We start from the raw sequence: 115,343 nt of genomic DNA on the forward strand, positions 1-115,343 counted from the left end.
CGCTCCCTTCCATTTCTTGAACCTAACCATGCATTACTTACACACGATGCTATCCTCAACAAGTGCCTGTACACGGCAGCAATGACATAACCAAGCTACCTAAATAATACCATAACTTGTCTATATATTCCTTATGTAGTAAGCTTCCAAAACATAACCTGCGTGGTTAAGGATGAACAAAGTGTAACTATTTCGCCGCTTCCACGAAAGCCGCTGCACGGCGCTGGATCTCGTCCGAATTCCCGGACGCAAGCGCATCCTTCGGAAGCAGCGCGCTCCCTAAACCCACCGCTGCCGCGCCTGCGTTAAAATAATCCGGAAGATTGCCCAGCGTAACTCCGCCCGTGGCAAGCAGCGGAATGTGATTCAGCGGGCCCTGAAGCTCCCGGATAAACGACAAGCCGATGCTTGCCATAGGAAACAGCTTCACGATCTCCGCCCCGGCGGCGTACGCCGCAACGATCTCCGTTGGCGTCATCGCCCCGGGCCATACGTCGATTCCCTGCTCCAGGGCAAATTCGATGACGGAAAGATCCGTGTTCGGCGAGATCAGGAATTGGGCTCCGGCAGAGACCGCTTCCTTGGCCATCTCCACATCTAGGACGGTACCCGCGCCGACATACACGTCACCGTCATAGCGGGCGCGCCAATCCTGAATCATATGTAAAGCGCCCTTCGTATTCATCGTCACTTCCATAAACCGGATTCCGCCCCGGCTCAATCCTTCCCCCACGAAGCCCGCTTGTTCTTTTGTAATGCCGCGCACGATAGCAACGATTTTCTCGCGTTTCAGTTCGGCTGTCAGTGTCATTGACGTCCCCCCCATCTCTTTTTTTACACTTTCCGCGCCATCCTTAATCGGATTGGCCGCAGATGTTACACAATGATCACAGGCCATCTAATAAAGGGACCTGAAAATCGATATCCAAACGGTTCTCATCGAATAGGGTCGACCCTCATTCTGCGGCGTAACCTGCTTATGACTTCAACCTGCTTCAAGTATATGCGGTCCGGAGCGTTCACGCAAAAAAAAGCAGGCCGGGAGAATGTCTTCCCGACCTGCTCTTCAACATCTGCAGGTTATCCGCGGAATTCGGACAGCTCCGCGCCAAGTTCACGCGTGGCTCCGTATACGCTTTGATAGAGTCCAAACAATTTGTCATAGGCCTGAACCGCTTGCGGGTTTGGAGAATACGAGCGTGCCGGACGCAAAAACGCCTTCGCGCAGTCCTGAAGGCTTGGGAACCAGCCGCAGCCGTAAGCTGCAAGCATTGCCGCGCCCATGGCCGGGCCCTGCTCGCTTTCCAGCTTCACGATTTCCGCGTTGAACACATCCGCCTGCATCTGCAGCCAGGTCTCGTTCTTGGCTCCGCCGCCAATGGAAATCACGCGGTCGATCTGCTTGCCCGATGCCCGTAGGATATCGATGGATTCGCGGAGAGAGAACGTGATCCCCTCGAGTACCGAACGCGCAAAGTGAGGCAGCTTATGCCCGGCGTCCATGCCAATGAAGCTGCCGCGGATGGTGGCGTCCGGATGGGGCGTGCGTTCGCCGACAATATACGGCGTGAACAGCAGCCCGCCGCTGCCTACCGGGATATTCCCGATATCGCTTAACAGCGCGTCAAAGGAAACATCCGGAGCAAAGGTATCCTTGAACCAGGTCAGGCTGTATCCCGCTGCGAGGGTTACCCCCATGATATAATAAGCGTCTTTCTCGCTATGGTTAAAGAAATGGACCTTTCCTTCAAAATCCACCTCACGGCGCTCCTCATAGGACAGCACCACGCCCGATGTACCAATGCTGCACATCGTCTGCCCTTCTTCGAGAATGCCGGCGCCGATAGCGCCGCAGGCGTTGTCCGCCCCGCCGGCAAATACCTTCGTCTCCGGCAGCAGAGCGGCTTGCTCGGCAATCTCGGGGAGCAGCGTGCCGCATTCGTCGAAGGATTCGACCAACGGCGGGCATAAGGTGTGCGGCAGCTGGAAAGCATCCAGAATGTCGGTGCTCCAGGATTTCCCGGCCACGTCCAGCAGCAGCGTGCCGGCTGCATCGGAGTAGTCCATCGCGTATTGTCCGGTCAAGCGGAAACGCACGTAATCCTTAGGCAGCAGGAACAGGGCAGCCCGTTCGAGCACTTCCGGCTCAAACTCCTGGACCCAGAGAATCTTCGGCAGAGTGAAGCCTTCCAGCGCGCGATTGCGTGCAATGCCGAGCAGCTTCTCCTGCAAGGTCTCCTCGATGCGGCGGCATTGCGCCGTTGTCCGGGTGTCGTTCCACAGGATCGCCGGCCGCAGCACGGCGCCCTCTCCGTCTACCAGGACCAAACCATGCATTTGGCCGGAGAAGCTCAATCCCTCAACCTCGGATGGATGTATGTTGTTTCCTTTCATTAATTGTCGTAGCGACAATACCGTTTTGTCCACCCAGTCCTCCGGCCACTGTTCGCTGTAACCGGGCTTCGGCTGGCTCAGCGGGTATGACTCCGAATGCTCGGCAACCACCGTGCCGCTGCGGTCCACCAGCACGGTCTTCACGGCACTGGTCCCCAAATCAACTCCGATAACGTAACTCATCTATATCCTCCTTCGTCTCCTCATGAACCGAACATGAAAACATCGTTGGCATTCTCCCCTAGACGCATCGTCTGGTCCGGGACATGCCTCCAATGACTGCCGACCATCGATCGCGCCATCGTTTCCGGTTTGAAATAAGTACACCGGCATCCCTGGAGGGAGCCGGTGAAGGTTTTGGATTTCATGGAACAAGCTTAAACAGCCGTACCGTTATGAATTAATTCGCAAGAATGTACTGATTCAGAATCGCCTTCAGCATTTCTTGGCGTCCGGACTCGTTTTTGCGAGGGGACTCGTTGTTCAGCGCGTATTCCGCAAGGGAAGCCAGCGTAGCCTTACCGGATACGACGTCAGCGCCGATGCCTTCATTAAAGCTGCTGTAGCGCTTCGCGATGAAGTCCTCGAATACGCGGTCTTCGATCAGCTTCGCTGCCACTTTCAAGCCTTTTGCGTAAGTATCCATACCGGCGATGTGCGCATGGAACAGATCTTCCGGCTCGAAGGATGGACGGCGAACCTTCGCGTCGAAGTTCACGCCGCCGCGGCCGAGGCCGCCGTTCATCAGCACTTCGTACAGCGTCAATGTAGCGTCATAGATGTTAACCGGGAATTCGTCCGTATCCCATCCGATAAGCATATCGCCTTGGTTCGCGTCGAGGGAACCGAGCATGCCGTTGATGCGTGCTACGCGAAGCTCATGTTCGAAGGTATGACCGGCCAGCGTGGCGTGGTTTGCTTCGAGATTCAATTTAAAATGCTTGTCGAGACCGTATTTCTGCAGGAATGCAATCGTAGTAGCCGCATCGAAGTCATATTGGTGCTTGGTCGGCTCCTTCGGTTTAGGCTCGATCAGGAACTGAGCGTCAAAGCCGATTTCCTTCGCGTAATCCACCGCCATATGGAACAGGCGCGCCAGATTATCCAGTTCAAGGCCCATATCCGTGTTCAGCAGGGTCTCGTAGCCTTCACGGCCTCCCCAGAACACGTAGTTCTCGGCGCCGAGGCGTTTGCCGACTTCGAGGCCCTTCTTGATTTGCGCTGCCGCATGAGCGTATACATCGGCGTTGCACGTAGTGCCCGCACCATGCATGAAACGAGGATTCGTGAACATGTTGGCCGTGTTCCACAGCAATTTTTTGCCGGTGGACTTCATGTGGTCTTCAATCGAGTCCACGATCGTATCGATGTTGCTGTAGAACTCGCGCAGGCTGCTGCCTTCCGGCGCAATGTCCACGTCGTGGAAGCAGAAATACGGAAGGTTCATCTTCTCCATGAATTCAAAGCCTGCCTCAACGCGTGCTTTGGCAAGGTCCATGCCGGAGTAGTTGCCCCAAGGACGAACCGCCGTGTCGGCACCGAACGGATCGGAGCCGCCTGCAGTCAATGTATGCCAGTAAGCCATCGCGAAACGGAGATGCTCTTCCATCGTTTTGCCGGCTACGACTTCTGTCGGATTATAAAATTTAAAAGCATAAGGGTTGGTCGATTTGCTGCCTTCGTACTCGACTTTGCTAATGTTGTTAAAATAGGCCATGAATAAATCCTCCTATACCTTGTTAAGGTGTGGTTAACGCTTACAAGGTTATCCTATCACAGCTCCTCCACTTTGTCTATTGGTTAAACAAAGTTATTCCTTTACAAGTTTTTCAAAAGCGATTCCGCCTGCCGTTGTGACGGTTTCGCTCTGCGGCAAAGGACATGTTCCCCATCTAATCCAGGGTACACTCTTCCTCCACATTCGAATGAAGACATCGCCCATCGGATCCGGCTCATTAATGATTCCGTGACTTAAGCGGCGTTACGGGCTGTTGCATTTTCTCGTCTTTGCCCCTAGACTATGAGCATATCAAGTCTCACAAGCCTAACTGGATTAGGAAAGCAAGACTAAAAGGATGAATACACATGACGAATATTACCGGTGACCAGGCTCTGGTCAAAAAAATAAACACTTCCATCATTCTCGATACGATACGTCAACACGCGCCGGTCTCCCGGGCGAAGGTGTCCAAGCTGACAGGCCTGAACAAGGCTACCGTCTCCAATCTTGTGCAGGAGCTGTGCAGCAACCACCTGGTCCAGGAAATCGGGCCCGGCGAATCCAGCGGCGGCAGGAAGCCGCAGCTGCTGCTGTTTAACGGACAAGCCGGGTATGCCATCGGCGTCGAGCTGCGCGTGAAGCAGATAACCGCCGTGCTTACCGATCTGGAAGGACGGATCCTTGCCGAAGAGGACACGGCGCTTGAAGGGCACGACGTTGAATCGGTGACGAGGCTGATGGTGGGCATGATCCACGGCCTGATGCGTCAGGCCCCTCCCTCCCCGTACGGCATCATCGGGATCGGCGTGGGCGTCCCGGGAATGGTCGACGGCGACGGCACCGTCCTCTTCGCCCCCAACCTGGGGTGGGACATGGTCCCGCTGCAGGAGCAGCTCGAGCTTGAGCTCGGACTCCCCGTCACCATCGACAATGAAGCGAATGCGGGTGCCCAGGGCGAGCTGCGCTTCGGAGCCGGCCGGGACGCCCGCCATCTCCTCTATATCAGTGCCGGCAGCGGTATCGGCTCCGGCATCATCATCAATGGCGAGCTCTATAAGGGAGCCCGCGGATATGCCGGCGAAAGCGGCCATATGTCCATTGAGGCCGAGGGACGGGAATGCAGCTGCGGCAACCGCGGCTGCTGGGAGCTGTACGCCTCGGAGAAATCCTATGACGGCAGAGATGCCGTTCTTCCGTCCAGGCGGACGTCCGAGCTTGTCCATCATGCCGAGCTCGGCCATGAGGAGACCATCCGGCATTTCGAGGAGCTTGGACGCTATCTCGGCATTGGCATAACCAATCTTGTCAATGGATTCAATCCGCAATCGGTCATCATCGGCGGTCCGCTGTCCGACGCCCGGGCTTGGATCGAAGAAACGCTCCAGCAGGTCGTTGCCCAGCGCACGCTTCCATACCATCGTGAGCGGATGGAGATCCGGTTTGCGGAGCTGGGCAGCCGCTCTACCATGATCGGTGCAGCCTACTCTGCCATTTCGCAATTTCTTGGCCCGGTACGGGTCTCCATGCCGATTCATTAAAATTGACGATATTTTGTCGTAATTAGCGCCCAGCATATTAAGGAAAATCCAGCGATTTTCCGCTATAATTAATCTCGTCCTGTAATTTAAATCACGTTCTCCTCGCGGAGAAAAGTGTGATCGTTATACAAAAGGGAGAGGAAACGCTCAAATGACCTATGTAAGCACTGCGGAAATATCGGCACAAATGTTTGTGACCGTATTGCTGTTTCTCCTAGTTATCGCACCTTTGTTCAGTCTCGCCATCATGCGTTTTTTTCAAGGCAAGAAAAAAGTCGGCTTCATTCTCCTCGGCTCCGGCGTGGCGGCATACGTCGTATTCCAGATCATCATGAGCCTGTTTTTCAGCAAGTGAACATGATCTGTACGAACGCATGGCAGCATGAGCATGGCTCGGCAACAAAAAAAGCTCCTTCCCGAGGCTCGGGAAGGAGCTTTTTATCATAAGCAAGCGATTGGCTTGCCATCTGCTGATGAGATTAAGCTTCCGGATTCAACGCTTTGTTGAACTGGAGCTTGTTCATGCCAAGAATTCGGTGCTCACCGATGATGGTGAGAGGTACAGCGCGAACGCCCATATCCCATACTTGCTGTGCGAATTCGTCGTTCTGCTCGATGTTGCGCTCTTCAAACTCGATGCCTTGATCGGACAAGAAGCCTTTTACTTGTTTGCAGTGCGGGCAGTTGTTCGAAGTGTATACAATCACGTTTTCCATGGTCGGTCAGTCTCCTCTACTCATGATTTGGGCTGCTTACAGCCGGTTCGATCTCTATCTATCAGTTTACAACACGACAGCGCTGTGTTCCAAGCTCTCGATGTATTTCTCCGCATCCATAGCCGCCATACAGCCGCTTCCCGCTGCCGTGATCGCTTGTCTGTAACGGGTATCCTGCACGTCGCCGCAAGCAAATACGCCTTGGATATTCGTTTCGGATGTTCCCGGAGTCGTTACGATATAACCGTTCGGGTCGGTCGTAATGCTTCCGCCAAGGAAACCGGTGTTCGGATGGTGGCCGATCGCCACGAACACGCCGCTGACCGCGATCGTCTCTTCTTCGCCGGTCTCATTGTTGAGCACTTTGATGCCTTTTACGCCTGTCTCGTCCGCAATGACTTCCTGCGGCGTGCGGTTCAATGCCCATTCGATCTTCTCGTTGGCACGGGCGCGATCCTGCATGATTTTCGATGCACGAAGCTCCTCCCGACGGTGAACCAGCGTTACTTTGGATGCAAAGCGGGTCAGGAAGTTGGCTTCCTCCAGCGCGGAATCGCCGCCGCCTACAACAACGATCTCTTTCCCTCGGAAGAAGAATCCGTCGCAGGTTGCGCATGTGCTGACGCCGCGTCCCACATTGTCCTGCTCTCCCGGAATGCCGAGATATTTGGCCGTTGCGCCCGTAGAGATAATCAGCGTCTCGGCAACCACCTCGCCCATTCCGTCAACGTCCAGCTTGAACGGACGCTCTCCGAATTCCACGCTGTTCACCCAGCCTGTACGAAATTCCGCGCCAAAACGTTCCGCCTGCTGGCGCATATTGTCCATCAGCTCAGGACCCATGATGCCTTCGGGAAACCCCGGGAAATTTTCAACTTCGGTCGTGGTTGTCAGCTGTCCGCCAGGTTGCGGACCTTCAATGACGAGCGGGCTCAAATTCGCGCGAGCCAGATAAATGGCAGCCGTAAGCCCGGCAGGGCCTGTGCCTATAATAACGGATTTGTACATATCGTTTCCCTCCTATATATGGAACAATTAATTATAATCATTATAAATTAATATTAATTATGGTTATATCGGAGCCGTCTGTCAATATGTCACATCACACCCCAACTGCAAATATTGTTAATCCATTCTTCATAAACCGCTGGGGAATTTACTATTTTGAAAAAATGAATCTCCTGCTCGAAAGAACACCTCGTTGTAAAACGTTTACTTCGAGGTCAGGAGTGCGCTGAGATCAGGTTAGAAGAATTTTGGGTTACGAAAAGACTTCAACCACACGATTAACGGTGCGAAGATGAATGTTTGATGAAGTTCCGAAGCGAAACGCGATACCTGCACAAATCCCCCTGTACTCGCCATGCGAGCTCAGAGGGATTCTTAGCTAGGTCATGATTTTCCAGATGCTCAGATTTCTCCGATTATTCAATGTAATCATCCCAATGCTGATTTTGAGTACTTGGGTTATACCGGTTATCCGACAGATTAACATACGAAAGTCCCGTCAGTTTCTCTATGAATTCCGGCTCGCTCTGGAGTTGGTTTCGGCTTAGGTCAAGGAATCTCAGATTCTGCAGCTGCCCCATCTCCATGGGAAGTTCCAAAATCCCCGTGTAATTCATACTAAGCTGCTCCAGCAACCTCAATCGTCCGATCTCCGGAGGGACCCTCGTCAACGATACTTCCTCTCTCCGGATCACATGATCTGTAGGTCCATGATAACTCCCGCACGCGATATTCAAGCGTTTTAACTGGGTCAACTCACCGATCTCCGCCGGAATCTCCACCAGATCCTCCGTATATACCGTCAAATCCTCTAATTTCGTAAGACCGAACAGGGCCGCAGGCAGTCTGGTGACGTAACTTTCATGGATCATAAGTTCCTTCAGCTCCTTCAGCTCTCCGATGCTTTCAGGAATCTCCCGGATGCCAAAACCGAAAATTTCAAGCTTGCGCGGTTTGTGAAACAATACATCCTGCCAAAATACTTCAAACTTCTTATGTTCCGGACGGCTTAGAAACAGGCCTGGAACCATGGCCGATATGTTCTCGGCTTCTTCTTGGCCGATCTGAAGCCCGCCCATTCGTTCATGAGCTACATGATGTAAGAGGTCTTGTCCATCATGATCCCAAAAGTTCAAATCCTCCGGCAGATGGGGATGCTGCCATGCAAACAGATCATCCGCCGCCTGCTTCAACACAACAGCGGCTTCCTCGCAGCATTTATAAATATAGTAAGTGCCCGCTCCGTATTCAATCCCGTTGCCACGCACGGTCTCCTCATCCAATCGCTTCATGATATCGCGCTCGCTAATCTTGCGTTCTTCGATCAGATAAGGCTCAAGCAGCGAAAACACACGCTCGGCTTCCTCCATGAGCTGGAACTCTCCACGTCTTGCTAACACGAATACCGCCGACCGCTCCATCGCATAATCAATCAGCCAGGAATAAGCAGCTCCCCTAGGAGAGTCGTAAAAGAATGCCATATTACTGATCACCTCTACCTCTCATCTTCCACGAATTCAAGCAGCCTGTTTATTTCGCTGCCCACAGTAAAATCCCCTTCTTCTCCAGCAAGGAAAAGAAGGGGACGCTTTGTCATTGCAGATGATACTCAGTCCATTAACGGCTGCTGCGCAGGAGGCGCAGCCCGTTCAGGATGACCAGAATCGTGCTTCCTTCGTGGCCGATGACCCCGAGCGGCAGCGCTACGCCTTCGATGAAATTGGCTGCAATCAGTGTCAAGATGACGGTAATGGCAAAGATCATGTTTTGCTTTACGATGCGTTGAACCTTGCGTGCCACTTTGACGGTACCGGCGATTTCATCGATGTTGTCGTTCATCAGCACCGCATCCGCCACCTCCAGCGCGGTTCCGCTTCCCGAAACGCCCATGCCGATGCCGACGGTTGCCGTGGCCAGCGCCGGCGCATCGTTCACGCCATCCCCTACCATGACCACATGGCCGTAACGGGCACGCAGGTCCTTAATATGGGTAACCTTATCTTCCGGCAGCAGGTCGGAGAACACCATGTCGACGCCGCTTTGCTTGGCGATGACTTCTGCCGTCGCCTTGCGGTCCCCCGTCAGCATCGCTACCTTGATGCCCAGCTGCTGGAGCCGCTTCACGGCCATGGCCGCCTGAGGACGGACCGCGTCCTGCAGCGCGATCATGCCCACGATGCTTTCCCCTTTCAGGATAACGGATACCGTTTTGCCTTCGGATTCCAGCGTGTTCCGAATGGACAGCCAGTGCTGGCGATTCTCTTGAACGGCGCCCAAGCTTTCATCTTGATCCGAAATCGCACCCGAACGCGGATCTCCGGTCCCTTCATCCAGAATATCGCTTTTGCCTATTTTCCAGGTGACTCCCGCAACTTCCGCCTGCATGCCCCAGCCAGTGATGGACTGACCGTTCTCTACCTGCTGCAGCGGAGCTCCCTCTTTCTCGGCCGATTGGACAATCGCCAGAGCCAACGGGTGCTCCGACATCCGTTCGATGGAAGCGCTGATGCCAAGCAGTTCGTGCCGATCCCATCCCTCACCTGCGATAAAATCCGTAACCACGGGTGAGCCGAGCGTCAAGGTACCGGTCTTATCAAATGCGACAACGGCCGTGCGCGCCATATTCTCGATGTGGGCACCGCCCTTGAACAAGACACCCTTTCGGGCGCGATTGGAAATCGCCGACAGCATCGCTGGCATAATGGAAGACACCAGCGCGCAAGGGGATGCCACAACGAGAAACACCATCGCTTTATAGAAGGTAGTATCCCAATCCCATCCCAGAACGGGAGTGGCCAGAACGATCAGCGCCACGGTCGCAATGACTACGACGCGGGCATAAATCGATTCGAACCGCTTGATGAACCGCTGCGATTCCGGCACCTCGTTCTCCGCTTCTTCCACCAGCCGGACGATCTTGGCGAACAGCGTAAATTCCGCCGATTGGGTAACCTCAATGTACAGGACCCCTTCCCCGTTTAAGGTGCCTGTGAACACTTCATCGCCTACGGACTTATCGACCGGCACGGATTCGCCGGTAATGGAGGCCTGGTTAACGGAGGAGCTGCCGCGATAGATTTTGCCGTCTGCCGGAATCAGCTCGCCCGGCTTCACCAGGATGAGATCGCCGATCTCCAGCTTGTTGATGGATACCGACACCATTTCCCCCTTCTCGATGCGAAGGGCCGTCTCCGGCTGCAGCTCCATCAAGGACGAGATGTCCTTGCGGCTTCTTTCCATCGTATAACTCTCAAGCGCTCCGCTGAGGGCAAAGATGAAGATCAGCATCGCGCCTTCGTTCCAATATCCGATCGCCGCAGCCCCCATAGCGGCAGCGATCATCAGCAGGTTCACATCCAGATCGCGTTCCTTGAGAAGGGTCTCGACGCCTTCTTTGGCTTTCACCCATCCGCCGACGGCGTAGGATATCACGTACAGCACAACGGAGAGCGGCTCAGACCATTGGCTGGTCAGCCAGGCCACCAGCATCAACAAACCGCTGCCCAGCGCAGCCACTACCTCCGCATTGCTCAGCAGGCTGCGGATATCCCATTTCCCCGGCTGCCTCGGCTCACGCGGATCAGCTCCATTTTCTATTGTCGATATGCGTCCAGTTGTCGTTTGATTTTGTATCCATTGCATAACCAATCACCTTCCTAGTTGAGAATGAAATCCATTATTACTACCCTTAAAATGACACATGCTGCCCCGGCTAGGCCGGAGCAGCATGCTAAATGAGAATGAGAATCATTTTTGAACTTATACAATTTATTTTCCTTCGTACAACTTTATATGTATCATACTCACTTTGCTTTCATTTGTAAACCATATTTTTCACGTCATTTTAATTTCTGAAGAGCACTATCGGAGTTGTTGTCCACACATATGAGGCGGACGAGCTTCCAAACGTAAAAAAGGTCCTAGCGATTGGGACTGCCCCCCGTTTGTGAGACAGGGATCAAAACACCTTGCAAGTTTAAGCAGCCAGTTGCCGGAAATGAAACGGCGACTGGTTGTTTAGTTTTGTTTGAATGCGAATTGAGTTATAGTAAGTAATGTAGTCTCGAATGGTCTGCTCGACGATGGCCGTCGTCGTACAGGTTAAACCTTCGAGATAGAACGTTTCAGACTTTAGCGTGGAATGAAACGATTCAATGGGGGCATTATCAGCGGGCGTACCCTTGCGGGACATGCTCATGGTAATGCCTTTTCCCTTTACAGCTTCTTGATAAGCCTGAGATGTGTAGACGCTGCCCTGATCGCTATGGAGCATGGTGCCCGGCAGAGCGGGCAGCTGACCCAGCGTGTCCAGGACAAACCCGGTGTCTTGCTTGTCAGAAATACTGTACGCCACAATCTCACCGTTAAACAAGTCCAAGATACTCGACAGGTATAACGTTTTTCCGCCAAACGGTAAATACGTAATATCTGTAACGAGTTTTTGCATGGGGGCATCGGCTGCAAATTGGCGCTTTAACAAGTGTTCTGCGATATAAGCTGGCTGGCCTGTAGGTTTGCGTTTCTTCACCTTGACACGACATTGGAGCCCCTCACGCTGCATAATCCGCTGCACGCGTTTATGGTTAATCTTACGCTCCATCCGAAGTAGAGCCGTGATCTTCCGGTATCCATAACGAAATTTATGCTGACTACAGAGTTCTCGAATCTTCTCTACCATGTGATCTTTACATGGGTTCTCGTAGGCGTCCTTCCAGCGATAGTAGGTGGAGCGAGAAAGCCCGATCCATGCACACGCTTGAGTTACACTGACTTCTCCTCGAACAGACTCAACCCACTCCACTACAGCCTTTGGCGACACCTCCTTTGCATTTCCACGAACTTTTTTAGCAGATCTAATTGTTGCTTCAAAAACCGATTTTCCGCCTGCACCTTCTCGAGTTCTGATGCATATTCAGGGCCTTTACCGTAGCTGTATTGTTTACCGACAGGTTGCTTCAACCGGTTCCATTGGCCGCTGCGATACCATCTCATCCAGGTCTCCACTTGTGTCTTATTTCGTATGTTCAGTTGGTCCATGACTTCTTTCACTGGAATGCCATCCAACCTCATTTCAATAGCTTTCTTTTTCACTTCTACTGGATAGCTGACTCTCGTTGCCAACGCAAAAACACCTCCATAGTTGTCCCCATATCTTACGACATGGTTGCATTCTCTTGAAGGTGTTTTTAATCTGTCTCACGTTATGGGGTCAGTCCCATTTCTTCGCAAGGACCTGGACCTCTCTTATGAACCAAACCATATAAAGCGCTCTCATTCCCTCAATCGACGATCGTGGAGCATCTGCGCCGCATTTCCAATCTTGCGCCGGTTATCCGTATGGCCGCAAGTTCCGAAGGATGACAGCATACCTCGTGTATGCCCTGCCGGTACACCATCCGCAAATCCGCAGTGCCTACGCCATTGATCCGGAGCGTCAACTGCGGCTTCGTTCGTCTGATTCGACTGATCATCTCCGAGAACGCCGAGACCTTATGACCTCCTTCATCCGATGATGCGGAATCCCCTTTGCCTTCGCAATCGAATACCAGCAAATCGGCCAAACGGGCAATCTCCGCCGCAGCCAACGGGCTCATTCCTTCGCCAAGCAGCGCCCCGTAACGGATTCGGACAAAACGCTTCTGATCCATCAAGGTCTGCTCCGCCACTTCTTCGATAAAATTATGGATCGATATAAACTCATCCGCATGTGCCGGACGCACAGCCAACAGCTCTAAATGGCAGTCTATGCCTTCCGCCCCGCACTGCTCCATCGCCCGGAACAAGGACTCGAGCTGAGCATCCTGCGCCTCGCGCAAATCCATCGTATTGGAAAGCCGGGCATCTTGCAGCAAACTGATCGCGCATCGGGCTCCGGCTGCCGCTTGAAACACCGACACCCAATACGTCACCCATAACATAATGAGTCTCCGTCTTAACAAAGCGCTCTTCTCCGCGCTCCGTGAATTCAGCCATGCCGAATATACCTCCTGCAGCAGGCCATGCTGCAAAGCATCCTCACCGCGTATCAGTCCGATTCCCTGAGCACCCTGCTCGAGATCACGTGTTATGGATTCAGGATCCGCGGATCGGCTCATGACTTTCAGTCTTCGGTTCCTGTCACTCCACCCCAGCAGTCGGGTCAAGGAAGGTCTGTCCGTGCCGTTATGACGAATCCCCGAAACCCTGAGGGCTTCTTCAATGTCGTCGGGCGATGCCAGTAACAGCAATACCTCCTCATGGGTGACTCCTCCTGCCATAGCAAAATGCTTCAGCAGATCCGTCTCGGGAGAAAAATCGTTTGCCGTGATGTCCTCTGCTCCGATAAACTTCTTATCTTCCCATAAACGCTCTCCCAATTCACTGCCTGCTCCCCAATGCCTTTCCGTCATGGTTATCCTTCTACTCCCTTTCACCTTGAATTGGATAAACGCTTCTTTACAGGTTATTATGAAACATTTGGAAATATACAGCGCACGGGATAAACACAGATCGAAAAAATATCCACCCCCGACCATTTCCCAACCATTTATAATTGAGGAACGGGCCGAAGCGAGAGAACAAAGAGGAGGAAGAGACATGCGAACCGATTATGACCATTGGGAACCCGTCAGCGTATCGGAGGCTGCCGGGATTTTTGCGGAAATCCCCGTTCATTGGTATATCGCAGGAGGATGGGCGTTAGATTTGCATTTGGGAGAGCAGACCAGAGAACACAGCGATACCGATATCCTGATCCATCGCGAAGAGCAGGCCGATGTTTATGCCGCTTTAACCAAAGAATGGACGCTGTACAAAGCCGATCAAGGAACCTTGTCGTTATGGGAAGAAGGCGAGTATCTGCATTCCGTCGGGGATGTGTGGGTCAGTAAGGATGCCAAAGCTCCATTTGCATTCCAGCTCATGTTGACGGAAACCGAACAGGATTGCTGGGTCTATCACCGGCAACCGTCGATCCGAAGACCGCTTCGCGATATCTTGTTGAAGACAGACCAAGGAATCCCCTACCTGAAGCCGGAAATACAACTCCTGTGTAAAGGAGGCAGCAGGAACATCCGCGACAAAGACGAGCGGGATTTCAGTACGGTCCTCCCCACCCTGGACCATGAGGCTATAGAGTGGCTGGCCCAATCGCTCCGCACGCAATTTCCGGAAGGTCATCCCTGGATCGACTACATCGAATCAACGGGGTAACTGCCGTGTGGCATCACAAAAAATAGGGCGCCTTCCCCCAAGAGGGAAAGCGCCCTTTGTCTTACCTATCGATATAGCAGGATTGTCTTACTTCTGGCTGGCCGCAATCGCTTGTTCCAGATCGTACAAAATATCGTCGATGGACTCGGTCCCGATCGACAGACGCAGCAGTTCCGGATTGACGCCTGCCGTAAGCTGCTCGTCTTCGGACAGCTGCTGATGCGTCGTGCTGGCCGGATGGATGATAAGCGACTTGGAATCGCCAACATTGGCAAGGTGGGAGAACAGCTTCACGTTCTCGATCACCTTCTGCCCTGCTGCTGCCCCGCCTTTAATGCCGAAGGTCAGAATGGCGCCTTGGCCCTTCGGCAGGTACTTTTGCGCCAGCTCATACGAAGGGTGGCTCGGCAGCCCTGCATAGCTGACCCATTCCACGGCTTCGTGATTCTCCAGATACTTGGCAACCTTCAGCGCATTCTCGCTATGGCGCTCCACCCGGAGATGCAGCGTCTCCAGCCCTTGGAGAAGCAGCCAGGAATTGAACGGGGACAGCGACGCGCCGATATCCCGCAGCAGCTGCACACGCGCTTTGATAATGTAAGCGATCGGGCCTACGGCTTCTGTATACACGACGCCATGATAGCTTGGATCCGGCTGCGTCAATCCCGGGAACTTGTCATTAGCCGTCCAATCGAATTTACCGCTATCGACAATGACCCCGCCGATGGAAGTGCCGTGGCCGCCGATGAATTTGGTCGCGGAATGAACGACGATATCCGCTCCATATTCAATCGGGCGCAGCAGATACGGGCTAGGGAACGTATTGTCGACGATCAGCGGAATGCCGTTCTCATGCGCGATGGCTGCAACGGCTTCCACGTCCAGCACATTCCCCTGCGGGTTGCCGATCGTTTCGGCGAACAGCGCCTTCGTCTTGCCGTTGATCGCTTGGCGGAAATTTTCCGGATCCGTGGAATCCACGAAATGGACCTTGATGCCCAGCTTCGCCAGCGTATTGGAAAATAAATTATAAGTGCCGCCATACAAACTCGAGGAGGAAACGATTTCATCACCTGCACCCGCGATGTTCAGAATGGAGAAGGTGATGGCTGCCTGCCCGGAAGATGTCGCCAGTGCTCCGGCCCCGCCTTCAAGCGCTGCAATCCGTTTCTCGAATACATCCGTGGTCGGGTTCATGATACGCGTATAGATGTTGCCGAATTCTTTAAGCGCAAACAGATTGGCTGCGTGCTCGCTGTCTTTAAACCCGTAGGAAGTGGTCTGGTAAAGAGGGACCGCGCGGGATAATGTGGTCGGGTCAAGCTCCTGACCGGCGTGAACCGCTAGCGTTTCAATGGAAAATTGGCGTTCTTCTGACATGGGTATTTCCTCCCTTTTCTTCATATGGAAAGTATGATCATTTCATAATTTCTCCCATTCTCTCATACTTTCCTTCGTTTGAAAAGAGTGATACCCAACTAATTTCATCGGAATATAATATTTTATTTTGCATGAGGTTTGAAAACCTCTTCATTCCTTCTCCTGTTGATAAACTTTCCCCCATCCATAACCGGCTTCGGGGGACGTATCCTCGGGCATGCCCGGCAAGATCAGGCCGCCGTCAATACGAAGGTTAATGCCGGTAATATAGGAAGCCGCATCCGAGCACAGCCAAGCGATGGCTTCCCCGATGTCCGACGGCGTCCCCAATCGCCCCAGTGGGATTTTGCTGCCAAGCGGCTCTTCCTCCGCCGATTGCTCCGGCTTGTGAACCGTCGCACCCGGAGCGACGCAGTTCACCCGGATGCCATGCGGCGCCCATTCCAGCGCCAGCGATTGCGCCGCGCGGATCAGCGCCGCCTTCATGCCGCCGTAGATGCTGTCCTTCGGATAGGCTCTCTCTCCCCGGGAGGACGTAATGAAAATGACGTTTCCCGGAATTCCTTGGGCGATCATCTCCCGAACCGCATATTTGCTGAGCAGCATCGGCGCCCGGAAATCAAGATTCATCGTCATGTCCAGCGCATCCTCTTCAAGCTCCGTCAACTCGTCGTATAGACCGATACCGGCATTGTTCACCAGCAAATCGATCCGGCCGAATTCCTCCAGCGTCTTTCGTATCGTATTCTCCGCTTCGCTGCGAACGGTCAAATCGCTCTGAATAATAAGCGGCTCCTTGCCATAGGTATGGCCGATGTCCTCCGCTACATCCACGATCCCTTCTTTGCTGGAATTGTAGGTCATCGCCAGCCGGTAGCCTTTTTCAGCCAGCACCTTGGCAATGCCTCGTCCGATTCCCGCGCCAGCGCCCGTTACCAGCGCCACCTTCTCCGTTCCCTGTTTACTTACGGTTCCCATGATTTCTCGCTCCCTTCCGAATTCATCCTTTCATGCCACAGTCGCTTGCCGCCGTTCAACGATGACGCGCACCGTGCCTACCCTTCCTTACCCTGTTCAGAAACGGATGATTGGCTTTCGATAGATAAAGTCGGCATGGCGGGCGTTCAAATGGTACATATTTGAATCCATTCCGATATTTATACGTAGTGTATATTAATATGGCTTTCCATATACGATAAACAAAAAGGAGCGTGACCTTATGAGCTCTATGATCTGGATCTTTGCAGGCGTTCTGCTAGCCGTATTCCTGATCATGATTCCCGTACAGTACCGGTATATTGCAGCGTTAAAGGAAGATCCCCGAAGGCAGGGGACCAATCAGGAAACGTATTACAACAATATGTCCTTTCAGGAAGAACAGCTCCACTACAATACGCAAGTCTTGTTTTTGCCTTCCACCATGGTTGCCTCGTGGATTTATAATTGGAGGCATAAGAGCGGAAAAACGACCAAGTAGGCGAATTTAAGCGAATGAAAACGCAAAAATCATCGCCCGAATGAAGGCGATGATTTTTCATGATCCAAGCTATACTCACCCGCGTCTGGCTAAGGCGTTCATATGTAGGAAAAAGGTGTCCTCCAGTGTAGGCGCCTTCTCCATGAACTCGGGACCCGGCTGCTTTTTCCCCATCAGCCTGACTCTCATCCGATGCTCCGTCATTTGAAAATGAATCAGCAGCTCCTGCGGTATCCGCTCGAAGTCTTCCAAATCGATCTCGCCTTCCCAGACGCTGGAGGCCACATTCAGCTTCCATTGGGTCGGCGAACCGATAAACCGGAGGCGGCCGCGGTGTATCCAGATCACGGTATCCGCAGCCTCTTCCCATTCGTTCAGCTCGTGGGCCGCAACGATCACCATACGGCCCCGGGCGTATTTGGTCAGATACGTGATGAGAAATTTGCGCTCCTCCGCGTCCATGCCGTTCAAAGGCTCATCCAAGAACAGAAAAGACGGCGAGGCCAACAGCGCTTGTACGACGGCAATGCGCCGCTGCACCCCTTGCGACAAATTCTTGACCTTGCTCTTGCGGAAAGGCTCCAGCCGAAAGTCCGCCATCAGCCTGTCAATAGCCTCCGGGTTAAACACGCCCTTCAATTCGGCCATATAGGTCAGCAGCTTGCCGACCTTCATATCTCCATACAGCTCGATATCCGCCGGAACATACCCGATTTGACTGCGGATCAGCGGCAAATGATCCCCTGCCCTGCGCCCGCTGTACAGGATCTCGCCTGCATCGGGTGCCTGCAGCGTGGTCAGCAGCTCGATCAGGGTTGTTTTTCCGGCGCCGTTCGCCCCCACGATGAGGTTCAGGCCGGATTGAATCTCCGCTTTCTCGATTTCAAGCCGGTACGTGCCTGCCTGCCGTTCCAGTCCTTCCAGCCTAATCATTCGCCAATCTCCAGGCTCCGTTCAGCTTCAAGCTGCGTCCGTAGGAAGAAATCAGCAGAATCAAGCCGATCACAAGCAGGGACATGTCCGTCAGCATCTTGCCGCTCATGGAAACGCCGTGGTCCACGATTTGGCCCTGTATCACGATCCACATGCCGTACACCAACACCGCCGAGATCAGCGAATAGACCATGCCTTTGCGAAACAGCATATACATCGCGGCCCCTCCCGTCACCAGCAGAATGCCCATCCACTCCAGAATAAACGGTCCGAATAAAAAGCGGGAGGATTCTGCTTGGATGGATCGAAGCCCGAGCGCAAGGGTACTGAGCAAGGCCATTCCGACGACGATGCCCGTCACGAGAAGCAGGCGGGTATACAAGACCAGTGCCGGCGGGTAAGGGGTCAGCGTCTCCACGGCCCGCATCCCTTTATCCCAGGTTCGGCTGCTGAACAGCATCGATACGATCAGCAGCAAAGGGGTGATCAATGGAAAAATGCCGCCGGGCAATCCGGCAAATTGATCAAGCGGATATTCCGGATCGATCAGCATGACCAGCATGCAGAATACCGCGCCTGCCGTGAGCAGAATGGATCTTTGATTCAATCGAATCTGGCTCCGAAGGATCTGTTTCAATGAGGGCGGGTCGACCTGCGGATTAAAATCCAGCTTGGGCGACTCGGGCTCAATCCGGAGCTGATTAAACTCCCCCTGAAGGGACGCGATGAGCTGGGCCGTCTCATCCGGCGTCGGCGACGGAAGAGCCGCGCGTCTGAGCGGGCCGCGAAGCTCGTCTTCAAGTCTTCTCAATTCATTATCGAATGGATGATCCATGGAGATACACCTCACTTTCTTTTACTTTGCTCTGCGAATCAGACTCTTCCGACTTGGAGCGGTTCCGTACCTGTTCCTGAGGACTCTTCTCCCGCGTCCTTCGGGACGAATGGACGGGAACCAAATCGGAATGCTCCATGGACAATGTTTTCTTCAGCTTTCTCAAGCCGTTATATAAATGCGTTTTGACCGTGCTCAAGGGGAGGTCGACCAGGTCGGCGATTTCCTGCAGCTTCAGGTCATGAAAGAACCGAAGCGATATGACTTCCTGTTGTATATCGGGCAAGGTCTCGAGCGACGCCGCAATTTCGAGGGAAGTTTCCTGTCTTTCCACAAGCTCCTCCGCGCCCGGTTCAGGGTCGTATGCATCCGGCATCTCCTCACCCGCAAGACCTTCGGACCTGTAGGATGCGCTTTTCCAATAATCCTTGCACATATTCAGAGCGACGCGGTACAGCCAGGAGCGAACATGCTCGAGCGTCCCGTGCTGCTTCAGATGCCGGATGAGCCGGATAAAGGTTTCCTGAACGATATCCTGGGCCTTTTGCCTGTCGGCCAGCCTCTGGGTCGTATAACTGAGCAGCGGACCATGGTACCTCGTCACCAGCATTTCAAACGCTTCCTGGTCGCCGGCAGCCATGCGTTCGGACAGCTGCTGATCGGAAATCATGCCTTCCCCCCTTTCTACATGCATTCTCATCTTCCGTTATAACTATTTCTCAATTATAACCGACCGCGTGCAGGTGCATAGTCGTCATTATTTGACATTCATCATGGCATCCCACTTCTGCTGCCACTCTTTGTACGTGATCGGGTTCTCCGGTCGTAAGGCCGGGTTGCGTTCGGTGTCGGGAAGCATCAGCCCCTGCCCATAAAACTGCACCAGCAGCTCTTTGACCTGATTCCCTCTGCCTTCCTCCAGCGCCTTTCTAACCTGTCTGGCCATACTTATGCCTATTTGGTTCTGGGGATCCTCCCCGCTTCCGTTTTTGAACAACAGCTGCTGTACCGACCGGAGATTTCCGTAAGCCGATCTTAATTGTTTATCGCTAAGCCCTTTCTCCTCTACGTAATATACATACCAGAAAAGACTGCTGATCTTTCCGCGCACGTCTCGTTCCGGATGCTCAAAATTATAATGGAACGCACCCTGGTTGCCGAACAGAATCGAGTTCATCCATTCGCCGGGCAAGTTCGCGAAGTTATAGGTGTAGTGGTTCGAGGACAGAATCAGGCGATGATTCACCTGAGGGTAATCAAAGCCTTGGCCCAAATACAAGATCTTCTCGACGCTGCTGTTGAACTCGGGTATCCACTCGGAAAAATAGTCATATTTCTTTTTCATATCCCTCAGCAGCGATACGGATGCCTTCTCCAGATAAGGCGTTGTCACGATGGTAATCGGTAGATCATTCCGGTGGATTTCCTTCCAAAATTGTCCCCCGTACAGAGAGATATTCTGCTCGATCTCCCTGTCCTCAAACCGCTGGTAGCCCGGCTTCCGCTCCAGCTCTTTCATTCCCGTATACAAGGGTTGCGGATAACCCTCCACCACCAGCTTCATCTCTCCGGCAGAGTAGCGCAGCTTGCCGAATTCCCAGCCCAGATAAACGTATTTCGACGTAAGATCTCCGTTGTCACTCTTTAAATATACCTCCTGATGACCGGGAAGCGGATACCAGGCCATATGCCCCTCCAGTTTAACTTCAGGCCCCACGCTATAGGCCGCAAATTCTTCATTGGAGTACCCGGCCATAAAATCCATCACCTTGCCCCTATATTCCAGCTCGGCTTGAAGGTCCCCTCCCTTGGCATCGCCAACCATCCTGATCGATATCCGCTCTCCCTGTCTGCGATAAGGAGCGTCGATGCCCTGGAGTTGGACACGTTCAAGCTTGAACATCCGGTTCAAGGTTAACGGCAGCTGCCTCATGCCCGATATTTCGGAGGCCGGTATCGTTAGCTTCGCCGTTACGCGTAGCTCGTCGTTTGGCAGCCGTTTCAGCTTGATGTCATAGGAAGACACATGATAGAAGGCTATATTTTCAGGATCATCGACATAAGAAATCGTCGGGTCCTCCAGCTTCGCATCAATTTTGGCATACCGTTCCGCCCAAAGCGTGCCGTAGGGCACGGCGGCGGCTGCCGTCAACACGACAGCCCCCAGCACGCCCAGCCACCCTGCCTTTTTCAGCATCGTGGGGCGCTTCGAGTTTAACAAGAACAAACACACCGTCAGCAGCAGGAAGGTGAAAGCCAGCACGAACCAACGGGACAGCTGGATATCCTTGGATAGCAGGCCGTACCCCCAATTCTCATATTCAAACCGATTGGATTGAAGGAAGAATTGGTTAAGGTGAAACACTTGGGCCGGCATCCATCTTAATTCGCTGATAAAATAAATTTCCATAAAAAACGTTCCAAACATCCATGCACAGAAACCGATCAAATACACGATCCGGTTCGGAATGCTTGCCCCGAGGAGCATCGCTAGCGCGAGCGTCACCATATAGGAAACCTCATACTGCACCGCGAATTGCATCGTATGCACCATCGCGATATCACCGGCTATCCCCTGGCTGACCGACAGGATATAGAATATAACCGACGTCGAGAGGGTAAACAGGGAAAAGTACAGCAAGCTGACCGCATATTTCGACGACAGCAGGGTGAAGAAGGACACAGGCAGGCTGTGGTTCCATTCAAACGACCGACGGCGGACATCCCGCCGGATGGACAAGATGCCGATTAACATCGTCGGACCCAGCGTCATCGTATGACCCAGCATGTGAAAGGAATACGCAGCCGAATACAGGTTATGATTCGGTCCGTTTCCGCTTGCCGCCTGCAGCATGATGACGATGAACAGGATCGCGTAGAGGACCGGAAGCGAGGCAAACAAGGGATTGCCGAACAAAAGCCGCAGCTCTAACAGACTGTGCCTCCACCACTTATGCATGGCGATCCCTCCGCAGCAGAGCCAGATAGCCGTCCTCCAGGGTCGGATCCGCCGGAAACGCGCCGGTCACGGGGGCTGCTGCACTGATAAACCGGCAAAGCACGCCTTCCGGTACCGTTCGAGTGGACACGACGGACATGGGATCCATCAAGGCAAATTCTTCATGGCCCATCACCGCTTCCCACACTTGTCCCTTCCCGCAGGCCTGCAGTTCGGGCAAGCTGCCGTTCATGGCCAATCTCCCCTTGTTCATTACGGCGATGCGACGGCAGTTGCTCTCGATATCCGCTACGATATGGGTGGACAACAGGACCGTCCGGTCGATGCTGAAACGGGTTAACACATTCCGGAACCGGACACGCTCCTGGGGATCCAGCCCCGACGTCGGCTCGTCTACGATCAAAATATCCGGGGAACCGAGCAGCGCTTGGGCTATGCCCAATCTTTGCTTCATGCCCCCCGAGTACGTACGCACTTTTTTGTCCGCCTTCTCCTGAAGATTGACCATCTCAAGCAGCCTGGAGATCTCCTTCAGCCTGGCGCTCCGGTCCGTGATCCCCTTCATGGCCGCCACATAATCCAGATAATCTCTGCCGGTCAGCTGCGGGTAAATGTGAAAATGCTGCGGCAAATAACCGATCATCTGCCGAATCTCCTCCGGCCGTCCAAGGGATATTCCGTTCACCCTCACCTGCCCGGAGGTCGGCGTCAATAAGGTTGCCAGGATGCGCATTAAGGTAGTTTTGCCGGCGCCATTGGGTCCTAGCAGACCCGTCATGCCTTTATCCAATTGTAATGAAACATCCAAGAGCGCCCAAGCGCCCTTGCGATAGGTTTTTGATAGATGCTCAATGGTAATCATTCTAGAATCCTTTCACCATGTACGATTATGGCATAAGCCGCGCGGTTTACGTTCCTTGGAACGAACCATCGCTTCAAAAAGTTTGACATTCCCCAAGGTTTGACGCCAATTTATTGATAAAGTACAAATAAGGTACAAAAAAGCCCGTGATCCTAAAAGCGGATTGCGGGCATGAACTATTTCGCCTGACGTCAGGCTCTTATCCAGTTATTATAACATGCGGGAATGCGGTTCATCCCTAAATCTTCAGGCCATAAATATTTCATGCCCCAAAAGATTAACGGGATAGACCATTCACACGCTTATCGCTCCCGGTGTTACCGATGCGCCTCATATTGGTTGGCGCGGCTGATCGCCTGGATCGATTGGATGTCCTGAGGCGATAAAGCTTCCATATCCCCTGCAGCCAGGTTATGCAGCAGCTGTTCAAGCGAGCTCGCCCCGGGAATGGTGCAGGCCACAGCGGCATGGGCCAAAGCATAACGAATCGCCAGCTGGGACAAATCCCGGCCTTTTCCAAACGCTTCAAGCCTCTTGAGCACGTCGAGCAGCTCTTGTTTGCTGTAATCCAGGTATCCCTTCTCCGCTTTGGCTTGTCCTCGGTCCGACAAGATGCCGCGGGCAACGGGACCCCGGGCAATCGCGGATATTCCGTTCTCCTCAAGCAGATCAAGGACCGTTTCCTCCGGTCTCCGGTCCAGGATGCTGTACTGGCTCATGACGCTGACGATATGGGATTTAGCGACATACTCGCGGATGACGTTCGGCCGGATGGACGATATGCCGTAATATCGAATCCACCCTTCCCGCTTCAATTCTTCAAAAGCTTCAATCGTCTCTTCGATCGGATCATCCAGCGTCCCCCCGTGAAGCTGGTACAGATCGATATAATCCGTACCCAGCCTGCGCAGACTGTCCTTAACGGCTGATTTGATGTAGTCCTTCGAAGGATCCCATACCCAGCCCTCCTGTCCCGGCACGCGGCGGTTGCCCACTTTGGTGGCGATGATGACGTCCTCGCGCCGGCCCTGAACCGCTTTGCCTACCAGTTCCTCGTTGCGGCCTGCATCATATAAATCCGCCGTATCCAGAAAATTCACGCCCCGATCCAACGCTTCATGAATAAGCTTCACCGCTTGTCCTTCGTCCGTACCCAGCGACATGCAGCCCAGCCCGATTTCGCTTACATACAATTCCGAAGAGCCCAGCCGATTGGTTTTCATCGTTCATCTCCTCCTCTTCCATCATGATGAATAAGGTTCTACCTCTTTACTTACCCTAAAATATCGATCCAGATCTTGACCGCCGTCACCGCAATGAGAAGAGCCAAGGCGTACCGCAGCAGGCGGACGTTCATCTTGCGGCTGATAATCGCGCCGATGGGGGCACCCATCAAGCTTCCGGCAACGGCAAACAGGGACGGCCAAATCGGAATGTCGCCCGAGGCGATTTTGCCGATAACGCCCCCTACAGCGGACAGGAAGACGATCGCAAGCGAGGATGCGATGGTGATCCGCGTCGGGATCTTAAGAACCGTCAGCATAATGGGGATCAGGATAAAGGCGCCGCCGGCCCCGACGATTCCGGCAATGCCGCCGACAATAAAGGCCGCTCCCATCGCAACCCATGCTTGGTAAGTCACCTCGCTCACCGATCTGTTCTCCATGGATGCCCGGGTCGGCACGATCATTAATAACACCGCGATCACCGCCAGAAATCCATAAATCACGTTAATCGTTCCGCTCGTCATAAGCATCGAGGAAAGGCTCCCGATCAGACTGCCAATCAGGGTACTGGCCCCCATCTGGATGACCAATCGCTTGTGAACGTACGACTCACCGCCGCGCGAACTCACCCGATTGGTTAGCATGCCTGACAAGGAAGCAAAAAATACCTGCAGCATACTGATGGATGCGACCTCCTTGGAGGTGAAGGCCTCCAGTCCAAACCAGGAAGGTACATATAGAAGCAGGGGAAAATTAATGATCGCCCCGCCTATTCCCAGCAACCCTGAGAAAAAAGAACCGATGATACCTATAAAGACCATGACTACAAGTTGCACTATCAAGGTGATCGATCTCCGTTCATTTGATATCGTTGCCGGGGCACTTGCTATTGAATGTGCCTCGCTGTTGATTTATAATAAACCCAAGTATTTGTATCGGAAATTAAGGAGGTGTGTGGTGATCATGTTGAATAAGCTGAAATCTCTATTCCAGGACCGATGCCCCGATTGCGAGCAGAAGCTGATCTCCAGGCAAGAAGACATGGCAACGATCAAGCACTGCCCGGATCACCACTACACCGAAGAAATATATAACCAGCTGGGCGTTACGATCGTGTATCATCCCAGCAAAGACAATGGTTCAACATGATTGATTTCATAATCGTTAACAAACCTGGGTATAGCGCTTTATTCCTAGATCTCGGTCGATTCCCGTACGGCAAGCCTGACCAGAAGCAGAACCGCGATCTCGGCCGCCATTACGATGAGCGAGCACAGAAAGAACACAAGGAACATATCGCCCGAATCCAGATTTAAAACGAATGGGTACACGATCAGCCACAGGAGCTGTCCCGCCATAAATAAGCCCAGCCGGAAGCTTGCCTTGTGATCCAGTCCGGACGCGTTACCCGCGAAATGCGCCTGGATGCCTCTGCAAATTCCGTAAATCAATACGGTATGCAAGCAGAGGGCAGGCAGCTGGATCCATACATCCTTCGCGGATTGCACGGGTAAGCCGTCTATCCCCGCTTCGGTAAACCAAAACAATTGTAACACCGACCAGGCCATCAGCAGCCAAGCCGACAGATGCCCTGCCTTAAAATATCCGTTCAACTTCTGGAGCCGCCATAGTCCCGAAGCGATCAGCAGGTACCCGAGCATATCGGGCAACATATCCACTGAGTCCAGCTTAAAGTCGACAATTACAAACAACAGACCCCAGCCCATACGCCCGTAAGCCCTACTCATGGTATCCTCCTGCTATCCCGGACAAATTCCGACAATTCTTGATCTGTCGGTCTCGGGTGATAGGGAATTACCGTTTCTCCATGCCACTGGCGACCGCTTTCCTCGATAAAGGTCGTTTTCAATAGGAGCTGGTAAACCTGCAAGCTCTTCTCAAGTGACGGCATATCAAATTGGTGGCTGATTCTAATGGAATCCCCTTTATGAATGTTAAGTGGAAGCTGAATCTCATCGATGGGCTCGCCTCTTAACTCGATGTGCGCTTCCGAAGGCTGCGACCGGTAGCTGGTACCTGGTATTTGACTTGAAATGTCGGCATAGATTCGGAGATGCCCCTCTAGAGCGATATCCAGCAGTTTCGAGGAGAACGCCGTTAACTGTACCGGACGCTTCACAACAGCGGAGTCGTATCCCGAATGATCGGAGGAAGATCCGCCGGATGTCCACGATATCGGATCTTGCTCTTCCTGACGATATACGCCGGGCCAAACGTATATTTCCCCGACATTCACTTGCTCTGAGCTTCCGTCGGAATAAAGCGCGGTAACTTCCCGAATAAGAATCGGCTCCTCCAGCTTCTCTCCCGTCCCTTTTTGCTCGGGGGCATTTAAGTTCACCATCATTTTTCCTAAGTACTGCCTCTGATACTCCGCATATCGGGGATAGGGCGTGACGATCTGTCCAGGGTAACCTTCGATCCGGATGGAGCTCAGCCTCTTATCCGCTTGTTTGTCCTCCACATAATACAAGTCGAATACGCGGCCTCCCCCTTCCCTTGTCTCCACATGATGCTCGAGAAATACGGTTCTTCCCAGTTGGTTGGCTTCGTAATACCAGACATTCCCGATCCAGCTGCAGGCTGCGAGCAGGATGGCGAGCACGTAATACCATTTCTTGCCCATGGACCCTCCATATGTAGCATGCGTTTGTTCCATATTCTTTAACTATCTTAACACGTAATATCGAAGAAGAGGGTTTGAACTGCGTTAATTTTTCCGTCGACTTCCTGCGGGAGAAACCCGGTCCGAATTGAAATAACGAACCCCCTTCGTGGACAGACTAGTTGAAGCCACCCTAAAATCAAGGAAGGTGTCCATGATGAATCCATCGATCGAAGAGGTTACGAACTGGCTTCAATCCAATAGCAACCGCACGCTGCACATATCCAAGCAAGAAGAGAAGGATCAAGACCAGGTTGAATTACGGCTGGAACGATTTGAACATCAGCAGCAGCAAGCGCAGTCCATCGACGGGTACGGAGATCGCCACGCTCTTCTGCTGCACGGTCCCGGCGTGGTCATCACGGCTGGCCACGAAGCCCCGCTGCCAAGCAATGCCTTCGTCATCGGGCTGGACGGGTTAACGGCTGCGGAGGTTCAAGACCGTCAAGTGGTGCTCACAACGGAACGCGGCATTTATTCCATCACGGCGATCTGAAAGCAGCCGGTTATAGAAACAGCAAGAACCGCCAAAGAGTGCTTCTCTGGCGGTTCTTTTGGCTTCTCCCGCAGCTTGACTTGATGCCGGATCAACCTTGATATTATGTCGCGCTCGGGACGCAGATGGGTTCCGCAGGCTTTTAGTAAACAGCTTATACCCGTTCGAATCTCCAGATAAAGCTTTGGAAATCGCCGTGCATCGGCGGAACGGCCAAGCCGGCGTTCATAAGCCGGTCTCCGCCGTAGATGTTCCCGTCCTCCAGGCACTTGTAATCCCCTTCCGGATCCAGCCCCATCGTACGCAGCCACCGAATCGGTTCATTCGCCTCGCTTAAGATGCGGAAATAATACAGCACCGCTTCCGATCGATCCTCGGAGACGATCGTCCAGGCCGCTTCATTCCCTTCGAACGGGTTCCGAAGGCGGTAGAAATCCCCGAACTGCACGAGATGCCGAATCTCTTTGTACAGCTTTACCTGCTCGCGGACCTCCTCCTTCTCCTGTTCGCTGAAGGCCGTCAGGTCCAGCTCATAACCGAAATTGCCCGACATTGCCGCGTGTCCTCTCGTCCGCAGTGAAGTATTCCGGTGCACCTGATGGTTTGGAACGGCGGACACATGCGCTCCCATGGAGCTGAGCGGATAAACCAGGCTCGTTCCGTATTGGATCTTCAATCGGCTGACGGCATCGGAGTTATCGCTTGTCCACGTCTGCGGCATGTAATACAGCATTCCCGGATCGTAGCGTCCGCCGCCCCCGGAGCAGCTCTCGAACAAAATATGCGGGAACTCCGTCGTCAGCTGTTCCATCACCCTGTACAGACCCAGCATATAGCGATGGGCCGTTTCCCGCTGGCGCTCAGGCGGCAGCGCAGCCGATCCGATCTCCGTCATGTTCCGGTTCATGTCCCATTTCACGTAGGTGATCGGCGCGCTTCTCAGGATGCCGCGAACCATATCGGCCACCGCGTCGCCTACTTCCTGGCGGGAGAAATCCAGGATCAGCTGCTGTCTCCCTTCCGTCCGCCGGCGCCCTTCCACGTGAAGGCACCAGTCGGGATGCTGACGGTACAGATCGCTGTCCGGCGATATCATTTCCGGCTCAAACCACAAGCCGAACTGCATATCCAGACCGCGTACCCTCTTCACGAGATCCTCGAGGCCGTCGGGCAGCTTGTTCTTGTCAACGACCCAATCCCCGAGGGAAGTCGTATCGTCGTTGCGCTTGCCGAACCATCCGTCGTCCAGCACGAACAGCTCGATGCCGAGATCCCGTCCCGCGCTTGCAATCTGCTCGATTTTATCGGCATTGAAGTTGAAGTAGGTTGCTTCCCAATTGTTCACCAGCACCGGGCGCGTGGCATCCCGGAATTGCCCCCGGCACAGCCTTGTGCGGTACATTTTATGATAGCGTCTGGACATGCCGCCGAGGCCCTCCGCCGAGAAGACCATCACCGCTTCCGGCGTCTGGAACGACTGTCCCGGCTCCAGCAGCCACGTGAAGTCGAACGGATTCAATCCCATCGTGACCCGGGTCGTATCGTATTGGTCCACCTCGACCTGTGCGGAGAAGCTGCCGCTGTATACCAGACTGAAGCCGTACACCTCGCCGAACTCTTCGCCTGCTCCCTCGGACAGCAGCGCTAGGAACGGATTGTGGTTATGGCTGCTTGACCCCCTGCGGCTCTCGATGCCCTGCATGCCCGGGGATAGTCTTCTGCGCTGCACATGGCGCTCTCTCGCCCATGCCCCATGGAGATGCAGCAGGTCATAACGGCTGTGATCCATATCCACGCTAGCGCTCATGGCACGCAGCAGCGTCATGTTCTCCTTGCTGTCGTTGCGGAAGGATACGGAGCGGGAAATAGCGTCAAACGCCTTCATGACCGTATAAGACAAATAAATCGTCAAACCGCTTACCCGATCAAACAGTTCCAGCTCCAGCGTATCCGCCTCGTCATCCTGTTCCGTGTATACGGCAGGTAAGCCCTCAAGCTTCGGCTTGCCGCTGTAGATCCGGTGACGGACATATTCCGCCTCGGTGACCGTGGTCCCGTTAGCCAGCTGTACCTGATATGCAGGCTGCCGAAAATCGCCGCTGCCATAGCCCGGGTATTCCTGAGGCAAACTGTCCAGGGAGAAGGAAGCATCCTCGCGAAACGGCGTCGGCGAAAAGGATGCTCTTCCCCTCCGTTCCAGCAATCCTAGGACGCGGTTATCGCGAATCCGGCGTCCCCAATAGGCATGCGCAGGATAAACGCCGCGCACCAGCTCAATTACATAACTTGACCGATCGCTCTGGAGATGGAATATCCCCAGATCTTCATGGAAATGTATACTCACTGCTTTTGCCCCCTAACCAAGGTCCGAGTAAGATCTCCTTGCTCTCTTTAAGACCGGGCGGCGGCAGCCCGTTCCAGAATCATGACGTCCCTTCCCGGAATCGTGACATGGCCCGTAACCTGCCGGCTGCCCAGGAGATCGAATGAATTGGCAGAACCTGTATCAAACGTCATCTCTTCGGCATTGTGGTTCAATATGAACAGATAGGAGTTTCCGTCCTTCACCCGTTCCACCACCTCTACTCCTTGTGGTGTATCCAGCAGCGGCTTCACGCCTTGTTCTTCGCACAGATTGGCAAGAAACCCTTGCAGGAACTGCGCATCCGGACTGCTGGCCACATAATAGGCCTGCCCTTCGCCAAACGCATTCTTCGTTAAAACAGGCGTGCCTTTGTAGAAGTCGGATCCGTACTCAGCCAAAACCTCCGCCGTCTCCGCATGGATGACATCGCACAAAATTCCACATGGATAACTTCCACGCAGCGATCCCCAATCCTGCTTCATGTCGATCTGATTTTGCATTCCGGGCAGCAATGCATCGATTTCCTCAGCCCAAATGCCGGTCACGCTGCGCAGCTCGCCCGGATGACCTCCGAGGGTCACCAGATCGTTCTCATTGACGATGCCGCTGAAGAAGGTGGTCACGAAGGTTCCGCCCTGCGCTACGAACCGCTCCACGCGCTGGGCAACGCCCGGCTTCACCATGTACATCACGGGGGCAATCACGATATCATACTTGCTTAGATCCTCTTCGACGCTGATGATATCGGTCTGGATATTCTGCTGATACAGCGCGTCATAATATTTATGAACCTCATCCACGTAGTTCAGTGCTTTGGAAGGCCCGCTTGACAGCTCCAGCGCCCAGCGGTTCTCCCAGTCATACATGATCGCCACCTTGGCGTCCGAACGGGAGTCGAGCAGCTTGTCTCCGAGCTGCTGCAGCTCATGCCCCAGCTCCGCGCACTCCCGGAAGACCCGGGTATGCTCATGTCCCACATGCTCGATCAATGCGCCGTGGAATTTCTCGCACGCCCCCACGGAACGGCGGAGCTGGAAGAACATGACCGTATCCGCGCCGTGCGCTACGGCTTGATAACTCCACAGCCGCATGACGCCGGGACGCTTCGCGGAGTTGTAGGGCGACCAGTTCTGAACGCTCGGAGTCTGCTCCATCAGCATGAACGGCTGTCCGCTTCTCAGCCCGCGCATCAGGTTATGCGACATCGCCGTAAAGCTCACCGGCGTATCGATCGCGGGATAGTTGTCCCAGGACACCACATCCATATGCTTCGCCCACTCGAAGTAATCCAGCTCCGGATAAAAGCCCATCAGATTGGTGGTGACCGGAATATCCGGCGTGACCTTCTTCAGCTCATCTCTTTCCAGTCGGTAACATTGCAGCAGGCTGTCGGACTGAAAACGGCGGTAATCCAGCGATATTCCCTGGAAGAACGACCGGTTTCCGCCGAATTCCTCGCTGAGCGCATTCGGTACCACGATCTCGTCCCACTCGTAGAAGGTATGGCCCCAAAACCCGGTATTCCATGCGGCGTTCAGCTTATCCAGCGACCCGTACCGCTCTTTCAGCCAGACGCGGAACTGACGCTCGCAGTTGTCGCAATAACAATACCCGCCATACTCATTGGAGACGTGCCAGATGACCAGCGCCGGGTGATCCTTGTACCGTTCAGCCAGCTTGCGCGCCATCAGCACGGAGTATTTGCGATAGGTCGGGCTGTTCGGACATGAATTATGGCGGCCGCCGAATTTGCGTTTGCGTCCATCGTAATCGACGCGCAGGATGTCCGGGTATTTCTTGGCCATCCAAGCAGGGTGCGCTCCCGTACTGGTTGCCAAACAGACGTGAACCTGCTCCTCCGCCAGGCGGTCCATAATTTCATCAAGCCACCCGAAATCATAGCTTTCCTCATCGCGCTGCGTTTTGGCCCAGGAGAATACATTGAGGGTCGCCACATCGACGCCCGCCAGCTCGAACATCCGCAGATCCTCTTCCATCGTTGCCTTATCCCATTGCTCGGGGTTATAGTCCCCGCCATACCATATCTTAGGAAAACGTTGATTAATCATAGAATTGCCTCCTTCGTAGACTCTGCTATAGAAAAGAGGTACCATCCCCTATCTTGTCGGACAAGGGATCATACCTCTTATGAACGGTCTGCTAACTTAAATTTTGCATGGCTCCTTACTTGCTCAAGCTATCCCAGGATGTCTGCATATCTTCAAGCATTTTGTTCGTATCGGATTTGCCGGCGAAGAATGCCTGCATCGCGCCGGAGAACTCCTGTGCCGCGCCGTCCGGGAACTTCGCGGATTGTCTTGGCAGCACTTTGCCTGCCTGCACGTACTCCCATACGGCCGAACCCAAGTCGCCCATATCCTCAGGCGTTGCTTCGATGGTCTTCAAGGCCGGGATGAATTTGAATTTTTTCACGATGTACTCTTTGCCGATATCGGATGTGACAAACCAGTTCAGGAAGATCTTCGCTTCTTCCTTCGACGCGGAATCTTTGTTAATGACCAGGTTCGCAGGTACGCCGACGTTCAGCTTGTCATTTTGCTCCGCATTGTCGCCAAGCGGCATCGGCAGGTAGCCGAGATTCAGATCCGGATTGATGGCATCGATCTCGGTTTGAGCCCAGTTCCCGTTCTGCATCATGGCGGCTTTACCTGTAGCCAGCAGGGAAATGGCCGTATTGTAGTCGGTGGTCAGCGGGTTCTTGTTGCCGTGGTCCAATGTCAGCTGCATCAGCTTGGTCCACTCTTCGAACTTCCCATTGCCCACGAATTTTTGCGTGCCGTCGTTCAAGCCCTGGATAAACGCATTCGGGTCATCCTGCTGGGCGAATGCCGGGTTAATGCCCTGGTTGCCGATCAACCACCATTCCTGGTAAGCGTTCGCAAAAGGAGTTATGCCTGCGGCTTCCAGCTTCTTCGCGGCATCCGCCAGCTGAGTATACGTTTTAGGAAGCTCGGTAATGCCGGCCTGCTCAAACAAATCCTTATTGTAGATGTAACCCCATCCTTCAAGGTTCATCGGCATGCCGTATACTTTACCGTCTTTGGTCATCGGCTCTTTCGCCATGTCGACCAGATCGTTCACCCAAGGCTGATCGGACAGATCCTCGAGACGGTCGATCCACATCTCCATCTCGGCGTCGCCGCCATTGGAGAAAATATCCGGCGCATCGTTGGATGCGAATTTGGTTTTCAATGCAGCACCATAGTCAGCGCCGCCGCCTACCGTTTGAATATCCAGCTTGATGTTCGGGTATTCCTTCTCGAATTCGACTTTAAGCTCATTCAAGCCGTCCACGATCTCGGTTTTGAATTGAAAAATCTTGACCGTTTTGACATCGCCGGAAGCTCCATTCGAGCTTCCGCCCTGGCCTTCTTCCGACTTGCCGCCGCAAGCTGCAAGCAGCAGCGAGAAAGCCAGCAGCATCACGAGTGATAATTTCATTTTGTTCATCTTTACTACCCCCTGATAATGATTATATATAAAGATGGAAAAACCGGTTATGGGCGAGGCGCCCGCTGCCCTTACCCCTTAACGGAGCCGGCAGCGACGCCCTCAACGATGTACTTCTGCAGTGACAGGAAGAAGATGATGATCGGCGTAATGCCCAGCACGAGCGCCGGCAGCGCCATATCCCACTGCTTCGAATACTGCCCGAAGAAAGCAAAGGTCGCAAGCGGAATCGTCCGCAGTTCAGGACTTTGCAGGATCAAGGATGGCAGCAGATAGTCGTTCCAGACCCACAGGCAGTTCAGGATGATGACCGTTACCATCATAGGTTTCAGCATCGGCATAACGATGCGGGCAAATACCCTGAACGGAGAAGCGCCGTCGACCGTGGCAGCCTCTTCGATCTCAAGCGGAATGCCTTTCACGAAACCGTGGAACAGGAAGACCGACAGCGGGATGCCGAGTCCGAGATAACTGAGAATCAGACCCACGATGCTGTTGTTGACGCCGAGAAAGTTAATGACCTGCAGCAATGGAATCATAATGGATTGGAAAGGAATGACCATGGCCGATACGAACAGCATGAACACGATTCGATTGAATCTCGTATTGGACCGGACCATCCGGTAAGCTGCCATCGCGCTCAGCAGGGCAATGATCAGATTGCTGATGACCGTAATGATGATGGAGTTCGTGAATGCTTCCGGAAAGCGGGTCATTTCCCAAGCCTTGCTGTAGTTGTCAAAGTGAAAGGCCGTTGGCCAGTTGGCCGCGTCGACCATAATATCGCCAAGCGATTTGACCGAGTTCACCAGCAGGAAGTAGAACGGTGCCAAGAAGATCAAGGCAACAATGACCATCACGATCTGCAGTACGATCGTGGAGGCCGACATGGGAGGTTTCTTCGATCTCATTAAGCTTCAACCTCCTTCTGCTTCGTTAAACGGACTTGAATGAGCGTAATGACGGCGACGACCAGGAAGAAGATCAAGGACTTGGCCGTGCCGAGACCGTACCGGTTGTTCAGGAACGCCTCGTTGTACACGTTCATCGCCAGCGATTCCGTGGAGCGGTAAGGTCCGCCCTTGGTCAGCGACAGGTTCAGGTCGAACATTTTGAAGGACCAGGAAATCGCCAGGAACAAACATACGGTAACCGCCGGCATAATAAGCGGAACGATGATGCTCTTAAGCACTTGGAACCGGTTGGCCCCATCAATCTCGGCAGCTTCCATGACTTCCTTGGACACGTTCGTAATGGAGGCGATGTAGATGACCATCAGATAGCCTGACGACTGCCATACGAATACCATGATGATGCCCCAGAAGCCGGTTACTTCGTCTCCCAGCCACGGAAGATTAAAAAACGGAATTCCCGTCGCTTCGCCAACGGTTGCAAAGCCTTTTATGAAGATAAACTGCCAGATGAAGCCGAGCAGCAATCCGCCGATCACGTTCGGCATGAAGAATATCGTCCGCAGCCAGTTGCGCGCCCGAATGTTTTTCGTTAAGAAGTAGGCCAGGAAGAATCCGACCAAATTCGTGAGAAGCACCCCGACGATCGTAAATTTGGTGGTGAACCAGAAGGATTGGGCGAATGCGCTGTCATTTGTGAAAATCTGTTTGAAATTGTCCAGCCCGACCCATTCGACGTTCCCGGAAACGCCGTTCCAGTCGGTAAACGAGTAATACATCCCCATCACAAATGGGATAATGATCGTAATACCGAAAAACAGCAGCGCGGGTCCGATATAAACCAACTGCTGCGTCAAAGCAGCCGTTCTCTTGCTGTTCATGTTAATCCCCCTCCGCTTGTCCTATCGTTTCTCTATCCATTTCTCTATGATTTAATTATGCTAAGATGAAGACCTTGGGACTACCATAGGATGTGAACTAATTGGTATAGAAAATTGATCGGCGGTGAATTTATTGAACTGGAACTGGAACAGCATCCGCACCAAACTGATTACCTTCATGATCATGGCGACCATCATTCCGACCACCATTTCCATGATCATCAGTTACGTCATGACAACCAACTCGCTCAAGGAACGGGCCGTTGTTGAGAATATGAACCTTCTCTATCAGGGACGGTTGAATTTGGAGAGCTATTTGGAAGAGATGAACCGTAGTTCCCTTACGGTCTACTCGGATCCGGATTTTTTCCGCAGCCTCTATTACAGTCATGAGAACATCAACGCCAGCGGCAGGCAATCCGCCACGCTGCAATCCATTCAAAAAGCCATCAGCGGCTCCAGGCAGGTCTATCTTTACGTCGACGGCAAACGGGAAGCCACGTTATTCGCGCAGGATATCGCCAGAAAAACAAGCGAGGTCAACCTCTATCCCGAGATTCCCGATCTTCGTAACGATACGGTGGTCCTTCAGCCGCCGCATCCCCTTCATACGTACGGGTTTCAGTTAGCTTATCCCTATGAAGCCGATCAACAAGTATTCACGATGTACCGGGTCATTGAACGGGTCCCTTCAACCGAACGATTAGGCATTCTCGCCATCGATTTGGACATGGATTTCCTGAGCCGGATCAGCGGCCAGCTGTTCCAGCCTGATCATGAGCAGCTGTACATTGCCAATGAAGACGGGTATATCATGTATTCCGGCGATGACGAAATGCTGGGACAACAAGTCCAGGCGGACTGGTACGCCAGCATCAAGCAATCCGGCAAGAAGGAAGGCCATTTCGAGTATAACAACAAAATCTATTTATATAACAATATCAAGACGTCGGTCAGCGACTGGACGATGATCAAGGAGATTCCTTCCTCGTATATTTTAAGCAGCGCGGACAAAGCTGCCTTCGTCAATATTTTGCTGATCGGCGTGTCCCTTATTCTCATCATCGCGGCCACGATCTGGATATCGGTCTATATCACGGCCCCGATCCGCGAATTGGTAGGCCTCATGAGCCAGGTCAAAAGCGGACGAATGACCGTGGATATCTCGTCCAATCGCAAAGACGAAATCGGAGCCCTCCATCGCAGGTTCGGCAGCATGATGGATACGATCAACAACCTAATCCTGCAGGAATACAAGCTGAAGCTGGCGAACCGGACCAACCAGCTCCGGGCGCTGCAGGCGCAGGTGAATCCGCATTTCATGAACAATGCGCTGCAGACCATCGGCACCCTTGCGCTGGAGCATGGCATGAAGAGGATCTACTCCCTGATCTCCGCTCTGGCCCGGATGATGAGATACAGCATGTACAATACGGACAAGCCGGTCACGCTGGCCACGGAGCTCGATCATATCAAGGATTACGTGGAACTGCAGAAGGAACGATTTGAGAATCAGTTCGACTTCCGTTACGATGTGGATGAGTCGACTCTGCAGGTGTTGATACCGAAGATGCTGATTCAGCCGCTGATCGAGAACTTTTTCAAGCATGGCATGAACCCCTTGGAGCAAGACAATTTCATTGCGCTCACAAGCCGGCGCCTATCGGCCTCGATCGTGCAGATCACGGTCGAAGATAACGGAAACGGGATGCAGGAGGAGCCGTTCCAAGCCCTTCAGGAGCATTTGCTTCGGATGGAAGAGTTGGATCTGGAACAGCTTCAGGTTGTGTCCGAGCTGGAGACGGAAGACAGCAGCGGAATCGGACTCATCAACATCATGACGAGGCTGAGGCTGTACTATCGTGGAAAATCCAAATTCAACATCGAAAACAACCAGCCGCACGGCTTTCGTGTAGTGCTGACTATAAATGTGGAAGGTGAAACGGATGAAGGCATTGATCGTGGATGACGAGTCTCGCGTGCGCAAAGCCATCCGCCTGCTGGTCCAGTGGGAAGCGCACGGGATTACCGATATAGAGGAAGCGGCCAACGGGCTGGAGGCGATGGAGCTGATCCCGGCGTTTCGGCCCCATCTTGTGCTGATGGACATGCTGATGCCCCTCAAAAACGGCGTGGATCTCATGGAATGGATTCATAAGCATTACCCGGACATCAAATTCATCGTCATCAGCGGGCATGACGATTTCGAATTCGTGCGCAACACCATCTGGTACAGCGGCACGGATTATATCCTGAAACCCATCGAGGAGGACGTCATCAACCAAGCGGTCGCCAAGGCGACCGCGGCCTGGAAGGCGGAGGAACAAGAACGCCTTGCGGCGCGTCAGCAGCATGTTCAGGTGAACGAGTACCGGCCGGTCTATTCGGAGAAGCTGTTATCCAGCCTTATTGATGACAGGAGCGCCCATTCCCAGGTGGTCAACCGCCTCAGGGATGAAGGCATCGTGCCGGCGCAGACCAACGCAATACGCCTGGCCGTCATGCAAATCGACAAGTCAGATCATGCGCTGTACGGCCGCTTCGGCCACCATCAGGATCTGCTGATGTTCGCCCTGTTGAATATTTGCAATGAATTTCTGCAAAAGGACCGGATCGGGATTGCTTTCCGTCCATTCGGATCGCCGCATCAACTGGTTCTCTTATTGTGGGAACAGCTCGCCACGGTCCCTACGCTGCTTCAAGAGATCAATAGCGGGATGTTTCGGACGCTGTCGCGCCAGATGCATTTTGGCATAAGTCCGGAAGGTCAATATCCGGTAGACGTTCCCGAGCTCTATGCCCAATGCTCGAATGCCCTGCGTTCGCGTGATTTAACGGTCCTGAACCATTTCATCCACGATGCCGAGCAGCTGCGACGATCCGGAATGGATCATCATCGGGGCGTCCAGTTCAGCGGGTTCGAGGATACCTGGAAGCTCGCTGTGCTTAGCGGTCAGCCTGCTCCCATTGGGGAGGCCGTCGATTCGTTCCTTGCCGCCATCCGAAAAAGCGGCGTTCTCACGCCCGAGCTTCTGGAGCGATGGGACCGCGAAATTGATCGGTTCGCCAATCACGTCATTCATGAAACCGCGAATCCGTCGTCTGAGGCCTTGTTGAAATTGTACAAAGAGGAAAGCGCCACCATCGAGCGGCCAAGCCCGGACAAATATGTATGCTCCCTGGCAGAATGGCAGCAGTATTGGGATCAATTAATGAGCCTGCTGGCCTCGGCGCTGCAGTCCCAGAAGCAGACGGGGCAGGACCTGATCCACGACATCACGGCATTTATCGAGCAAAACTATCAGAACGACGTATCACTGTACGATATTGCAAACCGGTTTCACGTAAGCCGGGAGTACATCTCCCGCAAATTCAAGCAGAAGCACGGGATTAATATCCCCGAGCATCTGAACCGGATCCGCATCTCGAAGGCCAAAATCCTGCTGCAAAATCCGGGGCTGAAAATGGCCGCGATTTCCGAAATGGTCGGCTTTAAGAACGAGAAATATTTCAGTCTTGTTTTTAAGAAACAAGAGGGCATTTCGCCCAAGGAATTCCGAAAGCTGCACGAGAAGGATGCCTAGAATGGGCAGCGGTCGATAAGCTTCAGAGATAAAATAAAGCAGAGGAGGCGGGAGTCCCCGCCTTCTCTGCTTTTTGTTAAGAGCGCTTCAAGCTGTCCACTCTTCTTGGAAAGCCCTTATGTTATCTCTATCCCAACCGCTTCTCTAATATCAACACGCCTCGTGCCGGCACTTCGCAGATATCCCGAAGCTCCTCCCCTGTCAGCAGGTCAACATAGGCTTCCCCATCCAAGGACACGGATTTGCGCTCGGGCATGTGATTGAGCACAAAGATAAACTCCGCGCCCTCCTTCACCCGCTTTGTCACCTCAATGCCTTCGGGAGCGTTCAGGACAGGCTTAATGCCATGGTCGCTGCATATCGTTTGCATCAAATCTCGCAGGAATTTAGGCTCCGGGCTTGTGGCCACATACCAGGCCTTCCCTTGTCCGAAAGCGTTCACGGTCAACGATGGCATGCCTTGATAGTAGTCCGAGCCGTATTCGGCAACGACCTCAGCTCCCTCGGCATGGATCACGTCGCACAGAATGCCGCAGTCGTAGGTGCCTTCCAGCTGGCCTTTCCGGCCCCGCATTACCACCTGATTCTGCTGGCCCGGAAGAAGCGCATCAATCTCCTCGGCCCAAATTCCCATGACCTTGCGCAGTTCGCCCGGGTAACCGCCCAGCGTCACCAGATCATTCTCGTTCACGATGCCGCTGAAGAAGGTCGTCACAAAGGTGCCGCCTTGCGATACAAAGGCCTCCACGCGTTCTGCAAATCCCAGTTTGGCCATATACATCACCGGCGCGATGACAACGTCATACTTCCGGAAGTCCTCTTCCACGCTGATCATATCGGTCTGAATATGCAGCTGGTGCAGGGCATCGTAATATTTATGGACCTCGTTCACGTAATTGAGGGCGACGGTCGGACCGCTCGACAGGTCAATGCCCCACCGGTTCTCCCAGTCGTAGATGATCGCGACTTTGGCATCGGAACGGGCATCCAGGATCCGGTCTCCCAGCTGCTGCAGCTCCTTGCCCAGCTCGGCGCACTCGCGGAATACGCGGGTATGTTCATGTCCGACATGCTCGATGACCGCGCCGTGATACTTCTCGCAGGCTCCGATCGAACGGCGCAGCTGGAAGAACATCACCGTATCCGCGCCGTGGGCGACCGCTTGATAGCTCCACAATCGCATTACCCCTGGGCGCTTGGCCGAGTTATACGGCTGCCAGTTCTGAACGCTCGGCGTCTGCTCCATCAGCATAAAGGGCTGACCGCCCTTAAGCCCCCGCATCAGGGCATGCGCCATGGCGGTATAGCTGTACGGGGTATCCAGCGACGGATAGTTGTCCCAGGATACGACATCCATCTCCTTGGCCCATTTGAAATAGTCCAGCTCCGGATAAAAACCCATAAGATTCGTGGTCACCGGTATATCCGGCGTGAGCCGCTTCAATTCATCCCGCTCCAGCTTGTAGCAGTCCAGCAGGCTGTCGGACTGGAAACGGCGGTAATCCAGGGATATGCCTTGGAAATTCGTCCGGTTGCCGGACCACTCCTCGCTTAAAGCGTTAGGAACGACGATGTCTTCCCAGTCATAGAAGGTGTGGCCCCAGAAGCGGGTATTCCATGCCTTGTTTACGGCATCCAGCGTGCCATATCGCTGCTCGAGCCAAGTCCGGAATGCCGCGGCGCAATTGTCGCAGTAGCAGTACCCGCCATATTCGTTCGATACGTGCCAGATCAGGACGGCCGGATGATCCTTATAGCGTTCCGCCAGCTTGCCTGCCATGATTGTGGCGTATTTTCGGTAGGTGGGGCTGTTCGGACAGGAGTTATGGCGTCCGCCGAATTTGCGTTTGCGGCCCTCGTAGTCGACGCGCAGCACATCCGGGTATTTGCGCGCCATCCAGGCCGGATGGGCTCCCGTGCTCGTTGCCAAACAGATATACACCCCGTTCCGGTACAGCCGGTCAATCGTCTCGTCCAGCCAAGCAAAATCGTACGTATCCTCATTCGGCTGACTCAAAGCCCAGGAGAATACATTTATGGTGGCTACGTCGATGCCCGCCAGCTTAAACATGCGGTCATCTTCCTTCCACGCTTCCGCATCCCACTGCTCGGGATTATAATCCCCGCCGTACCACATTTTCGGCAGCTTTTCGTTAATCATCAGCATTCAGCTCCTTTAGCCTTCATCAATTCGTATCCGGTTATCGTTCAACCAGCCATGCTCGAGATTAGCCATTATTCACAATGCCTCCATGGCAGCCAATGCAATCTGGTAAGTCATGCCGCTCACCGTCTCAAAAGAAAGCCGATCTCCCGTCGTCACAACGCTCCCGTCTTCCCTTCGAACGGCGAGAGGCTCGGAATATTGAATTCTGCAGATCCGGCCATGCGTAGAGGTTATGCTTGCGGACGCAAGAATGCCGTCCTTCCATTCCATATCCACGATAAATCCTCCGCGGGCCTTCAATCCTCGCACGGAGCCTTCCGCCCACGCTTTCGGCAGCGCCGGCAGCAGATGAATGGCATCCAAATGGCTCTGGAGCAGCATTTCTACAAGTCCGGCGCTGCCTCCAAAATTCGCATCGATCTGGAACGGGGGATGGTCCCCGAGCAGATTGGGGTGCATGGAGCGGGAAATCAGGGTCCGGACATAATCATAAGCCTTGTCCGGCTGCTGCAGTCGGGCAAACAGGTTAATCAGCCATACGCAGCTCCAGCCCGTATGCCCCCCTCCGTGATCGATGCGCGACATCAGCGTACGATAAGCAGCTTCTGCAAGCTGCGGCGTATCTTGGAGGGTAATATCGGAGCCGGGGTACAATCCGTACAAATGGGATACGTGCCGATGTCCGGGCTCCGCTTCCGGATACGGCTTGCTCCATTCCATGAGCCTGCCCTCGTCATCGATGGCGTAAGGGAGCAGGCGCGCGACCGCAGCTTTCCATTCCTCCCGCAGTTCATCATCTTGCTCCAACAGCTGCGAAGCTTCGATGCAGTTATGGAATAAATCGCGAATGATGGCCATATCCATGGTCGAACCTGCCGACACGCTGCAAGGCAGGCCTTCCGCGGTAAGAAACTGATTCTCCGGCGATGTCGACGGGCTGGTCACCAGATGCCCTTTCCCGTCCTCAATCAGCCAATCCAGGCAAAACAAAGCGGCTCCACGCATCAGTGGATACGCCGTTTCCCGCAAGTATTCAAGATCCGGGTGGAATTGATAACGCTCCCATAGATGCCGGCACAGCCAAGCACCGCCCATTGGCCAGAAGGCCCACATGGCTCTGCCATCGCTCGGACTGGCCATTCGCCATAAATCCACGTTATGATGGGCGACCCATCCACGGGCGCCATAGTGAATCTTCGCGGTCCGGGCACCGCTTACGCTAAGCTCCCGGATCATTTGGATGAGCGGCTCGTGGCACTCGCTCAGACGCGTCGTTTCCGCCGGCCAATAATTCATCTCGGTATTGATATTCGTTGTGTAATCGCTGTTCCATGGCGGCTGGACATGGGGATTCCATATGCCCTGCAGATGGGCGGGCTGTGTACCCGGCCGGGAGCTGGCAATGAGCAAATATCTTCCGAATTGAAACATCAGCGCTTCGAGCGCAGCATCCTCTCGTCCTTCCCGGTACGCTTCCATCCGCTCGTCGGTGGCTAAAGCTGCTATGGAACGCTCATTCTCTGGACGGCCAAGCTGAAGCTCCAGACGTCTGAATAAGGCTTGATGGTCCTGGACGTGCCGTGAACGCAATTGTTCAACACCATGCCGCATGGCGCCCTGAAGTCTCTCCCTGCATATGCCGGACGGATCGGTACCGCCAGAACCCGGAGAACGATCGAAGCCTTCAAAATTCGTAGCAGCCGCAACCAGCAGCGTAACCGAGCCTGCCGCGCAAATGCGCATGCCGCTGTCATCGATCGTCACCTGACCGCTGTCCGTCAAGGCCAGCAGCCTCATTTCGTACCGAATGCCCAGCCCATCCTCATAAAGCACCGACCCGGGATGATCGCCCCTGTAATTATCAGCAATATGAGTCGGAGCATGCCCATGCAACACCAGCGTCCCGTCTTCCTCTGTACGCGTACGATGCTGCAGCGGTGAACGTAAACCGATCTCCAATTGGATGGATCCGCTCCCCGAGCATTCATAACGGATAACCCCGACCTGGTCAACCGCACTGATGAACATATCCCTGCTGAAAATATGATCGGAGCCGCCACCTTGAAAACGAGTGGAAGCGATCCCCGTATCCAGGTTCAGTTCGCGCCTGTATTCCGAGCATGAATCCCCTATTCCCGACTGTCGGATCAACAGATCTCCTAACGGCAAAAAGGACTCCGTATTTCTGCCAACCATCCTGCCCTCGATCAACTGTTCGGCTTCGGCATTCTTGCCGGACGCAATCAGTTCCCTCGCCTTTGCCAGATACCGGAGAGCCTCGTAATTATTCGTGTCCCGGGGAAAGCCGGACCAGAGCGTATCTTCGTTCCATTGAATGCATTCTTCCTGTACGCCTCCGAACACCATGGCGCCAAGGCGGCCGTTTCCAAGCGGAAGCGCTTCTTCCCACTTGGCCGCAGGCTTCCGGTACCACAGGGTTGTGTTCTTATGCTCTGCTGAATACAGCGTAATCCCCCCTTATGTCCAATGATTTATAAAGGTCTTCTCGAAGAGCACCTGAAATCCTTCATCTATGGTTGTATTTCTTCTAATAAATTGAGGTCCGCGATTATAACAGCAGCCTGCCTTGAATAGCGGCAAAAGGGGCGGCATATTGCCGGCCCCTTCGATTCGCCTCTACCTTAATTATTCCAGAGTTCCACCCGTTCGCGTACCAATTGGGTGTATTCCTGCTCCATTTTCTCGGCGCCGGCATCATTCAGTTCTTTGATGAACTGGTCATACAGTGCATCGAATTTCGCCGGATCGGCAAGAATGACTTCCGGAATCCGCTTCCGGGTAATCTCTTCCACCTTTTTGTACGTGATATTGATATTGGAGTCGCTCGGTACCGGAATGTTGTAAGCAACGCCCCACGGCTTCACATCAAATTCCTCTTGTTTCGGCCACAGGTCTTTCCACATTTCCGCGCCGTACGCTTTCAGCGTTTCCTTCGCGGCCGGCGTATAATTCTCGATGATCGTCTCCGGGAAGTTCGTTGTGTAATAGTTATCCGTCGAATCCTTCACGCCGTCGCCGTAACGAGGGAACATCGCATTGTACAAGCCGATTCCTGTTTCCTTCGTGAAGTTGGCGTTGTCATAGGTTTTGCGCTCTTGGACGTCTTCAGGAATAACTCGCTTGCCGTCCACCACGTTGTAATGCTCGCCTTCAATACCCCAATTCATCAAAACTTGCCCTTCTTCGGAAGCCAGATAATCCAGGAACTTGATGATTCGAACCGGATCCTTGGCGGATGTCGTAATGCCTACGCCCCATCCGGCGACGTAACCCGTGTCTTGGAACGTTGCATCCTTCGTGGACTCATCCAGCTGGATCGGGAATCTCGCATAGGTGCGGTTTTCCTTGCCGGAAGTTCTCAGTGCGTTCGTTGCATTGCCGAAGCCCCACTCCTGATCAATGACGCCAAGGACGCGGCCGGAGGAAATTTTCGCTTCGTATTGGTCCGTCTTCTGCACGAACGTTTCTTTATCCAACAAGCCCTCGGCGTTCATATGATTCAGCCAGCGGAAGTATTCCTTCTCTTCCGGCCGCTTGTAATGAAGCTTCGCCTCGGTTGTTTCCGGGTCGATATAGTACTCGCCGTCATCCGATACGCCTGTCGCGATAAACGCCGGGTTCGTTACCGAGATCATGATTCTCCATCCGTCCGCATTCAACGTCAGCGGAATCGTCGGCTGGCCGTCAATGGTCGGGTGTTTCTCGGCATAGTCTTTCAGCGCTTTCTCATAATCCTTCACCGTTTTCAGTTCAGGGTATCCGAGTTCTTTCAGCACCTCATGTTGGATCTGGAACGTGCCGCCGGCATCGAGTGCCTGATGATCCACTGCCGCAAGCGTCGGAAGGACATAGATGGCCTCATCCTCGTTGCTCCATTTCAGGCGGCTCATATATTCTCCGTACACCTTCTTGATGTTTGGCGCATGCTCTTCGATCAGATCCGTCAGATCGATAAACGCCCCGGAATCCACGAACAGATTGGCGTCCCCCTTGGCAAATACCAAGTCAGGGTATTCCCCGCTCGCCACCATCAGCGGAAGCTTCTGATTGGAGCCGTCCACCGCATATTCGGCTTGGATCGTAATGCCGGTCTTCTCGGTCAGCTTCTTCCCGACCGCATCCTGCATGTTGGCCCAGTTCGCATTGGAATCCGCGCTGTAATACGTCATGGTCATCGGCTCGAGCTTCTCTTCCTGCTGCGTATCGCTTCCGCTGCTGCCCTCATCGCCGCCGTTTGCGCTATTGTTGCTGTCGCCGTTGCCGCACGCCGCCAGAACGAATGTAGCCATCATCATGATCGCGAGCAGGAGCGACAATCTCTTCTTATGTTTCATTGCTATACCCCCTAAATCGATTTTTGATCATTTATCGTATAACAGGACGTTGTGCCTGCTGATACCGTTACATGCGCCTAGCTTTTTACCGCTCCAAGCGTCATACCTTTCACAAAATACCGCTGCAGGAACGGATACACGAGCAGTATCGGAACGGTTACCACGATCGTGATTGCCATTTTGATCGATTCCGGCGACACCTGCTTCACGATCTCGGCCATATTCTGCCCGGTCATCATGCCGCTGGTTTGCCCCTGGGTGCTCTGCAGCACCTTCATCAGCTCGAATTGGAGCGTGGTGAGATGGGGTGCGTTACCGTTGTAAAGATACGTATCGAGCCAAGAGTTCCACTGCCCGACAGCCAGGAACAAGGCGATGGTAGCCAAGACGGGCTTACAGAGCGGAAGAATGATTTTGTAATAGATCGTAAAATCGTTGGCACCGTCAAGCTTTGCCGATTCCTGCAGCGAGTACGGCAGGCTGTCGATGAAAGACCGGATGACGAATACGTTAAACGCGCTCACCATGCCCGGAATGATGTAGACCAGAAACGAATTCATCATGTTCAGGTCGCGGATCAGGATAAACACCGGAATCATTCCGCCGGAGAAGTACATCGTCAGCGCAAGAAAGGTCGACATGAACTTTCTTCCCTGAAAGTCTACCCTGCTGAGGACGTAGCCCAGCATCGTGCCGCTGAGCAAGCCCAGAAAGGTCCCTGCAAGCGTACGGAGAATCGTGTTTTTGGCCCCGGTGACCAAGCCGTCGTATTTAAAAATCTGCACGTAGTTATCCAGCGTGAACTCTCTCGGCCAGATGTAGATTCCCCCTCGCACCGTATCAACGGAATCGTTCAGCGATATCGCCAGAACGTTCAGGAACGGGTAGAGTGTGACAATCATGACCAGTGCCATGATGGTAAAATTCGCGATATCAAACACCCGATCGGAGAGCGAGGGCTTGAATGCTGCTTTGGTTCGTGCCATGCTGTTTCCCTCCCCTTACATAATCGATTGCTTCGTGAATTTTTTGAACACGCCGTTGGCAAGCAGCAGCAGGATGATGCTTACGACCGAGTTGAACATTCCGATGGCCGTACCGAATGAAAAACGTCCCATGCCAAGTCCATAATTCAGCGCATACAGGTCAAGCACCTCGGAATAATCTACCACTAGCGGATTACCCAGCAGGAACTGCTTCTCGAAACCGATGCTGATCAAATGACCGATGGACATGATCAGCAGGATAGCAATCGTAGGGGCGATGCTCGGCAGCGTAATGTGCCATATTTGGCGAATCCGGCTTGCGCCGTCAACCTTGGCTGCTTCGAACTGCTCCTGATCAATCCCTGTAATCGCTGCCAAATAAATGATCGCGCTCCAGCCCATTTCCTTCCATATATCGGAGCCCGTTACGATGTACCAGAACAGGTTCCCCTGAGCCATGAACTGTATCGGCTGATCGATGAGCCCCAGCCACATCAGCAGCTGATTGACAGCGCCTCCATCCGTGGACAGCATTTTGGTCACGATACCGGCAACTACGACCCAGGACACAAAATGCGGCAGATAAGATATCGTCTGTACGGTCCTCTTGAATACGCTTCCACGAAGCTCATTCAACAAGACTGCGAATAGGATCGGAATCGTAAAGCCAACGATCAATCCCATGAAACTCATGGCGAGTGTATTTCGCAACACCAGATAAAACTTATCGTCCGCGAAAAGTGCTGCGAAATGGTCCAGGCCCACCCATTTTTGCTCGAATATCCCTTTGCCCGGCTTGTAATTCTGGAATGCCATCAGCCAGCCCCACACCGGCAAATAACTAAAGATGAATACAATGACGATGAATGGAAGCGACATTCCGTACAGTACTTTCTGCTCTTTGAAAGTGGTCCAAAAGCCTTTCTTTTTCTTTGCGGCAGGTTGGATGCTGCTTTTTGTCTTTGTTACCGCTTTCAAACCAACCCCTCCTCTCTTGTATATCCTGATGATAAACCAAGCTGGGGCGGGGAAGTACCCGAAGGATTGGCTTAAAAATCATATAAAAATTAGACATTAACGGTGGGAGGGAAAATGCGAAAGACCTTTATGCCGCTCCGTGTCCGGATCGTATCTCCGATCGCTGTTAAACCCGGGAAACTTCGATTGATACGGGGAGGTGGTTTCCCGGCTTTAAAGGCGACCGCTGGCGCTTCTCCGATACGATTCCGGCCCCTCCGCTCGGAGCTTCGCAGCAATTGGATTCCCCGCTAATGCCTTGGGGAGGAAAAGGGGAAAACAAAAAAGACGCGTACCTTAGTCGCGTCTAAAGGGCAGCGATATGAAAGTACTTATGCTAAGTCTGGTTGTATGGTAAGTGAACGCTATTGGAGAACAATCATAAACCATTTAGAATACGGCATCAGACGACGCGGAGCTGCTTGCAGCCTATTTGTCGTGCGCTAGCTCCTGCGTGTGATGCTCTGGTCATGATAGGCTTTATGACCTCGATGCCGCATCCATGGCTCGATCACGTTGTGCGAATCCGCGTTACGGCACGGCTAAATTACAGGTCCAGCTCCTTGCGGAAATTGGACGGAGACGTGCCGACGTATTTTTTGAATTTGCTATGAAAATAATCGACGTTCGTATAACCGACCTTCTCCGCCACCTGATACACCTTCATGCCCTGCTTCAAAAAATCTTTGGCTTTGTCGATCCGGACCTTATCGAGATACGTATTGAAATATTCCCCGGTCGTATTCTTGAACATTTTTCCGAGGTAAGCGCTGTTGTAATTAAATATCGACGCCAGCGTTTCCAGCTTAATGTTCTCGTTGTAATTGCGCTGAATCAGATCCATGATCCGCTTCATCTCCTGATCCCGTCCGCCATTGCCCGCCTGCCATATCAGCTCCTCCAGGAATTGGGACGAATGGCGGCACAGATCATAGGCCGTTCGCTGTCGGAATATTGCCGCAATCCGATCCGAGTATTCCTTCGTGCGGGACTGCAGCTCCGTATGATGCTGCATCAGTTTGTTGTGCACCCCGGTCAGGAGCTCCACGAAGGCGCGTTTCATCCTCTCCTCCGTGTATTCTTCATTCACCATGGCTGAGGCTGCCGTATACAGCAGCTTCTGCTGCACCTCCACGTTGCCCACATCCACCGCATAATAGAGCTGTTCCATCAGCTGCTCCGGATCATAGGGCTGCCGTTCTTCATCCGTGTTGCCGCCGGCAAACCGCTCGGATTCAGGAAACAGCATCTCCCCGGGAGCATAGAAGAACCGTTCGCGAATCCGTTCTTTGGCACAACGGTACGAATCCGCTACATCCTCCAGACGGTGGACCTGACGTCCCAAAGAGGCCGTTATCGCCGTGCCGGCCCGGCTTGCGGCTTCCTCCACCAACTGCAGCAATTCCTTACGTCCACCTGCCGTCAAGACCGGCGTGGGCATTAGGATACCGAGCTGTCCATGCATGGAAAACACCGCGCCGCGGCCGTTATCTTCAAAAGCTTCGATCAGCTGGTTTTTCAACCGGTCGTCGGTTTCCTCACCGGATTCATCGCTGCCGTTATGATGAACAAGCAGCACTTGGTAATGGTTCCATAACAGTCCCGACCGCTCGGCCATATGCCGCAAAGCGGCCGGATCGGGCTTGCTCTCCGGGTTGAACCATGTCTGAATGAACTGCTCGCGGCTCATATCGGAGGCTGCCCTGTTCAGTGCAATCCTCTCCTGTTCCTGCTCGATGGCTTCTTTAATCTGCAGCAAATACTTGCTCAGCTCGTCCTCATCCACCGGCTTTAGAAGGTACCCGTCCACACGGTGGGAAATCGCCCGCTTGGCATAATCAAAATCGGCATATCCGCTCAAGATGAGCAGATGAATTTCGGAATCCAGGTTTCGGATGGCTTCGATCAGCTGCAATCCGTCCATTCCCGGCATCCGGATATCAATCAGCATCAAATCCGGGTCGTACTTCCCGTGCTTCTCCAGCGCTTCGTTCCCGTTCGCTGCGGTATCAACAACCTGATACCCAAGCTCGGGCCATGGCACAATGCTCTTCAGCCCTTCGCGCAGTTTGGGTTCGTCATCCACGATCAACACTTTCATCATCGCTCTCTCCTCCTGTCGGAATACTGAATTCAATACGCGTTCCTATGCCCGGTTCGCTATAAATGATCAGACCCGCTTCAGGGCCGTACGTGAGCTGCAGACGGACATGTACGTTACGGAGCCCGATCCGTCCGCCATCCTTCTCGTCGGTATCGTTCAAATAACCGTAGATCATCTGCAATTTGTCCAGGGATATGCCTGCACCATTGTCCTCGGTCATGACGTGCAGTTTCCCTTCGCTGGCCGAGACCCTGACCCTTATGGAGGTTCCCTCTTCTTTGTGATCCATCCCGTGTATAACCGCATTCTCCACAAGCGGCTGGATGATCAAGGGCGGGATTCTTACCCGGTTCGCTTCAGGGTCCACCTGAAGTTCATATTTCAGGCGGTCCTCATATCGGAACTTCTGAATGTCGAGATAGCACTGTACCATCTCGATTTCGTCCTTGATTGTGGTTTTTCCGCTGCCCACCTCGAGATTGCTCCGCATCATTTTGCCGAGCAGCCGCACGATCCGGGCAATTTCGGTCTCGCCCTTGAGATGGGCCTCCATGCGAATGGACTCCAGGGCATTAAAGAGAAAATGCGGATTGATCTGGCTGGCCATCATTTTGAACTTGATTTCGTTTTGCTTCTGCTCCATTAACCGCTTCTGTTCGTTGGACTCCTGCACTTCGTTCATCAGGTCGTTAACGTTGCCCACCATGGAGTTGAATTGACGGGACAGCTGGCCGATCTCATCCTTGCCGTCGATCTCCATGGCAACGCCAAGATTACCGGTACCTACCTTCGTAATATGCTTGCTGAGACGCAGCAGCCGGTTCGAGATCAGTGAAGAGAAGCTGTAGATCAGAAGAACGGCCAGCAGCAGGCTGATGATGATGACGGTCATCGCCAGCTTGCTGATCCGGTTGGCATCCGCCACGATGCTATCGATCGAGAATATCGAAATAATGCGCAAGCCGTTCACTCCGGACTCCGTATTCAGCGGTTCGATCAGCACCTTGGAGGCTTCGTCATGGATGACCGACTCGTAGCTGCCGCTCGCGTGGTAAACGGCCCCGCTGGCATCTTCAATCTCGGCTAACGTTTTCCCGTACAGCTCCGGGCGATTAGCCGCGACAATATTGTTACTGCTGTCCACGATAATCGTGTCGAACGCTTCCTGGCTCAGGATCGTATTGAGCATGCCGGTGTTGACATTGATCACCAGCACGCCGCGGTTGTCCTTGCTTCCAAGATCAACCCCCTTGATCAAGCTGAGGTACACCTTCTGATCACGCTCATCCTCAATGTAGTCCCAATAGATGACCCCGATATCGTCCTCCGCCCGCCGATACCATTCCGTACTCCTGATTTCATCCTCGGGATAAAGAAACTCCCAATTGTTCAGCATGGTCGGATTGTCGCTGTAGAATCGGATATTCGATATTTCCTTGTACATCCGTATCGCCTGCTGCAAATCGGGATACTCCCTGTATGCCACGAACACGTCGTATACGCTTTCATATTGCCGGTTGGCCAGATTCCTCAGACGCTCGTCGTAGGACAAGCGGTAAGATAAATCATCCGCCACGTTGATGACTTCGGTCGACCGTTTCTTGACCCGGTCCACGTTCTGATAGGCTTGTTCCAAAGCATTGTCGAATGTAAATTTACGGAGCTCTCCCGTAAGGAATATCCCTACGATGGCTACCGGTACAAAGACCACGACCACAAATGACAATATCAATTTATTGCGGATTTTCATGTCATTCATAAGCTGAATGAAATTCGATAACATCGGACCGTCGACGCTCCTGTCCTTTAATCTTCGGCAAGCAAAAATAAACGGTTACATTCCATCGTGGATAAGCCTGCCTCAGACCAATTATATCAGCACAGCCTTCCTTTCAAGGCCAGCTAAAATATGGAAGAAGCCCGACTCCAGCACAAAGCTGGTCCGGGCTCATCTTCACTATGTTTTTACCCGCTTAACAGCAGGGGGAACCCGAGTTTATCCTAGCGCAACGCTGAAGGCCATCGCTTGTTGACCGGCTTCCACTTGAATTTTCCCTTCCTGCAGGCTCACTCCCGAGCCCTCCACGGAGGAAACGTTTCCTGTGTCATACAGCTTCACCGAAAATGGCTTGCCGCTGCCCTCCACCGTAAAATTGATCCGGCTGCCTGCACGTACAGCCCGTACAACCAGCTCGCTCTCTCCGTTCATGTTGCGAACGATGGCGGAAGCCTCGCTGCCGTCTTCCAATGCATACAAGCCAAGCTCTACTCCGTCTGCATAGTCATATTCCGGAAGGGCGTCGCTCGCACCCAAGGCGAGGAACGAGTTGCCGCGTACGAACAAAGGCAGTCCGAGGAAACCGTACGTTTCCTTGCGCCAGGTTCCGCCATCCACCGTTTCTCCGGTTAACAGATGCGTCCAGCGGCCCTTCGGCAGATAATACTTCACGTCGCCTTTCTCGCTGAATACCGGTGCAACGAGCAGGGAATCGCCCAGCATGTACTGACGATCCAGCATTTCGACGGCCGGATCCTCCGGGAACTCCAAGAACATGGCGCGCATGCTCGGCACGCCTTGCTCCGATGCCTGTACGGCGGTATGGAACAGATACGGCATCAGACGGCTCTTCAGCTTCGTGAAGAAGCGCGTAACGTCTACGGCCTCTTCGTCGTAAGACCATGGCACCCGGTAAGAGCTGCTGCCATGGAGACGGCTGTGGCTGGACAGCAAGCCGAATGCCAGCCAGCGCTTGAACACATGCGCCGGAGCCGTATTTTCGAAGCCGCCGATGTCATGGCTCCAGAAGCCGAAGCCCCCGAGACCGAGGGACAAGCCGCCGCGCAGGCTCTCCGCCATCGATTCATAATCCGCATAACAATCGCCGCCCCAGTGAACAGGGAACTGCTGTCCGCCAACGGTTGCGGAGCGTGCGAATACCGCCGCCTGATTCTTGCCGAATTTCTCGACCAGCACGTCAAAGACCACTTTGTTGTACAGCTGGGTGTAGTAGTTGTGCATTTTATGAGGATCGGAGCCGTCAAAATACACAACGTCCGTCGGAATGCGCTCGCCAAAGTCCGTTTTGAAGCTGTCCACGCCCATATCAGCCAGCTCGCGCAGGTACCCTGCATACCATTCGCAAGCATCCGGATTCGTGAAGTCCACCAGCGCCATGCCCGGCTGCCACAAATTCCACTGCCAAACATCGCCATTGGCTTTCTTCACGAGATAGCCCTTCTCACGGCCTTCCTCGAAGAGGCGCGAACGCTGCGCGATATACGGATTGATCCATACGCAGATTTTCAAGCCTTTTTCTTTCAGTCGCTTCAGCATGCCTTCAGGATCCGGAAATACCTCTTCATCCCATTGGAAGTCCGTCCAGTTGAGGCCCTTCATCCAGAAGCAGTCAAAATGGAACACTTGCAGCGGAATGTCGCGCTCCAGCATACCGTCCACGAAGGAGTTTACGGTCGCTTCGTCATATTGCGTCGTAAAGGAGGTCGATAGCCACAATCCGAAGGTCCAAGCCGGCGGCAGCGCCGGTTTGCCTGTCAGGCTTGTATATTTGTCCAGAACGCCTTTCGGGTCGGGCCCGTCAATCACGAAATACTCCAGCGACTCGCCCGGCACGCTGAACTGAACCTTCTTCACTTTCTCTGAAGCCACTTCAAAGGATACGAGGTCCGGCTGGTTGACAAACACGCCGTAGCCTTTGTTGGTCACGTAGAACGGAATATTTTTATAGGCTTGCTCGGAGCTTGTGCCGCCATCCTGGTTCCAAATATCCACAACCTGGCCGTTCTTCACAAACGAAGTGAATCGCTCGCCAAGGCCGTACACCCACTCGCCCACGCCAAGATCGAGCTCTTCGCGCATGTAGGTCTGCCCGCCGTCCTCCACGATATGCGCCATGGATTTGGCTCTGCTGCCGGTGATGCGCTCCTCTCCTCTATAGAAGTGGACCGACCATTCCGGGCCTTTCTTGATCACGACGCTCAGATTGCCGCTCCGAAGAACAGCCTGTTGATCGTTCTCTTCGATGACCGTATGGTCGCCCTTCTGTTTGTACAATTCGAATGCAGGTCCACGATCTCTTACGCCCGCATAGTGGACCAGCTTCACGCCGATGACGCCGGGTGCCGGGGAATGAAATTGCACGGTGATCAGCTGCGCATTGATGGTCGCTCCTCTGCCCGGAATCGGTGCCGTGGAAGCATAAGCCGTCAACGTATCTCCTTTTACCGCAAAATCATAGGCCTGAACCGCTCCCGAAACGGAATACCCTTCCCGGATTAGCCAGTTGCCGTCTGTAAATTTCATCGTTACTTCCGCCCTTCTATATTTTTAAAATTGAACTTTCAGATGTAAGCGTTATAATATCATTATACTGATCCGTTTTTACCTATTCTAACAATATCCGATTGTTTTATAGCACAATTTTGATATCAGATAACAGTGTTCAGGAACACTTCACATCCCAAGGAGGTGCAGCATGGATCAATCCATCCGCCAGTCGTTAAAAGAAAGCACCGTCCACGGGAATGAGCGTTTCCCCTTCGGTGCCTATTGGTATCAATTTGCCCCCGGCGCCCATGTGGTAGACTCCCATTGGCATAAGGAAGCGGAGATTTTTTACGTGCTGGAAGGCGAGGTGCTGTTTCAGATCGATTCGGAATATATCCCCGTCCGTGCGGGCGAAGCGATATTTATCGATGGGGGAGATCTGCACACCGGCCACGCCCAGGGCAATGAAGGGTGCAGCTTCTGCGCCATGGTGTTCGATGTCGGCATGCTCGCCAGCAGCAGCTATGATCTTGTGCAGGAAGGGATGATCGTTCCCTTCCAGGAGCGGAGAGCCGCTTTTCCAAGACGGATGACAGCCGGGACCGATGGGCGCCTGCTTGAACATATAAAAGAAATGATGCTGCTGTCCAAGCACAAACCGGCTGGATATGAGGCTGCCATTAAGGGGCATCTGTTTCTCATGCTGTTTCAGGCCGCAGCCTCCGGCAGGCTTGCCAACCGCAGCCGGAGCGAAGCGGCGGACATGACGAGAACGGAACGCTTGAAGAAGGTCATTCTCTACATCCAGAGTCATTACCATCGACCTATCCGTTTGAGTGAGCTGGCTGACCTGATCCCGATGAGCGAAGGCCAATTTTGCCGCTTCTTCAAATCCATGACCGGGCAAACGCCCGTCGACTATATGAATTCCTATCGCGTTCGCCAGGCGGCGGAGCTCCTTCGTTCGCCGGACAATAAAATATCCGACATCGCACTCGATGTCGGATTTGGACACATCAGTTATTTTGTTCGGGTATTCCGCAAAATCATGAACTGCACGCCTTCGGAATATCGGAAGAAATTATAATTTCGGCAGGCTTGGTATGACCTGATTGCAGTCCCCCTGAAGCGGCAGGTTCCGGCATACGTATTGGCCGGCGCTGTTTTCGTTCGCCGCGCCGGGCGGGGCCGGCTGATGAACCCGCTGTTTCCAGAGCTGCCACAGCATGAATCCATCATTCGCTCTTCCTTTATTCTTGATGTAGTTTACCATCGTTTCTACATTATAATAAGCCGTCGCGATGTTATTCTGACCGTTCATCATTTCGGCATCGTATACCGTACCCGGCGCGGCATTCAATTGCAGGACGGCCCCGCCGGATCCCTCCGGCGCAATCTGCATGCCCATATTGATGGGCCCGTTGTATATCGCCTTGTAGGATTCATAGCCTTCGCGCGGGTCGTAATAAATACCGCCGTCGTAGGACATCAGATTGATAAAGTCGATCTTGCTGCCATGATCCTTAACCACGCGGTACATGGTACCGCCAAAAGGAGAACCCCATTGGACCTTGCCTTCCTCAAACGGCGTCCCCTTCACATAATAGGCGCCCGTGGACCAGCCGGCGATGGAAATCTGCAAATTGGCGTTCCTGGCTTGGATTTCATTGTAGAGGCTCGTTATAATGCCTGCGATCTCGCCATCCTTGGTACAGCTGAACTGGGCAGCCGTTCCTTTGTTGCAGCTGCTGCCGCTGGATTCCCAGTCAATGTCGACGCCGGCTGCGCCAAGATCCAGGGCCAAATCGACGATGTTCTTAGCATTGAATCTGGACCACTGCGATCCTTGGCTGTACGACCAGCCTCCTACCGAGAGGAACGCTTTCGTTCCGCGGGCTCTCAGTGCGGCGATGTTGTTGCGCAGATCCTGCGACTGCTGGGCCGTAAATTTACGCTGCCCATTCGGCGTCGTGGCTCCTTCCACGAATTCCAAGCCCGCTACGGCTTGATCAAACGCATACGACCCTTGCGTATACGTGGTGTCCGGCCTTACGAATGCTAGATTGAGATGCGTGATGTAATTGGGTATGTTCGCAGTCGTCAAATCGTAGATACTGGTGTTCCATGAGCTGGCGTAAGCGACGTACATCCGATCACCAGTCCCCGGAGGATCTACCGGCGGGTCTACTGACGGATCCACTGGGGGATCTACCGGTGGTGTCCCTGGATTGCACGCTCCCAGGTCCTCCCATACTCCCCACTGTCCCGTCGTTCCGGGCATCTCACCCTGAGTCCACCATTTTGCTTTCCAGGCCTTACCCCCGTGGGATACGATATTGCCCCCGCCATATACGGCAGAACTGCTCCAAGCAGGCTCAGCGCAGGCCTCGGCGGCTTGAACCTGGGACGTAGGAAAGACACTGAACACCAGTACGGCGATAAGTCCGAGAATCCATCCTTTCATCGTTCTGGACTGCCTTGTCATTCATTAAACAACTCCTTCTCCATGGGTATTCGGCTTGTTAAAGCGTTTTCAAATCTGGTGAAAGCTCCGTACCTTATACACCTCCTGACGCATTGGGATGAAATCGAATGAAACACTTTAAGTGTAACTTGGTAATTTTTTGTACAACAAGGATAAGATTTACTAATTCAGGGGCAAAATCCTATACCTTGTCACAGCAGCGCATCTTCGCAAAAAAAGCCGACACCCTGCGGATGATCGCATAAGTGGCAGCTTTTGAAATGGAATGCCTGTTAACCCTTACTCCAATTTAGGGTATGATGATAGAAGCATGTTATTTTTCTATTTATGAGTCTCTTTGTGCAGCCTTGCAAATGGACATTTCGACAGAGACTCCTCGTTATCCCGCAGGAAATATTGCTTCCATTCATAATTGTCCTCCGCCCCGTAGAACTTCAAGTCCGGGTGCGGGGGGATTGGATCATATTCGGTCAACCGCTTGCGTATCAGCACTTTGGTATGTTCAGCTTGCCTGGCCCGGGCATTGAACTGCTTCAGAACCCAACGAGGCGTAAAAGCAAGCATCATGTAGGGGAAATATCTGCTCTGGCGAAGCTCATGTGCCGGCGTTCCGCAATATACGAAATAAGGCTCGCCTGCATAACAAAATTCCCACAGATGATCGTCTGGTTCCCCCGGCAGGTCCGCCGGCCAAGGCTCCGTATCGTATTCGGTGGTCCGGCTCAGCAGCTGCCAGAACAAACGCTCATAATACTCCACGCCCTCGAGGCTATCTCGGCCATGTTCCGTATTTATAAATACGACAAGGGAAGTATACGGGCCGAAGCCCCTGGAGCCGAGCCCGAACTCATGCAGCAGTGCGGCCAATTGCCCCGCCGCCTCCTGCGATTCGCCGCGGTTGATAAAACCGTATCTAAAATGATTCAGCGCATGTCCTTGCACTGCCGGAATGCAGGGGAATTTGGCGGAACGATCCGTCATTTTCTCAGTCAGCTTAACGATCGCTTCCCGCTGCCATTCCTCCGGCAATCCATAGGCTGCATCCATATCGTCCAACCTCATTAAACCGCTCATCACCAGTCCTCCTCTTCTACAGCATATAAGAGTGGGCAAAAATAGGTGACTGTCACGGACGAAATGCACATGAATTTTGAAAAGCGTTTCCCAAAAGCTTGAACTTTCTGATATCTTAAGTAGAGAAGAAATTAAAATACCAGGCTTATGCCTTAATTACCATAGAGAGGATTCTTTCACATTATGTCTAAACCCCTGCTAACCGATAAGATTCAAACTGCCAAACCGGCTAAAAAACCGAGGCCTTCCGCTCCGCCCGTGCGCATCTTTGCGCTGGGGGGGCTTGGCGAGATCGGAAAGAACATGTACGGCGTCGAATTCAAAAACGAGATCATTATCATCGATGCCGGACTGAAATTCCCGGATGCCGAAATGAGCGGCGTCGATTACATTATTCCGGATATCCGTTACTTGCTCGATAATAAGCACAAAGTAAAGGGGATGTTCCTGACCCATGGCCATGAAGACCATATCGGGGCCATTCCTTACGTGCTTCGTCAAATTCAGATGCCGATTTATGGCGGAGCCCTGACCATCGGCTTGGTTCGTGCCAAGCTGGAAGAGCATCGCCTGCTGGATCAGAGTGATCTGCGCATATTCCATGAAGACGAGACGATTGCATTCCGTCATCTTTCCGTTCATTTTTTCAGAACCACCCACAGCATTCCGGATGCCTTCGGGGTCGTTGTCGAAACCCCGTATGGACCGATCGTACATACCGGGGACTTTAAATTTGATTTTACGCCGGAGGACAAGCCTGCCAATCTGCATAAAATTCTGCATATCGGCGGACGGGGCGTCCTGGCCCTGATGGCCGACAGCACCAATAGCGAACGAGACGGGTTTACCCCTTCGGAGCGCACCGTCGGCGATTCCATTCTGCGCCTGTTCCAGGAATGTCCCGGGCGGATCCTGTTTGCGACCTTTGCATCCAACGTTCATCGTCTGCAGCAAGTCGTCGAAGCCGCCATTCGAACCGGCCGCAAAATCGCCATCGTCGGCCGCAGCATGGAAAAGGTGTTTGTGATCGGCCAGGAGCTTGGTTATATTCGCGTGCCGGACGGCATGATGATTGACGTCAAAGCCGTTAACCGCTATCGCGACGACCAGGTGCTGATTATTTGCACGGGCAGTCAGGGCGAACCCAATGCGGCGCTGACGCGCATCGCTTCGGGTGCCCATCGTTCGATCCAGATTCATCCGGAGGACACCGTCATTTTCTCGTCATCGCCGATTCCCGGGAACACCCAGAACGTTAACCGCAGCATCGATCTCTTAATGCGGGCCGGGGCCGAAGTTAAATACGGCTCCATTCTCGATATCCACACCTCGGGCCACGGCTGCCGCGAAGATTTGAAGCTCATGATCAGCAGCTTGCGTCCCAAATACTTTGTGCCGATTCACGGAGAATACCGGATGATGCTCAATCACCGTCATCTTGCCGTGCAGGTCGGGGTTCCCGACAGCAACGTCTACTTGATGAACATCGGCAACACGCTGTCCCTTTTCCGCAATTATGCGCGTAAAGGCCGGAACATCCCTTCGGGTGACGTCTATATTAACAATGGTGAACTGCGCACCCATGAGAAGGAGCTGCTCGAGGAACGCGTGCAGCTCGCTCACGATGGCGTGGTGATCGTCGCGATTACCATCAACCGGGAAACGCGCAAGCTGCTCTCCGGACCGGAGCTGATTACCCGCGGGTTCGTGTATATGCAGGACTCCAAGCCGCTTCTGCGCCGGGCCGAAGCGATGCTCCGCAAACAGCTGAACAAAGCCGGCGAACAGCGGGAATACAATCGTGCTGCCTGGGAGCAGATGACCAACAACACGCTCAACCGCTATTTCAAGCGGGAGCTTGGCAGAAGCCCGTACATTATGCCTTCCATCATGGAGGTATAATGCTTCGATCTCGCTGACGCTTGACGCTGTACACTAAAATAAGGGTGGATCCCAAGTCATTGAACCTTGGGATCCACCCTTTTTTGTCATATTAGAAAGCATGTATTTCGAAGCCTATCGCCCTTCCTGTAAATCAAGCCATAAAGCACGGGCCTGCTTTAGTCTGCAAGCTCCAGGCCTTTCGTTTCCTTGCCAAGCACCAGTACCCCCAGCGCCCCGATCAGGATGGTTACGAAAAACATCACGAAAATGATTTCGATACGGGTACCATTCTGCTTCAGCACCCCGACGAGCAGCGGCGCGATCACGCCGCCGATCCGACCGAACGATGTGGCAAGCCCGACCCCGGTTGAACGAACCTTCGTCGGATAAAGCTCCGGACTGTACGCATACAAGCCTCCCCAGGCTCCCAGATTGAAGAAGGACAAGGATATGCCTGCGGCGAGCAGCGAGCCTTCCGTATTGGCGTAGCCAAACCAAATTGCGCTCAGCGCCGTAAGCACCAAATAAGTAACCAGCACGAATTTACGTCCGAACTTCTCGATAAAATACGCCGCCGTGAAATACCCCGGCAATTGGGCAAGCGTCATAATCAGCACGTACTGGAAGCTTCGAACCAAGCTGAATCCTTTATCGACCATGACGGTGGGAAGCCACAGGAACATCCCGTAATATGAAAATACGACCGTAAACCACAATATCCACAGCATAATGCTCGTACGCCGATGTTCGACCGACCAGACCGAGGCCACACGCTGCCCGAAGGTCAGCTTCCGGACGGCCTTGGCCTTCTGCTCGAGATACCTTGGCGAATCCTCGATGGCTCGCCGCAGGTAGAGAGCATAGAACGCGGGCAAAGCCCCGATGACAAAGGCTGTCCGCCAGCCGTAATCCGGAATGACGAAGTAAGCAATAAGCGCGGATAGTATCCAGCCTGCCGCCCAAAAGCTTTCCAGCAGCACCACCGCTCTTCCCCGTTCATGAACGGGCATGCTTTCGGATACCAGCGTTGAAGCTACCGGAAGCTCTCCGCCAAGTCCGAAGCCGGCGATAAAGCGCATCAAGCACAGCATGACAAAACCGGTAGCCAGAGCGGAAAGCCCGCTCGCTATCGAGAATATGAGCAGTGTCCACAGCAGAATATTTTTCCGTCCATATTTATCCGCCAGAAATCCGGCCATGGCCGCGCCGAATACCATTCCGATCGATGTGGTGCTTGTCAGAATGCCGACCTGCTGCGAGCTTAGCGACCATTCCGCTGCCAATGCCGCAACAACAAACGAAATCATGCCGACATCCATCGCATCGAACATCCAGCTGGCACCCGCGCTGAACAGCAGCTTGCGCCGTTTGGGCTCTTTTAACAATTGCATGTTGCCCATTTTAACCGCCCCCTCTCCTATATCTTTCTATAATGTAGAGCGAACCATACGTCCGGTCAAGCTAGATTATGCTTAGCGGCAACATGACCGTTATGGTCGTTCCCTCCTGAAGCTTGCTGGTCACATACACCTGCCCCCTGTGATCCTCGATCATTTTTTTGCTGATCATGAACCCTAAGCCGTTGCCCTTCTCCTTCGTTGTGAAGAACGGTTCCCCGAGACGGGATAGGATCGATTCCGGGATTCCGCATCCGTTATCCGTGAAATGGATGACCACGGTCTCGTCGCTGCCTCTCTCCAGTCGTATGGTCAACTCGCCGCCGTCCGGCATCGATTCCACCGCATTTTTTATAAAGTTGATGAAGACCTGCTTCAGATGATTCACGTCACCGTCCACATTGGCCTCTTGCTCTCCAAAATCGGTTATGATCTCTACGTTATGTATAATCGCCTGCGTATTTAATAACGTAATCACTTGTTCCAGCAGCTGCCGGATATCGGCACGCTCGAATTTCACGCTTTGCGGCTTCGCCAAGAACAGAAGCTCACTGACGATCAGTTCGATCCTTTCAATCTCCGAAGAGATAATATCGAAATATTCATCCTTCCGTCCGGCGCCGGAGCGAATCAGCTGCACGAACCCTTTGATGGACGTCATCGGGTTTCGGATTTCATGGGCGATTCCTGCGGCAAGCTGCCCGGCCATGGACAGCTTGTCGGACTGGATCAGCCGCTTCTCTTCCTGATCGGCCGCTCTCTTCATGTCGGTGATATCCGTCAAATGCGCTACATAGCCCAGCGCCCTTCCCTCTCTGCTGCGGGCTGTGCTAAGCCTGCACGATACCCACCTGATATCTCCCTGTTTATGTATCAATCTCTTTTCCATTTGCAAGGAAGAGATCCGGCCCGTTTTAAAGTTTTCCATCATTTCCCTGTCCTTATTTACGTCCTCCGGATAAACCCAATCGTTATAGGGATGATGCAGACATTCGTCCTCCTCATATCCGAGCATCGTGCAAGCGGCCGGATTGATTCGGATAATGCTCCCCTCTGAATCGATGAATACCGTTCCTATCGGCGCAACTTCTATCGCCTGAACCATAAAATCATAGCTGAGACATTCACTATTCATCATCGTTTGGAGATCCTCCTGTCTTTCATTGTTCAAATCGGTTTTACCTAATTTCTAGATATGGGATTGCTTCTCCTTTAGCCTATATGGAATATAAATAAAACAATCCAAAGGATAATTCGGACATGAAGCGAATATATTGGATATGAGGTTTCTAATATTTGGTGTCTATCCCAGCGCTATTCTAGTGAAATTGAGAGAAAATGGTTTTTTTTGACTTGAACGCCATGGCTTTTTCGTTTATTGTGAAAGAAAGCAAGTCATTTACAATTGCTAGTCGTTAGGATCGTTAACAAAGGAGTTTGCGAGTATGTACACGGAACAAGATATTTGGATTGTGCTTACAGGCACGGGCACCTGGTTCAGCAGAATGATCCAATATTTCACGAAGGCCCCACTTAACCATGCATCCATAGCGTTTGATTCCGAGTTACGCGAAGTGTACAGCTTTGGGCGAAAGAAGGCGAACAATCCGTTTGACGGCGGTTTGGTTCGCGAGAACCTGCGTGACCCTTTCTTCTACACTTCGGAGTGCGCGGTATATCGCTTCCGCGTCAGTAATGAAGACTATCAACGCATGCACAATCTTGTCAAAGAGATGATGCGTGATCAGGACCGCTACAAATATAATCTGCTAGGGCTGCTGGGTATATTGTTTCGGATTCATATCGATCGTGATGATGCTTTTTTCTGCTCCCACTTTGTCGCGACGGTGCTGGAGCAAGCAGGCCTGCGGCCTGTGAACAAGCCTTGTCATCTTGTAACGCCGGAAGATTTCTCCCACTCCCCCCAGTTGAATGAAGTCTATCGCGGGCCTCTCCACGGTTATCTTGCTCAAGATATGCCAGCCCCGTTGTCCCCGTCGCCGACATTTGTTCCTGTGACCACGAAAGGCCGAGGCAAGTTCTTCAGAATCGGAAAAACGGGTTAATACCGAGAATATGTAGCTATGATATAAATATGTTTCTCTGATACCTTGGAAAAAAGCAGCCGGGCTCGCACCCGGCTGCTTTTTTTAAATAAGTTTTTTGGGGTCCCCGCAAAGTATTTGGAATAAGCATCGAAGCATAGGCTCCACTTTGTGGGGTTATTTTATATGTTCCTCGCGGGGGTTAACCCCCGGCGTCATTCTCTAGCGTTAGGCCGATGGAGTCTGATCCGACGCCTGCTCCAGAACCGCCTTCTCCACCACGACGGGACCGGATTCAGCCAGCTTTTGCTGCTCCATTTTCTTGCGCTTGCGTTTGCGGTTGAAGTACACGCCGATCAACAGAAGCGGAACGGCGATCAGCGCAATATATAACGATACATCCTTAACCATGCCCTCCGCGGCGTTACCGTACAGATAGAACAGGGTACCCACCACATAAAACTTGGTAGCCCGGCCAAGCGCGGCATATGCCAACAGTCTCCATAGCGGGAATTTCAAACATCCCGACAGAATCGTAAACACTTTAAAGGGAACCGGCGTAAAGGAGCCTATCAGTATGGCGGCTTCGCCGTTTTTTTGAAACATGTTCGTTGCAGCGTCAATCCACTCTTTTTTCAGTATCTTGTATAATACCGACTTCCCAAGCAGCTTTCCGATCAAATAGCCCAGCGGCGTCCCCAGCAAGCATCCGATAAAACCATACGTTGCAAGCCACAGTGCATTCTGCGGATGCATGATGCTAAGCGAAACCTGCAGAAAAAAGGCGGGAACCGGAAAAATGACAGCATCCGCAAACGAATGAATAAACAATCCCCATGGACCAAACTTCATCAAAAAATCCAAAATGTCCTGAAACATGTCTCAACCCCTAAACATTTTCTTCCTGTTTCTATCAGACCCTTTATAAAGTATAGCACATAATTATACTGGAAAGGACCTAAGCCGCTTGATCCCTGCCGAAAAAACGCGCAGAACGAAGCATGCCTTTGCACCTATATACTATATGCAGCAGGTTCGACTAACAACAAAAAAACCTTTCTTCTAGGAAGAAAGGTTTTCGGTCGCTCCTCGCAATCGGAATTTCAAACATGAATAAGCTTGCAAAGAAATGCATCTTGTTTAATTTGCAGATAAACTGCGGTGTGCGGAATGCCTCGTCGGACCTACGAATTCATTCAGCGGAAAGCCGTTCGAAATCGCCTGGGTAATGAAGGCTTTGGCTTGCTGTACCGACTCGCGAACGCTCAAGCCCTTGGCAAGATTGGCCGTGATGGAAGCGGATGACGTGCAGCCCGCACCGTGGGTGTACTTGGTAACGATGGCGTCGGCCTCGAACCATTCGAAGCTGTTTCCGTCATAGAGCAGATCCATGGCTTTGCCTTCGCGGATCTTCCCTCTGTCTTTAATCAGCACGTTCTTTGCGCCGCGCTCGTGAATGATGGCGGCAGCCTCCTGCATTTGATCCAGGGACGTGATCGGACCGGATTTGGCCAGCTGGGACGCCTCGAACAGATTTGGCGTTACCAAATCGGCGCGCGGGAGAAGGAATTCCAGCATCGCTTCCGTATTTTCGGGCTGCAGCACTTCATCCGTGCCTTTGCAGACCATCACCGGATCGATGACGATCCGTTTCAGATCATAGCGGTCGATATACTGGGAAACGAGCTCGATGATCTCTACGGATCCAAGCATGCCGGTTTTCATGGCATCGATGCCGATGCCCTCGAGCACGGTTTTCAACTGCGTTTCAACGATATCCAATGCTACCGGGAAAACCTGGTGATCCCATGTCTTTGGTTCCATGCAGACAATCGTGGTCAGTGCGGTCATTCCGTATACGTCAAATTCCTGAAAGGTTTTCAGATCGGCCTGGATGCCAGCGCCGCCGCTTGTATCCGAGCCGGCTACGGTTAATGCTTTTCGTATCGTCATGTTCCATGTTCCCTTCGCTTGTAAAATGATTACTCTATTATAAGAAAAACTGGGATTGACGTCTATTCGCAGATGTCGAATCCTTCTTTAGCGGTTGTTTTTCTTGCGAGATCAAGTCGGTTGAGCTTCGATGCCTTCTCTTCCTGATCTCTAAAGAAAAACTGGGATTGACGTCTATTCGCAGATGTTGAATTCTTCATGGTAACGCATCACTCCGCCTACGGATTGTTCTTCCGATCGCTGTTGCCCCCAGATTCCTTTGAACCACGATATCAATCGTTGAAATCCGGGGGCAAAGGCGACCACTCCGTTTCTACAGAATAATTCCGCCTGCTTCGTTGGAGTCCTTTGCCCAGGGCTCACACTATGGCGTCGCCACTTATTGTTCCGTCAGGATCACGGGGCCATCCTTCGTGATGGCGAGCGTGTGCTCATACTGCGCGGACCATTTCCCGTCCACGGTTCTGGCGGTCCATCCGTCCGAATCGATCTTGCATTGATATGTTCCCAGGTTCAGCATCGGTTCGATGGTGATGACCATGCCCTCTTTAAGCCGAGTCCCGCGGTTGGGTGGCCCGTAATGCGGAACCTGCGGTTCCTCATGCATATTTTCGCCGATGGCGTGCCCCACGAAGTGGCGGACAACCGATAAATTCTGTGCTTCCGCATAGGATTGAATCGCATGGGAAATATCGCCGATCCGGTTGCCGATCACCGCTTGCTCAATTCCGAGGTACAGAGCTTTCTTCGTCACGTCCAGCAGATGCTGCGCTTCCTCGGAGACGTTTCCGACCGGATAGGACCAAGCCGAGTCGGCGAGCCAGCCATCATACTTTACCACCATATCAATGGTAACGATATCCCCGTCCTTCAGCGGCTCATGGCTCGGAAAACCATGGCAGATCACGTCATTGACCGATGCACAGGTCGCAAAAGGATAACCATGATATCCCTTCTGCTCCGGCGTCGCGCCGCGCTCCGCCAGGAACCGTTCGACAAACTGATCAATCTCTAGCGTCGTTACGCCCGGCTTGATCATGTTGGCGATCTGACGGTGGCATTCGGCGAGAATATCGCCGGCTTTATTCATTTTGGCGATTTGTTCTTGTGTTTTGAGGATTATCAATCCTGCTCACTCCTTTTCATGGCTGCTCTCCTACTCAAATCAAAAAGCCTTAGCTGACCGAAGGAGCTTCAGGACAGGCATCTGCGTCCTCCTCACTCCCCGGCCAATAAGGCTGATTCACAATCACAAGGTGTATCTGTTTTCTTGTCTTGTATCCAAAAAAAGAAAAGCTGATAGCGCCCTACATAATCTTATTCTACTCTTAAGCCAGGGTAACCTCAATGATTTCCGTTAGGAATTTCTGCCTTTCGGTCAAATGCGGACAGGTACGGATGCCGCAGCATAACCGTTTTGCATTCTCGGAGGCATCTTTAACTCGGCGGTAACCCAGAAAGTCATATGACTCTCAATGACCATGAACAGAATCAGGGTGGGCAGCATTTTATCCAATTTTAAGCTTCATTTATCCAATGACAATCGTTTCTCCTCATATCTATATATTTTAAGATTGCGCAGAAACGATAATTTTACACGCGAGATCACGATTCCTTTCTTTTTCCTATGTTCATTATATCAAAAGGGGCCGTTGCTTTAGCTTTCCACTTGTTTCCGTTCCTTCTGGGTCATATCGCTCTTCTCCTTGGACAAGAACCAGCCGAGGACCGCGATCAGGATCAATACGCCCCAGAATATGAGCTTCCAGCCGGCGCTCTTGGGAAACGTCTTCTCTAATACAGCGATATCCGGGTGCGCGAGCGTATAGACGGCCAGCTTGATTCCTACCCATCCCACGATCAGGAATGCAGCCGTTTCCAAGCCGGGCCTTCTTACGAGCAGCCTGCCGAAATACGATGCCGCGAACCGCATGATCACCAAGCCGATAATTCCGCCTGTCAGGATAACCAGGAATTGTCCGCCGTCCATACCCCCGATATTCGGGAGGCCGGTTTCCGGCAGCGTCAAGGCGAGGGCTACGGCAGCCAAAATCGCATCGACCGCAAACGCAATATCCGCAAGCTCTACCTTTAACACGGTAACCCAGAATTTTTCTTGTTTCATTTCAGCTTCCTTCAGATGTTTCTTCTTCTTCACAAAGAACTGCTTCACCATATGATTGATACTGATATACAGCAGGTAGAAGGCCCCGATCGCCTGTACGTACCAGACATCCGCCAGAAAAGAGATAATGAAGAGGGATGCGAAACGGAACACAAACGCACCGGCCAATCCGTAAAATAACGCCTTCTTCCTCTTGTCCTCCGGCAAATGTTTAACCATGATGGACATCACCAGGGCATTATCGGCTGCGAGAATCCCCTCGAGTCCAATCAACACCAGCAGCACCCACCCATATTCGAGCAACAGTCCCATTTCCAAACGCAATCTCTCCTTCATGTATAGGATGATCCGATTTACGTTTCAAAGGCGTATAAAACAAAAAACCTTTATCCCGAAAATCGGCGATAAAGGTATCTACCCAGAAATAGGCTGTAGGAATAAGCACCTTTACCGAATCGGCAAAGGTCTCGCAAACAACTTTCGTTGCCAACAAAGCCGGAGACACGTTCGTGTCACGAATTGACGACTTTGCTGCGACTGCTACTCCCCTTTACTTGAATACATGAAATATAGCATGGCCGTTTACCACCGCCAATAGACTTTCAAAAATTTTACATTCACTTTACATTTCTTTTTTTTCTTCCTCCAAAAATAGAGCCATAGTCCAGCTGCCAGCAGCACGACGACCCCCCCCCCACAGGAAAGGCCTCTGCATAAATGTCTGATCTGCAGCCTCACCTTCACTTGGAAGCATTCCCTCAGCAAGCGTATCAGACCCCGTTTCGCCCGGTGGAGGCGCAGCTTTCGGAGGATATCCGGCCCCTAGCTCGGATAGCTCCTTGCCGGCGGCGGTGAGCGGCTTCGTTCCGTCACAAAGCCCCGTTGTCAGCCGGCCCGACTCCGCGGACGCGAACACCAGATATTCGCTGCCTACGGCAAACTGGTCATAACCGCAGCTGGCCGATGACATGGCCGTGGTAAGCTCCGTTACGGGTTCAGCTCGCCTTTCCATATTTCCGTTACCTCTAACGTAACACGAACCGGATCAGCCGAGGACATGACCTGCTTTCGCGGCGGGCCCGCGATCTGAGTCACCTTACCTGCAAATATCGCTGCGCTCCGTTCCAGGCTTTCCGAAACCTCAGGCGGTCCGGCACATGAGCAAGCAAATACGTTGGATGGTTGTATCGTATACAGGCTGACGAGCAAGAGCAAACAGCTAAGCATGATCATAACCTTGGATTCTCTCATCATGGGTCACCTCAATCCTTAGACGGCCCTCTCCCCTGAAATGTTCCAGCTCTATCCATAAATGCGCCGATCCACTCCAAAAATGAGGGAGGGATAACGGCGCATTTCGGCTGCCGATCTAAGGAAGCACCCCCGCAAGAAGCTGCCAACGTCATGAACTACTTGCTGGCGATGATCAGGTAGTGACGATCCGTGGGATACTGGATTCCGTCAACCTGCAGCCCTGCTTGCTCCAACATAGCCTTCAGCACCTGCGGGTCAACCCGGTTCGGCCTCGGAACCCGCTTCTCGGACGGGTCTTCCTGCCATTCCAGACACAAGCAGCGCCCGCCTGGCCGTAACACTCTTGCGATTTGGGAGATCGACTCCTCCAGCTGGTCGGTGATGTGAAGGATCAAGGACGCGATGACTCGATCCACGGTTTCATCCTGTAAAGGAAGCTGTTCCAACACGCCTTCCATCACCTTCACATTCGTGATTCCTTGTTCCTGTGCACGCCCGCGCATCATGTCGAGCATGGCTGGCTCGGTATCCAGCGCGTAAACGGTGCCTGTCGTTAATGAGGCTGCCGGTATGGAAAAATAGCCGGTGCCCGCCCCGATATCCAGCACATCCACCTCGCCATTCACCTGAAGCATCTTAAGCAGCGAAGAAGCCGGCAGCTCTTTTTTCCTTTCCGGACTTTCCAATCGCTCGATGAGTGACGGATCAAAACTCTCTTTCATGTTATCGCTCTCCTCCTTGATGAATCGCATTTCATGGCATGTTGCAATATGTATTTGCATCAAATGTGATAAGGAATCCTCCCTGTGGGTCTACCATACCGTTGATTGGGAACGATGTAAACCGGTTCGTTGGTCTATAACGATTACGGCCGATCCCCTTCCGCTAGCCACGTTCTCAGATAGTCTCTTGATGCTACGCGGACTGTACGTTTGAAAAAACCATGCAAGAGAAGAGATCGTTGGATCGAAATAGGATCTGCGGCCATAATAGGGAGTTGAACGAGAAAAGGGCATTCCCCTGATCATGATGACCATGGAAATGCCCCGATTGTTCTTTACTCGCCCTTATCCTCAATCCATACCTGCCCTGCCAGAAAATCGGCAAGATGAACGGCCTCGATGCGTTGTTTACCGGCACGCTCGATGCCCCACTTCATCTGCAGCAGGCAGCCCGGATTCGAGGTCACGATGACCTCGGCCCCTGTTGCCTCCACATGCTCCATCTTATGATCGAGCAGCGTCGTCGACATTTCCGTCTGGGTCAGATTGTAAATGCCCGCGGAACCGCAGCAAACCTCTGCTCCCTGAAGCTCGCACATGTCTACGCCCGGAAGCTGCTGCATCAGCTGGCGAGGCTCTCCTTGCACCCGCATGACATTGCGCAGATGGCAAGAATCCTGGTAGGTGACCTTAACGGTCTTATTCGCGCTTTCCGCTTGAATCGGCGTAAGCGGCCGTCCCGGACTGCTCAGCAGCTCCGAGATGTCCTTTACCTGTTCTGCGAAACGAACGGCCGCTTGCTGAAGCCGCTCATTCTGTTCGGCATGCATCAGATGATCGTATTCCTTCAGCAGGGCGCCGCAGCCCCCCGCATTGCTTGCAATGTAATCTACGTTTGCTTCCCCAAAAGCCCATATATTCTGGCCGGCCAGCTGTTTGGCATCGTCCATTTCACCGGCATGGGCATGCAGCGCACCGCAGCATACCTGCTCCTCCGGAATGACAATCTCGAACCCGGCCTGGCGCAGCAGCCGCACGGTGTTCACGTTCGTAGAAGCAAACATGACATCCATAATGCAGCCCCGGAACATGCCGACCCGGCCAACCCTGGCCCCGGACGCGGGGATCACCATAAGCTTGGAACCGCTCCCTGTCGTCTCGCGGCGGTAGGGCAAGCCGGCCTTGCTCCACAGCTCTTCCAGACCATCGCCCGTTACGTCAGGCAGCGCCTTTTCCAGCTGCTGAAGATGGTCGGGAAACAGCTTCATGGCCCCGGAGCTGCGCGCAAACTTCTGCAGCCCGGATTTCTGATAGAACGATAGCGTCTTGCCGATCAGCTTCAGTCTTCCGCGATGCGGGAAAATCCCTTGCAGGAACGTCTTGCGGACGACTCGTACCGGCAGCGAATAAGGCTTCTCCGCCGCAATGGCCGCCCGGGTCTGCTCGATCAATTGGCCGTATTTCACGTCGGACGGACATGCCGGCTCGCATGCCCTGCACCCCAGACAGAGATCCATTTGGCTCCGAAAGCTCTCATCCGGTTCCATCAAACCATCGACAACCGCTTTCATGAGGGCGATCCGCCCGCGTGGGGAGGCAGCCTCGAGCCCGGTTTCGATGAAGGTCGGACATGCGGTCTGACAGAACCCGCAGCGCATACAGTTCGTCAATTGATCCTCGTCCAGCACCAGCTTCAGCGATTGTGCAAGCTTCTCATGGGTTGAATTCATGCGCGATCGCCTCCTCTCACGATGTTTCGATCTTCCGATCCTGATCCTGATTCGAAGCTGAGTCCCGCCCTGCTTGCTCCGTCCGCTCCTGGAATACGATGCGCTTTCGGGTTTCCGCAAACAGCTTGCCCGGATTCATGATCTGGTGCGGGTCGATTGCATCCTTGATGGATTTCATCATCCGGATGCCGGCTTCTCCCACCTTCCATTCCAGGTAAGGCGCCTTCACGATACCGACGCCATGCTCGCCGGTAATCGTGCCGCCCATGGCAATCGCCGCCTCAAAGATTTCGGCGAATGCCTCTTCCACGCGATGAATTTCTTCCGGGTCGCGGGCATCCGTCATCGCAGTCGGATGCAGATTGCCGTCCCCGGCATGGCCAAACGTGCAGATCTGCACATCGTATTTCTGGGCGATGCGCTGAACTTCAAGCACCATGTCCGCAATCTTCGAACGCGGAACCGTTGCGTCCTCCAAGATCGTGGTCGGCCGCAGACGGGACAGCGCAGCGAGAGCGCTCCGTCTCGCCTCCATCACCTTCGCCCCTTCTTCCGGGGTCTTGGCGATATTCAGCTGCACCGCCCCGGAAGCAAGACATATCTCCTCCAGTTTCTTAAGATCCCGCTCCACATCCTCCACGCTGCCGTCCTGCTCGATCGCCAGCATCGCTTTGGCGTGAACCGGGAGCCCGACTTTGGCAAAATCCTCAACCACCTGAAGAGTCGGCTGATCCATGAACTCCAAGGTGCACGGGAATATATGATTGGCTATAATGTTGGATACCGTTCGAGCCGCCGCTTGAAGGTCATCATATACGGCGACCATGGCCTTTCTGTATGAAGGCTTCGGAATTAACTTCACCGTGGCTTCCGTCAGTATGGCTAACGTTCCGCCCGATCCCACCAATAACCGGGTCAAATCATACCCGGCGGCATCCTTCACCAGCTTGCCGCCCGTGCGCAGGATACTGCCGTCCGGCAATACGGCCTCCAGGCCGAGTACGTAATCCTTGGTCGTTCCATACTTCAATCCGCGCAGCCCGCCGGCTCCCAAGGCAATATTGCCGCCCATCGTGCAGATGATCATGCTGCTCGGATCCGGAGGATAGAACAGCCCCGTCCGCTCGACCGCCAGATGAAACTGCTTTGTATTCAGACCCGTCTGGAAGGTCGCGGTTAGATTATCCGCATCGATCTCCAGCAGCTTGTTCATACGGGTCATGACCACGATCAGGCCGCCCTGAAGCGGAATGGTGCCGCCGCACAGATTGCTGCCCGCTCCCCGCGTAATAACGGGTATCCGGTGCTTCGAGCAAATTTTGACGATGTCGGAGACCTCCTGCGTGCTTCCAGGAAAGATAACTCCGTCCGGCATCGCTTGATACAGAGGCGTAGCATCATAACTGTATGAGACGAGACTTTCCGGATCATCCTTGAACCACTTCCCGCCAACCACGGCGGCCAGCTGCTCGCGAATGACAGATTCCAGCATGTTGTTTCTCCCCCTCCCCTATGCGGGTTTTACTACTAAGATAGTCCCTTTACTTACCGCCAAATCGCTGCCTAACATTATCGATGTGCCATCGCCTGTTACTTCCGTTTGCTGGCTTTAGTGAATGGTCTATGGCAGCGCCAGTTTTCCCATAACGGTCGGCCTGTGCGCACCGGTTGCCGCTGGCAAATTGTTAGGAACGCCAAGCATGAAATCATTGCCCAGCAGCGCAAAAATCACGGCTTCCTTGGCATCGTCATCGAAGCCCAGCGCCTTGGAGGTCATGACCTTCTGCTCCGGCAACAGCTCCCCTAACATCGAGAGCAGCGTCTTGTTATGAGCCCCTCCACCGGTTACGATCACCTCATCCATTCTGTGGTGAGGAAACACATAGTTCACATAGCTATCGGCAATGGAATGTGCGGTAAACGCCGTCGCCGTGGCCATCGTATCCTCATCCGAGAGGCTCCTGAGCCTGGCTTGCTCCAGAAACGAAACCGCGTAATTGTGGCCAAACAATTCCCTGCCCGTTGATTTCGGCGGCTCTGCTTGAAAATAGGGATGCGCCATCATCTCCCTTAATAAGACTTGATCCGGGTTCCCCCGGGCAGCCCATGTGCCGCCTTCATCATAGGGTAATCGCCCTTCGGTCAGCATATGGGCCACCGCATCCATGATCATATTGCCGGGTCCGGTATCAAAGGCCAGCACATCCGAAGGATCCGCCCCTGCGGGCAGCGCCGTACAATTGCCGATCCCGCCGATGTTCTGCAGCAGCCTCCCCCGCTCCGGATGCCGAAACAGGATCAAGTCTCCGTAAGGCGCAAACGGTGCTCCTTGGCCCCCAACCGCCATATCCGCGGGCCGGAAGTCTCCTACCGTAAGTTTGCCGGTGCGCTTGGCGATAACGGAAATATCGCCGATCTGCAAAGTCGAAGCGACGGAATACGGATCCCCTTGCTCCGGTACGGGCTGATGCCAAATCGTTTGTCCATGGGAGCTTACCAAATCCACCTCATCTATGCGCATGCCGGCATCGGCAACCGCTTCCAGGACTGCGGTTCCAAACTGATACCCCAAGTATGCATTCATGCTGCAGACAGCAGCGCTGTTCGAATTCTCCTCACTGCACAAATCGCGCAGCCGCTGACGGAGCTCCGGTTCGTAAGGCTTGCTATAATAATGCAGCAGCTCAACCGATGCCTCGAAGCCGCTTCCCTGTATGCGGACGATGGACGCATCGATGCCGTCCAGCGAAGTACCGGACATCAGGCCGACCACAATGGCCGGCCTGCCCTCCTTCCATGGCGAGAACATCATATTTTACGCCTCCCCGTACAGCAGATACGGAGCCCGCATCGTTCTCCACTGCTCCGCGTCCTTGCCCCACTCCGCAACCAGACGCTGGAGTCCGGCTTCTTCGTGGATGTGCCGGCGGACATCCTCGCTTCCCGTCAGCAAATCAATGAAGTACCGGCTTCGTCCTTCCGGCGGGCTAAGCCACTGGAACTGATCCGGGTACATCCGGCTGACAAGATGCAGCAGCACAAGCCCTGTGCGCACAGCCTCTACTTCTGCCGGATGGGTCACAAACAGCATGACCCCGCCGCAGCCTTCGCCCTGATGCTTCGAGAAGGTAGGGGTCATGTACATGGAATGGGCATGGACGCCGGGCAGTCCGTATGCGTTGAACGCCTGGGCCAGCTCCTCCCCGTTGACCCATGGAGCGCCGATCCATTCAAACGGCCGGGTCGTCCCCCGACCTTCTGAAAGATTGGTCCCTTCGAAGAAACAGGTCCCGCTGTACAGCCGCACCGTATCCATCGTGGGAATGTTCGGCGAAGGCAGCACCCACGGCAAGCCCGTGTCGGTATATTCCATGCCGCGCGTCCAGCCTTCCAGCTTAATGACATCCAGATCGCAGCCGGTTCCCCGTATGTCATTGGCCATGCGCGCAAATTCGCCGATGGTCATCCCGGTATTAATCGGAATGTGCCATCCGCCCACCATGGATTCATATCCCGGCTTAAGGAAACCTCCTTCGCAGCGCTCGCCGCCCAGCGGATTCGGTCGATCCAGGACAAGCAGGCTCTTGCCATGTTCGGCGCATGCCTCCATAACATACAACAGCGTCGTCATATACGTATAAAAGCGCACGCCAAGATCTTGAATGTCGAAGATGACCGTGTCCACGTTCTTCAGCATGTCAGCATCCGGCTTGCGCCGCGAACCGTACAGACTGTACACCGGCACGCCGAATACCGGATCCACTTCGTCATCCACGTGCTTGCCTGCCTGCAGCTGGCCGCGCAGCCCGTGCTCACAGGCGAACAAAGCCGTCAGTTCCGACTCTGGCAAGCCTGCAACCACCTCGATAGATGAACGAAAATCCGACGTGAGCCCCGTCGGATTCGTAATGACGCCAAGGCGACGACCCGTGATTTTCTCGTGCTTGATGCCCGGCAGCACATCAATGCCGCTTCGCACATTGACTTTTATCATATGCTCACACCTCTCGCTTCGGAGGCTACCACACCGTCTTCCGCTGGCTTGGCCTCTTCCGGATTCAGTACATTATACGTAACCTTATGCTGGTATATGGCCCACATGCCGTTAAATAAGAATCCAAAGCCAACAACCGTGACGAGCAGCGGAATGGCGACGCAGAAGGCTTGGAAGCACGCGCCCAGCGTATAGGCCGGAAACTTCAAGAACAGCTTGACGCTGTGCGCCATGGCCTTGAAGATCCCCATCCCTTCCTGAATGACAAGCTGAAAGGTGTAGAATTGGGAGATGAGCGCCATGATGACAAAATAGGTTTGGAACACGCCGATCGCAAGATAGCCGATCCCTTCTTTTCCCCCGTAATACCACCAGGTGGACCATAGGATCAATGTCATCACGACGAAGAAGAAACCCATCACAACGGCGGGGCCAAGCCCTTTCAGCGCACCCTGAAACACGTCCTTCAGCCTGGACTTGCCCCGCTCCGTCTTTCGGTGATAGGCATAACAAACACCATAGAAGAGCGGCATATACAGAACCGGCAGCAGCACCAGCGCTGCCCACAGCGGAACGAACATGACCACCGTCACGAGCACCAGCGAGGTAATCATGCTGTACAAGGCCACCGCCGTAATCTCACGGTAAATCTCAACCCCGGTCTTCTTTAACACATCATTCAGCTTGCGCATAGCTTTCCTCTCCTCTTCGTCGTTGTTTACCAATCGATACGCTGCTCCGTCTCAGGATCGAAGAAATGCACTTTATCGAAATTGAAAATGAAGGTTTTGTCCATGCCCGGATAACCCGTCGTTTCCGGATGAACCTTCGCGGTCACGGTCCGGTTGCCTACGCGGAAGTACACCAGATTCTCCGAGCCGAGATGTTCAACGACCTGGACCTTCGTGGAATACTTGTAATTCAGATTGGTCGTGCCCGGCAGATCCTCGCCGGTGATATGCTCGGGACGAATCCCCAGAATAAGATGCCTGTTGTCGTATTTGCTTAGGGCACCGGCCATCGAATCCGGAATGGTGAATGTCCCGCCTTCCATCCGGAGAACATTTCCTTCCTTCTGCACGTCGATGAAGTTCATCGGCGGGGATCCGATAAAGCCGGCTACGAACATATTCTGCGGATTCGCATACAGCTCGGTCGGTGAGGCGATCTGCTGGATAATGCCGTTATTCATTACAACGATCCGCTCACCGAGCGTCATCGCTTCAACCTGATCATGCGTGACGTATACGATGGTAGCTTCCAGGCGCTTGTGCAGCTCGGACAGCTCTACCCGCATTTGCACGCGAAGCTTCGCATCCAGGTTCGACAGCGGCTCGTCAAACAGGAATACCTGCGGGTCGCGAACGATCGCCCGCCCTACCGCAACACGCTGACGCTGTCCGCCGGACAGCTCGCGCGGCTTCCGGTCGATCATCGACTCCAGGCCGAGAATGGAGGCTGCCTGCGATACCTTTTGCTCGATGTAAGCCTTGGGCTTCTTCAGGTTCTTCAAACCGAAGGAGAGGTTCTCGCGGATCGTCATATGCGGATACAGCGCATAATCCTGGAACACCATGGCAATGTCGCGGTCTTTCGGATGCAGATTGTTGACCACCCGGTCCCCGATGATGATGTCGCCGGACGTTTGACGTTCAAGCCCCGCAATCATGCGCAGCGAGGTGGTTTTGCCGCAGCCGGACGGACCGACGAATACCACGAACTCTTTATCATTGATCACAAAGTCCGACCCCGCTACAGCGGTAAACGTCCCTTTGTTGTCGTCTACAAATTCTTTTCGTATATTTCGGAATTCTACGCGTGCCATAACTTTGCCTCCTTCTAGCCTTTAACGGCTCCAATGGTGATGCCTTGCAGGAAATAGCGCTGAAGCGAGAAGAACAGGATCATCATCGGCAGTGCCGCGACGGTTGCTCCAGCCATAAGTGCGCCGAAATCGGTCGTGTCCGCATAGACGAAGGAAGCAAGACCGACCTGAATCGTCCTCATTTCCGTCGAGTTGGTCACGAGGAAGGGCCAGAAGAAATCATTCCATGATGCAACGAAGGTGAATATCGCAAGCACGGCAAGACCCGGCTTCGCCATCGGAAGAATGACCTTCCAGAAGATGCCGAATTCGCCGCAAGCGTCGATGCGCGCCGCATGGATCAAAGAGGTAGGCAGCGATGACATGTACTGCTTCATCAAGAAAATGTTGCCCACGCTTACGATTCCGGGAAGAAGGATCGCCGTGTATGTATTCCCGAGATCAAATACGTCGATCATCAAAATGTAAAGCGGAATCAGCGTCACCTGCGCCGGGATCATCATCGTGCTGAGCAAAATCCAGAATACCGCTTTGTTCCCCGGAAACTTTAGCTTCGCAAAAGCATACCCTGCGAGCGAAGCCAGGAATACGTTGGTCACCGTCAGGATGGATGAGATCAATAAGGAGTTAAAGAGCCACCTCATGACGTCGGTTTTGCCAAAAAAACGCTCGTACGGGGCTACGGAGAATACCTCCGGTATCATTTTCGGGATAAACGATGCCGCTGACTTGGTGTCCTGTACAGAGCCGATCAGCATCCAGTACATCGGAATGATCGTCAGAACGCTCCATACCACCAGAATGACCGAGGCCACAATCAGCATGATCACTTTTGATCTTGATTTCATAGGTGCACCCCCTTAGCTTCAAAAATAGGCCTCAGTACTCCACGTCGGACGAGAAGTATTTGAATTGAATGATGGAAATGACAATAATCAAGGCAGCCAGAACAAAAGATTGCGCCGCCGCAAGTCCGAATTCGTAGAAATTGAACGCCGTGCTGTAAATCAGATAGGCGATGGTTGTCGTCGCGAAGTTCGGTCCGCCCTGCGTCATCAGGTACACCGAGATGAACACCTGGAAAGACGTAATGACGCCCGTCACCAGCAGATACAGGGTGGTCGGTTTCATCAGCGGCCACGTAATGCGCCAGAATTTGGACCAACCGCTGGCATGGTCGATGTCCGCGGCTTCATAGAGCGATTTCGGAATCCCGCCCATGGCGGCCAAATAGAGAATAATGCCCGCGCCATGCGAACCGAGCCAGTTCATCAGAATGAGCGAAAAGAGCGCCGTGTTCGATTTGCCGAGCCATATGACCGGATCGAACCCGAACAATCCGATGAAACGGTTCAGCAACCCGGCTTGGGTCGGATCGTAGATCGCAAGCCATACCACCGATATGGTGACGCCGGAGGCAACGGCCGGCAAATACATCGTAGCCTTGAAGAAGGTCTGCCATTTATTTTTCATCTGAAAAATAAAAAAGGATAATGCATACGTGATGACAATGTTGACCGGAACGGTACCGATCGTGAAGATGACCGTATTCCTCATGGATTTCCAGAACACTTCATCCTGTACCATCCGTGTGTAGTTGTCTGCTCCAATCCATTCGGAGCCCATCACGCTGTATTCCTGAAAGCTCATCAGAAAAGCGGAAGCGACAGGGTAGAGCGTGAATATCAAAAACAACAGTACGGGAGCCAGAATGAATAAATACGCCCATCCATATTCTCGTATGTACCCCTTCATGGGGGGACGTGATGGCCGGGCTTGCGCCGGGGCAGTCTGCATGTGATTTCCTCCTTTGCGCACAGGTGAAGTATTTTCATGAAGCCTTATAGAGTCTGGAGCGATTGGTTTAAAAAGGGAGTGCCCCGATCGTTCCTGCTAAGGACAACGGGACACCCCCTTATAACTTCAATTACTGTCCTAAAATTTGTTTGCCTTTGTCCTTGAAGTCTTGTGCGATCTGCTCCGGCGTCTTCTCGCCAGAGAACAGCGCTTGAATGTTCGGCTTCACCACTTGCTCCTTGAATTTCTTCTGGTTGCCCGAAGCATCCGCATCGAGATTCAAAGTCACCGGAATTTCCTTGAAGTTCGCGAAAATTTCTGCTGCTTTAATGGTAGATTCCGTACCGAGCCCTTTGCCTTCATAAAACTCCGCTTGGGATTTACGCACGAATGGCAGCACCAGTTCATTCGCGGAATTACCGGCTTTCGCGCCGCTCAGTCCTTCCATGATCAGGAACGTGTTCTTTGCATGCTCTTCGCCTTTATCCTTCTTCTGTTTGAACGCCACGTAACCTTCGCCAAACATGGAGGTCTTGCGCTCAGCCCCGTCATTATGCGGAACCGGCAGCAGGACGAAGTCGATTTTCGCGCCTTGGACCGTACCGCTGTCAATATCCTTCGCGCGGTTCTGCAGCATCACGTCATAGTAAGGGATTGCCTTGGACACGATCGCGGCTTCCTCGGCATAGAACAGGTCCATCCGTTTCGCCGGCGTAATCGCGGCAGTCTCGGCAGGCAGATGTCCGGCTTTCATCAGATCGGACACGAACGTCATCGTATCCAGGATCCGCTCGTCATTCCATTGGAACTCTCCCTTGTCGTTCAGAACGTCAGGCATGCCGTTGCTGCGTGTCAGCATTTCCATGAAGTCCAGGGAAGTACCGTCCGTCACCAGCGCATACTGCGTATTGCCGTTCGGAAGTTTCTTGGTCAGCTTCTCGGCAGCAGCCTTGAACTCGGTCCAAGTCCAGCCGTTCTCTTGAATAGCCTTCCAGTCGATGCCTGCTTCTTCGAGAATCTTCTTGTTGCCGCCCCAAGCCCAGAGGGATTGGTACAGCGGGAGACCATACTGCTTGCCCTGGATTTGACCCAGCTCAAGCGTTCCCGGCAGGTAGTCGTTCTTGATTTCATCCGTAATATAAGGGGTCAGTTCCAGTGCCAGGCCCGTATCCACATAAGCTCCATCCACCGCGTGGAAGTATAGGTCAGGCGGGTTGCCGGCATTCAAGGCGACGTCGAACTTCTTCGGGCCTTCAGCCCAGGAGAGTACTTCGGTTTGTACGGTAATATGCGGATATTTCTCCTTCAGATCCGCCACATGCTCTTTCAATTCATCTTCGTATTTACCATGTACCGGATAAGTCCAGACAACGACCGTGTCCTGCTTCGGCGCAGCTTCGCCGTTTCCTTCCGAAGCCGTTCCGCTTCCGCCTTCCGGTGCCTTCGCTCCGCCGGAACCGCCGCAAGCCGCGGTAAACACGAGCATCAAAGAAGCCAACAATGTAAGCCAACCTTTTTTCTTCATGTACTACTCCCCTTATCATTTATATATTTGTGGTTTCGCTATGAACTACAAACGCTTGATCGCTCGCCGGCTTTCATCCAGGTATTTCACTGAATTCTCGTAATTCCGGCTGGCGACGCCAAGATATAAAATATCGATAAGATTAAGCTGCGTAATACGAGAGGACATCGCGCCACTGCGAATCTCGTTCTCCGTCGAGGAGGTGTACAAAGGGATGTCGACCGATCGGCTCAAGGTAGAATCTCCGTATTTGGTAATGCCTATCGTCTTGCACCCCTTCTCCTTGGCAATGGCTGCTGCGCGGATCACCTCGTCCGTTTCACCGGAATAGGAAATGCATACGGCCGCATCTTCCGGAGTCAGCAGCACCGCCGAGGTGAGCTGAACATGAGGGTCCGGAAAAGATATGCATACCTTATTGATCCGCAAAAATTTCTGCTGGGCATCCATCCCGATCAGATTGGAAGCCCCTACCCCAAACATGAAAATGCGCTTCGACTGATCGAGGGCCAGAACGGCCTCTTCCACCATCCCTTCCTCCATAATCTTCATCGTATCCCGAATCGATTGAATGTTATTGTTCGAGACGTTCTGTATAATTGCAGAAATGCTGTCATTGGGCCGGATATCCTGATATCCGGTGGCTAATGGCTCCTGCAAGTCTCCGGCTACCTTCAGCTTCAGATCCTGATAGCCTTTGAATCCCATCGTTTTGCATAGGCGCACAATGGCTGCCTGACTGGAGCCGCTTCGGACAGCAAGATCCGCCACCGACATTTGTATCATCTCTGCCGGCTCCTGCAAAATGAAGGCTGCAACCTTGCGCTCGGACGGATTTAATGAATCATACACCTCGCGCAATCGAACCAATCCGCCGTTCATTTCTTGCCCCCTTTTCAAATCATCCTCTGATGGTCACTACTATGTAATATTACTTTACACATCTTGAATGAAAGCATGACTGGTATCGCTTTCACTATCAGTGGATTGAGTTTATTATAAATTGTATGAAATTATATTTCAATACATAATTCATGATTTAAAATTTTATTTTACAACACCTGGTTTTTCTCCTATACTGGATATAGAAAGCGAAGTGGTTCAATATGGAAATTTTTATCGGTGTCGATGGCGGCGGTACAAAGACCGAAGCAACCGCTATCAATAGCGCTGGAGAAGTGTTGTCCCGTTTTACCGGAGGTTCCACCAATCCTTACATTGTAACATTCGATAAAGCGATGGAGGAACTCCGAACCGTGTTGGATGAGCTCATGGCCCCTCTTTTTAATAAGTCGTTTTTATTAACATCAATATGCCTTGGTATGTCAGGTATAAGTTCGGTAGAGGAACGGCAGCGTGTACAATCTCACCTGCGTTCCTACTTCCGGCAGCGGCAGCTCTCGCTGCGTATTTACATGCGTTCGGAAGCCGAAATTTCATTGATGGCGGTACTGGGGCGTCAGCATGGAATACTCGCAATCTCAGGAACAGGCTCCAATACCTACGGCATCACCCAATCGGGAGACATCTACCGCGTCGGTGGTTGGGGACATCTTCTCGGAGATGAAGGCAGCGGTTATCAGATCGGACTTCAGACTCTGAAATCCGTGATCAAGAGCCATGAAGGCATAACGCCCCCCACCCTCATGAGCAGCCTGATCGTTGCAGCCTACCCGATCCGGCATATTACCGACCTCAAATCTTACATTTACCAGCCCGCTATAACGAAACAGGATATCGCCTCTTTCGCCCGCTGCTGCATCGAGGCAGCCGACGCCGGCGATGAAACGGCACTACGCATTATCAGGCAGCAGGCCGAAGAGCTGGCCGATACCACTTGCGCGCTCATTCGACAGAACGCCGAATTCGCCGAGAGCGAGCTTGTGGGAATCGGCTCGATTTTCAAGCATTCACGATGGTTCCGGGAGACGTACACCAGCCTTATGCTTACACGTTACCCCCTGCTCCGTTTCCCTGAAGGAAACCGTGAGCGAACGCCCGCGCAGGGCGGGGCCCTGTTGGCCTGCAAGCTATTTACTGACGGCGTCTCTGACTTGCTGTAGCTTCCACATCATCAGTGCCCGTCCATATTCCAAGGCAAAAAAGGAGACCTGTCTCATGACGAATATTCTAAGTCAATTGACAACCGAACAGCCTCACGAAAATACCCAGAACATTGATCAGTTGAGCTCGGAACAAATCATGATCCTCATCAACAATGAAGATAGCCTGATCACCGATGCGATTCGCGAACTCATTCCTCTGATTGCCAGGGCGGCCGATCACGTTGTCGATGCTTTCCAGAAGGGCGGCAGATTGTTTTACATCGGTGCGGGGACCAGCGGTCGCATCGGGATTCTGGACGCATCCGAGTGCCCGCCTACCTATGGAACGGACCCGTCCATGGTGCAGGGGTTGATTGCCGGCGGCTTCCGGGCCGTCAAAGAGGCCATCGAAGGCGCTGAGGATAGCGAAGAGCTCGGCGAGCAGGACATCAATGAAAACGGTATCAACGAGAAGGACGTCGTTCTTGGCATCGCTGCAAGCGGACGCACGCCGTATGTCCTTGGCGCCATGAGACGCGCCAAGGAAAGAGGGGCCGTTGTTATCGGTTTGTGCAACAATTACGAATCGCCGATGCATCAGTATGCCGAATTCGTGATCGAGGCCGTCGTGGGTCCCGAGGTCATCATGGGCTCCACGCGCATGAAGGCCGGCACCTCTCAGAAGCTGATTCTGAACATGCTGACGACCACCGCCATGATTCGGATCGGCAAGGTGTACAAAAACCTGATGGTTGACCTCAACCCGTCGAACAATAAGCTGGTCCATCGCGCCAAGCGCATCATTACCCTGGCAACGGGAGCATCGGAGGAGGCCGTGGAGAAGGCATACCATGAAGCCGGCGCCCATGTCAAAACCGCGATCGTAATGCTGCTTGCCAACGTCAGTGCCGCGGAAGCCTCCAAGCTTCTTGACGGTACCAGCGGGTTTGTGCGCAGCGCGATCGATATGAAAACAACGAAATAACATAACGTGTGCTTATGTGCGAACTATGGCACCCGTCGTGAAATGTTAAACGGGATATCCCAGGTCCGGTCGATCTGGAGGATATCCCGTTTATTTGTTTGCCAGCCTTGGACCTTTATGTACGGATAGACGTCATCTTATTGATGGGCCGACGGGTTTCATCGTTCATGGATGCCCGTTCTGCCCCATCGGATCGTTAGGCTTCAGCCCCTCGCGAAACCTGGACTTCTTGTAAACAACCGTGGGTTCATCACTCCTTGTCCGATGCCCGGCCGACCTGTTGTTCGCTCCATTCCCACAGGCGCGCAGCCAGCTTCGGATCCCTTGCCTTCTCGGTCGTTTTGGCCGGTTTGCATTTGACGTAATATTCCCCTGTCACATGCTCCACTTCTGGGCTTGATGCCAGGTAAATCGCTGTCCGGGCTCCTTCGAGCGGGGTTAAGAAGAAGGGACGAAGCAGCTTATGAACGGCTTTGCCGAAGCCTGTATCCCGGTTCACGCCGATGCTGGTGCTGACGGCGCCCGGATGAAGCGCATTAACCGTTATCCTTGTCGGCTGCAGCCTGCGGGCCAGCTCTTTGGTGAATAAAATGTTAGCCAGTTTGGACTGCGCGTAACCCTTGGCCACATTGAAGCCCTTCCCAAGATTCGGATCATCGAAGTGGATGCTGCCCACCTTGTGCGCTCCGGAGGAAACGTTCACGACCCTCCCCTGCCTGGCATGCTGAAGGGGCTCCAGCAGCTCGTTCGTTAGCAAAAAATGCCCCAGATGGTTGACTCCGATCATCGCTTCGAATCCGTCCTTCGTCAGTTCCCGCTGAATGGTGACCACGCCGGCGTTATTCACCAGAACGTCAAGCTGCTCGTATTTGGCCTTATATTCGGAAGCAAATGCCCTAATGCTGTCAAAAGACCCTAAATCCAGCGACATCAGCTCGATGTTCGAGCTGCCGCTCTCCTGCTGCGCCTGCCGAAGAGCCTCTTCGCCCCTGGCCCGACTACGGCAGGCCATAATCACGTGCGCTCCGCCTTTTGCCAGCTCCGACGTCGTTGCCAGGCCCATGCCGGAGTTGGCTCCTGTTACGATGACGATCTTTCCTGTCATGTCATTCATCCCGCTGACCTCCTGTTCGTATCCTTCTACCATTGTAATAACAAAAACGGCTATCGACGTACTTTCTCAGAAGACAGACCGCATTTAGCGGAAGTTTTTCTTGCGAGACAAGGATGGTAAGCCTCCGAAGTTTATACTTTCTTATCTCTAAAAAAAAGTCCCGCCACCAACATCGATCTGGAGACGAGACTTCAATTACGTACTAAAGAAAGCTTATGCCAGGCTTATACGCCTCAAGCGCCGCCGTTCATGGCGAGTATGATCGCAGCCAGTCCGAAGCAGAGGTTCAGCAGGCACAGGAATACCAGCGTCTGCTTCTGGTTGAGCCCCGTTGCCAGCAAACGATAATGGGCTTGGGAGGCATCGGCCTGATAGATCGGCTTGGATTGAAGCATTCGGCGGATGACCACGATGATATTATCGAAGATCGGCACGCCCAGCGCAAAGATGGGAACGAACAAGGACGCCAGGGTTGCACCCTTAAACGCGCCGTCCAGAGCAATAATCCCAAGGATGAACCCGAGGAAGGTAGCGCCGGCATCCCCCATGAACACTCTGGCCGGCGGCTTGTTGTACCTTAAATATCCCAGCGCGGCTCCTACGAGTATGACGGCGAGCAAGGCGGATTCGCCTCGGCCCATCGTAATCGCGACAACAAACAGCGTACCTCCGGATATGGCGGATAGCCCTCCTGCCAGCCCGTCGATGCCGTCCGAGAAGTTAATAACCGTCGTAACGCCGAAGATCCACAGAATCGTTAAGATCAGTTGCAGCCATTCCGGCAAGTTAATATAGTGACCCGTAAACGGATTGTTGAATCCTTCGAACGCGATGCCGTAGCTGTATACAACGACGGCTGCGCTGACCTGTACAATGAGCTTCGGCAGCGAAGCCAGCTCCTTGCCCTGGGACTTATACCAATCGTCCACGAGGCCGATCCCAAGAATCAACGCGCTACCGATAAAGATACCTACCGCTTCCCTTGAGATGGTACCTGTAAGCGCAAAATAAGTGATGAAAAATCCGATGAATATGGCGACTCCCGCCGTCAGCGGTATCGGCTCGCGGTGTATTTTCCGCTCGCTGTCCGGCCTTGGCTTGTCCACAAAATCAATCTTGACCGCAAGTTTGCGAAATGGCGGAATCAATACCAACACCAGCACCATGGATATGACAAACGCTGCAAAATAGAGCATGGTTTCCTCCCAATGAATGATGAATAATGGAGAACATTGCAATCTAAGTATATGACTTATAGCGAATCCTATCAACCTATCAAAAAGAAAAAGACCGCCGCATCCGTAGAATTTCTACTTAGCAGCAGCCCTTTTCGGACTCATCGGTTAAGACTCCTTCTTCACCGCAAGCCCAATGATCATAACGATAAGTGCCAGCAAAGCAATCAACTGATCGATGGTCATGGCCAAAAGCCTCCTTGAATGGCAGGATGGCTCTTGCCGGACTACGCATCTCCCTCTCCCGTTAAATGCCTTACGTTTTCCCCATTACCATCCTATGAGGGTTCATCCCCCGTTTATGACGATGACCGCCAAAAAAACCTGCCCTCGTTCAGATAACTTTCGAGGGCAGGTTTGCATATCGCGCAGGCACGCGGGAAGAGGCAGCGCGCGGGGTACGAGGTACTCATTCCGGACAGCGTACGAGGCACTCATTCCAAACAGCGCCAGCGTTTAGGTTATGGCTCGCTTCGGATCGGGATTCACCTTATTCCGTCACGATGTCATAGATCAATATAGGCGCATCTGCATGATCAGCGATTCGAATGCTTTCATACAGCTTCTGCTTCACGTCGTCCACGTTCTCGCGGTTGGCATGGATCGTGACAAGGGAATCCCCCTTCTTCACGGCATCGCCGACCTTCTTGTTCAGCATCAGGCCTACCGCCAAATCAATTTCAGATTCCTTCGTCGCGCGGCCGGCCCCGAGCAGCATCGCCGCCGTACCGATCTCATCCGCTACCAGCTCGGCGACAACGCCGTCCTGCTGCGCGGGAAGCTCAATGAGATACTGTGCCTTCGGCAGACGGTCAGGATGATCCACCACGGACGAATCTCCGCCCTGGTTCTGGATGAATTCCTTGAACTTCTCCAGTGCCTTGCCGTTGCGAATCACCTCTTTTAGCTTCTCTTCGGCATCTTCGAGCGAGTCGGCCTTCCGGGCCAGATACACCATCTGTCTGCCCAGCGCCAGGCACAGCTCTTCCAGATCCTTCGGACCCTCGCCGCGAAGCGCATCGATCGCTTCCTGCACTTCCAGCGAATTGCCGATCGCGGCCCCAAGCGGTTGGCTCATATCGGAGATGACCGCCATCGTTTTACGGCCGACGTTGTTGCCGATGCTGACCATGGCGTGTGCCAGTTCCTTGGCATCCTCCACCGTTTTCATGAACGCGCCAGCGCCGGTTTTAACGTCCAGCACAATCGCATCCGAACCGGCGGCAATCTTCTTGCTCATGATCGAGCTTGCAATCAGCGGAATGGAATTGACGGTGGCCGTCACATCCCGGAGCGCGTACAGTTTTTTGTCCGCCGGCGTGAGGTTTCCGGTTTGGCCGATGACGGCGATTTTATGTTGATTCACAAGGTTCACAAATTCGTCTTTGCTGATCTCCACATGGAAGCCTTCGATGGATTCCAGCTTGTCGATCGTTCCTCCGGTATGGCCGAGGCCGCGTCCCGACATCTTCGCTACCGGAATATCCAGAGCCGCTACGAGCGGAGCCAGCACCAGCGTCGTCGTGTCGCCTACGCCCCCGGTGGAATGCTTATCGACCTTGATTCCCTCAATTGCGGACAGATCAATCGTTTCGCCGGAGTTTACCATCGCCATCGTCAAGTCCGCCCGTTCCCGGTCGGACATGTCCTGGAAATAAATCGCCATGTTCATGGCGCTCACCTGATAGTCGGGAATGTCTCCCTTGGTATATCCGTCGATAAAGAAATTGATCTCTTCTGTTGTCAGTTCCTTGCCGTCGCGTTTCTTCGCAATTAAATCAACCATTCTCATCGTACATTCTCCTCACTGTTTGCGATGATTGTATTCCTTCCACGGGAATCACTACAAATACGGACTGTTCTTTCGATCGCCGCTGCCCCCAGATTCCTTATTGTTGGAATCCGTGGGCAAAGGCGACCTGGTCGCTTCTCCAAAACAATTCCGCCTTCTGCGCTCAGGGCAGTTTCCTTACAATGAAATCGCCGTATCCAGCGCGACTTCCATCATCTCGTTAAACGTCGTTTGACGCTCCTCGGAAGAAGTCTCTTCCCCTGTGAGCAAGTGATCGCTAACGGTCAGGATCGTCAGGGCGTTCACGCCGAATCGTGCCGCGATCGTGTAGAGCGCCGTCGTCTCCATTTCCACGCCGAGCACGCCATGCTGCATCAGCTTCTCCACGACGGATTTGTCCTCGCGGTAGAACACATCGGACGTGAACACGTTGCCGACATGCATCTTCAGGCCTTTCTCCTTGCCACGCTCATACGCGCCGAGAAGCAGCGGGAAGCTGGCAATCGGGGAGAAATCATAACCGTTGAAGTGGTGACGGTTCATGCCGGAATCCGAGCAAGCCGCCTGGGCCAGGATGACGTCGCGCACCCGGACGTGCTCCTGCATCGCGCCGCAGGTTCCGACGCGGAACAGGTTTTTGACGCCATATTCCCGAATGAGTTCATTGACATAGATCCCGATGGAAGGCACGCCCATACCCGAACCCTGCACGGAAATGCGTTTTCCTTTATAGGTTCCCGTAAATCCGAGCATCCCCCGCACTTCGTTGTAGCAGGTCACGTCCTCCAAATACGTCTCGGCAATGAATTTAGCCCGCAGCGGGTCGCCTGGCAGCAGAATCGACTCGGCGATATCTCCCGGTTTCGCTCCAATATGTGTACTCATGTCCCATTCCTCCACTTGTTCGATTATTTCAAATCATTCAAAAAGCTGGTTCCGTGCTCCGGCAGCTTCACGCCGAAGTTGTCGGCAACCGTGGCACCGATGTCGGCAAAGGTCTTGCGAAGCGGCAGTTCCTTGCCTTCCGCGAAGCGAGGGGAATATACAAGCAGCGGCACGTATTCTCGCGTATGGTCCGTGCCCTTGTAAGTAGGATCATTCCCGTGGTCGGCCGTGATGATCAGGAGATCGTTCTCCGTCATTTTCTCGAATACCTCCGGCAGGCGCCGATCGTAATCCTCCAGCGCTTGGCCGTATCCTTTCGGGTCGCGGCGGTGTCCGTAGACGGCATCGAAATCCACGAGATTCAGGAAGCTCAACCCCTTGAAGGATTCATCCAGGGTTTGCACCATTTTATCCATGCCGTCCATGTTCGATACGGTTCTGACTGCCTTCGTAATGCCTTCCCCGTCGTAAATATCGGAGATTTTACCGAGGGCGATGACGTCAAGACCGGCATCCTTCATCTCGTTCATCGTCGTACGTCCGAAAGGCTTCAAGGCATAGTCATGCCGATTCGCCGTACGCTTGAAGCTCCCCGCCTCGCCAATAAAAGGACGGGCGATAATCCGGCCGAGCATATACGGATCTTCCAGCGTAATTTCGCGGCAGAACTCGCAAATCTCGTACAGCTCCTTGAGAGGAACCACATCCTCATGCGCAGCGATTTGAAGCACGGAATCGGCAGAGGTATAGATGATCAAAGCCCCTGTTTTTACATGCTCTTCGCCAAGCTCTTCGATAATCTCCGTTCCGCTGGCCGGCTTGTTGCCGATAACCTTGCGTCCGGTTTTCTTTTCGATGCGCTGAATCAGCTCGTCCGGGAACCCGTCCGGGAATACGCGGAATGGCGTATCGATATACAAGCCCATAATCTCCCAATGGCCTGTCATGGTGTCTTTGCCATTCGAAGCTTCCTGCATCTTCGTATAGTAAGCCCGAGGTTGATCCGTTGCAGGGACGCCCTCGATCTCCCGGATGTTGGACAGCCCGAGCGCTGCCATGTTCGGCATGTTCAGCCCGCCGCATTCGCGGGCGATATGCCCCAGCGTGTCGGAGCCGATGTCGTCAAAATCAGCCGCATCCGGTGCTTCCCCGATGCCAACGGAGTCCAATACGATCAAGTGAATTCGGTCAAAACGTTCCATATCCAAGTGCTCCCCCTCATTTATGAGTTTTTAAATCAAACTATCCATAAGGCTCGCTTGCAGTAGCTCGTTTCCTGCCAGGCTTACAGGAACAGTCCGGTAATCGTAGCCGACAGCACGCTCACCAGCGTCGCCCCGTACAGCAGCTTTAGGCCGAAGCGGGCAACCACGTTCCCCTGCTTCTCGTTCAGGCCTTTGACCGCGCCGGCAATGATGCCGATCGAGGAGAAGTTGGCGAAGGACACCAGGAATACGGATACGATACCTACGGTGCGTTCGGACATATTCGTGAAGTTGGCCAGATCAAGCATCGCGACGAACTCATTCGATACCAGCTTGGTAGCCATGATGCTGCCTGCATCCACCGCCTCTTTCCAAGGCACGCCCATCACAAAAGCGAATGGAGCAAAGATGTAACCTAACAGCTCCTGGAAGGTGATTCCGAAAATCATATCAAAAATGCCGTTGATCATTGCGATCAAAGCAACGAAGCCGAGGAGCATCGCCGCAACGGTAATCGCGACCTTGAAACCATCCATGATGTATTCGCCCAGCATTTCGAAGAAGGATTGCTTCTCCTCCTCCTGCACCTCCAGAATATCCTCTTCCTTCTCCACCTTGTAGGGATTGACGATGGAAGCAATGATAAATCCGCCAAACAGGTTCAATACAAGCGCGGTCACCACATACCGCGGCTCGATCATGGTCATGTATGCGCCGACGATCGACATCGATACCGTGGACATCGCGGAAGCGCAGAGCGTATACATGCGGTGCTTCGGAATTAAGGCGATCTGTTTTTTGACCGAGATAAACACCTCGGATTGCCCCAGGATCGCGGAAGCTACCGCATTGTAAGACTCCAGCTTACCCATGCCGTTGACTTTACTCAAGACGAGGCCGATATATCTTACGATAAACGGCAGTACCTTAATATATTGAAGTATACCAATCAACGCGGAAATAAACACGATCGGCAGCAGGACATTCAGGAAGAACGGACCTGCACCTTCATTGGCAATGCCGCCAAATACAAACTCGATTCCGGCTCCGGCGTAATCAAGCAGCGCTTTAAACGTATTCGCTATCCCTTTGACAAGATACTCGCCGACATTGGTGTTCAGCAGTATGAATCCAAGGATCAGCTGCAGCACAATCATGACAGCCAGCGGACGATAACGAATGTTGCGTTTATCATTGCTGATAAGGAACGCAAGACCGAATACGACCAGCAAACCTAGTATGGCGATTAGAAATTTCATCGTCGATGTTCCCCCATAGGTGAATTTTTTTGATAGATGGCATGGCTACCGAATTATCGAAAACCTTATACCCCAATAAACGGTTTAGTAGGAAGAGCTGGATTGGCCGCCCTCCATAATTTTCACGCCGGAGCTGGCTCCGATACGCGTTGCGCCCGCTTCAATCATGCGATCCATGTCTTCCTTGCTGCGCACGCCGCCCGAAGCCTTAACGCCCGTGTTCTCACCGACCGTTTTGCGCATCAAGGCGACATCCTCCGGAGTAGCTCCGCCTGTAGAGAATCCCGTGGAGGTTTTGACAAAATCGGCTCCGGCTTTCACGGACAGCTGGCACGCACGTATCTTCTCTTCTTCTGTCAGGAGGCTTGTCTCAATGATGACCTTGACCAGGGCTTTGCCCTTTGCTGCATCCACGACAGCCTGAATATCTTGCTGCACCAGCTCATCGTTCCGGTCTTTCAGCGCTCCGATGTTGATGACCATATCAACCTCCGTAGCCCCGTTAGCGATGGCATCCTTCGCTTCAAAAGCTTTACCAGCCGTCGTGTTAGCCCCCAGCGGGAAGCCGATAACGGTGCATACTTTGACGCTCGTGCCCGCAAGCTGCTCAGCACAGTAGGATACCCAAGTCGGGTTCACGCAAACCGAAGCAAATCCGTACTTTTTGGCCTCATCCGTAATTTTCGTGATCTCGGCCTGGGTTGCATCCGCCTTCAACAGCGTGTGGTCGATCATTCCTGCTATATTCATCTGGTTAAAACACTCCTTATATTGTTTTTATGCAATCTCGTAAAAGCGCTATCATAACGCTTAATCCTTTAGACGGGACCATCATATCACAGCCTTGAACATATGTAAAACATATATTGAAAATATGTTCATTCCGATTTATGGCAATGATATTTATCATTGTTCGCTGAAGGACTATTCATCATTCAGGAATAATCTAACAATTCACGCCGTTTACTATGCTCTATACCCTGTCAGCGTAAACATAAACAGAGAATCGGCCTCCCATACGGCTTGGGGAAGCTGATTTCCAATACGCAAAAAAACACCCCGTCCAGTCAAGAGGAAGCTGATTGCCGCTTCGACCTTCCGGAACGAGGTGCCGTAAAACTGCACAATATGTTGGACATTTCATAGAAGCAAGGCTTGCGCCGTAAACTGGTCCGTTACCAGGATGTTTGCATACTTGCCGATCAGCGCAGCTCGGATGGCCTCCACCTTGCGCTGCCCGCCTGCCACGAGAATCGATTTCTCCTTGTGGCGCAAATCGTCCAAATCGATGCCCACCGTACGATTGTTGATATCCTCGCTGCACACCCTGCCCTCCGCATCGAAAAAACGGGAGCAAATATCTCCCGCGCCGATGCGCTGGAGCAGCTTCTGTTCTTCCTTGCTCAGATAACCGAGCCGGAACAGCAGCGCGTCCTCATGAACGGTGCCCACCGTAAACATGGCGATATTGGCTTGTTTGCCTAATTGGATAATCCGCTGGATATGCCGGTCCCTCTCCACCATTTCCTTCAGCTCCGTGGTGTCGAAGATGACCGGCAGCGGCAAATATCTCGCCATCGTGTGGTAAGCCTCGGCGAACAGATTGACGATCTCGGCGGCATACGTGTTCACATGCGAATGGCTGACGCCGCCCTTCAACTGCACGACCTCGACGCCCCGAACGGGCTTCTGCTGCAGCTGAAGCGCCACGGCATGCATGGTCGTTCCCCAGGTAACGCCGATGATATCCGCATCCTGGACCGTTTCATGCAGGTAATCGGCTGCCTTTTTGCTGATATGCTTCTGGATTTCGCGGTATTCGTTGACGGGAGAATAACTCACCAGCACGTGTTCCAAACGGTAAGCCTTCTTCACCCTTTCGGCCAAAGCGCCCAGGTCCTCGAGAGGGTCCACGATGCTGATCTGCACGTACCCCTGCTCCTTGGCGTGCTGAAGAAGCCTGGAGACCGTAGGGCGGGAAACGCCGAGTCTCGTGGCGATATCCTGCTGGCTGTAATCCGACATATAGTACAATCTTGCCGCCTCAATGCTGAGGCGCTGTTTATCCTGATCCATGATCCAACCCACTTTTATTTATGTCGTAACCGAATTGGGTCCATTATAACGTGATCTGACACAAAATTCGATAGCGAGTTGGAGCAGGCATATATCTTGAACTAAGGTTACCCCAGTCTGATCAAAACCGCAGATTTATCGTCAGACAATTTAAATCGTGGATAGGTAATACATTCCGGATCGCTATGTTCCAACGCCACCAGCCAATCGGCATACTCATTCAGTCCCCGCGACTTAATATTGCGGAACAAAATTTCCTCGGAGGTCCGTCTGCCCCCATTCACCAATTTTTCAGGATAATAGAGTCCGTCGGTATGCAGCAGCAGCTCCTCAAGCTGAATCCGGTTAATCTTGCCGTACTCAATAAAATCCTCCGCGTCCGAGCGTCCATTCAGAACGGAGTAGCCTCTGGCCGTATTCATTTTTTCTTTATTCTTGAGAATGCGGGGCTTCACCAACTCCCATAACTGATCCTTCGACTGGACTCCGGCCAGGACGGCCTGTTCCCAGATTAGCTTGGATTCATAATCAATATGCGCCACATGGTCCCGTGTCACCATGCGCACAGACCCGTCAGCATAGGCACCCATAATCATGCAGTCGCCTGATTGAGCATATTCGATATAATGGTCAGTAATCCGGATCACTGCAATTCCCGCCGTCCATAACTGATCCTTGGAATCGGTCGGTATGTCGTGCGCCTGCATTTCCACTCCCAATATGCGATTGGCCTCACGGGTCAACTGCTCCAGATTACGCTTTTCTTCCGGTGAAATCTGCTCAAAGTATCGCTTTAACAACTGCGAGGCAATCCGTCCGCCAGTCTCCCCCTCTGAGCCTCGAAACGGCACCAACGAAGTGGCACCGTCTATAACGCCGTATATCTGCAGCTGATCGTTGATAATAAGCGCATCCTCGTTCCAGATACCGCTCCCCTGTATCGACAAATTTTGCACTTTCATCATGTTTTCATATCCCTCCCACGGAGCTCCCCCGCATATGATCTCGTTCTCCAATCTCTGTATGACAGATCAGGGAAGAAGGGGCAGCAGATCGGCCGCCTTCTGCTCCAGATCCGGTCTACGCTCTATCTCCAAGGCTTTCAGTGTTTCATCGATTCGGTTCCAACGTCTGTAATCGTCAGACATTGGTGCAATCCCGTCATCATTCCCGACCAGCCGTAACAACATGTTATAACGGGTCCCCTCCGCTGTTTGCCGCGCCAGCGAGTCCAGGCTGTCTTGACGGACCGGCATATAGCCTGTCGCATCCAGCAAAGTGTCCTGTATATACGGGGAAGCGATGTGGTTAACAAGCTCCTTCGCCAGTTCTCTGTTGCCTCCCCCGGCAAGCACTGCGAAAGCGCTAAAGCCCGGCGAGACCCCTTGGTCCACTGCTCCAGGCAGAGGAACTACGCCATAATTGAACTTGCCTGCAATATACTTATCCATCCACTGCATATGTTGCGAGCTTGATACCAGAAGCAGAATCTGTCCGTCCATGAATTCACTCAGAGCCAGTCGGTGCTCCAGAGGAAACATCACACCGGAATCAAACACCAGCCTGTTCCATGCCCCGAGAAGTTCAAGCAGCCGCTCTCCCCTCTCCTCTTCTGCCGGATGGCCCCACATATTCAAAAAAACAAAGGCCAAATTCTCATCCACCGCCAATACCTGCTTCCACTTGATGGACGCATTGCGATGGTTCAGACCTCTCACCCAGCCTGAAATCTCTTCATTTAATTGCTCAAGATCCGCAAATTCCAGTCCTCTCTGAAAACTTGCGTTCCGAAGCTTGTCTTGATTATAGTAAAGTACCGGAATCGATGCACCGGCAGGCATCGCCCACAGCTTACCTTGAAACGTGAACGCATTGCGGGCTGAAGCCGTTAGGTCCGTTGTCTCACCTGGCAGTTTGATGGGCACGAGCGCCCCGTCTTCTGCCCATTCCGCCAGACCGTAGGCATTGTTCAATTCCGCAATTTGCGGAGCACGTCCTGCAGAGATGGCAGCTGACAATTCCGAATGCAGCGCCTCATACGATTGGAAGGTGCGCACATTCATCTCCACTTCATGATAACGAGCCTGCAAGGACTTAAGTATCGGTTCCCATTCACTGCTGTAAATCCAGCATTCCATTCGCTCGACTTCCTTGATCCTCTGCTCCGGCGGATGCCCGAGCCGCCGGAAATAAGTCGAGTAAACGACCAGACTTCCGGCAATAATCAGTACAAAGACAATCCAGATCAGCCCATTCTTGCTCCAAATCCGATTTTTCCGCTCCAGCATGCACCCCTCCTCTTTTTACATTATAAAAGGAAGCAATATTGAAGGAGAACTACCAAATCGAGCATCGCAAGCATAAGTTACAAGGTCAAACCCTTGCTGCCCGACAACTTGTTCGCAATCAGCAGCGATATAAGCGTAGTCACCGTAAGAATAGAGGCAAGTGCGGCGCCGGTGCCGTAATTGGAGGTAAAAACCTCACTGTAGATCGTGACGGATATGGTCGCCGTTGCTCCATAATACAGAACAAGCGTGGAGCTTAATTCATTAATCGTTGTAATCCAGCTGAGGATGGCTCCGGATATAACGCCTGGCGCCATCAGCCGGCCCGTCGTTTTGAAGAAAGTTTTCATCGGCGGCACGCCAAGGCTGATCGAAGCCTCTTCCACGCTTCGGTCCAGCTGGTGAAGAACCGCCGTACTCGACCTGATCGTGTACGGGATTTTTCGTATCACGTAGGCAATGACAAGGATAATCCATGTTCCGGTCAGCACTATCGGCGGCTTGTTAAAGGCAATGATCAGACTTATACCAAGCACGGTGCCCGGCATGATATAGGGAATCATAATGATGCCGTCGATAAAAGCCGTGAATTTGGACCTTCGCCGCACGAGAATATAAGCGATGAGCATGCCCGCAATAACCATGACGATGATGGACAACACAGAGTAAGAGTACGTATTCATGATCGCTTTGGGCACTCGGAAGAACACTTCTTTATAGCTGTCTAGACTGAATCCGCTATGGAACACCGGTCCCTTTTTCGCAAGGAAGGAGGTCACAAGCACGGTCAGCTGGGGCATAATGGATATACAGGCTGGAATAAATGCCAGCACGGTCAACAGAACCGTCGGCATCCGCTTCAGCTTCTTCACCGTCGGCGTTCGCATGCCGGTCATGGAATAATTTTTGCGGGATACAAAATACCGCTGACCAAACAAAACGGCTGTTGAGAAAAAGATCATGACCACACTCAGTGTGCTGGCCATTGCTGGGTTGCCGCCCATCTCACTGATAAATTGTTCGTAGGCCAGAATCGGCAGCACTTTATAGCCCTGCCCAAGCAGCATTGGGGTGCCGAAATCGGCAAATGAAGCCATAAATACCATCAGTGCCCCTGCCGACAGCGTAGGAAATATGAGCGGCAGCGTCACGGTTCGCAAACGATTCCATGCTGTCATTCCCAGACTCTCGGATGCTTCTTCCAGCGAAGTATCGATCGTCTTGAGTGCACCGGATACATACAGGAAAATATGTGGGTAGAATTGCAGGGCAAATACGATGACAATCCCGTGCCAGCCGTAGATGGAAGGAATATCAATCCCCAACTCCCGGATGAACCTCGTAACAAAGCCGTTATTGCCCATCAATAAAATCCATGAATACGCTCCGATAAATGGCGGAGATAGCAGAGACATAATAACCATCATCTGCATCAAGCCTTTGCATTTGATGTCGTATCTTGTTGCGATGTAGGCTAGCGGGGTGCCGATCAGAATCGCCAGCACGGTTGCCAACGCGGATACAAGAAAGCTGTTCAGCAGAGCCTGATGGTAATACTTGAGCTGAAAGAAATCCAGGTAGTTCTGCAGGGTTATGCTCCCGTCCTTGCCGATAAAGCTGTTTAACAGCAGAGACACCAGCGGGTAAATAATGAACACCAGCATGAAGATATACACACATACGGTTACCAACGTCCAGAAATCCCATCTTCTGAGCAGCAGACGCTCTCGGGCGGTCGGAGACCAGACGGGCTTAAGCTTCGCCTGCACGATAGATCACCTCCAGGCCAACGCTGTCATACATAACGGACCATTGAAGCTGAAAATCCAGAAACAACCGTTGCTTCTCCTGAAACAGAATTAGGGTTTTGCCCGGATAATCATGTACATCGATAAAGGTCCCGTCCTCAAGCTTCATTAAGTAACTCACCTTATCGCCCAAGAAGCTGACAGCTTGAACGATTCCTTCAAAGGCAAAAGTGGGACTTGGTTCCGCGCTGATCTGCACCCGCTCGGGACGAATTGAAAAAATCACTTTGCCTGAATAAGATTGTTTGATTGGCAGCTGCGTCTCTTTGCCGAGCAATCGTACTGTTCCGATCCCGTCGTCTCCGCCCAATTCAGACGTGCAGGTTCCTTCCAGAAAGTTGGAAGTACCGATAAAATTGGCCACGAACTGATTCCGGGGGTATTGATAGATGTCCCTCGGAGATGCGATCTGCTGAATGACTCCCTCACTCAGCACTGCGATCCGGTCCGAAACGGCGAGCGCCTCTTCCTGGTCATGCGTCACATAAATAGTGGTGATATTAAGCTCCTTTTGCAATTGACGGATATCGGTCCGCATTTTCACCCGGAGCTTGGCATCCAGATTGGACAGCGGCTCATCCATTAGCAGCAGTGCGGGACGAATGACAATTGCTCTTGCCAGAGCAATCCGCTGCTGCTGTCCCCCGCTCATGTTGCCAGGTATCCTGTTGCGAAGATGGGCCAGCTCCACCAGCTCCAGCGCTTCCATCACCCGGCTCTCGATGTCCCGTTTCGAAATTTTCCGGGCGCGAAGCCCGTAGGCCACATTGTCAAACACACTCAAATGAGGGAAGATTGCGTAATTCTGAAACACCATCCCGATATTGCGCTCATGGGTAGGCACGTCATTAATGACTCGGCTGCCAAAGTAGATATCCCCTTCCTCCTGTTTATAGAAGCCGGCAATCGTTCGGAGAAGAGTGGTTTTCCCACAGCCGCTCGGTCCCAGCAGGGTGAAAAACTCCCCTTCGTTTATTGAAAAATGCGCATCATTAACCGCCTTGTTCTCTCCAAAGTATTTTGTAACATGATCGAATACCACTTGACTCATGAATGCCTCCATATCCGAGAGGACGACTGCCCACGGATCAACCAGCCATCCCCCCACCTTTGTGCTCTATTCCTTGCCCATCATAATATCGTTGAATCTACTGATAACGGCTTCTTTGTTATCTGAAGCCCAGCTAAAGTCGTAATCAACCAGTTCGATGTCCGCAGTCTGAGGCAAGCCTTCCACCGGTTCTACATCATCTCGAACCGAGCGGCGCTTAAATTCCTTTTGCACCAGTTCCTGCACATCCTTGCTGACAATAAAATCAATAAACTGCTTCGCTTCATCCGGATTTTTGGTTCCTTTGATGATTGCAGCCCCATCAGGTACAGCCGAAGTGCCTTCGCTCGGATAAATAATGCCGATCTGCGAGCCGCCTTCCATGTACCGCAGCGCAGCATCTTCCAGTGTGATGCCGAGAGCAAACTCACCGTCAGGTACGGCGCGTTGGACCAGACTGGAACCCGACAAAATTTTGCCGTCCATATTGGCCACAAGTTTCTTGACATACTCCCACCCCTGCTCGTCGTCCTTACCAAAAGCCGTCAGCATGGTCACCAATTGCGTATAGGAGGAGCCCGACTTGCCTGGATCGGCAAATGCAATCTGCCCCTTCCACATGGGATCCAGCAGATCCTCCCAAGATGCAGGCAGCTCATCCTCGGATACCAGCTCTTTGTTGTAAGTGATTACCATCGGGAGAGCGTTAAACGGTGTCCAATAGTTGGACGGATCCAGATAGCCAGGGAAAATATCCCCCTTCTCGTTTGTTTGATACGGCTCGAAATATTCGCTAAATGATGCCAAGGAATCGGCTCCTCCTGCCCAAAAAATGTCCCCGAGCGGATTGCTTGCCTCAGCCTGCACACGCTTCAGCAATTCCCCTGTACCGCCGGAGATCAGATCGACGGATATACCTGTCCGATCCTGAAACTCTTTGATAATCGGGTTGTTGATTTCGGCTGCATTCGGCGAATAAATGGTCAGCTTTCCCGTACCCGCGCTGGAATTCGAATTGGAATTCGAGGAATCGGACTCCCCCTTACCTTCGGTCGCAGGAGCACCACAAGCTGTAATAACACCTAACAAAATGATCACACTAGCGATTGCGGTAAGCCATCTTTTCACCATTTTTTTGTATCCCCCTTATTTTGTATTATTTTCCCTTCCACGAATTTACTATACCTGTCAGGCTTCCACCTCTCAACGAGACAAAATTGCATAAATGTTTAATTTTTTGCTTAATTGCGTGAATGTAAGCGTTTAAAAAAAGGCCTTTAGCTTTCAAAGGCCTTCTTCATCCAATTTCCTTACACAAATATTACATTCCATGTGATTCCAGCATTCTTTTACGATATTCCGTCGGCGTTTCTCCAGTATATTTACGAAAAATTTGACTGAAATAACGGGAATCCTGATACCCCACGGCAAGCGAAACCTCATAAATCCTCACATTCTCGTCCCCCAGCAATCTCTTTGCCTGCTCCATTCTTAACCGGGTTAAATATTCTATAAAGCTTACACCAAGCCGTTTGCGGAACAGACGGCTGAAATGCGCCTCGCTCAAGTGAAACCGGGCAGCCAGCTGTTGCAGGCTGATATCTTCGTTAAAATTATGCTGGACATACGCCTCTACTTGCCGGAACCCTTCGGCAAAATGCACGGCAGCATTATCCAGATGTTCGATGTCACCGTATACGGACACCCCGCTCAGTTTACTTGCTGCTCTATGCCTGACAACTTCTAACGCTTCCTGATATGCTCGGTCCAGCTGCTCAATCCCCCCATATGAGAGACTTACCCCGGCATAGACCAGCGCTTGGCCAAATCCGGTGACTGTTTCCTTCAACATGCCCACTGCCACTTCTTCATCGGGAATAATGCACGCTCTTTGCAGTTCATCTATCATAATCAAGGGACCGTAAATGCGGGCATACAACCGTTCCTTTATATGCAGCCACCGCTCATGCCGCCGCTCCTCGCCTTCTTCCTCCATCTGTACCACGGCAACCCGTATCTTCTGTAAGCCGGCAGTCTCCTCCAGCCATTCCTTCAGCATCTCCAAGGAGGCCGTATCCGTGATTCCGAGCATGCTGTCATGAATCAGCTTCTGAACAACGAGTGATTCCCTGTCCCTTTTCCAACTCTGCAGCTGCTCCATCACGCTCGCATGCTGCCTCGTCCGGACAAGCTCCTTACATACCTTGTCAATTGCCTTTACCAACGTATCGGGATCTGTCGGCTTTAACACAAAATCGGAGGCTTTGAGTTTGATCGCCTGCTGGGCATAAACAAAGTCATCAAATCCGGTAAGAAAAATCACCTTCAGCTCTGGACAGAACTCCTGGGCGGACCATGCCAACTCAAGACCGTCCATGCCGGGCATTCGAATGTCAGAGATGAGAATATCCGGTTGAAACGCCTGAATTTGCTGCACAGCCTGTTCTCCGTCCGCCGCTTCACCGACCAGAACACAATTCAGTGCCTCCCAATTGATCGTCTGCTTCAATCCTTCGCGGATCATCCATTCATCATCGGCAATCAGAATTTTAAACATCGCTTACCGCCTCCCGTATAATCGGTATACTTAGACTGACCTTCGTCCCTTGACCCGGCAAGCTATCAATATGCAGAACGTAGGCATGTCCAAAATGCAGTTCCAGCCTCCGCAAGAGATTATGAAGTCCGATTCCGGTCGTGCTGGTCTCCTCACCGGAAACGTACTCTCCCCGCAGGATGCGCTGCAGTTTATCCGGAGCTATCCCGAGTCCGTTATCCTCCACCACGAACTGCACCCGCTCTCCCGCCAATCGGCCGGAGATAAGCAGACTACCCTGACCGGCTTTCATCTCGAGTCCATGGTTGATCGCATTCTCCACCAGCGGCTGAATTAGCAATTTGGGGATGCATAAATCCAGAATGCCTTCATCGATCTCCACCGAAATCGTAATTTTATCCCGATAACGAATTTCTTGGATTGTCAGATAATTGCGAATTTGCTGCATATCCTCACGAATGGGGATAACGGTATTTCCTCGCCGGATGCTGAAGCGCAGCAGGCTGCCCAGCGAAACCGCAATGCTGCTGATCACCTCGATCCTGTGAATCCGCGCCATCCAATTAATGGAATCCAGCGCATTGTACAAAAAATGGGGGGTGAACTGGGCATGAATCGCTTTGATCTCCGCCTCCTGCACCTTTAGCTGCTTCTCGTACACCTGGTTAATCAATTCCTTGATCCTCTGAAGCATCCGGTTAAAGCTTCCGCCCAGATGACCAACCTCATCCCGGTACTTCGAATCGAAGGTGACCTCAAGGTCTCCCTTCTCAACCTGCCTCATTAGTCGACGCAGCTTGTGGAGCGGTCGGGTAATGTAATCGGACAGCAAGAAGGCCGTGCAGTAAGAGATCAACACTCCGAATATGACAATGAATATCGTGAAATTGCGAATGCTGGCGCTCTCACCGGTTAAAGCGCTTATAGGAACCACATTGATCAATTTAAAACCATGGGTATCGGATGTATCATAAATGACCATATGTTCAATATCCTGTTCCATTATTCGGAAGAATCCCTTTCTTTCTTGCAGAATGGTGGAAAGGTAAGGTTTCTCGAGGCGCGTGCCGACCTCCAGTTTGGAGAGATGGCTAGAAATGATATATCCTTTGTCATCCAAAAGATACACTTCTCCCCCGTCATACCGGTAAGCCCTTTCATATTTATCCGCGAGGGCAGGCTCCATAATGTCCACGATGAAATACCCCAGCGGTTTGCCGGTATCAATCTGCTTAAGCAATCGGCCAGAGCTGAGGACCGTCCCGTAATCCTCGAATTTTTTCAAGGAATAATGGCTATCCCAGACCACATCGCCACCTGCCAGCCTTGCTTTACGAAAAAGCCCCCAATCCGCGTTATAACGTAGATAGGAGCTTGGTATAAATTTTCCCGTAAAGTAACGGTCTCCGTTCTCTCCGAGCACATACAGCTGGATATCCCATGATTTAAAACCGAGGAAGCTGTTCAAAATGGCAGCGACCGTCTGCTGGTCGCGGTCTTTCTCTTCCACGCTTCGAGCAGCCGGCTTGGACAGAATCTCCTGAATGTCTTTGTTGCTGTACAGATACATGGACAACTGTTCAATATCTTCGACGAAGTAATTAAGGCTGTAGTTGATTTGAGATAGGTTTTCCAGAATGATTTCATTGGCTTTGGTCTGGATTTCACTAGAGGCTTTACGAATGGAGAAAATACCTAACACTGCGAGAGGGATGACCGCAATCAGAAGAAACAGCAGCATCAGCTTAGTCTTTAGTTCCATGGCATGCAAACGATCCATCCAATAGTTCATGACTGGCTCACCCATTTTCACTCGAATTTCAGATTAATATAGCATAAAATGTCGGATGCACCAATCCTCTGGCACCTATATACTGATTTCTCTCAGAGATGATCCCTGATTCTGCAGCTTTACCGTTTACGAATGACATGCCCGTTAAATCGGATAAGCTCTATGCCTTCAGCCAATAAAAATACACCCCTAAGAATTTCATCGGTTAAACCCAAGGTTTAATCCAATCTCCATTCCAAGGGGTGTACTTCAACCCTCATACGGATGTCGTCTAGCGAGGCAAAACTTTAGATCAATGCTTTGTACTCCAGCGGAGATACCCGGCCATAGGACGTCTTCGCACCTTGAATCGGTGCCGCCCAAGCCACGGCATTGGCAATCACCTGCTGAATTTCAGGCTGGTGATAGGTAGGGAACGCTTCATGACCCGGTCTGAAATAGAAGAGCTTGCCGCGTCCGCGCTTGTAGCAGCAGCCGCTGCGGAACACCTCGCCGCCTTCGAACCAGGAGACAAACACCAGCTCATCCGGCGCCGGAATCTCAAAACGCTCCCCGTACATTTCCTCCTTCGGGACCTCGATATACTCTCCGAGCCCGCTGACGATCGGATGGCCGGGATCGATGACCCACAACCGTTCCTTCTCGCCGTCGTCGCGCCATTTCAGTGCGCCGGTGTTCGTGCCGAGAAGGCGCTGGAAAATCTTTGAGCCGTGGCCGGAATGCAGCACGATGATCCCCATGCCGTCCAATACGCGCTGGCGCACTTTTTCCACGATATCATCCCGTACTTCACTATGCGCCACATGCCCCCACCAGATCAGAACGTCCGTTGAAGCGAGCACGTCGTCCGTCAATCCGTGTTCCGGATCATCCAGCACGGCAGTGCGTACGACGAACTGTGCATCCTTCCCCAGAAAATCGGCAATCGTCCGGTGAATGCCTTCGGGGTAAATCTTAGCGATCAGTTCATTATGTCTTTCGTGCCGGTATTCGTTCCATACCGTTACATTGATATTAGCCAAGGATGGCGGCCTCCTTTAAATTGAAATCCAAAGACCTCTTATACATTCAACCCAAGTATAGGCTGTGTTACAATGAACGGGAATGTGTGAAAGTTACTCTTTTTGTACAAAAACGACTTCGCGTTTTTTAAGGAGAGAGGGTGGAACTCGTGCTATCGATGAACGCTGACTATGTGCCTAGAATCAAACTGATGGGCTTCGTCTCCTATAAGAACCCCTGGATTCATTTCAAACGGAACACCCACGAGCATATTCTGTATTTCGTGAAGAGCGGCGAGCTTCATATGCGGGAGAACGGCGTATCCCATGTGCTCCGAAAAGGCGACATGCTGGTGCTTGAGCCGCATCTGGACCATGAGGGAACCCAGAAGCATCCCTGCGACTACTACTATATTCATTTTGAGCATCCCGATATTCAGCAGGCGCCCGAACGGCCCTTATCCCTGCTGGCCAAGCAGTGGATCATGAGCGAGAATCAGCCGGCAGGCAAGGATGACGGCAGGCCGCTGTACTTTCCGAAAACCTGCACGTTAACCCAGAGAAAAAGTCTTCATCACATGTACCATGCCCTCAGTGAAATGCTGCAGCTTTACAGGAGAAAGCACTTTAACCGCAGTTTGACCGCGCTCAAATTCATGGAAATGCTGATCGAGCTGTCCCGCGAAAGCCTGTTCGATGAACTGGAGAAGGACAGCCCGAACACCAAGTCCTATATGAAAGTGCATGCGCTGCTCGACTACATCCACGAACATTATGCCGAGAAAATCATCAGCTCGGATATCGAACAGCGCTTCGAATGCAACTATGACTATATCAATCGGGTGTTTGCCAAGCTCACGGGCCATACGATCATGCGATACGTGAATCAGGTCCGGATCAATCATGCCAAAGAGTTAATCGAGGCCACCCATCTCAGCTTCGGGGAGATCGGATATCTGACCGGCCTGGATGATCCCTTTTATTTCAGCAAGGTGTTCAAGAAATACGTCGGCATGTCGCCGAACCAATACTATAAGCAGGTTCGCGACAAGGAATAAGGCGGGGGACCGGGGGCCAGCGTCCGGCATCATGGTTGGCGTATCGTGGATAAGTCATAGCGAACGTTCCGGGCGCCCCTTCTTCCTTGGGGATAACCCGCCGCCCCTCCAAGTTAATAGGAAGTTATCCTTGCACTTCTCCACATTTGTTCACAAACGCTGGATAACTCCCCTGGAATCAGGGAGCAAAATGCAGCTTGCGCTGAATGAATGGGGATGATGTTCATAAATCTGTGTATAAAGTAACGTAAGAATAGGTTATGCACAGTTCATGCTGACTCCATCCGTTTTATAGAATGCAATTATCCACATCCGGAGATTTGGATTTTTTCGCATATTCCGGGACAGGATCATTCTTTTATTTGCGCCCGTAGTCTGCCTTAATCTCTCCCCAGCTCTTCGTTTGCCATTTCAGCACCTTGTTCTCGTATGTATTGGTTCGAAGCCAGTGCTCGGCCCGGTCCACGAGATCCCATATCTCTTTGGTTGACGCGTCGCGCGGCAGCGTGGAGACCACCTTCTTCTGCTTCAGCCATTTGAGCGCATTCATGGAATCGCTGTACACCGTTTTGGTGCTGCCGATTTTCTTCAAATAAGCCAGCGCATGGACGATCGCCAGGAACTCGCCGAGATTGTTCGTTCCCTTCTGGATCGGTCCGCACGAGAACAGAATATCCCCGGTCTGCGTATCCACGCCTTTATATTCCACCGGTCCCGGGTTTCCCCGCGTTCCCACATCCACGGAGATGCTGTCATAATCAATCTCCCCCGGATCCTCGGCCGCGGAGGCGCTGCTGCGCTTAAAGCTCTTGCTCTTGGAGCCCGAGCTGCTTGATCCGCTTCCGGACTGCCCCCAGTAATTTTTATACCCTGCCGCATAGGCCTGTTCCGCTTCGCTTCGGGATTCGAACGCCTTGAATTTCGCACCTGTAAATTGGTTCACCTGCTGCTGGCATTCGCCCCAGCTTGTATAAATTCCGGGTACTTTGCCTACCCAGACTACGTAATATTTTTGCTTTGCCATCATAAACCTCCATCCTGGAACTAACCTCTCTAGCGTACTATATCACATCCTCCGAAACCAACAAAAAAAGCGCCATCGTCTCCGATCCGCTTTCGATGTTTGACCTTATTCAATTGTTCCTGTTTCGTCGGCTTCACTCTCACATGCTGTGACAGCGCGCCGTAATCCTCGTTGGTCTTTCTCATCGAGACGGCTGACCATATGCCGGCGCGTTCCGCTTTGCGGAGCGCTTTTTGCGTTTTGGTACGGGCCATGAGGCTCACACTCCTTCTATTATAGAACTCCCTATATTGTACGGCAAAATCGAAGGGAATGGAACCGGAGCCGCCGGGACTCCGCCCACCCTTTTGACGCCCGTTTATTTCCATCCCTCAAACGTGAGGATCTTATCCCGGTAATTGACATCCACTCCCTCATGCGTCCGGTATTTCAGTGCATCCAGCTTCGCTTCGGCGTCGGTCTCCGTCTCATCGCTGCCGATCGTGACCTTATCCTGTTCTACGGCGGTGATGACCCAGGAACCCTCCGTTTTATCCAGGGAATACCTGCGGTTCATTTGAGTCAGCGTTTTTCCTTTCAGTTCCCTGGATTCCGATGCATATACAAACACCTCCCCACTTTGATCACTCTCATAAGGGTCCGAAATGCGAATCGAGGCCTTCTCTTCGTTCATTCCCAAAGATTTGACCAGCCCCCGCATATGCTCCTTATGCTTCTCGTACTCTTCGCCGGACATCTCTATCATGTCGCTTGCACGATATTCCTTCTCGTTATATCCGAAAATAATCCGGTCGCTCATAGCCTGCATGTAAGACTCGCTGACTATCCCGCCCACCTCGGCCAAATACTCCGGATAATCCATTTGAAAATGCAGCAGCTTATATTCCGCCGTCTCCAGCTTCTCGACCTGGTTCACGATCTGCTCCCGTTCGTTCTCCGACAAGCCCGAGCCGCCGCAAGCGGACATTCCCGCAACCGATAATACGATCAACCCTAATAATAGTAGTTTTTTCATGTTCCCGCCCATCCGTAAATCCTCTCCCTCCTGTAAACCTATGATATAATACGGAATCATTGGAGAATAGATCCAATTATGATAGGAGAGTGTACCGATGAAACTGGAGCGGCTCATATCCATGATTTACATGCTGTTGAACAATGAGATTCTGTCCGCGTCAGCCTTGGCAGAGAAATATAACGTGTCCCAGCGAACCATCTACCGCGACATCGATGCCATCTGCGCCGCCGGCATTCCGGTCGTATCCTATCAAGGGGTCAACGGCGGATACGGCATTATGGAGCAATACAAGATGGATAAAAGCCTGCTCGGTTCCTACGATGTCAGCGCCCTGATCACCATCCTGCACAGCATGTCTACGGTGTTCGAGGATGAACGGGCCCTGGATACGATTCAGCGCCTGCAGACCATTGACCGTTCCGCCAACTCCGCTTCGCAGGGATTGTCCATGGATATCGGGAGCTGGCGGTCGTACAACGAAATCCTTCGTCTTCTTCGCCGCGCCATTACGGACAAGCATGTGATCTCCTTTCAATACATAAGCGCCAAGAATGAACGCATTTATCGAAAAGTCGAGCCCCTGCGACTTATGTATAAATTCGGATCCTGGTACTTGTACGGCTTCTGCAGAACGAGGAACGATTACCGCGAATTCCGGATCTCGAGAATGTCGGAGCTGTCCCCCTCCGCCGAGCCCTTTATGCGCCAGCACTCCGAGGAGCATACGCACGGACCTCAGCTTCAAGAGCAACATCCATATGGGCGGAGCGAACGGTCTAACTGGGCATCATCGCCCGATGCCGTAGAAGTCGTGCTGCACGTGTCCCCCGGGGCCCTGGCCAAAGCGATGGATCAATTCTATGACGTACAGCGGGAATTTCATGAAGACGGCTCGCTTCGTCTCACGTTCAAGGTCAATGATCCGGATTCCTGGTGGTTCTGGTCTACCCTGCTGAGCTTTGGCGAGGAAATCGAGATTGTGGAGCCGGCCGACTTAAGGATCCGCATGCAAGCCAAATTAGAAAAAATGCTGCAAGTGTACGGAAAAGTATGACAGTCCGCTGTCATACTTTTTTATTTACAATGTTCCCAAGAAGGAAATAACACGAAGCCAAAGGGGACGATCTTAATGAACTATCCTGTAAAAATGTATGAATACCATGTATGGGCCAACCAGGCCATATTCAACCGTCTGCTGGAACTTCCGGGCGAATTGTACAATCGGACCATCACGAGTATCTTTCCGACCGTATCGGAAGCGTTGATTCATATCTACACGGTGGATCTCGGCTGGATGAACATTTTGTCCGGGAAGGACATGAGCTCTGCATTGGCTGAGGCCTACCAGCTACGGGAAGAGCTTGAAGCGATTTCGCTGGAAGACCTGAACCTGCGGTTTATCGAATTGTCGGATCGATACGCTGCGTTTCTCCGCCAGCAGCCTGACCTGGAGCGGATGATCCGATTGGATAATCCTTATGCCGGCATCCGGGATACCCGCCTGTCCGAGATCATGCTGCATGTCGTGAACCACGGCACTTACCATCGTGGAAATATTGCCGCCATGCTGCGCCAGCTCGGAAGCTCCTCCGCGATGACCGATTACGCTTTTTTTTGGTACCAGAATGAACCGGAGCCCGTCTTCGCCTGATGGCGCTCAGAATAGCGGCGGAAGTCCAGGACCTCTGAAATTCCATGCCGGTCTCAGCCCGACAAAAACCAAAAAAGCCTGCTTCAGGAACCCGGTTCCGAAGCAGGCTTTTTATCCTACATCCCGTTTGTACGCTTGTCACAATTTGCGACCTTCCGTCAATCGCACCCAGAAGCCGCCTTTGAAGCTTTTCGGTTCATGGGAGATAATGAACGCTTGCGGCGACATTTTGGAAAGTGACTCCATCAGCCGCCGCTCATTCTTCCGTTTCACGAGCACTTGAAGCACCAGCCGCTTGCCATCCTTGCCGTCCGCTTCCCAAGCGGTCACGCCGTATCCCTTCTCCCGGAGGTTCATGGCCAGGTTCGTCTCAACGGAATTGACGATCACCTGCACCACGATGTATCCGAGTGCCAGATACTCCTCAATTCGGCTGCCGGCATACACGCCCAGGCCAAAGCCCAGGCAGTAGGCCGCCATATTAAAGGGATTGTCCAGATTTTGCAGGACGAGATTGAGACCGAGCAAGTACACGAATACCTCCAGCATGGCCAGAAGGGAAGCTATCCCTCTCCTGCCTTTGATCATCAGAATCAGCCGCAATGAAAAAATCGAGACATAGACCACATTGATGCCGATGATGGAGCCGATCAGCGACAGCGAGATCATAGAGAATCACGGGTGGCGATATACTCCGGTCTTGGCTTCTGGCCCGAATACGGCTGCTTGACCTTGTTCTCCACGCTGTTATAGACCATGAATATATTGCTGCGCGGCATCGGGGTGATGTTGCTGTTCGAGCCGTGCATAATGTTGCAGTCAAAAATCACGATCGAACCCGCCTTGCCGACCGGCGTGTCGATCCCGCCCTCCTTCACCATCCGCGTCAGGCTGTCATGATCCGGAACGCCGTACTCCTGCTTGCGCAGGGAATCCTTGAAATGATCCTCCGGCGTTTGGCCGATGCAGGCCACGAATTCCTTATGCGATCCGGGCACCACCATAAGGGGACCGTTATAAGGATAGTTATCTTCCAGGGCAATGGAACAGCTTAGCGCTCTCATGCGCGGCATGCCGTCCTCGACATGCCACGTTTCGAAATCGGAGTGCCAGTAGAACTCCTTGCCCGTAAAGCCCGGCTTGTAATTAATTCGGGATTGATGGATATACGTCTCGCTTCCCAAGAGATATTCCATGATCGCCAGGAGTCTAGGATGCTGGGACAGCTTCTTGAACACTTCGTGGCTCTCATGCACCGCGAATACCGACCGCACTTCGTCTCCGCCGGGCTCCCGGATCACCTCGTCCTTCTCGGAGTCCCGTGCCGTTATCTGCAGCCTGCGAGCCTCCTCCTGATATCGCGAAAGCTCCTCCCGATCAAAGAAGCCTTCCAGAAATAAATAACCGTTGCGCTCGTAGAAGTCGGATTGCTCCTGCGTTAGCGGCGCATCCGGCGTCCACTCCGAATGTACGACCGGATCCTGCCTTTTTAAGATCCGGGGCTCCGCATGCATTCTTGAAGGGTAAACGTCCATTTCTTTTTCCTGAAGGGCCGACGCATGATTTTTACTCATCGCATATCATCTCCTTAATCCGTAATGGGGGCAAGCAGCGGGTAGGTTCCTTCCTCATCGTGAACTTCCGCGCCGGTTAACGGCGGATTGAATACGCAGACCATCCGCATCTGCGAACGGGCTCTCAAATAATGCTTCTCGTGTCCGTCCAGCGCATACATCATGCCAGGGTTGATGGGATAGGTCTCGCCGCCGACAACCTCGATTTCTCCCTCCCCCTCGATGCAGTACACGGCCTCGACGTGGTTTTTGTACCAGATCAGCGTCTCCGTTCCGGCCTTGATCAGGGTGTCGTTAAGAGAGAAGCCCATGCCGTCTTTGGTCAGCAGAAGCCTTCTCGAATTCCATGTCGTTGTATCGATGTCGTCTTTCGTATCCACGATTTCTTCCAAATGTTTAACGATCATGACAACCTCTCCTCTGCAGCTAATTGTTTCATGCTGTTCTCAAAAATCCCCAGTCCCTCTGCCAGCGTGTTCATTTCAATGGTCAGCGGCGGCATCAGCTTGGCAACTTCGCTATGCGGTCCTGACGTTTCCATAATCAGTCCTTGCTCAAAGGCGATTTCGGATAGCCTTCCTGCGTGCTCCGGCCTATCAAAGGCTACCCCCTGGATCATGCCCCTGCCGCGGATTTCGCCCTTAAGCCGGGGATAATCCCTCATGACGTCTTCGAGCGATTGGCGAATCCGATGTTCGCGAATGCCGATATCGAGCTGAAAATCCTCCGTCTTCCAATAACTCAGCGCTTCGGCAGCGGCAACGAATCCGAGATTGTTGCCCCGGAAGGTGCCGTTATGCTCTCCCGGCTCCCAGATGTCGATCTCCGGCTTGATCAGCGTGATGGCCATCGGCAAGCCGAAGCCGCCGATCGATTTCGAGAGGCACACGATGTCCGGCTCGATGCCCGCATCATCGAAGCTGAAGAACGAACCGGTTCTGCCGCAGCCCATCTGGATATCGTCCAGAATGAGCAGCATCCCCTTATCCTTGCAGATGCGCGCCAGCTTCTGCAGCCATTGGCGGCTGGCGGCGTTCAATCCGCCTTCCCCCTGAACCGCCTCGACGATGACCGCTGCCGGCAGCGGAATGCCGCTTCCCGGATCATCCAGAAGCTTCTCCATATATGCCATCGTATCCACGTCGCTGCCAAAGTAACCGTCATACGGCATAAATACCGAGTGGCTCAGATCCACGCCGGCGCCCTGGCGCTTGAAGGCATTGCCGGTCACCGCCAGCGATCCCAGCGACATGCCGTGAAAGGCATTCGTAAAGCACAGAACGGTGCTGCGCCCCGTCACTTTTCTGGCGATTTTGAGCGCGGCCTCCACGGCATTGGTGCCGGTCGGTCCGGGAAACATCACCTTGTGATCCCACCCGCGAGGCTTCAGGATAATCTCCTGAAAGCGGGTCAGAAACGTTTCCTTCGCTCCCGTAGCCATGTCCAGGCTGTGCGTAACGCCGTCCTGCAGGATGTAGTCGACCAGCTTTTCGCGAATCCTCTCATTGTTGTGCCCGTAATTCAAGGCGCCGGCGCCGGCAAAAAAATCAATGTATTCATTGCCCTGCGTATCCCACAGCTTGGCATTCCGGGCTTTGTCAAAGACCGTCTGAAAGCTCCGGCAATAACTTCTCACTTCCGATTCCAGCTTGTTAAACACGGTAAGCTTCGGTTTCTCCATGACTTGGTTGTCCATAGTTCCCTCCATTTGTTTAAATGTCATTGAAAAAGGGGCCAATCACGAATAACGGCTCATCTTCATGTGTCGTACCATCCGGAAACATCTCTGCTCCATAACCCACCGTTACGGTGCTCGGAATGGATTTCTCCTCGGCATAACCGAGAAACAGTCGGCGTGATGCCATATTGCTGGGCGATACCGTCGTTTCGATGAAACGGACGCCATGACAGGCCTTCTGGTTCATGAGGCCGGTAAGCATCGCCTTCGCGATCCCCTGCCTCCGGTGCGAGCTTGCAACCGCCACCTGCCATACAAAAAGCGTCTCCGGATTGCGCGGAGAACGAAAAGCGGAGATAAAACCGACGATGTCTCCTTCATGCTCCGCGATCATGCAGGTATCGTTGAAGTAATCCCCTAACAGCATGTAGCAATAAGGCGAGTTCAGATCAAGCGATCCGGTATCGCGTATGAGCTCCCATACCCGGGTGCCGTCCCGCGCCTCCGGTCTTCGGTAAACCACTTCGGTTCCGGTATCCACAGCCATCTACATAAACACCTCTTTCCAGCACTAATTTCCGTTCGAGCGGAACCGCTGCAGAAAGCTCTGCAGCCGCTCGCTCTTCGGATGATCGAATATTTCCTCGGGTGTTCCTTGCTCAACGATCCTGCCGTCGGCTCCGAAGATGACCCGATCCGCGATTTCCTTCGCAAAATCCATCTCGTGCGTAATCAGCATCATGGCCATTTCTCCTTCTTCGGCGATTTCCCGGATCACCTCCAGCACCTCGCCGACCAGCTCGGGATCCAGCGCCGAGGTTACCTCGTCAAACACCATCACCTTCGGCCGCATGACCAGCGCTCTGGCGATGGCGACGCGCTGCTTCTGGCCTCCCGACAAATTGGACGGGTGCATCTTCAGCTTATCGGCCAAACCGACCTTGCCCAGCATCGAGACGGCCCGCTCCTCCGCTTCCTCCTTGGACAACCCCAGCACCTTGCGCGGGGCTTCCGTCACGTTGCGAAGCACATTCATGTGCGGGAACAGATTGAAATGCTGGAAGACCATGCCGACGTTGCACCGCATCCGATGCAGATGCTTCTCGTTTGCCCGGACCAGCTTGCCCTTCTCCTCCATATGCCAGAGCAGCTCGCCATCGACCTCGATGGTTCCCTCGGTCGGCTCCTCCAGCGTCATCAGCATCCGGCCCATCGTCGTTTTGCCAGATCCGCTCGGTCCGATCACGGCCACCTTTTCTCCCGGCTGCATCTCCAAATCGATGCCCTTCAGCACCTGCAGGTCGCCATACGACTTGGTCACGCCCGCATATTTCACGATCGGCTGTGAGCCCGTAACGGAATTTCTTTCCCGCCCCGGCTTCTTCGCCTCTTCAGCCTGCTCATCGATTACAACGGCATTCAATAGACTCCCTCCTTATTTTCCACGCTGCAGATTCAAACGCTTCTCCAGCCTTTGCACCAGCAACGACGCGATATAACTGATGATCAGGAACAGAATCCCGACCAGCGTGTACGGTTCGAAAGCGCGAAATGATTGCGACACGATATTTTTGGCCGTCAGCATCATCTCGACCAGCGTAATGGCGCATAGGATCGGCGTTTCCTTAAACATGACAATCAAATAATTCCCCAGCACCGGGATGATCGGCGGCACCGCTTGCGGCAGTATAATGCTCCGCCAGGTCTGGGATTTCGTGTAGTTCAGCGCGGTTGCGGCTTCCCACTGTCCTTTCGGCACCCCTTCAATGCCGGAACGGTACACCTCCGACAGATACGTGCTGTAATGCAGCCCCAGGCCGATGACGCCCGCATAGAAGGCCGGAATCGAAATGCCCGTCAGCAGCGGCAAGCTGTAATACAGGAAGAACACCTGTACCAGCAAGGGGGTATTGCGAATAAATTCTATGATTCCTTTGGTGATGAGCGACAAGGGCTTAAATGTACTCCGCGCGGCAAAGGCAAGCAGCAGTCCGATAATCAATGCCACCACAAAAGCACAGAGCGTGACCCATACCGTCATTTTTAATGCGCTCAGAAGCTGCGGCAGTATTTCAAACACATATTTCCAATCCCACATCCGCTACAGCCTCCCCGCGGTCAGTTTGCGCTCCAGCAGTCGAACCGCCATCGAGACGAGCGTGGCGATGACAAAATACATGAGGAGCAGCAGCACCAGAATCTCGGTGGTCCAGGAGATGTAATTGTTGCGGAGCACCATCGCCTGATACGTCAAATCCGCCATCGTGATGAAATAAACGAGCGAGGTGGATTTGATGAGTTCCACAAGCTGATTCCCGAACGGGGGAAGCATTCGCAGGGACGCTTGGGGTAGTATAACGTTCCACAGCCTCTGCCAAGGCTTCATGTTAAGCGCCACGGCAGCTTCCCACTGTCCTTTCGGAACGGCCAGCACCGCGCTGCGAACAATCTCGGAGCCGTATGCGCCGAAGTTAAGTCCGATCGCGAGGATCGCCGCCAGCATTTTCGGAAGCTCGATGCCGATGAACGGAAGGGCAAAATACAACCAGAAGAGCTGCACCAGCAAGGAGGTTCCCCGAAAGACTTCGACGTACACGGCGGTCGCCGTGCGGACGATCCACAGCTTCGACAGCCGGCACAACCCGGCTGCAAAGGACATCACGATAGCCAGGATGGCTGAAAAGAACGCGACGATAATCGTGATCTCTGCTCCTTTGAGCAGCGTCGGAAGAAAATCGATCCAAGAATTCGGCATGCTATTCCCCGCAGAGCGCAGCGGCCGTCATCTCACCCGGGAGCTCTTCTTCCGTGAACCCGAACTCTTGCAAAATTTCCAGCAGCTCGCCCGACTCCTTCATCTTTTCAAGCTCTGCATTATAAGCCTCCTGGAACTCGGTATCCGCTTGGCGGAAAGCCGTAGCCCCGTAACCGCGAACGCTTTCGCCGTCGATGACCGGCTGCTCGAAATCAGCCACGCGTTCGATGCTGTCGTCGCTGGCTGAATCCAGCATCGCCTGCAGGGACGGCCCCGTCATGGTAATCGCCTGCACCCGATCAGCCTGGAGGGCGCTGATCGCCGAAGCCTGGTCAGGGACCTGTACGATCCGGTCCGCAGGAATGCCCGATTTCTCCATGTAGCCGATTTCGACCGCGCCGGTCATGACGGCCACCTTGGCCTGCTCATTCTTGGCAATGTCCTCATAGCTTCCGAGTTCCATCGGATTCCCTTGCTTTACCGCAAGGGCTTCCCCGATGCTGTACTCCGGATTCGCGAACAGGACGGCAGAGCAGCGGTCCGGATTAATGAACATGCCTGCCGTGATCAGATCAAACCGATCGGCCTGCAATCCGGCGACCAGCGAACCGAATTCCGTTAGCTCCCCTCTCATCTCCTTGATGCCAAGACGCTCCAGAATAACGCGGGCAATCTCAACCGCTTCGCCCGTGAGCTCCCCATTGGCTTCTTTGTAGGCATACGGCTTCTCGTTCGCAAACCCTACGGTGATATATCCCTGCTCAATGGCTCGATCCAGCGTACTTCCTTTGTCGCCGCAAGCCGCGAGCAATACCACCATCATCACGGACAACACCAGCACAACCACTTTCTTCAAAACCTTCCACAACCTTTCGTAATAGCTTTTCACTTTCTTAAAAAAACGGCATGACGAAATTATCCGTGTTAGCACATGCGTTAACTTGGATATATAGACGTTCAGATACGTGCATGGGACGAGGCTTCAGGGAAGATGATTCATCCGCTTCCTTGCACGCTTTGACCCAATGCCGTCTGACCGATTCAATTCGTTCCACATTTGCAGGCGCTGCCCCTCCTCCGTAACAGAATGCAAAAAGACCACCAAACAGGGGATCTAAACATAGCTCCGCCAGCAGGGGGTCAAAAAATAGAGAAAAGGCCCCTATAGAGAATAAAGGGCCTTTTGTATGAACATCCATTATGTATGCAAGACCCATCCACTGCTGACGAGGTTAGCTGACGGACTCGGGTAAGATGGTACCCTACACTCGTGAATTCCAAGTGACTCGCCCCTGGTGAAACTGGTTCCCCCGCTTTCCGGAATATGTATGCCGGAAACTAAGCGTGTGTTCATGATAAAGGGAAGCTCAGGAAAAGTCAAACCCCTTAACCGCTTTTTCTGGAAATTCAGAAGTAAAAAACACCGTTTTTGCAACGAGGATATCGAGCCTTTCGAACACTTTATTTAAGGCTGTCCATACACCGGATTGGTCATGGAATCCATGCTCCATTTTCCGCTATATAGCAGGCATTTGACGGGTCTTGCGGAAATCGTTCATGCCATATATGTTTTATGCCATGAATGAGCCCCGGATCAGGAAGTCTGCCCGTATGAAATACGGGACCGAAAAAAAATTTTTGAAACACTCCATAATAAGTCTGATAACAACGCCTGGAATGACTTGAAAAAAAGCCCCGATGCTTAGCATCAGGGCTTTTTTTCATCATACCGCGGTATAGCCGCCATCCACCAGCAGGCTCGTGCCCGTAATGAAGGAGGCATCTTCACTGGCGAGGAACAACACGGCTTTGGCCACTTCTTCCGGCTGTCCCAAACGGCCCATCGGATGAAGACCGACCAGGTGCTGCGTGATCGCTTCCGTTCTTCCCTTGATCAGCGGCGTATCGATATATCCCGGACACACGGCATTGATTCGGATTCCTTTGGAGGCATAGTCTGCGCTGAGCGACTGGGTTAACAGCTTGACGCCTCCCTTGGCCGAAGCATAGGCGGTTACCCCTGCTTTTCCGACATGGCTATGGATCGAGCCGCAGTTTACGATTGCCCCTCCGGTTCCTTGGGACAGCATTTGCTGAATAACATATTTATCGCACAGGAAGACCCCTGTCAGATT

General features: G+C 52.9%; 99 protein-coding genes and 1 riboswitch (1 of these 100 cut by a window edge). Of the genes, 16 read left to right on the top strand and 83 right to left on the bottom strand.

From position 1 onward, the window contains the following. Positions 1-187: 187 nt before the first annotated feature. The 3 genes from P0X86_RS28715 to xylA form a co-directional block, all read right to left on the bottom strand. Entirely contained in the window at positions 188-811 is a 624-nt protein-coding gene (locus P0X86_RS28715; RefSeq protein WP_277747061.1) for a bifunctional 4-hydroxy-2-oxoglutarate aldolase/2-dehydro-3-deoxy-phosphogluconate aldolase, read from the bottom strand. Between the two features lie 269 nt (positions 812-1,080). Beyond that, the gene (xylB, locus tag P0X86_RS28720; RefSeq protein WP_277747062.1) at positions 1,081-2,577 is read right to left on the bottom strand and encodes a xylulokinase; all 1,497 of its coding nucleotides are present in this window, start codon (positions 2,575-2,577) and stop codon (positions 1,081-1,083) included. Between the two features lie 217 nt (positions 2,578-2,794). Continuing rightward, positions 2,795-4,111 (bottom strand): xylose isomerase, encoded by a 1,317-nt coding sequence (xylA, locus tag P0X86_RS28725; protein WP_015737501.1) that lies wholly within the window; start codon positions 4,109-4,111, stop codon positions 2,795-2,797. 368 nt (positions 4,112-4,479) lie between these two features. Between xylA and P0X86_RS28730 the strand changes: the two genes are divergently transcribed. Both P0X86_RS28730 and P0X86_RS28735 read left to right on the top strand, forming a co-directional pair. Continuing rightward, entirely contained in the window at positions 4,480-5,652 is a 1,173-nt protein-coding gene (locus P0X86_RS28730) for an ROK family protein (RefSeq protein ID WP_277747063.1), read from the top strand. 151 nt (positions 5,653-5,803) lie between these two features. Beyond that, positions 5,804-6,007 carry a hypothetical protein gene (locus P0X86_RS28735; RefSeq protein WP_277747064.1) on the top strand — a complete coding sequence of 68 codons (204 nt, stop codon included), beginning with the start codon at positions 5,804-5,806 and terminating at the stop codon, positions 6,005-6,007. A gap of 124 nt (positions 6,008-6,131) precedes the next feature. On the opposite strand, the gene P0X86_RS28740 is transcribed toward P0X86_RS28735, so the two are convergent. From P0X86_RS28740 to P0X86_RS28765, 6 genes are all read right to left on the bottom strand, one after another. Next, positions 6,132-6,368: a glutaredoxin family protein gene (locus tag P0X86_RS28740; RefSeq protein ID WP_006212730.1), complete on the bottom strand. Its 237-nt coding sequence runs from the start codon at positions 6,366-6,368 to the stop codon at positions 6,132-6,134. A 66-nt stretch (positions 6,369-6,434) separates the two neighbouring features. Beyond that, positions 6,435-7,376, bottom strand: coding sequence for a thioredoxin-disulfide reductase (trxB, locus tag P0X86_RS28745; protein WP_015737504.1), 942 nt, complete (start codon positions 7,374-7,376; stop codon positions 6,435-6,437). 416 nt (positions 7,377-7,792) lie between these two features. Continuing rightward, entirely contained in the window at positions 7,793-8,857 is a 1,065-nt protein-coding gene (locus P0X86_RS28750; protein ID WP_277747065.1) for a leucine-rich repeat domain-containing protein, read from the bottom strand. Between the two features lie 136 nt (positions 8,858-8,993). Continuing rightward, positions 8,994-11,018 carry a heavy metal translocating P-type ATPase gene (locus P0X86_RS28755; protein WP_277747066.1) on the bottom strand — a complete coding sequence of 675 codons (2,025 nt, stop codon included), beginning with the start codon at positions 11,016-11,018 and terminating at the stop codon, positions 8,994-8,996. A gap of 334 nt (positions 11,019-11,352) precedes the next feature. Next, a protein-coding gene (locus P0X86_RS28760; RefSeq protein WP_277746525.1) for an IS3 family transposase occupies positions 11,353-12,497 on the bottom strand; the annotation gives its coding sequence in 2 pieces (ribosomal slippage) (positions 11,353-12,203 and positions 12,203-12,497; 1,146 coding nt in all). 158 nt (positions 12,498-12,655) lie between these two features. Then, a complete protein-coding gene (locus P0X86_RS28765; protein ID WP_277747068.1) occupies positions 12,656-13,765 on the bottom strand; it encodes a PEP-utilizing enzyme, TIM barrel domain protein in 1,110 nt (369 codons plus the stop codon). Between the two features lie 187 nt (positions 13,766-13,952). On the opposite strand from P0X86_RS28765, the gene P0X86_RS28770 reads away from it, so the two are divergent. Next, positions 13,953-14,567 (top strand): nucleotidyltransferase domain-containing protein, encoded by a 615-nt coding sequence (locus P0X86_RS28770; protein ID WP_277747069.1) that lies wholly within the window; start codon positions 13,953-13,955, stop codon positions 14,565-14,567. A gap of 87 nt (positions 14,568-14,654) precedes the next feature. Here P0X86_RS28770 and P0X86_RS28775 read toward each other — a convergent pair whose 3' ends face one another. Both P0X86_RS28775 and P0X86_RS28780 read right to left on the bottom strand, forming a co-directional pair. Beyond that, entirely contained in the window at positions 14,655-15,947 is a 1,293-nt protein-coding gene (locus P0X86_RS28775) for a homocysteine synthase (protein WP_009594125.1), read from the bottom strand. Between the two features lie 150 nt (positions 15,948-16,097). Then, positions 16,098-16,925, bottom strand: a complete 828-nt coding sequence (locus tag P0X86_RS28780; RefSeq protein ID WP_277747070.1) for an SDR family NAD(P)-dependent oxidoreductase — start codon at positions 16,923-16,925, stop codon at positions 16,098-16,100. 241 nt (positions 16,926-17,166) lie between these two features. On the opposite strand from P0X86_RS28780, the gene P0X86_RS28785 reads away from it, so the two are divergent. Next, a complete protein-coding gene (locus P0X86_RS28785; protein WP_277747071.1) occupies positions 17,167-17,424 on the top strand; it encodes a DUF3949 domain-containing protein in 258 nt (85 codons plus the stop codon). Between the two features lie 75 nt (positions 17,425-17,499). Here the strand turns inward: P0X86_RS28785 and P0X86_RS28790 are convergent, their stop codons facing one another. The 7 genes from P0X86_RS28790 to P0X86_RS28820 form a co-directional block, all read right to left on the bottom strand. After that, positions 17,500-18,357 carry an ATP-binding cassette domain-containing protein gene (locus P0X86_RS28790; protein ID WP_036663839.1) on the bottom strand — a complete coding sequence of 286 codons (858 nt, stop codon included), beginning with the start codon at positions 18,355-18,357 and terminating at the stop codon, positions 17,500-17,502. Then, the gene (locus P0X86_RS28795) at positions 18,350-19,192 is read right to left on the bottom strand and encodes a hypothetical protein (protein ID WP_015737511.1); all 843 of its coding nucleotides are present in this window, start codon (positions 19,190-19,192) and stop codon (positions 18,350-18,352) included. Before P0X86_RS28795 ends, P0X86_RS28790 begins: the two co-directional genes overlap by 8 nt. After that, complete coding sequence (locus tag P0X86_RS28800) at positions 19,173-19,862, bottom strand: RNA polymerase sigma factor (protein WP_009594062.1); 690 nt, start codon at positions 19,860-19,862, stop codon at positions 19,173-19,175. The genes P0X86_RS28795 and P0X86_RS28800 overlap by 20 nt, the downstream gene beginning before the upstream one ends. An 87-nt stretch (positions 19,863-19,949) precedes the next feature. Further along, entirely contained in the window at positions 19,950-22,151 is a 2,202-nt protein-coding gene (locus P0X86_RS28805; protein WP_277747072.1) for an ABC transporter permease, read from the bottom strand. Then, complete coding sequence (locus tag P0X86_RS28810) at positions 22,144-23,013, bottom strand: ABC transporter ATP-binding protein (RefSeq protein WP_036663835.1); 870 nt, start codon at positions 23,011-23,013, stop codon at positions 22,144-22,146. The genes P0X86_RS28805 and P0X86_RS28810 overlap by 8 nt, the downstream gene beginning before the upstream one ends. A gap of 317 nt (positions 23,014-23,330) precedes the next feature. Further along, complete coding sequence (locus P0X86_RS28815) at positions 23,331-24,236, bottom strand: aldo/keto reductase (RefSeq protein ID WP_192570544.1); 906 nt, start codon at positions 24,234-24,236, stop codon at positions 23,331-23,333. Between the two features lie 50 nt (positions 24,237-24,286). Further along, positions 24,287-25,081 carry a sulfite exporter TauE/SafE family protein gene (locus tag P0X86_RS28820; RefSeq protein ID WP_277747073.1) on the bottom strand — a complete coding sequence of 265 codons (795 nt, stop codon included), beginning with the start codon at positions 25,079-25,081 and terminating at the stop codon, positions 24,287-24,289. A 121-nt stretch (positions 25,082-25,202) separates the two neighbouring features. On the opposite strand from P0X86_RS28820, the gene P0X86_RS28825 reads away from it, so the two are divergent. Next, a complete protein-coding gene (locus P0X86_RS28825; RefSeq protein WP_036673163.1) occupies positions 25,203-25,388 on the top strand; it encodes a hypothetical protein in 186 nt (61 codons plus the stop codon). A 44-nt stretch (positions 25,389-25,432) separates the two neighbouring features. On the opposite strand, the gene P0X86_RS28830 is transcribed toward P0X86_RS28825, so the two are convergent. Together P0X86_RS28830 and P0X86_RS28835 are read right to left on the bottom strand one after the other, a co-directional pair. Then, positions 25,433-25,987, bottom strand: coding sequence for a hypothetical protein (locus tag P0X86_RS28830; RefSeq protein ID WP_277747074.1), 555 nt, complete (start codon positions 25,985-25,987; stop codon positions 25,433-25,435). Continuing rightward, a complete protein-coding gene (locus P0X86_RS28835; protein ID WP_277747075.1) occupies positions 25,984-26,886 on the bottom strand; it encodes a hypothetical protein in 903 nt (300 codons plus the stop codon). Before P0X86_RS28835 ends, P0X86_RS28830 begins: the two co-directional genes overlap by 4 nt. A 193-nt stretch (positions 26,887-27,079) precedes the next feature. On the opposite strand from P0X86_RS28835, the gene ymzB reads away from it, so the two are divergent. Then, entirely contained in the window at positions 27,080-27,421 is a 342-nt protein-coding gene (ymzB, locus tag P0X86_RS28840) for a protein YmzB (RefSeq protein ID WP_192570541.1), read from the top strand. A 154-nt stretch (positions 27,422-27,575) separates the two neighbouring features. Here the strand turns inward: ymzB and P0X86_RS28845 are convergent, their stop codons facing one another. The 5 genes from P0X86_RS28845 to P0X86_RS28865 all read right to left on the bottom strand — a co-directional run bounded on the left by P0X86_RS28845 (position 27,576) and on the right by P0X86_RS28865 (position 35,049). Further along, positions 27,576-29,765, bottom strand: a complete 2,190-nt coding sequence (locus P0X86_RS28845; RefSeq protein ID WP_192570540.1) for an alpha-galactosidase — start codon at positions 29,763-29,765, stop codon at positions 27,576-27,578. A gap of 47 nt (positions 29,766-29,812) precedes the next feature. Next, positions 29,813-31,855, bottom strand: a complete 2,043-nt coding sequence (locus P0X86_RS28850) for a beta-galactosidase (protein WP_277747076.1) — start codon at positions 31,853-31,855, stop codon at positions 29,813-29,815. A gap of 115 nt (positions 31,856-31,970) precedes the next feature. Continuing rightward, entirely contained in the window at positions 31,971-33,257 is a 1,287-nt protein-coding gene (locus P0X86_RS28855) for an ABC transporter substrate-binding protein (RefSeq protein ID WP_213580955.1), read from the bottom strand. Between the two features lie 71 nt (positions 33,258-33,328). Then, on the bottom strand, positions 33,329-34,168 hold the full coding sequence (locus P0X86_RS28860) for a carbohydrate ABC transporter permease (RefSeq protein WP_015737524.1): 840 nt from the start codon (positions 34,166-34,168) through the stop codon (positions 33,329-33,331). Continuing rightward, complete coding sequence (locus P0X86_RS28865) at positions 34,168-35,049, bottom strand: carbohydrate ABC transporter permease (protein ID WP_009594044.1); 882 nt, start codon at positions 35,047-35,049, stop codon at positions 34,168-34,170. Before P0X86_RS28865 ends, P0X86_RS28860 begins: the two co-directional genes overlap by 1 nt. A 124-nt stretch (positions 35,050-35,173) precedes the next feature. On the opposite strand from P0X86_RS28865, the gene P0X86_RS28870 reads away from it, so the two are divergent. Together P0X86_RS28870 and P0X86_RS28875 are read left to right on the top strand one after the other, a co-directional pair. Then, positions 35,174-37,018, top strand: coding sequence for a cache domain-containing sensor histidine kinase (locus tag P0X86_RS28870; protein ID WP_249732910.1), 1,845 nt, complete (start codon positions 35,174-35,176; stop codon positions 37,016-37,018). After that, on the top strand, positions 36,996-38,633 hold the full coding sequence (locus P0X86_RS28875; RefSeq protein WP_277747077.1) for a response regulator transcription factor: 1,638 nt from the start codon (positions 36,996-36,998) through the stop codon (positions 38,631-38,633). Before P0X86_RS28870 ends, P0X86_RS28875 begins: the two co-directional genes overlap by 23 nt. Before the next feature lie 127 nt (positions 38,634-38,760). On the opposite strand, the gene P0X86_RS28880 is transcribed toward P0X86_RS28875, so the two are convergent. From P0X86_RS28880 to yicI, 8 genes are all read right to left on the bottom strand, one after another. Then, the gene (locus tag P0X86_RS28880) at positions 38,761-40,794 is read right to left on the bottom strand and encodes a beta-galactosidase (RefSeq protein WP_192570536.1); all 2,034 of its coding nucleotides are present in this window, start codon (positions 40,792-40,794) and stop codon (positions 38,761-38,763) included. A 78-nt stretch (positions 40,795-40,872) separates the two neighbouring features. After that, the gene (locus P0X86_RS28885; protein ID WP_192572750.1) at positions 40,873-43,272 is read right to left on the bottom strand and encodes a glycoside hydrolase family 95 protein; all 2,400 of its coding nucleotides are present in this window, start codon (positions 43,270-43,272) and stop codon (positions 40,873-40,875) included. A 170-nt stretch (positions 43,273-43,442) separates the two neighbouring features. Further along, positions 43,443-45,155 carry an ABC transporter substrate-binding protein gene (locus tag P0X86_RS28890; RefSeq protein ID WP_192570535.1) on the bottom strand — a complete coding sequence of 571 codons (1,713 nt, stop codon included), beginning with the start codon at positions 45,153-45,155 and terminating at the stop codon, positions 43,443-43,445. Positions 45,156-45,232: 77 nt separating this feature from the next. Further along, positions 45,233-46,141 (bottom strand): carbohydrate ABC transporter permease, encoded by a 909-nt coding sequence (locus tag P0X86_RS28895; RefSeq protein ID WP_009592812.1) that lies wholly within the window; start codon positions 46,139-46,141, stop codon positions 45,233-45,235. Positions 46,142-46,156: 15 nt separating this feature from the next. Continuing rightward, positions 46,157-47,119, bottom strand: a complete 963-nt coding sequence (locus tag P0X86_RS28900) for an ABC transporter permease (protein WP_096776911.1) — start codon at positions 47,117-47,119, stop codon at positions 46,157-46,159. 586 nt (positions 47,120-47,705) lie between these two features. Then, on the bottom strand, positions 47,706-49,262 hold the full coding sequence (locus P0X86_RS28905) for a response regulator transcription factor (RefSeq protein ID WP_277747078.1): 1,557 nt from the start codon (positions 49,260-49,262) through the stop codon (positions 47,706-47,708). Further along, positions 49,237-51,045 carry a cache domain-containing sensor histidine kinase gene (locus P0X86_RS28910; protein ID WP_277747079.1) on the bottom strand — a complete coding sequence of 603 codons (1,809 nt, stop codon included), beginning with the start codon at positions 51,043-51,045 and terminating at the stop codon, positions 49,237-49,239. Before P0X86_RS28910 ends, P0X86_RS28905 begins: the two co-directional genes overlap by 26 nt. A 213-nt stretch (positions 51,046-51,258) precedes the next feature. Further along, complete coding sequence (gene yicI / locus P0X86_RS28915) at positions 51,259-53,583, bottom strand: alpha-xylosidase (RefSeq protein WP_277747080.1); 2,325 nt, start codon at positions 53,581-53,583, stop codon at positions 51,259-51,261. Between the two features lie 172 nt (positions 53,584-53,755). Here yicI and P0X86_RS28920 point away from each other — a divergent pair, with 172 nt between their 5' ends. Beyond that, the gene (locus P0X86_RS28920) at positions 53,756-54,634 is read left to right on the top strand and encodes a helix-turn-helix transcriptional regulator (RefSeq protein WP_192570532.1); all 879 of its coding nucleotides are present in this window, start codon (positions 53,756-53,758) and stop codon (positions 54,632-54,634) included. On the opposite strand, the gene P0X86_RS28925 is transcribed toward P0X86_RS28920, so the two are convergent. After that, positions 54,629-56,032, bottom strand: coding sequence for a glycosyl hydrolase family 18 protein (locus P0X86_RS28925; protein WP_277747081.1), 1,404 nt, complete (start codon positions 56,030-56,032; stop codon positions 54,629-54,631). The two genes, P0X86_RS28920 and P0X86_RS28925, sit on opposite strands and share 6 nt — an antisense overlap. 321 nt (positions 56,033-56,353) lie before the next feature. Then, positions 56,354-57,106, bottom strand: coding sequence for a YqcI/YcgG family protein (locus P0X86_RS28930; protein ID WP_277747082.1), 753 nt, complete (start codon positions 57,104-57,106; stop codon positions 56,354-56,356). A 183-nt stretch (positions 57,107-57,289) separates the two neighbouring features. Here P0X86_RS28930 and rnjA point away from each other — a divergent pair, with 183 nt between their 5' ends. Beyond that, positions 57,290-59,008 carry a ribonuclease J1 gene (rnjA, locus tag P0X86_RS28935; protein WP_015737537.1) on the top strand — a complete coding sequence of 573 codons (1,719 nt, stop codon included), beginning with the start codon at positions 57,290-57,292 and terminating at the stop codon, positions 59,006-59,008. 158 nt (positions 59,009-59,166) lie between these two features. Here rnjA and P0X86_RS28940 read toward each other — a convergent pair whose 3' ends face one another. Then, positions 59,167-60,390 (bottom strand): MFS transporter, encoded by a 1,224-nt coding sequence (locus P0X86_RS28940; protein WP_277747083.1) that lies wholly within the window; start codon positions 60,388-60,390, stop codon positions 59,167-59,169. A 61-nt stretch (positions 60,391-60,451) separates the two neighbouring features. After that, entirely contained in the window at positions 60,452-61,525 is a 1,074-nt protein-coding gene (locus P0X86_RS28945; RefSeq protein WP_277747084.1) for an ATP-binding protein, read from the bottom strand. Positions 61,526-61,832: 307 nt separating this feature from the next. On the opposite strand from P0X86_RS28945, the gene P0X86_RS28950 reads away from it, so the two are divergent. Beyond that, a complete protein-coding gene (locus tag P0X86_RS28950; protein ID WP_009590113.1) occupies positions 61,833-62,453 on the top strand; it encodes a hypothetical protein in 621 nt (206 codons plus the stop codon). Positions 62,454-62,660: 207 nt separating this feature from the next. Here the strand turns inward: P0X86_RS28950 and P0X86_RS28955 are convergent, their stop codons facing one another. From P0X86_RS28955 to P0X86_RS29035, 17 genes are all read right to left on the bottom strand, one after another. Continuing rightward, positions 62,661-63,311 carry a YqaA family protein gene (locus P0X86_RS28955; protein WP_015737540.1) on the bottom strand — a complete coding sequence of 217 codons (651 nt, stop codon included), beginning with the start codon at positions 63,309-63,311 and terminating at the stop codon, positions 62,661-62,663. 261 nt (positions 63,312-63,572) lie between these two features. Next, the gene (pdxK, locus tag P0X86_RS28960; RefSeq protein ID WP_009590124.1) at positions 63,573-64,385 is read right to left on the bottom strand and encodes a pyridoxine/pyridoxal/pyridoxamine kinase; all 813 of its coding nucleotides are present in this window, start codon (positions 64,383-64,385) and stop codon (positions 63,573-63,575) included. Positions 64,386-64,764: 379 nt separating this feature from the next. Beyond that, on the bottom strand, positions 64,765-65,511 hold the full coding sequence (gene map / locus P0X86_RS28965) for a type I methionyl aminopeptidase (RefSeq protein WP_015737542.1): 747 nt from the start codon (positions 65,509-65,511) through the stop codon (positions 64,765-64,767). Between the two features lie 531 nt (positions 65,512-66,042). Beyond that, on the bottom strand, positions 66,043-66,828 hold the full coding sequence (locus P0X86_RS28970) for a TerC family protein (protein WP_277747085.1): 786 nt from the start codon (positions 66,826-66,828) through the stop codon (positions 66,043-66,045). Between the two features lie 304 nt (positions 66,829-67,132). After that, positions 67,133-67,522: a hypothetical protein gene (locus P0X86_RS28975; RefSeq protein WP_277747086.1), complete on the bottom strand. Its 390-nt coding sequence runs from the start codon at positions 67,520-67,522 to the stop codon at positions 67,133-67,135. Further along, positions 67,498-67,764: a hypothetical protein gene (locus tag P0X86_RS28980; protein WP_277747087.1), complete on the bottom strand. Its 267-nt coding sequence runs from the start codon at positions 67,762-67,764 to the stop codon at positions 67,498-67,500. The genes P0X86_RS28975 and P0X86_RS28980 overlap by 25 nt, the downstream gene beginning before the upstream one ends. A gap of 155 nt (positions 67,765-67,919) precedes the next feature. Beyond that, positions 67,920-68,486: a class I SAM-dependent methyltransferase gene (locus tag P0X86_RS28985; protein ID WP_277747088.1), complete on the bottom strand. Its 567-nt coding sequence runs from the start codon at positions 68,484-68,486 to the stop codon at positions 67,920-67,922. Between the two features lie 335 nt (positions 68,487-68,821). Then, positions 68,822-70,216 (bottom strand): (Fe-S)-binding protein, encoded by a 1,395-nt coding sequence (locus P0X86_RS28990; RefSeq protein ID WP_277747089.1) that lies wholly within the window; start codon positions 70,214-70,216, stop codon positions 68,822-68,824. A gap of 16 nt (positions 70,217-70,232) precedes the next feature. Then, positions 70,233-71,708, bottom strand: coding sequence for an FAD-linked oxidase C-terminal domain-containing protein (locus P0X86_RS28995; RefSeq protein WP_277747090.1), 1,476 nt, complete (start codon positions 71,706-71,708; stop codon positions 70,233-70,235). Positions 71,709-71,837: 129 nt separating this feature from the next. Continuing rightward, positions 71,838-73,028 carry an anhydro-N-acetylmuramic acid kinase gene (locus P0X86_RS29000; protein WP_277747091.1) on the bottom strand — a complete coding sequence of 397 codons (1,191 nt, stop codon included), beginning with the start codon at positions 73,026-73,028 and terminating at the stop codon, positions 71,838-71,840. Positions 73,029-73,031: 3 nt separating this feature from the next. Next, positions 73,032-74,210: a DUF1343 domain-containing protein gene (locus tag P0X86_RS29005; RefSeq protein WP_277747092.1), complete on the bottom strand. Its 1,179-nt coding sequence runs from the start codon at positions 74,208-74,210 to the stop codon at positions 73,032-73,034. Then, complete coding sequence (locus P0X86_RS29010) at positions 74,207-74,902, bottom strand: hypothetical protein (RefSeq protein WP_096776894.1); 696 nt, start codon at positions 74,900-74,902, stop codon at positions 74,207-74,209. The genes P0X86_RS29005 and P0X86_RS29010 overlap by 4 nt, the downstream gene beginning before the upstream one ends. Positions 74,903-74,928: 26 nt before the next feature. Further along, positions 74,929-76,035 carry an ABC transporter ATP-binding protein gene (locus P0X86_RS29015; RefSeq protein ID WP_090913312.1) on the bottom strand — a complete coding sequence of 369 codons (1,107 nt, stop codon included), beginning with the start codon at positions 76,033-76,035 and terminating at the stop codon, positions 74,929-74,931. Positions 76,036-76,049: 14 nt separating this feature from the next. Continuing rightward, positions 76,050-76,883, bottom strand: a complete 834-nt coding sequence (locus P0X86_RS29020) for a carbohydrate ABC transporter permease (RefSeq protein WP_009590118.1) — start codon at positions 76,881-76,883, stop codon at positions 76,050-76,052. 31 nt (positions 76,884-76,914) lie between these two features. After that, positions 76,915-77,832 carry a carbohydrate ABC transporter permease gene (locus P0X86_RS29025; protein ID WP_009590108.1) on the bottom strand — a complete coding sequence of 306 codons (918 nt, stop codon included), beginning with the start codon at positions 77,830-77,832 and terminating at the stop codon, positions 76,915-76,917. A 130-nt stretch (positions 77,833-77,962) separates the two neighbouring features. Next, positions 77,963-79,357: an ABC transporter substrate-binding protein gene (locus P0X86_RS29030; protein ID WP_009590111.1), complete on the bottom strand. Its 1,395-nt coding sequence runs from the start codon at positions 79,355-79,357 to the stop codon at positions 77,963-77,965. A 45-nt stretch (positions 79,358-79,402) separates the two neighbouring features. Continuing rightward, positions 79,403-80,239: a MurR/RpiR family transcriptional regulator gene (locus tag P0X86_RS29035; protein WP_036663781.1), complete on the bottom strand. Its 837-nt coding sequence runs from the start codon at positions 80,237-80,239 to the stop codon at positions 79,403-79,405. Positions 80,240-80,463: 224 nt separating this feature from the next. Here P0X86_RS29035 and P0X86_RS29040 point away from each other — a divergent pair, with 224 nt between their 5' ends. Continuing rightward, on the top strand, positions 80,464-81,420 hold the full coding sequence (locus P0X86_RS29040; RefSeq protein ID WP_277747093.1) for a BadF/BadG/BcrA/BcrD ATPase family protein: 957 nt from the start codon (positions 80,464-80,466) through the stop codon (positions 81,418-81,420). A 55-nt stretch (positions 81,421-81,475) separates the two neighbouring features. Beyond that, complete coding sequence (murQ, locus tag P0X86_RS29045) at positions 81,476-82,387, top strand: N-acetylmuramic acid 6-phosphate etherase (RefSeq protein WP_213580936.1); 912 nt, start codon at positions 81,476-81,478, stop codon at positions 82,385-82,387. Positions 82,388-82,637: 250 nt separating this feature from the next. Here the strand turns inward: murQ and P0X86_RS29050 are convergent, their stop codons facing one another. The 16 genes from P0X86_RS29050 to P0X86_RS29125 form a co-directional block, all read right to left on the bottom strand. Next, entirely contained in the window at positions 82,638-83,501 is an 864-nt protein-coding gene (locus P0X86_RS29050) for an SDR family oxidoreductase (RefSeq protein ID WP_277747094.1), read from the bottom strand. 233 nt (positions 83,502-83,734) lie between these two features. Then, complete coding sequence (locus P0X86_RS29055) at positions 83,735-84,697, bottom strand: MraY family glycosyltransferase (RefSeq protein ID WP_090913318.1); 963 nt, start codon at positions 84,695-84,697, stop codon at positions 83,735-83,737. Positions 84,698-85,226: 529 nt separating this feature from the next. Then, positions 85,227-86,528, bottom strand: coding sequence for a pyrimidine-nucleoside phosphorylase (locus tag P0X86_RS29060; RefSeq protein ID WP_096776890.1), 1,302 nt, complete (start codon positions 86,526-86,528; stop codon positions 85,227-85,229). Between the two features lie 177 nt (positions 86,529-86,705). Next, positions 86,706-87,413, bottom strand: coding sequence for a purine-nucleoside phosphorylase (deoD, locus tag P0X86_RS29065; RefSeq protein WP_009589537.1), 708 nt, complete (start codon positions 87,411-87,413; stop codon positions 86,706-86,708). A 23-nt stretch (positions 87,414-87,436) separates the two neighbouring features. Next, positions 87,437-88,615 (bottom strand): phosphopentomutase, encoded by a 1,179-nt coding sequence (gene deoB, locus P0X86_RS29070; protein WP_277747095.1) that lies wholly within the window; start codon positions 88,613-88,615, stop codon positions 87,437-87,439. Between the two features lie 83 nt (positions 88,616-88,698). Further along, positions 88,699-89,877, bottom strand: a complete 1,179-nt coding sequence (locus P0X86_RS29075; RefSeq protein ID WP_277747096.1) for a NupC/NupG family nucleoside CNT transporter — start codon at positions 89,875-89,877, stop codon at positions 88,699-88,701. Positions 89,878-89,961: 84 nt separating this feature from the next. Next, positions 89,962-90,627 (bottom strand): deoxyribose-phosphate aldolase, encoded by a 666-nt coding sequence (gene deoC / locus P0X86_RS29080; protein WP_277747097.1) that lies wholly within the window; start codon positions 90,625-90,627, stop codon positions 89,962-89,964. 390 nt (positions 90,628-91,017) lie between these two features. Next, positions 91,018-91,953: a DNA-binding transcriptional repressor DeoR gene (locus tag P0X86_RS29085; RefSeq protein WP_277747098.1), complete on the bottom strand. Its 936-nt coding sequence runs from the start codon at positions 91,951-91,953 to the stop codon at positions 91,018-91,020. 107 nt (positions 91,954-92,060) lie between these two features. Further along, complete coding sequence (locus P0X86_RS29090) at positions 92,061-92,918, bottom strand: protein phosphatase 2C domain-containing protein (RefSeq protein WP_277747099.1); 858 nt, start codon at positions 92,916-92,918, stop codon at positions 92,061-92,063. A 66-nt stretch (positions 92,919-92,984) separates the two neighbouring features. Beyond that, a complete protein-coding gene (locus tag P0X86_RS29095; protein ID WP_277747100.1) occupies positions 92,985-94,241 on the bottom strand; it encodes an extracellular solute-binding protein in 1,257 nt (418 codons plus the stop codon). A gap of 77 nt (positions 94,242-94,318) precedes the next feature. Then, on the bottom strand, positions 94,319-96,010 hold the full coding sequence (locus P0X86_RS29100; RefSeq protein ID WP_277747101.1) for an ABC transporter permease: 1,692 nt from the start codon (positions 96,008-96,010) through the stop codon (positions 94,319-94,321). Continuing rightward, positions 95,994-97,100 (bottom strand): ABC transporter ATP-binding protein, encoded by a 1,107-nt coding sequence (locus tag P0X86_RS29105; RefSeq protein ID WP_277747102.1) that lies wholly within the window; start codon positions 97,098-97,100, stop codon positions 95,994-95,996. The genes P0X86_RS29100 and P0X86_RS29105 overlap by 17 nt, the downstream gene beginning before the upstream one ends. Positions 97,101-97,166: 66 nt before the next feature. Next, positions 97,167-98,231 carry an ABC transporter substrate-binding protein gene (locus tag P0X86_RS29110; RefSeq protein WP_277747103.1) on the bottom strand — a complete coding sequence of 355 codons (1,065 nt, stop codon included), beginning with the start codon at positions 98,229-98,231 and terminating at the stop codon, positions 97,167-97,169. A gap of 190 nt (positions 98,232-98,421) precedes the next feature. Beyond that, entirely contained in the window at positions 98,422-99,657 is a 1,236-nt protein-coding gene (locus tag P0X86_RS29115) for a response regulator (protein WP_277747104.1), read from the bottom strand. Further along, positions 99,650-101,449 carry a cache domain-containing sensor histidine kinase gene (locus tag P0X86_RS29120; RefSeq protein ID WP_277747105.1) on the bottom strand — a complete coding sequence of 600 codons (1,800 nt, stop codon included), beginning with the start codon at positions 101,447-101,449 and terminating at the stop codon, positions 99,650-99,652. Before P0X86_RS29120 ends, P0X86_RS29115 begins: the two co-directional genes overlap by 8 nt. A 287-nt stretch (positions 101,450-101,736) precedes the next feature. Further along, positions 101,737-102,471, bottom strand: a complete 735-nt coding sequence (locus tag P0X86_RS29125) for a ThuA domain-containing protein (protein ID WP_277747106.1) — start codon at positions 102,469-102,471, stop codon at positions 101,737-101,739. 149 nt (positions 102,472-102,620) lie between these two features. Here P0X86_RS29125 and P0X86_RS29130 point away from each other — a divergent pair, with 149 nt between their 5' ends. Beyond that, the gene (locus P0X86_RS29130; protein ID WP_277749099.1) at positions 102,621-103,508 is read left to right on the top strand and encodes an AraC family transcriptional regulator; all 888 of its coding nucleotides are present in this window, start codon (positions 102,621-102,623) and stop codon (positions 103,506-103,508) included. A gap of 358 nt (positions 103,509-103,866) precedes the next feature. Here P0X86_RS29130 and rnhA read toward each other — a convergent pair whose 3' ends face one another. From rnhA to P0X86_RS29145, 3 genes are all read right to left on the bottom strand, one after another. Then, positions 103,867-104,532, bottom strand: a complete 666-nt coding sequence (gene rnhA / locus P0X86_RS29135; protein WP_096776881.1) for a ribonuclease H — start codon at positions 104,530-104,532, stop codon at positions 103,867-103,869. Between the two features lie 29 nt (positions 104,533-104,561). Then, positions 104,562-104,786, bottom strand: coding sequence for a hypothetical protein (locus tag P0X86_RS29140; protein ID WP_036663762.1), 225 nt, complete (start codon positions 104,784-104,786; stop codon positions 104,562-104,564). A gap of 104 nt (positions 104,787-104,890) precedes the next feature. After that, complete coding sequence (locus P0X86_RS29145; RefSeq protein ID WP_277747107.1) at positions 104,891-105,547, bottom strand: hypothetical protein; 657 nt, start codon at positions 105,545-105,547, stop codon at positions 104,891-104,893. A 97-nt stretch (positions 105,548-105,644) separates the two neighbouring features. Here P0X86_RS29145 and P0X86_RS29150 point away from each other — a divergent pair, with 97 nt between their 5' ends. Next, the gene (locus P0X86_RS29150; protein ID WP_277747108.1) at positions 105,645-106,604 is read left to right on the top strand and encodes a helix-turn-helix transcriptional regulator; all 960 of its coding nucleotides are present in this window, start codon (positions 105,645-105,647) and stop codon (positions 106,602-106,604) included. A gap of 75 nt (positions 106,605-106,679) precedes the next feature. Further along, positions 106,680-107,201, top strand: coding sequence for a DinB family protein (locus P0X86_RS29155; protein WP_036663754.1), 522 nt, complete (start codon positions 106,680-106,682; stop codon positions 107,199-107,201). 138 nt (positions 107,202-107,339) lie between these two features. On the opposite strand, the gene P0X86_RS29160 is transcribed toward P0X86_RS29155, so the two are convergent. The 10 genes from P0X86_RS29160 to P0X86_RS29205 form a co-directional block, all read right to left on the bottom strand. Beyond that, complete coding sequence (locus tag P0X86_RS29160; RefSeq protein WP_015737571.1) at positions 107,340-107,870, bottom strand: DUF2179 domain-containing protein; 531 nt, start codon at positions 107,868-107,870, stop codon at positions 107,340-107,342. Beyond that, positions 107,867-108,775: an ectoine hydroxylase gene (gene thpD, locus P0X86_RS29165; protein ID WP_277747109.1), complete on the bottom strand. Its 909-nt coding sequence runs from the start codon at positions 108,773-108,775 to the stop codon at positions 107,867-107,869. The genes P0X86_RS29160 and thpD overlap by 4 nt, the downstream gene beginning before the upstream one ends. A 14-nt stretch (positions 108,776-108,789) precedes the next feature. Continuing rightward, a complete protein-coding gene (locus P0X86_RS29170; protein ID WP_096776876.1) occupies positions 108,790-109,182 on the bottom strand; it encodes an ectoine synthase in 393 nt (130 codons plus the stop codon). Beyond that, entirely contained in the window at positions 109,179-110,471 is a 1,293-nt protein-coding gene (ectB, locus tag P0X86_RS29175) for a diaminobutyrate--2-oxoglutarate transaminase (RefSeq protein ID WP_277747110.1), read from the bottom strand. Before ectB ends, P0X86_RS29170 begins: the two co-directional genes overlap by 4 nt. 16 nt (positions 110,472-110,487) lie before the next feature. Then, positions 110,488-111,000, bottom strand: coding sequence for a diaminobutyrate acetyltransferase (gene ectA, locus P0X86_RS29180; protein ID WP_015737574.1), 513 nt, complete (start codon positions 110,998-111,000; stop codon positions 110,488-110,490). A 24-nt stretch (positions 111,001-111,024) separates the two neighbouring features. Then, complete coding sequence (ehuA, locus tag P0X86_RS29185) at positions 111,025-111,876, bottom strand: ectoine/hydroxyectoine ABC transporter ATP-binding protein EhuA (protein WP_277747111.1); 852 nt, start codon at positions 111,874-111,876, stop codon at positions 111,025-111,027. Between the two features lie 12 nt (positions 111,877-111,888). Further along, on the bottom strand, positions 111,889-112,551 hold the full coding sequence (ehuD, locus tag P0X86_RS29190) for an ectoine/hydroxyectoine ABC transporter permease subunit EhuD (protein ID WP_090913364.1): 663 nt from the start codon (positions 112,549-112,551) through the stop codon (positions 111,889-111,891). A 3-nt stretch (positions 112,552-112,554) separates the two neighbouring features. Then, entirely contained in the window at positions 112,555-113,208 is a 654-nt protein-coding gene (gene ehuC, locus P0X86_RS29195) for an ectoine/hydroxyectoine ABC transporter permease subunit EhuC (protein ID WP_277747112.1), read from the bottom strand. A 1-nt stretch (position 113,209) separates the two neighbouring features. Then, positions 113,210-114,064, bottom strand: a complete 855-nt coding sequence (gene ehuB / locus P0X86_RS29200; RefSeq protein WP_085981253.1) for an ectoine/hydroxyectoine ABC transporter substrate-binding protein EhuB — start codon at positions 114,062-114,064, stop codon at positions 113,210-113,212. Between the two features lie 352 nt (positions 114,065-114,416). Further along, positions 114,417-114,563: riboswitch (cyclic di-AMP (ydaO/yuaA leader) on the bottom strand. 369 nt (positions 114,564-114,932) lie between these two features. After that, positions 114,933-115,343: the 3' portion of an SDR family NAD(P)-dependent oxidoreductase gene (locus P0X86_RS29205; RefSeq protein ID WP_009589549.1), read on the bottom strand. The gene runs 333 nt beyond the window's last position; the window shows 411 of its 744 coding nt (coding positions 334-744); its start codon lies off the right edge, out of view; it ends in the stop codon at positions 114,933-114,935.

This window comes from Paenibacillus sp. BR1-192 (genome assembly GCF_029542445.1).
GTDB lineage: Bacteria > Bacillota > Bacilli > Paenibacillales > Paenibacillaceae > Paenibacillus_AQ > Paenibacillus_AQ lautus_A.

Coding starts and splice junctions, on each gene's coding strand:
- P0X86_RS28865 (WP_009594044.1), bottom strand. CDS start 35,049: ATGAACAGCAAGAGAACGGCTGCTTTGACGCAGCAGTTGGTTTATATC.
- ehuD (WP_090913364.1), bottom strand. CDS start 112,551: ATGTGGGATTGGAAATATGTGTTTGAAATACTGCCGCAGCTTCTGAGC.
- P0X86_RS28995 (WP_277747090.1), bottom strand. CDS start 71,708: ATGCTGGAATCTGTCATTCGCGAGCAGCTGGCCGCCGTGGTTGGCGGG.
- P0X86_RS28920 (WP_192570532.1), top strand. CDS start 53,756: ATGGATCAATCCATCCGCCAGTCGTTAAAAGAAAGCACCGTCCACGGG.
- xylB (WP_277747062.1), bottom strand. CDS start 2,577: ATGAGTTACGTTATCGGAGTTGATTTGGGGACCAGTGCCGTGAAGACC.
- P0X86_RS29120 (WP_277747105.1), bottom strand. CDS start 101,449: ATGAACTATTGGATGGATCGTTTGCATGCCATGGAACTAAAGACTAAG.
- P0X86_RS28800 (WP_009594062.1), bottom strand. CDS start 19,862: ATGATTTCCGATCAGCAGCTGTCCGAACGCATGGCTGCCGGCGACCAG.
- deoC (WP_277747097.1), bottom strand. CDS start 90,627: ATGAATATAGCAGGAATGATCGACCACACGCTGTTGAAGGCGGATGCA.
- P0X86_RS28815 (WP_192570544.1), bottom strand. CDS start 24,236: ATGAAAACCAATCGGCTGGGCTCTTCGGAATTGTATGTAAGCGAAATC.
- deoD (WP_009589537.1), bottom strand. CDS start 87,413: ATGAGTACACATATTGGAGCGAAACCGGGAGATATCGCCGAGTCGATT.
- yicI (WP_277747080.1), bottom strand. CDS start 53,583: ATGAAATTTACAGACGGCAACTGGCTAATCCGGGAAGGGTATTCCGTT.
- P0X86_RS28990 (WP_277747089.1), bottom strand. CDS start 70,216: ATGAATTCAACCCATGAGAAGCTTGCACAATCGCTGAAGCTGGTGCTG.
- P0X86_RS29170 (WP_096776876.1), bottom strand. CDS start 109,182: ATGATCGTTAAACATTTGGAAGAAATCGTGGATACGAAAGACGACATC.
- ehuC (WP_277747112.1), bottom strand. CDS start 113,208: ATGCCGAATTCTTGGATCGATTTTCTTCCGACGCTGCTCAAAGGAGCA.
- P0X86_RS28850 (WP_277747076.1), bottom strand. CDS start 31,855: ATGATTAATCAACGTTTTCCTAAGATATGGTATGGCGGGGACTATAAC.
- P0X86_RS29010 (WP_096776894.1), bottom strand. CDS start 74,902: ATGCGCAAGCTGAATGATGTGTTAAAGAAGACCGGGGTTGAGATTTAC.
- P0X86_RS29020 (WP_009590118.1), bottom strand. CDS start 76,883: ATGAAATCAAGATCAAAAGTGATCATGCTGATTGTGGCCTCGGTCATT.
- rnjA (WP_015737537.1), top strand. CDS start 57,290: ATGTCTAAACCCCTGCTAACCGATAAGATTCAAACTGCCAAACCGGCT.
- P0X86_RS28905 (WP_277747078.1), bottom strand. CDS start 49,262: ATGATGAAAGTGTTGATCGTGGATGACGAACCCAAACTGCGCGAAGGG.
- P0X86_RS28810 (WP_036663835.1), bottom strand. CDS start 23,013: ATGATTACCATTGAGCATCTATCAAAAACCTATCGCAAGGGCGCTTGG.
- P0X86_RS28735 (WP_277747064.1), top strand. CDS start 5,804: ATGACCTATGTAAGCACTGCGGAAATATCGGCACAAATGTTTGTGACC.
- trxB (WP_015737504.1), bottom strand. CDS start 7,376: ATGTACAAATCCGTTATTATAGGCACAGGCCCTGCCGGGCTTACGGCT.
- P0X86_RS29085 (WP_277747098.1), bottom strand. CDS start 91,953: ATGGATCAGGATAAACAGCGCCTCAGCATTGAGGCGGCAAGATTGTAC.
- P0X86_RS28715 (WP_277747061.1), bottom strand. CDS start 811: ATGACACTGACAGCCGAACTGAAACGCGAGAAAATCGTTGCTATCGTG.
- P0X86_RS29055 (WP_090913318.1), bottom strand. CDS start 84,697: ATGCTCTATTTTGCAGCGTTTGTCATATCCATGGTGCTGGTGTTGGTA.
- P0X86_RS28730 (WP_277747063.1), top strand. CDS start 4,480: ATGACGAATATTACCGGTGACCAGGCTCTGGTCAAAAAAATAAACACT.
- P0X86_RS29155 (WP_036663754.1), top strand. CDS start 106,680: ATGAACTATCCTGTAAAAATGTATGAATACCATGTATGGGCCAACCAG.
- P0X86_RS29110 (WP_277747103.1), bottom strand. CDS start 98,231: ATGGTGAAAAGATGGCTTACCGCAATCGCTAGTGTGATCATTTTGTTA.
- P0X86_RS28890 (WP_192570535.1), bottom strand. CDS start 45,155: ATGAAACATAAGAAGAGATTGTCGCTCCTGCTCGCGATCATGATGATG.
- murQ (WP_213580936.1), top strand. CDS start 81,476: ATGACGAATATTCTAAGTCAATTGACAACCGAACAGCCTCACGAAAAT.
- P0X86_RS29145 (WP_277747107.1), bottom strand. CDS start 105,547: ATGAAAAAACTACTATTATTAGGGTTGATCGTATTATCGGTTGCGGGA.
- deoB (WP_277747095.1), bottom strand. CDS start 88,615: ATGGAACGTTTTGACCGAATTCACTTGATCGTATTGGACTCCGTTGGC.
- P0X86_RS29150 (WP_277747108.1), top strand. CDS start 105,645: ATGAAACTGGAGCGGCTCATATCCATGATTTACATGCTGTTGAACAAT.
- P0X86_RS29090 (WP_277747099.1), bottom strand. CDS start 92,918: ATGATGAAAGTGCAAAATTTGTCGATACAGGGGAGCGGTATCTGGAAC.
- thpD (WP_277747109.1), bottom strand. CDS start 108,775: ATGAGTAAAAATCATGCGTCGGCCCTTCAGGAAAAAGAAATGGACGTT.
- P0X86_RS29105 (WP_277747102.1), bottom strand. CDS start 97,100: ATGAGTCAAGTGGTATTCGATCATGTTACAAAATACTTTGGAGAGAAC.
- P0X86_RS28830 (WP_277747074.1), bottom strand. CDS start 25,987: ATGAGTAGGGCTTACGGGCGTATGGGCTGGGGTCTGTTGTTTGTAATT.
- P0X86_RS29030 (WP_009590111.1), bottom strand. CDS start 79,357: ATGAAGAAAAAAGGTTGGCTTACATTGTTGGCTTCTTTGATGCTCGTG.
- P0X86_RS29015 (WP_090913312.1), bottom strand. CDS start 76,035: ATGGCACGCGTAGAATTCCGAAATATACGAAAAGAATTTGTAGACGAC.
- P0X86_RS28855 (WP_213580955.1), bottom strand. CDS start 33,257: ATGAACAAAATGAAATTATCACTCGTGATGCTGCTGGCTTTCTCGCTG.
- P0X86_RS29140 (WP_036663762.1), bottom strand. CDS start 104,786: ATGGCCCGTACCAAAACGCAAAAAGCGCTCCGCAAAGCGGAACGCGCC.
- P0X86_RS28955 (WP_015737540.1), bottom strand. CDS start 63,311: ATGTTTCAGGACATTTTGGATTTTTTGATGAAGTTTGGTCCATGGGGA.
- P0X86_RS29160 (WP_015737571.1), bottom strand. CDS start 107,870: ATGATCTCGCTGTCGCTGATCGGCTCCATCATCGGCATCAATGTGGTC.
- P0X86_RS29050 (WP_277747094.1), bottom strand. CDS start 83,501: ATGAATGACATGACAGGAAAGATCGTCATCGTAACAGGAGCCAACTCC.
- P0X86_RS28950 (WP_009590113.1), top strand. CDS start 61,833: ATGTACACGGAACAAGATATTTGGATTGTGCTTACAGGCACGGGCACC.
- P0X86_RS28750 (WP_277747065.1), bottom strand. CDS start 8,857: ATGGCATTCTTTTACGACTCTCCTAGGGGAGCTGCTTATTCCTGGCTG.
- P0X86_RS28795 (WP_015737511.1), bottom strand. CDS start 19,192: ATGGATCATCCATTCGATAATGAATTGAGAAGACTTGAAGACGAGCTT.
- P0X86_RS29005 (WP_277747092.1), bottom strand. CDS start 74,210: ATGATAAAAGTCAATGTGCGAAGCGGCATTGATGTGCTGCCGGGCATC.
- P0X86_RS28740 (WP_006212730.1), bottom strand. CDS start 6,368: ATGGAAAACGTGATTGTATACACTTCGAACAACTGCCCGCACTGCAAA.
- xylA (WP_015737501.1), bottom strand. CDS start 4,111: ATGGCCTATTTTAACAACATTAGCAAAGTCGAGTACGAAGGCAGCAAA.
- P0X86_RS29040 (WP_277747093.1), top strand. CDS start 80,464: ATGGAAATTTTTATCGGTGTCGATGGCGGCGGTACAAAGACCGAAGCA.
- P0X86_RS28860 (WP_015737524.1), bottom strand. CDS start 34,168: ATGAGATCGAAGAAACCTCCCATGTCGGCCTCCACGATCGTACTGCAG.
- P0X86_RS29075 (WP_277747096.1), bottom strand. CDS start 89,877: ATGAAATTTCTAATCGCCATACTAGGTTTGCTGGTCGTATTCGGTCTT.
- P0X86_RS28880 (WP_192570536.1), bottom strand. CDS start 40,794: ATGATTAACGAAAAGCTGCCGAAAATGTGGTACGGCGGGGATTATAAT.
- P0X86_RS28940 (WP_277747083.1), bottom strand. CDS start 60,390: ATGGGCAACATGCAATTGTTAAAAGAGCCCAAACGGCGCAAGCTGCTG.
- P0X86_RS28770 (WP_277747069.1), top strand. CDS start 13,953: ATGCGAACCGATTATGACCATTGGGAACCCGTCAGCGTATCGGAGGCT.
- P0X86_RS28980 (WP_277747087.1), bottom strand. CDS start 67,764: ATGATGAGAGAATCCAAGGTTATGATCATGCTTAGCTGTTTGCTCTTG.
- P0X86_RS28755 (WP_277747066.1), bottom strand. CDS start 11,018: ATGCAATGGATACAAAATCAAACGACAACTGGACGCATATCGACAATA.
- P0X86_RS28780 (WP_277747070.1), bottom strand. CDS start 16,925: ATGGGAACCGTAAGTAAACAGGGAACGGAGAAGGTGGCGCTGGTAACG.
- P0X86_RS28790 (WP_036663839.1), bottom strand. CDS start 18,357: ATGATTAGGCTGGAAGGACTGGAACGGCAGGCAGGCACGTACCGGCTT.
- P0X86_RS29000 (WP_277747091.1), bottom strand. CDS start 73,028: ATGATGTTCTCGCCATGGAAGGAGGGCAGGCCGGCCATTGTGGTCGGC.
- pdxK (WP_009590124.1), bottom strand. CDS start 64,385: ATGACGATACGAAAAGCATTAACCGTAGCCGGCTCGGATACAAGCGGC.
- P0X86_RS28985 (WP_277747088.1), bottom strand. CDS start 68,486: ATGAAAGAGAGTTTTGATCCGTCACTCATCGAGCGATTGGAAAGTCCG.
- P0X86_RS28875 (WP_277747077.1), top strand. CDS start 36,996: ATGAAGGCATTGATCGTGGATGACGAGTCTCGCGTGCGCAAAGCCATC.
- ectA (WP_015737574.1), bottom strand. CDS start 111,000: ATGGCTGTGGATACCGGAACCGAAGTGGTTTACCGAAGACCGGAGGCG.
- ectB (WP_277747110.1), bottom strand. CDS start 110,471: ATGGACAACCAAGTCATGGAGAAACCGAAGCTTACCGTGTTTAACAAG.
- P0X86_RS29095 (WP_277747100.1), bottom strand. CDS start 94,241: ATGCTGGAGCGGAAAAATCGGATTTGGAGCAAGAATGGGCTGATCTGG.
- P0X86_RS28765 (WP_277747068.1), bottom strand. CDS start 13,765: ATGACGGAAAGGCATTGGGGAGCAGGCAGTGAATTGGGAGAGCGTTTA.
- P0X86_RS29115 (WP_277747104.1), bottom strand. CDS start 99,657: ATGTTTAAAATTCTGATTGCCGATGATGAATGGATGATCCGCGAAGGA.
- P0X86_RS28975 (WP_277747086.1), bottom strand. CDS start 67,522: ATGGAAAGGCGAGCTGAACCCGTAACGGAGCTTACCACGGCCATGTCA.
- P0X86_RS28785 (WP_277747071.1), top strand. CDS start 17,167: ATGAGCTCTATGATCTGGATCTTTGCAGGCGTTCTGCTAGCCGTATTC.
- rnhA (WP_096776881.1), bottom strand. CDS start 104,532: ATGGCAAAGCAAAAATATTACGTAGTCTGGGTAGGCAAAGTACCCGGA.
- P0X86_RS28825 (WP_036673163.1), top strand. CDS start 25,203: ATGTTGAATAAGCTGAAATCTCTATTCCAGGACCGATGCCCCGATTGC.
- P0X86_RS28835 (WP_277747075.1), bottom strand. CDS start 26,886: ATGGGCAAGAAATGGTATTACGTGCTCGCCATCCTGCTCGCAGCCTGC.
- P0X86_RS28805 (WP_277747072.1), bottom strand. CDS start 22,151: ATGCATAAGTGGTGGAGGCACAGTCTGTTAGAGCTGCGGCTTTTGTTC.
- ymzB (WP_192570541.1), top strand. CDS start 27,080: ATGATGAATCCATCGATCGAAGAGGTTACGAACTGGCTTCAATCCAAT.
- P0X86_RS28930 (WP_277747082.1), bottom strand. CDS start 57,106: ATGAGCGGTTTAATGAGGTTGGACGATATGGATGCAGCCTATGGATTG.
- P0X86_RS28895 (WP_009592812.1), bottom strand. CDS start 46,141: ATGGCACGAACCAAAGCAGCATTCAAGCCCTCGCTCTCCGATCGGGTG.
- P0X86_RS28925 (WP_277747081.1), bottom strand. CDS start 56,032: ATGACAAGGCAGTCCAGAACGATGAAAGGATGGATTCTCGGACTTATC.
- P0X86_RS28910 (WP_277747079.1), bottom strand. CDS start 51,045: ATGTTATCGAATTTCATTCAGCTTATGAATGACATGAAAATCCGCAAT.
- P0X86_RS28775 (WP_009594125.1), bottom strand. CDS start 15,947: ATGTCAGAAGAACGCCAATTTTCCATTGAAACGCTAGCGGTTCACGCC.
- P0X86_RS29035 (WP_036663781.1), bottom strand. CDS start 80,239: ATGAACGGCGGATTGGTTCGATTGCGCGAGGTGTATGATTCATTAAAT.
- P0X86_RS28945 (WP_277747084.1), bottom strand. CDS start 61,525: ATGATGAATAGTGAATGTCTCAGCTATGATTTTATGGTTCAGGCGATA.
- P0X86_RS29060 (WP_096776890.1), bottom strand. CDS start 86,528: ATGAGAATGGTTGATTTAATTGCGAAGAAACGCGACGGCAAGGAACTG.
- P0X86_RS29025 (WP_009590108.1), bottom strand. CDS start 77,832: ATGCAGACTGCCCCGGCGCAAGCCCGGCCATCACGTCCCCCCATGAAG.